Origin of the sequence: Synechococcus sp. MIT S9509, assembly GCF_047303035.1 — a bacterium.
Taxonomy (GTDB): Bacteria; Cyanobacteriota; Cyanobacteriia; order PCC-6307; family Cyanobiaceae; genus Synechococcus_C.
The window spans coordinates 1,980,470-2,095,812 of record NZ_CP138940.1 but is presented as its reverse complement, the minus strand read 5'-3'; the positions used below and the strand labels follow the sequence as shown (position 1 = coordinate 2,095,812).

Below are 115,343 nucleotides of genomic sequence, written 5' to 3'. Positions count from 1 at the left end.
CACTGGCCCTCTGCAACCAGGCCAGCCATGCCATCAGCGTCTCGGTCTCTTCTGCAGTCAGGTTCTGGTTCTTGCTGGCCTGGGCCAGTTCCTGCAGAGCTCCCAGGCTTCCTGCTGTCCACAGCAGTTCCGAGAATTTCACTGCCAATCCGACTCGTGTTCCGGATGCGCCCTGTTGGAGCAGTTCCTGCAATGTGTTGGGAGGGTTCTGAACGATTTCGCGGTTGAAGCATGCGATCTGCGGGTAGATGACCATCGGCTGGGCCGTGATGCGCCCATCTTTAAGCTTCACCCTTTCCCACAGGGCTCGATCAGTTTGATAACGATTAAATGACTTGACAGGAAGCTCAGCTGTGAGTCCTTCGCTGAGTAACTGATTAGCCTGAGGTGCGTCCGTGACTACCAGATCGGGCCCAAGATCAGACTCATTGCGGCGCTGGAGTTCCTGGTTGAGATTGGCGCGGTTGTAAAGCGCGACCTGCACTTCCACATTGGGTTTGATCTTGCGGAAATCGCTGATGATGAACTCAATCCGCTGGCGGAAGTCGCTATGGGTTGCGGTGTCGATCGTGCTGTCCTGGTCGATCACCATCGCCAGATAGAGCATCACCGGCAGCTCATTGCCGAGGCGACTGCACCCGCTGACGCTCAGCAGCAGGACGGGGAGCAAAACGCTGGCTGCCAGCCGAGCAAGCACGATCAAGAGAGAAATGTTGGATCCATTCTGATCTTCAAATTCGTGCCTGTCTTGCCATGATTTTTCAACTGCCATCAGGATTCCCCTTGGACCGAATGGTTGATGTCGCAGACTCAGTGTTGTTAGGGCAGCTGTTTTGCGAGCATGGATCGCTGTCGTTGAGCGCGTCCCGTGCCGGAGCTCCCCAAGACCTATGACCCCGTAGGAACCGAGGCCCGCTGGCAGCAGGCCTGGGAGGATCAGGGTGCTTTTCATCCCGACCCCAAGGCGCCTGGAGAACCGTTTTCGGTAGTGATCCCCCCTCCGAATGTGACCGGCAGCCTGCACATGGGTCACGCCTTCAACACGGCCCTGATCGACACGATCGTGCGTTACCAGCGCCTGGCGGGAAAAAACGTGCTCTGCCTCCCAGGCACTGACCATGCCTCGATTGCTGTGCAGACCATCCTGGAGAAGCAACTCAAGCAGGAGGGCAAGACCCGCCACGATCTCGGCCGTGAGGCGTTTCTGGAGCGGGCCTGGCAGTGGAAGGCTGAAAGCGGCGGGCGCATCGTTGATCAGCTGCGCAGACTCGGCTACTCGGTGGATTGGCGTCGTCAGCGCTTCACCCTGGATGAAGGCCTCAGTGAAGCAGTGAAGGAAGCCTTCGTGCGCCTGCACGAACAGGGGCTGATCTACCGGGGCGAATACCTGGTGAATTGGTGTCCTGCCTCCGGTTCGGCGGTGAGTGATCTGGAGGTGGAGATGAAGGAGGTGGATGGTCAGCTCTGGCATTTCCGCTATCCGCTCAGCAGTGGCGAGGGCTATCTGGAGGTGGCCACCACCCGCCCGGAAACGATGCTCGGCGACACGGCCGTGGCGGTGAATCCCAGCGATGACCGCTATGCCCATCTGGTGGGCCAGACGCTCAATCTGCCCTTTGTGGGGCGGGAGATTCCGATCGTGGCCGATGACCACGTGGAGAAAGACTTCGGCACCGGCTGCGTCAAGGTGACGCCGGCCCACGATCCCAATGATTTCGCCATCGGCCAGCGTCACGGTCTGCCCCAGATCACGGTGATGCGCAAGAACGGCACGATGAACAAGCAGGCCGGTGAGTTTGAGGGGCTGGATCGCTTCGAGGCGCGCAAAAAGGTGGTGGCGGGTCTTGAAGACCTCGGTCTGCTGGTGAAGGTGGAGGACTATCGCCACAGCGTTCCCTATTCGGATCGCGGCAAGGTGCCCGTGGAACCTCTGCTCTCCACCCAGTGGTTCGTGAAGACCGAGCCGTTGGCAGCTCGTTGTCGTGAAGCGCTGGAGAAGCAGGATCCACGCTTCATTCCCGAGCGCTGGGAAGTGAAGACCGAGCCGTTGGCAGCTCGTTGTCGTGAAGCGCTGGAGAAGCAGGATCCACGCTTCATTCCCGAGCGCTGGGAAAAGGTGTATCGCGACTGGCTCACGGACATCCGCGACTGGTGCATCAGCCGCCAGTTGTGGTGGGGCCATCGGATCCCCGCCTGGTTCGTGATCAGTGAAACCGGCGGCAAGTACACCGACACCACGCCTTATGTGGTGGCACGCAACGAAGCCGAAGCCCTGGAAAAGGCCAAGGCTCACTACGGCGCGGCGGTGGAGATCGAGCAGGACGAAGACGTGCTCGACACCTGGTTCTCAAGCGGCCTCTGGCCGTTCTCCACTCTGGACTGGCCCGATGCCAACAGTGCGGATCTGCAGCGCTGGTACCCCACCAGCACCCTGGTGACGGGCTTCGACATCATCTTTTTCTGGGTGGCCCGGATGACGATGATGGCCGGCGCCTTCACCGGCGAGATGCCGTTCAAGGACGTCTACATCCACGGCCTGGTGCGGGATGAGCAAAACCGCAAGATGAGCAAGAGCGCCGGCAACGGCATCGATCCGCTGCTGCTGATCGACCGTTACGGCACCGACGCCCTGCGTTTCGCCCTGGTGCGGGAGGTGGCTGGTGCGGGTCAGGACATCCGCCTGGATTACGACCGCAAGAAGGACACCTCCGCGACCGTTGAAGCTTCACGCAACTTCGCCAACAAGCTCTGGAACGCCACCCGTTTTGCGCTGATGAATCTCGATGGCGAGACTCCTGCCCAGCTGGGCGATGCCGATCCAGCGTCGTTGCAGCTGGCGGATCGCTGGATCCTCTCGCGCCTGGCCCGGGTGAACCGGGAAACCGCCGCGCGTTACGGCAGCTATGCCTTGGGTGAAGCGGCCAAAGGGTTGTATGAGTTCGCCTGGAACGACGTCTGTGACTGGTATCTGGAACTGAGCAAGCGCCGGCTGAATCCCGGTGAAAATCCCTCAGCGGAGGTCCTTGCTGATCAGCGGGTGGCCAAGCAGGTGCTGGCCAAGGTGATCAGTCAGATGCATCTGATGTTGAATCCGCTGATGCCCCATCTCACCGAGGAGCTCTGGCACAGCATTACCTCTGAGTCAGAGACAACGTTCTTGGCCCTGCAGACCTGGCCGGCCGTTGATGAGGCAGCCCTTGATGACGATCTCGAGGCTTCGTTTGCCGAGTTGATCGCTGCGATTCGTGTGGTGCGCAATCTGCGGGCGGTGGCCGGTCTGAAACCATCCCAGACCGTTCCGGTCCGTTTTGTGAGTGGCCGCGGCGATCTTGTGGATGTGCTGCAGCAGGGGATGGGCGACATCACGGCACTCATCAAAGCCGAAACGGTTCAGGTGATGACGCCGTCTGAGGCGGATGCACAACCGGTGGCCAAGGCGCTGGCGGGCGTCAGCGGTGAGCTTCAGGTGCTGCTTCCGATCGAAGGCCTGGTGGATCTCGATGCGCTCAGATCAAGGCTCGAGAAAGACATCGCCAAGGCCGAGAAGGAGATCAAGGGGCTGGCCGGTCGGTTGGCCAATCCCAATTTCGCTGACAAGGCACCGGCAGCAGTGGTGGCGGAGTGCAGAGCCAACCTGGCCGAGGCTGAGGCACAGGCTGATCTGGCACGCAGGCGTCTGGGGGATCTCAGCTGAGTCGTCTGCGCTGTTCGGATCCCTAGCCTTTCAAGAGCTCTGCTGTTGACCGCTGGACTCTCCACTGATCACGGTCGAAAGGCTGAGCAAGACGTACCGCGTTGCTGATAAGCAGCCGGGCCTTGCTGGCACCATGCGGCACTTTCTGCGCCGTAGGCAGCGTGATGTGTCTGCGGTTCGGAATGTGTCGTTCGCGATTGCTCCCGTAGAGATGGTGGGTTTTCTCGGAGCCAACGGCTCCGGAAAGACGACCACGCTTTCGTGCTTGTGTCGTCTTATTGGTTGTAAAAACTAACGATAAAAATCATATTTCAAATACGTCGATAGACAATTCAGTTTATTTTGTTCATATAGATGTTTAATGTTTGCGTGAATTTCCTATAATGAACCACATAATTTAAAATTTCAATATGTGGAATAAGTTGTTATTAGGCGCGGGGGACACCAGCTCATTCACGAGTTGTTCAGAATATTGCGTAGCAGTAATTGATTTGAATAATCTTAAATTGCTTAATAATCAATTGGGCCAAGAAAAGGGGGAAGACTTATTGGAGTAGCTGTTTATGTACTGTTTTCAGCTGCGAGGAAAACTGACAAAGTATACAAGGCTAGTGATGAATTGTTTGTTGGACTAAGTCCTGCTTGTCCTGATATATTAGAAAAATTAAAAACTCGAATTAGCGCTAAATTTTCTGCGACAGGAATAAATGCTTCGACTGTTTTTTCGTGGAAGAGTCAATCTGAACTTTTGTACGATATTTTTTGTCAAGAAGAGCTTTTACTGCTTTCAAACAAGAGCCATGCAATCAATGATCGTGTTTTTGCTGGCTCACACAACTTTTCGCGACCATTACTTACTAAAATATCTAAATTTGATGTGAAATTGACTTAGTCGCTGATTTAGATTTTGCAATTCAAAAACAAGAATTTTCTCTTGTATATCAGTCGATTTATAATTCATTGCATGAAATGATGTAAGGTTTTTGTGCGATGGCAGAGAAAGAAGGATGGAAAGTATGTTCCACCCGAGATTTTCATACCACTCGCTGAAACTAGTAATAAGATAAACGATATCTATTCTTGGAGCTTTGAAACTGCTCTTGCTCAATTGCTTGAGTGGCGTACGGATTCCTATCAATTGCCGAAGCTTTCTTTTAATTTCTCACCGTCACAGGCAGATTTTTCTAAAAATACTCAATTCTCTCATGCAGAACAAATTGCAAATTGGTGCAAAGCTTATAATTTTTCCAGTCGATACTTCCTGATTGAGCTAAATGAAACCTCCTTTTTGAAAGATTTTGCTGCGGCTATAGATTTATTTGAGCATCTAAAATCGATAGGTGTATATTATGTCTTGATGATTTTGGAGCAGGCTTTTCGTCACTCTCTATGTTGAGATTTTTTCCTGTTTCGACCATCAAAATTGATCGATCTTTTTTAGTGGGGTTGCCTGACTCAGTGCCTAATTGAGCAATAGTTAAAGCTACTATTAATCCATCTTCGGAGTTAGGAATCAATGTGATCGCGGAAGGTGTTGAGAATGAACAATAATTTAGGCTTCTAAATCAACTTGGGTGCGACTACTTCCAGGGTTATTTTTTGCAGAACCGATTGCATCTGATGTCTTAGAAAAATTACTTATCAAGAATTAAGTATTGATTTTTTATCTGATTTCTTGGCATAATCATCACATTATCTTGACATTAATCACAAAATCCGTGATTTTTCCAATAATTTTATCATGGTAGCCCTAATATGTTGCATTATCCTCATTTTTTGTTTGTATCGATTCTCGTTGTTTAAAAGCAGTACATTGTATTTTGATTGGGGTTGTAATACATCTTTTTCTCATTATAGGCTGATATTTAAGTAGATGTGTATACAGTAATTTTTATTAGGCTGGCATTAGCGGCTAATGAGCTGATGGATGCTGTGTTTATCGACTCGCTTTGTATGTGTAAAAAAAGCTACATTTGAAGTTCATATCTACCAAAAGACTCGCGGAACGTTTAGTCGGCCGGTAGAATAAAAAGCTTTTAAGCGTTATTTTCAAAATGTTGTCATTACGCGAACTAGAAGTATTAGCTGCCTTTGATGTGAGACCTTCAAAAGCCATGCATGTAATCATTAGATAAATTATTTTGGACTATTTTTCTATTATGGCTAATTTTGATTAAATGGCGGGCACTGATTTTTTTACAATTTATCTTTATGGCTTGCGTATATTTACGTTTTTGATAGCTTTCACATTGCTTTTATTGGGTATAGAAGATCTGTTTATAGACCTTATCTATTGGATTCGATGGGTTTGGCGAAGGTGTTTTATTTATACTCGACATCACTACGCTGACGAACAACTTCTCTTTTCTAAAAAAGAAAAGCCTCTGGCGATTATGGTTCCTGCATGGAAAGAAGTTGGTGTTATAGCTCAAATGGTTAATACCGCTGCCACTGAGCTCGACTATGAAAATTATCAATTTTTTATCGGAACATATCCCAACGATCCAGAGACACAGTCAGATGTAAAGGAAGTTTGTAGTCAATTCGAAAATGTTCACCAGGTAATTTGTGCATTGCCGGGGCCGACCAACAAAGCTGACTGTCTCAATAATATTCTTGCAGCTGTTTTAGCCTTTGAAAAGGCTGCTGCAGTCAAATTTTCTGGCTTTATTTTGCATGACGCAGAAGATGTGATTTCACCATTAGAGCTTCGTTTGTTTAATCTTATGATCGAACGAAATGATTTAGTGCAAATACCTGTTTATCCATACCTTCGTCGTAATTGGTGGAGTTTTACAGCCAATCATTATGCTGATGAATTTGCTGAATGGCATGGAAAAGAGGTTGTGATCCGTGAAGCACTTGCTGGCTTGGTTCCAAGTGCTGGAGTTGGAACTTGCTTTAGCCGAAGAGCTTTGACTTTGCTTCTTGATGAAGGTGATGGAATAGCTTTTTCAACACAAAGCCTGACTGAGGATTATGACATTGGAATTCGGTTGCGTCAGGCTGGTATGCGCGAAATATTTGTTCGCTACAGTCCGCGAGAACCGTCTCTTGCGCCTTTGAGGGAGCGTCGATTTGGTGTTCAGAGGCGAGCGAGTCAAGTCATATGCGTTCGTGAAAATTTTCCACACACAATATCAACTTCTGTCCGTCAAAAAGCTCGTTGGATAACAGGCATCGTTTTTCAAGGATCTTTATCTTTGCCTTGGTCTGATGATTGGCTCATAAATTATTTTCTTTGGCGTGATAGAAGGGGTGGAATTAGTAATATGATAGGCCTTTTAGCAATGATAATTACATTACAGCTTTCGATTGTTTGGATAATTAGTTATTACAACTTTGGAGATTGGGATTTTCCTTCTGTGTTGGGAAATAGTCAAATCTTATCCACCCTTCTTCTTTTGACTGGGTTTCTCCTATGCAACCGAATAATTCAGAGATTTTATTTTACTACGGTTTTCTATGGTTTCTGCTCTGGCTTGATGGCGATCCCCAGAATGTTTTGGGCAAACTTGATAAATTTTCTTGCTAATTTTCAGGCTATTCGTTTAATTCTGGCAATCGGCAGTATTCGTAAAGTTGCCTGGGATAAAACAACTCATGTTTTTCCAAGTATTGCATCTTCCACAAGACGTCGACCGTTGGGTCAAATATTATTAGAACAGGGAGTCATTACACCTCCACAATTACAGAAGTGTCTTGAAAGTAGTGGACGCCGCCGAATTGGTAGAACCCTACTTGATTTTGACATGTTGACGACAGTGCAACTCGGCGTTGCTCTTGCCGAGCAGCAAAACTTGGAATACTACAATCTTAATCCTTTTCAAAGAGATTTTTCCTTACTCAAGCTTTTGGGTGAAGGATTGGCTTTTAAATATTCAATTTTACCTCTGTGTGTTGACTCCGGTGTTTTGGTTTTCGCACGTGAGAGTGCTATGAGCAAAGTCGCTCTAGGCGCAATTAGTCGTAAACTCAAATTGCCTACTCGACAGGTCATTGCGCCACTCGGCCGTGTACAAATTGGCCTTATTAATTCATATAGATCTGATGAATCAAATTTGTTGAATTCGAATCTACCCCGTTTAAAGTCATTATTTGAACATGATATTGTTGTATTTGATAATTTTTGTAGTCACCTGATGCTTCTTGGTGATTTAGCTGTGGAAATGGGCTTGATTAGTCAGTCTGTTCTTAGTCAAGCGTTGATAAGTTTCGATCCTTTATATCAAAAATTGGGTGACCACTTAGTTGAATTAGACCTTCTGAGTGTAGAAAGTCTTCAGGGCTTGCTTGAAGAGCAAAAACGTCAGCGTTTATTAGGCTTTTCAATTATTGGAGGAGTTTCTTGATGGGTAAGGCAATTAGCAAGTCTAAGATTTGGTGGAATTCGCTTGTTTTGGTGGTTTTTCTTTTTATTTGCACTGATTCAAATAAAACTGCTCAAGCAAATGTTTTCACTAACTTGATTCGTGATTGGAAAGAGTTCAGTAGTTACCCTTCTTTGGCAAGAGCATCTAGAGCCTTATCCGAGGGTCGATATTCTGATGCAGAACGTGAAGCTCGATTTGTTCTCAACCAAATTGACACTAATTCCCATCAAGCCAGATTAATACTCGCTGAGGCACTTCTTGCGCAACGTCAGTATGGACATGCTCTCGATGCCTTACAAGTGTCCATCGAAGAGCCTCTTTATCGACAGATTCAATTGATTTGGTTGAATCAATCAACTCCTGTACCTGAAAGCAGGGTTGAGCAATGGCTTCAACAGCATACGCAGGGTCTGCATCGCGAGTCTTTGATTAAGGGGCGATCTGAGCAATTAAAGCGATTGTACGGTGCGAAAAAAGCATGGAATTGGCTTCGTAAACGTGGAGGCGATGTTGTTTATCGTAGTGGTCTTGCTGAATTAGCTGATGATTGGGTAGCTATTGTCGAAGAACTATCGCCCTTAGCACAAAACGACTCAGAATTGTCACCATTACTTCAACAACGTTTGAATTTCGCGAGAGCAACTTTAAATCAACAACGTTTAAATTCTACTAAGAGAAGAGAGTTGACAATGAATACTTTGTCTGCGCTTCCCCCTCCACCTACACTTGATGAACTGAGCTTCAATCTAGTTACCTCAGGTAAGCTTCGACAAGCATTGGACCTCTTAGAAAAACGTCTCGTTGAGGATTATTCGCCTGAGAGTTTAATTCCTGAAGGTTTAGCTAATCGTCTAATTAATCTTTATGCTCAACTTGGTGCACCAAAAGCTTCCTTTCTGAAACGCCTATCTATCCGCCTTCCTGTCTATGAACGTGGCGTATTGTTTGAACAACTTGCTTTTTCCGGCGATTGTGCCATTTTGCCTGAGATGACCATACTTTCTTCTGAATCGGCATCTGCAGGAGAATGGTTAGCGTATGGCCAGTGTGCAATTCAGCAAACACCAGGTGAAGCTTCTGTTTACTTGGATCAAGCGTTTTTATTAGGACGCGAGGACTCTCGCAGCCTGTTGGCATTTGCTCTTGCCGCTAGTGGTGAACCAGAGCGTGCTTATGAACTTTGGGAAGGCTTACCTTCTACTGAGAAGAACCAATCTTCAATACAGGCAGGAATGTCACAAGTTTCTTTGCAACTTAATCAACTGGAGAATGCAAATAAACATTGGCAAAATCTTACCGAAAAAAGTATCGACCATTGGCGATTGGGAGCTTTAATTGCTGCCAAGCGTGGCGAGTTGTTTTCTGCATATGAGCGCTATGAAATTGTTCTTGGTGAAAGCCAAAATGCCTCAGACTTTTATCAAGGAGCGTTAATTGCTAGAGATATTGGTAATTCTGATAAAGCGCTGGAATGGCTTGAGAAAGCAAATAAATTAGATCCAAATAATTTTCGTTATCTTAGTGATTATGGATTTACTTTGAGTCAAGACACTCGCCGGAAAATTCAAGATCAGGCACTCCCCGTCTTATTGAGCGCAAGCCAAATTAGCGATGAAAACCCTGAGATCGAGGCTGAGATTGCGAAGCTCTTTAAAGAACGTCGTGATTATCAATCATCATTGAAACACTATAAACGTGCTATTTGGCTTGAGCAGGACGCATTGAGTTCCACCGAAGCTTTGACATTGCCTTCGCAACATCAACGTCTGTATGGGCTCAAAAGAAATTATGAATTTCTTTCTAGAATTGATAATTTACACATCGATTTTACTGTGTCCCCTTATGGCTCTGCTCAAAGCATTGATGATTTGTTTATTGACGATGTTCTCCTTGAGTATCAGCAAGGTATTGTCGGTTCTTTGATTTACGAGCGTCGTTTGTCTGATCAAGATATCTTTAGCTACACAAGATTCATCTCATCTTCTGATTTGTCTCAGCCAGATTTCCAGACATCTGGTGGTTTTGGTTTTAGATATAAACCATTCTACGATTTGAATATTAACTTATTTGCCGAATATTTTCAGTCGCGTTTGGCTGATACGAGTTCTGATGATGCTTTGCTTCGTATTAATGGTTCTGTTTTAGATCAGGGTGATTGGAGTGCCGAATGGAAGGCAGATCGTGATGTATGGAACGAGAGATTTTTCTATTTTGATTCAGCTTATTTTGTTGAGCAATCTCAGCTAATTGGCTTGTATCGTTATTCCCAAGGCAGAACTTGGAAACTACCCGGGGACGTTGCTCAAACATTAAGTCCATACTTTTTCTCCCAGATGGCTCATCAAGACTATGAGTATGACGTTCGTATAGGAATTGGCGTGCGATGGCAGATCTGGCTAAACGAAGACGAATTTCGTGCGTATCGTCACAAACTAACGACTCGATTGGAGTATCAGCAACCATTGTCTGGTGACCTATATCAGCAGACTCCTGGCGTGAGATTGAGCTTTCAGATTAACCTATGAAAACTTACTCGTTCCAATTTCACGTTCGGCTTTTTCTGGCGATTCTCATTATTCTTTTTTTACCTTCTATATCGAAGTCAAGTACGCTTTTTTACCAGCCTCTCAATCGTGATCGTAATGTTGATCCAGGCGAATGGGCTCAGTTATGGCGTAAAGCTTATAGTAAAGATTTTAGGCAAATTGTTGTTCAGTGGACAGCCTTTGGCGATCAGCTAATTGATCCGGAGAACTGGTTATTAAATAGTCTTGAAATTGCTAGTCAAGAGGGATTGCAATTGATCATTGGATTGCATGCAGATCCAAATTTTTCTCAAACTCTTCTGCAGGCTGGTTGGGAAAGTCGATTCGAAGAATATTGGAATAGTCTTCAGCGGCAGTCGCTGGTCCAGCAAGAGCGGTTATTGCCCCTACTCTCTGCTCGTGATATTCCTGTTAAAGGCTGGTATTTCCCCTCAGAACTATCTGACATTCCTTTTACTAATTCTAACCGTCGGCAATTTGTTCGCAATCAATTAATTTTGATGGCTGAAAATCTAAACCGCCCATTGCATATTAGTGCTTATAATCTTGGATATCTTTCGCCTCAGGCCAATGCGACTTGGCTTTCTAGTCTTGAAAAGTCAGGTTTAAATGTTTGGTGGCAGTATGGTACTGGAGTTAAAGATCTTTCGCCTCCAATTCTTCAGACTTATTATAAAGCTCTTCCTTGCGCGGTAGGTGTAGTTGGCGAAGCATTTGTTAAAACCTCAGATAAGGATGGTTCTTTTGGGGCTAAGTATGCTCCACCAACGGAATACGATTCTTGTCATCCAGCTTCTACTTTTTCACTTCGCTACTTGCCCTGGGCTCAGTCAATCTTGAAGCTTCAGTCTGATTAGTTGTTTAGGTTAAACCATCTTGTTGCTTGGTTTTTGGGCGACCATTAAAGGCACATGTTTCTCACCAATCTTTTTGTCTCCATTTGTCTTGGGTTCATCTTTTTAAGTAGTGTTTAAGTTGCTCAGGGCTTCGTCATTGTTAATTCGATCTCTATTTGGGGCTCTGTGTGCTCCCTTGGAAGATGTTGTCGATTGGTATTTGAAGCTCAGCAAGCACAGGCTGAATCCAGGCGAGAATGCAACCGTTGAAGCACTCTCTGATCAATAAACTGAACGATTTGTGCTGGCCAAGGTGATCAGCCAGATGAACCTAAGGTAAAAACGCTTATCTCGCATTTTGCTGAGGAGTTTTGGCTGAGCTTGGCGGAGCCTCGCAGTTGAGCTTGGGACGACGTTTCAGGCACACTAGGTTTGGCCTGTTCGTGATCAAGCAGCCCTCGATGGCATTCTTGAATCATGTCGGCGGAGTTGATCGCTGGAATTCATTTGGTGCGTAATCCGCGGACGGTCGCTGGACTGTAACCGTCCCAGATCGCTCTTGTTCGTGTTTTGAGTAACCGTGGCAATTTGGTGCAGGTGCTGAAGCAGGGGAAGGCCGAGATCATGGTGCTCACCAAAGCTAAAACGGTTCAATTGATGACATCGTCTTAGGCGAATGCAGCATCGGTGACTATATCCTTGGCCAACGCCAGCAGTGAGCTTTGGGTGTTACCTCCAATTGATGGTTTGGTGGTCTTCGATGCCTTGAAGGCACTTTTGGAGAAGGCCATGTTCCAGTCCGAGAAGGAGATTAAGGTTCATTCTGACCAACTTTTCTGATAAGGGACCGCTCGAGGTGGTAGCCGAATGCAAGTCCAACTTGGGTGTGAACCAGGCACAAGCAGTTCTGGTTAGGCGAAAATCTACGATTCATTTGAATATGAACCAGTATTGATGAATTGTCGATCTAAAAACTTGTGATTATCAGGTTTTGCGGTTATTGCCATTTTGATCAAATAGAAAACCCTGTGCATATTCACATCCAAGAGCGTTAAGAGTGTTTTTTTGTTCAATAGTTTCTACGCCTTCGCCGATGAGTGTCATGTTGAAAGCTTTGGCCATGCTTATGATGGATTTAACCAGCTTGATTCCTGAGTCTTGATGAACATTTTGGATGTAAGATCGGTCAATTTTGATTGATGTGAACGGCAGTTTCCTCAGTAACTCAATGGATGCATATCCAGTTCCAAAATCATCAAGAGAAAAATGAATTCCTTCCATCTGCAGTAAATTCATGCGTTCTAAAGCACCTGCTGTATTATCCAGGACGGCTGTTTCTGTGATTTCAATATAGATTCTTTGTGCATCAATTTGTCTTTCACGAAGTTGATGCAAAAGTTTTTTGGGGAAGTCAAATTCTAAGAATTGAACAGGACTTATGTTGATTGATATATAGGTATTTTTGTTGTAACTGTGTTTTTTGAATTCCGCCTCTATGCCATCTAGTATTGATTCTGTGATCAAGTTGATCATTCCTGCTTCTTCTGCACAAGATATCAAGTATTGCACGCTTTTATTTAGGTTTTTGCATCGAAAAAGTGCCTCGTATCCAACGATTTTTTGAATATTACTTTTAAATTTTTGAGAGTTCTCTAGCCTGACAATTGGCTGCAGGTAGACAGAGCTTTCGCCTGCTTTAATTGATCTTTTCAGGTCTTCTGCAGTGGTTGCTTTAGAGATTACTTCGGATGCCATTCCCTTTTGATAGATAAAAAAGCAATTACGACCTATTTCTTTAGCTTTGTAGAGTGCTATATCTGCCTTGTCTAAAAGTGTTGCCGTTGATTTTAAGTCGATGCTGTCAATGCAAATTCCAATGCTGCAGGTGTTATGAGTGGTGCAATTCTTTAGATTGTATCCCTTGGATAATTCGATTAGAAGTTTTCCTGCTATTTTTTTTGCCAAAGCCTCGGTTTCGCTGTTGCTTCTAAATGGGAGTCTGTAAATGATTACAAACTCATCTCCTCCAAGGCGTGCAACAAAGTCGTTTTGGCGAGTACAGGATTGAATTCGATTGGCAGCTTGAATTAAGAATTGATCTCCTGAAGCGTGTCCGTGAGAATCATTTAGAAATTTAAAATTGTCTACATCAATCGCAAAAATAGCAAGTCTGTACTCATTTTTGTTTAAACCATTCTCAGCATTTTTGAGCTCTTCTGAAAAGGAGAACCTATTGCGTAGTCCAGTCAGCGTGTCATAAAAGGCTAGATGATTAATTCGTTCTTGTTGTTCTTTGTCATGTGTGACGTTGTTGGCGACAATTGCTACTACTGAACTCTGATTATCAATTGATTCTGTGACTACAGCTTCAATTTTTAGAGTGAGTATTTTTTTGGAGTCAATCGGAATAATGCGCAACTCAATTCCCGAAACTTTAATTGATTTAGTATTGTAATTTACTTGCTTGAAATTATCTAGAAATAATTTTAATTTCTCTTGGTCCTCTTTGATGACCCAGCGTTTCCAAACTTTCTCAAGCTTAAAGGTTCGTTTTTTCGTTTTTTTAGGGTTCGCGTGAAAACCTACCAGCTGTCGAAATTTTTGTGACGGAATGCATTCATCTGTTTGTACATTCCATTCAAGCCAGCCGTCATTGGTTCCTTCGAACGCTGCGCGTGTACGACCCTGTGCTTCTTTCAGCTGACCGATTAATGCAGAAACACGTCCTGTCTTTTCTTGTTCTAGTTCAAGCTGGCGGTTGCTGGACCAACTGAGAACTCCAAAGGCTGGTAGAAAAGCAACTCCAAAGGCCCCAAAAAGGATAAGTTCAATGGATCGAATTAGTGCTAGATCATTCTCATCATTAACAGCATGTCCTGAAATGCTTCCTAAGATTAAATTGTTATTTTTGATTTTACTGCTCGCGTAAAAATTGCCATTAGAAACAGTTTGTATTGATCTGTTGTCTGAATTGTCTCTGCAGTTTTCTGGTGGCAAACCATACTTGATTGAGGCTTTAGAGCCTGGCTTTTCTCGGCTCGCTATTGATAGAAATTTGCCATTATTGTCTGCAACTGCCAGGCAAGTTATGTGAAGGTCTTCGTCAAGAATTCTCAAGAGAAGAGTGTCAATATTGTTGTAGCTTGAAAGTAGGACATTTTCACTTAATTGCAGTGAAATTCTGCTCACTACTTGTCTAAAATTAAGGTCTCTTTGTTCTTCTAGGTTGCGAAGGATCCACCGGTCTGCGCCGAATAAAGTGATGAGGCCACAGGAAGCAACAACCGCAAGTGGAATGCTGCTATGACGAACTATTCGAAGAACCCTTTTAAAGTTAACTTTGTTTTTTGGATTTTCAATCATTGCACAAATTTTTCTAACCCAAGATCTTTGAGTTGCGCATAATCCTTGGAATAGCTTGCTTTAATTGGGATTTTAATCTGAACTTGGTCGAAAAGACTGCTCATTTCAGGCTCCTTTGCTATGTCAAGCCATATGGTTTGAACATTTTCAATTTCTTTAAGAGGAAGTTTTTTGCGTGCTGAAAAGGGATGCGCTGGGTATCCTTGTGTTTCGAATAAAATATCAAGATTTGAGCGTAGTTCGTTGTTCTCACGATTGAAGGTATTGTTTACGCCTCCACCCATTAATTCCGAGTCCCTTGCTACTCCACGATAAACATTTTGATGCGTTTTAACGTATTTTGGCTTAAAATAAATATTTTTTTTGTCAAGATACGCGCGAGTAAGTAGTGACGCCGCAAACGCGTTCGGCGCTGGAAGTAATAATGTTTTTCCGTTAAGTTGCTCTAGCGAGGAGATGTCGCTTTGCTTGTTCGTGACAATTATTCCCGTCAGCAAGCGTTTCTTATCTCTTATAATAGGCTGATAGATGTTGTTGACCATTACTTGATGATATGGATTCATGAAGGCATAGTCTATTGATCCTTCTTTTAAAGCTTTTTCAAACAACGGTATTGATTGTTGTTGATCGAGTTTGAAGCAGATATTTGCTCGCTTCCCGATTTCTGTAAGGAGAGGCCAGTAATCGCTATGGATTCTCGAAGCAGAGAATTGAGGCACGATTGATACCGTGCGTTGTTTTGCTTCTGCTGACTTGCTCCCTGCGCAGTTTGCTATGGCAGTGCTTTGATTCTTCTTAGGGTTGATTTTAGTTTCTTGTTGTGTCGTAATCTGCTGGCCGCAGCCAACTGTTAAAGTAATCAAGGAAAGAATGATTTTCTCTTTCATCACCTTTTTGAGTGAATTTTCTCCTGTGTTCAACATATCAGACGATTGATTGGTTCAATGTTTTAGTATTTTTTTTAGGTCTTAGCCTAATGCATGTCTTGTAATTTTTTTCAAGCCTGCCAGTGCCATGGGTTTTTGCAAACATCCGCTTCCTTGATTTGCTTTTCAGGCACAGCAATTCCGTGGGGATGTCAATGAGCACTATTGGGTAGCCGTTTGTTTCAGATTTCGCTTGGATGTTGCCTTGGTTAGATTTCTTATTCTGATATGAGTCTTGGACTTTTGTGCTGGCGCCTAAGTTGATCACGGTTGAAAGGCTCAGCAAGACCTACCGCGTTGCTGATAAACAGCCAGGCCTTGCTGGCACCATGCGCCACTTTCTGCGCCGTCGGCAGCGTGATGTGTCTGCGGTTCGGGATGTGTCATTCGCCATCGCACCCGGTGAGATGGTGGGCTTTCTCGGTGCCAATGGAGCCGGCAAGACCACCACGCTCAAAATGCTGTGTGGTCTCATCTATCCCAGTTCCGGTCAGGTGCTGGTGGCTGGTCATCAACCACAGCGTCGCCAGCCTGATTTCCTGCGGCGCATCACCCTGGTGATGGGGCAGAAGCAGCAGCTCATCTGGGACCTTCCGCCCATGGATTCGCTGCGCGTCAATGCAGCGGTTTACGGCATTCCGGACCGCGTTGCCAGCAGGCGAATCGCAGAGCTGTCGGATCTGCTTGAACTGGGCGAAGAACTCACCCGTCCGGTGCGCAAATTGTCGCTGGGTCAGCGCATGAAGGCTGAGCTGCTGGCTGCCTTGCTGCACGAGCCGGAGGTGCTGTTTCTGGATGAACCGACCCTGGGGCTGGATGTGAATGCCCAGTTGCGGGTTCGCCAGTTCCTGGCCGAGTACAACCGCCGCACAGGTGCCACTGTTCTGTTGACCAGTCATTACATGGCTGATATCACGGCCCTCTGCCCCAGGGTGTTGCTGATTCACCAGGGGCAGTTGTTCCACGATGGAGCCCTGGATCGCCTCGCCAGTCGTCTGGCGCCGGAGCGCCACGTGCGTCTTGAGCTGGACCAGCCAGCTCCTGCCGAAGCCTTCGCCGGGCTGGGTCATCTCGACAGCCTCGAGAACTGTGAGGTCAACCTGCGGGTGGACCCGGCATCGCTCACCAGAGTTCTTGCTCAGATTCTCGAGCGTTTCGAAGTGCGCGATCTGGAGGTGAATGATCCTCCGATTGATCAGCTGATCGGTGAGTTGTTCCGCCAGGGGAGCCTCTGATGCGCATCTTAGGGCTCAATCGCCGAATCGTGCGCGCTCTGCTGGGCAGTCAGTACGCGCACATGCTCGAGTACCGCGCTGAAATCGCGCTCTGGGCCTTGTCGGGAGTGCTTCCGTTCATCATGCTGAGCCTCTGGAGCGGCAGTGATGCGCGCTCTCAGCTCGGTCTTGACGGGGTGGCTCTGGACCGCTATTTCCTCAGCGCCTTTCTGGTGCGTCAGTTTTCGGTGGTCTGGATGGTCTACGCCTTCGAGGAGGATGCGCTGCTGGGCAGGTTGTCGCCCTATCTGCTGCAGCCTCTTCATCCTCTCTGGCGTTATGTGGCCTCACATCTGGGTGAGCAGCTCACGCGGCTGCCCTTCGCTGCAGGCATCGCCGGAGTGTTTTTTCTGATCCAGCCGCAGGCGTTCTGGATTCCATCCCTGGGTGGTTTCCTGCTGGCCTGGCTCGCCACCTGGATGGCCTTTGCCATCGCCTTTCTGCTGCAGAGCCTGATCGCTTCACTGTGTTTCTGGAGTGAGAAGGCCACCGCGTTGGAGCGGTTGCTGTTTCTTCCCTTCCTGTTTTTTTCCGGACTGCTGGCACCTTTAACGGCCTTCCCGCCCTCTGTGCAGGATTGGGTGCGCTGGACGCCATTCCCCTATCTGATTGATTTTCCGGCTCGGGTTCTGTCCGGTGATCCCGTGAATCTGGTCGCGGGTTTCGCCGCGCAGCTGGCTTGGGTCGTGCTGCTGCTGCCGCTGGTGCTCGTGCTCTGGCGAGCAGGCGTTCGGCGTTACAGCGCCATGGGGGCCTGAGGTGAGGCGTTACTGGCGAACACTGCGACGCTTCTGGGGCACCGCTCTGGCCACTCAGCTGGAATATCAGCTGAATGTGGTGGTGGAGCTGGTGGCGGTGGCTCTCAGCCTGGGCGGCAGTCTGCTGCTGCTGTCTCTTTTCTTCGGGCCCGGTCGGGAGCTGGGGGGATGGAGCTGGAACCAGGCTCTGATCGTGCAGGGTTTCTACACGGTGTTTGATGGCATGACGACTGCCTGGCTACGGCCCAACCTGGGTGCGATCGTCACCTATGTGCGTGAAGGCACGCTTGATTTCGTGCTGCTCAAGCCGATCGACAGTCAGTTCTGGGTGTCACTGCGCACGTTTGCTCCAGCAGGTCTGTCTGAAGTTGTTCTGGGCCTTGGTCTGGCCGCCTGGGGAGGGCATCAATCCGGTGTCGTATTGACCCCGGCGGTGCTTTTGATGGTGGTGCTGATGCTGATGGTTGCAGCGCTGATCCTTTATTCGTTGTGGTTTCTGATTGCTGCCACCAGCATCTGGTTTGTGAAGACCTGGAATGCAACGGAAGTGTTGAGGGCAGTGCTGGCATCGGGGCGCTACCCGCTTGAGGCCTATCCCGCCTCCTTGCGGTTGCTGTTCACCCTGGTGGTTCCTGTCGCGTTCCTGACCACAGTGCCTGCTGAAGTGTTACTGGGCAGAGCATCACTTCCTTTGTTGGCTTTGGGATTCATCCTGTCCGCTGGCTTTTTCGCGGCCGCCCGTGGCTTCTGGTTGTTCGCGCTCCGCCACTACACTTCGGCCTCCAGTTAACTGAAGACTGTTCTCATCCTTGGGTGGCCATTGCATTGGGTACACCTGGCGCTGAGGGAAGGGAATGGTGATGTTGTTCTCTTCAAAGGCGCTCCAGATCTGCTGACGAAGTTCGCTGCCTACGGTCAAGGCTTCGAGGGGATTGCGTACAGAGAATTTCAGCTTGTAGGTGATGGATGAGTCGGCAAAATCGATTGCAAACGCCTTAGCAGCGGGCTTGGTCAACACGCGTTTGTGGGACTGGGCAATCTGTTCCAGTAATGCAATGACTTGCTTGGGGGCGTGATGGTAAGCCGCCCCAACCACAACTGACTCTCTTCTGTAATTATCTCCAGCTGTAAATGATTCTGCCTGAGATGCGAACAGAACCTGATTGGGAATCAGTAGTTCAGCTTCATCACGTTGTCTTCTTAAAACAGTCGCCCTTAGGCCCAGACTTTTAACCCGACAAGGTTCTTTGTCGATCATTAGAATTTCGCCCGGCTTGATAAGGCCTTCGAGAAGCAGCCAGATCCCTGTAAAGAGGTTGCCAATTGTATCTTTGAGGCCAAGCCCCAAGCCCACGCCAATGGAGCCGGAGATCACCAAAAAGGCATTTCCATTAACACCTGCTGCGAGTGCAAGAGCTAGAAATCCAATGGCAACGATGCAATAACGGAACAGAGGTTCGAGTATTTGGCGACTCTGATCGCTAGTTTTAAGTATGATTTGCATTAAGTATGCTGTAAATGCTGAAAGAGTTTGGCTAGTGACTAAAATCAAGTAAAGACCTACAAATAGCAGGAATGCCCCTCCAACGACAAAGTCAGTATTAAAAAAATTTCCTAAACTAATTAAGCTTATAGTTGCAAGGCTGCTTAGCCTTTCGATGAAATAAATAATGGCAAATATTATGATAGCTGGCCTCACAATCCTGCCAAGCCAGAAGGCAAGTTGATTTTTAGGATTTCTGATTTTGAGTCTTAATTCAATCCAATTAATAAGACTGAGGAGTGCCCAGTACCACCCGACTTGAATGATAATTCCCGACGGAATTTTTACGAGCCCAAGCAGCATGCCTGGGCCTAACAGGGCTAGTGGGCCGAATAGAATGGAAGGAATTATATTTTTATTGGAGACTTTTGCATGTCGGCGTGCGATTACTGTGGCAATTACAACAAAAGCGATGAAAACCACCTGCCAGCTCACAGCCCATCGGTCTAGATAACCCAGCCAACCAGTGAATTCAGTCTGTAAAGCCTCCATAATGATCAGTCTGTTATTGAGGTGATTATTTTGAATGCTTCATTAACGCTCAGGTAGCCATCTAAGAGTTCGCTGAAAGTACTGATTAATTGTTTAGAACCTAGGGCAACATACCAACTATATATTCCCGGCCATTCTTTTGAATAGAATTTATTTTGTTCATTTAGAGCCGTATTGAGAGCGTTGAGTTCCTTGGAGCTTTTGGGGGAAATCGATACATTCTGGTTGGCTGCCAAGAATCCTGTATTACTCAGTTGTAATTTTCTTTGGGCGATCGTGTTCACGTTTGTTTTGATAAATTTTAATGCCATTCGTCGCTGTGATGGGCTGGAGTTTTTCCCTAGTGCAAAGCCATAAGTCTCTACAAGTGGAGCTGCTTTTGCCTTGGATCCGTTCGGTAACGCTGCGATGCTGAGAGTATTCCCCATTTTCTCTCTGAGATGTCTGATTTGGTAACTCTTGCATGTAATCCAGTCCAGCTTGTCATTCTTAAGGTCCTCAAATAGGAGATCTTCGGGTTCGAAGTAAATATTCTGATAAAGTGCTGCCCTGCGTAGCCATTCTAACCAACCCCGTATTGCTGGATATCTCTGTTCGTCGCCCCCAAATTGCCTTCCTATAGAACTTAGTTCAGTAATTGCTCCTTGAGTGCCAGCAGACCAAATTAAATTACCGGGTCTAGAATCAAGTCCAACTTTGTAACCACTGGCGCTGAGCTCTTCGAGCTCTTGAATGGTATCTGGTGATTTTTTTATTTTTGTATTATTGAAGCACGCAAGTTGTGTGCTGACAATCCATGGCGCAAAGCTGTAATCACCATTATCCTTAGCTGTGGATTGAATTTGATAATCATAAATCGCATCAAAGTATTTTTTATCCGGAAGTTTTGATATGAGATTGTCAGTCCGCAGCTTAGACGGTCTGATTCCAGAAATTCCGCTTACTATGATTAGATCCGGCCCTAGGTTGAGTTTGCTGTCTAGTGAGATTTGTTCAACAATTTTACTAAGTGGGTAGATGATGTAAATGATTCGAGTTTCTGGGTTTGAGCGTTGGAATGCTTCTGTGTATGTTTCTATAAACAATTCAACTTGCGACTTATCGGCTTTTACGTTGTTGTCGCTTACTCCGTAAGTCATGAATAGTGTATTAGGCGCTTTTAAGCTGCTGCAGCTGCTTAGTGAGATCGCCAAGGTGCCCGCGATTGCACTGCTGAAAGTCCTAAGCCAATGTGCAGGCATTAATGCGGGCAGAGCTTCAATGCCTCAATATTAGTCTGATTTACAGTTATTGCATCTCGGTTGAGTGGCAAAGGAATTTCTTCCTGGAAGCATCTGCGCTGTAGCGATTTACTGACCACTGGTTATCGAAGTATTGATTGTTTTGCTCTATTGGTGATCGTGTCTCCCATCTTGATTGGCCAGCTATTGGACTCAGGTTTTTGAATCTGTGCCTGGTGACTGATAAAGAGTCATGCAGTCAAAGGCAAAATCAGCGCCACTCCGTTGAACAATTCCTGCGATTTCAAGGAAAATGGATTGTTGAATATCAAGCCAGTCTTTCCATACAGTTGTTTTCGTGAAGCAATAAACCATCATGTTAATCGATGATGAATCCCATTCGTTGAAGTTAACCAGGATAGTCTGGCTTTGGTCGATGTCTGGATGCTGCTGAAGATGCGTGCGTACTTCTTTGGTGATGCTGTCAATTTTACCTAAATCTTCATAGCGCAGGCTGATATTGGCACGAATTCTGCGGTTATACATCTCTCCTGGGTTTTCAATCGGGTTCGTCGCGAATACGGAATTCGGGATATAAAGCGGCCTGCGGTCAAAGGTGCGAATTCGTGTGTAATACCAGCCGATGGATTCAACAGTTCCTTCGAGGCTGTCTGCGTTGATCCAATCACCTTCTCTGAATGGGCGATTGAAGAACAACATGAAGCCCGAGAGAAAGTTCTGGCTGATCTGTTGGGTTGCGAATGAGATACCGATGCCTGCGCCGCCGAGCATGGTGGCGATGGCACCCGATGGAACGCCGAAGGTCACCATCAGTGCTGCAGTGGCGACCAGCAGCACCGCAATGGTGAAGAGCCTGCTCATCACATTGATGAGCATCGACTCATCTTGTTGATCCTCGATCCGGATCCATCGCCTCATCGACGCAGACCGCAGTACGGTCTGGCCGATGTTCATCACAGCCCAGGTGACGCTGGCGATCACCAGAGTGGTTGAGATCCTGTTCACCTCAGCCTGAGCCAGCAGTCCCAGCTCAAGCCTTTCGTTGAGCTGATGGATGATCCAGCTGGCATAGAGGGATATCCCCAGCCCAAACAGCACTGGCCGCCTGAGTGCCGCGGCAAGGCGACTGCCCATGTTGCTGCCATGGCGTCCCAGGAACTGAAGCAGGAGCCAGGCGCCAATGAGCACCAATGTGCCCACCAGCAATCCCGTGTTGGTTTGCAGGAATTGCAGGTGGTAGCTCACGGGAGCCCTCGGCTCAGGCATGAGACTCGTGCGTCGCAGAAGAGAACTTAGCTCATGTCCTCGGTGGCATTCTGATCAATCATCTGTTCAGCTTGCAGTTGGGGCCTCAGGCTTTTCTGTGTTTTGGGCGGCCATTCCATCGGGTAGATCTGACGCTGAGGGAAGGGAATGCTGATGTTGTCTTGATCGAAGCGCTTCCAGATTGCGCGTCGCAGATCGCTACCAACGCTGAACGCATCCAGAGGATCGGCCACCCAGAACAGCACCTTGTAGTTGATCGATGACTCGGCGAATTCGAGGACGAATGCTGACGGAGGTGGATATTTTTTCACCTTGGGATGATCAGCTGTGATCTCAAGCAGGATGTCGATGATCTTGTCCGGATCATGGCGGTAGGCCGCTCCAACGATCACGCAGTCGCGTCGTGAGGTTTCAGTTGCTGTGTAGGAAGCCGCCTCCTGGGTGAAGAAGTTCTGATTCGGAATCAGCAGTTCGGCACCATCTCGCCCTCGTTTCAATTGAGTGGCTCGCAGTCCCAGTTTCCGCACTGTGCAGGGGTCTCCATCAATCATCAGGATCTCTCCTGGCCGTACGGATCCTTCGAACAACAGCCAGATGCTGCTGATGAAGTTGGAGATGATTTCCTTCGTTCCGAAACCAATTCCCACAGACAGACCACCGGCGATGGCCACGAATGCATTGCCGTTGATGCCGATGTAGTAAGCAACGCCGATGATGCCGATGCCGATCACGCTGTACCGGAACAGCAGCTCAAGACCGCGCTGATTGCGTTTCTGGACGCCGAAAATCGCACCGCTCAGCCAGGCCATCAGTGCTGCAGGTCTGGAGGCGATCGTCACGATCAGGTAGATCGCAACGATGGCGGTGTAAACCTTGCCGAGTGTTATTTCCACTCCAAAGAGGTTGGCCACGCCAATCCTTGCAAGGTTTTCCCGGCTGCCCAGAAGGCTCAGCATCGACAAAGTTGCCGAAAACACGTAGATCGGTTTGAAAAGGCTGGTCTCCACCTCTGCGATGGGGAATCGGGGATTGGTTTTCTCCACCAACATTTTCAAGGGCGTGAACAGATTCCATCCCAGCCAGAGCAGTCCGAAATAACGCAGTAATCCAAAAGGAACCCGAAGTAATGCGAAAACTCCGGCCATCAGCAGAACAACGCCGGGGCCAACCAGCACGCGGATGGAATCGGGAAAGCGCTGATGCAGCCCTGCTCGGTTGAGCATGCGCTGGAAACGTTGATTGCGGTTCAGCAGGATGCTGCGTGTGCGCGCGATCAGGAGAACAACGAGCACCAGGAGCAGCTGGATGAGGACTGGCCAACGCTGCACAAACGCAACCCAGCTGACCATTTCGACCAGAATTTCTCCTGGAGCCACTGTGATCAGGAGATCGGAGAGGACGGAAGCAGTCATGAAGCTGGGCGCATAGTGGTCTGCAGACGCTCAGCTCCCTTGGCAGGAGTTTTGGCCCCGAAGATCACATCATTGAGGATGTTCTGGATGGTTTTGGCAAGTTTCGGATTTGCATCAATGGCGGCGACGATTTCATCGCCAACTTTGATTTCCTGTTTGGCTTTGAATAAGTAGAGGTTTTCGATTCCAGGGATCTGGCGGTTGATGATTGTTGCTGCTGCAGGATTCACCGGGTAGTTGGTTCTATAACGCAGAGACCAGGTTTTCTGGGCCCATGGTTGGACGATGAATTGCATCAGTTCTTCAGCGGTTTGACGCTGGCGCGGACTGGAATTGCGTCCAAGACCCCAAACCTGGAGTTTGCTGATGGGCGATGCCGGCGCTGAGGGGCCGGCAGGCAACGCGGTGATGCCAAGATTGTCTTTCATCGCTTCCCTCAGTTGAGGTAGTTGCGAGGTCCAGCAGCTGATCCAGTGGAGTTGGCCACCGATCAGCTGCTTGCGCAGCGTGGCCTGATCCCTGAGGAACATCACATTTTGCTGAAAACTGGCGTCCCGCAGCCAGCTGAGCCAGCGAACCAGTTGCTGAGTTTGTTCTGCAGTGGGTTGTTCGCCACGGAGTGAGCTCACCAGAGCGTTGCCGGCCTTGAACCCGCTCATGCTCCAGTAGAGGTCTTCGAAGTTCTGGGTGATGCCAAACACCTGGCCCTTACTGCTTTGTTTCGACATGAGTGCCAGGGTTGTCGGCGTCACCTTGAGTTTGCGCTTGTCGTAACAGGCCAGCTGGATGTACTGGGAGACCGGCAGACCTGTGACTTCGCCAGTGGAGTTGGTGACGCGTTGCAGCAAGCCCGGAGCAATGGCGTTGCGTTGCTCCGATGTGATGGGGACTGGCTCCAGCAGTTTCGCTTCGAAGAGTTCCTGGATGACGCGGGCATCACCCATGACGAGATCCGGCCCCAGCCCGCTCATGGTCTGCCGGCTCAGTTCAGATTCGACGGCCGCCTCCGAATAAAGGGCGGGCTGGATGCGCAGACCTGGCACCACGTCCCAAAGATTGTTCTGAAAGCTGCGCAGTGGTGTGCGGTCTCTGGAACTGTCAACCGGGGTGACTCTTTCGTTGGTCGGCAGAACATGGGCGACCCGCAGTAGTCGGATCGGTGTTCGATTGCCGCTGCTGCAGGAGCTCAGCAGCCCTGCTGTGCAGAGAAATCCCAGCACCAGCAGGCGCCGTCGGATCTGTGGTGCCTGGAGATGTCGGTGTTGCACAGCAGCCGGCAGGTCTTCCATTCAACGATTCGACGCTAAGCCGGAAGAGGGTTTGGTCAGTGTTCGGATGCCACTGGTTACGGACGTCATTGTGGTGCGGTTGCGTTGTCGCTGCGTCCCATGGAACGGTGATGGCACCGATGGTTGAAGGATGGAAGCAATCGCTCAGCTGATCGACACCGAAGCTCTTCTGGCATGGCTGGAGTCGCCAGCTGGAGCCCTGCTGTTCATTCCTCTTTATGCCATCTGGGTGACTCTGCTGCTGCCAGGGATCTGGGCTTCGATGCTGGCCGGAGCCTTGTATGGCCCCTGGTTGGGAAGCCTGCTTGTGTTTGCCGGGGCGAGCCTGGGTGCCGAGGCTGCGTTTCTGCTGGGCAGGCACTGGCTCAGGGGCTGGGCGCAACAGCGACTGAGCCGTTTCCCGAAGCTGCTGGCGATTGAGAAGGCCGTCAGCAGGGAGGGGTTTCGTTTGGTGTTGCTGACGCGCCTGTCACCAGCGTTCCCATTCTCTTTGCTGAACCTGGCTTACGGACTCAGTGAGGTGAGTCTGCGGGATTACAACCTTGGCTTGATCGGGATCATTCCCGGCACGATTCTGTTCTGTGCTCTAGGTGCTCTGGCCGGCAGTGCCGCAAGGTTCGGCGAAGTGCTGGCCGGAGAGACTTCAGCGCAAGCCTGGGTTCTTCGGGTTGTGGGCGTGCTGGCCACGGTGGGAGTTGTGTGGCTGGTGGGACGTTCCGCTCGCAAAGCCCTTCAGGACGCAGGTGCTGATGCTCAGGGTCCTGAGATCTGATCAGGATCGGGCAGTTGCCAGTCACGCAGAGCGGCGATCCCGACAAACCAATACAGCCTGGCTTTGGCTGTGAACCCTCTGCGGCTGCTGAGCTCGGTGTATTTGGCCCGACCGCACTCCGTTTTGATCCACCTGAAGATGGGGGGACGATCTCTCTCCGCATTGGTCATGACTTGATCATTGAGTCGATGGCAGCGCTGAGCTGTCGCTGAATTTATTGATCTGATTGGGAATCACGCTGATCGTGACCTTGGTGTCATCAAGGTTGAACTCTTCCTTGGAGCTGCGCACGATGGTTTCGGAGAGTTCATTGGCCAGGCCTTCGTTCAGTACGCCCTTCGGTGCGCTCAGAACCAGGTCCACGCTGGCCTTGTTGTTGATCACCCGCACATTGCTGAACAGCAGCCGCACCCTCTGCCACAGATAGGGGTTCTTGCTGGTGATTCTCAGTTGATTGACCTGACCGGCCTTGAAGGTGTCGAATCTGCTGACAATTTCCTGCCTGACGCTGAAGTCGTGCAGGGCGGAAGAGAGAGGGATGCACAACAAACCAAGCAGAGCCAGCCACACAAGCAGATTGCGCCAGCACTGAACAACGCTGCCGTAGCGCTGCACAAGGAAGATGAACAAGCTCGCCACCGTGATTCCGATCAGGTTGACCACGAACAGCAGGAAGGAACCCTCGGAGATCTGATTGGTGAGGCCGGCCACAGTGCCGCGACCAAACACCGCCACCACCTCATTGCCCATGCTCAGGCCGATGCCGCAGACGCACAGTGGTGGAACCAGTGCCACGGCGATGGCGACTCCGGCCAGTGAATTGGACAGCCTTTCGCGGGTCATGCTGAAGGAACCAGCCACGGCGGCCGCCACGGCAACGCCCAGGTCAATCAGGTTGGGCGACGTTCGGGAGGTCATCTCCCGATTCACCTCACTCACATCCAGCAGTAACGACAACAAAGCTGCGGTGGCGATCACGGCGATCACACCGATCACCACAGTCATCAATGAGCGCTTCGCCAGCTTGTTGTTGCTGATCGAGAGGGCGAAAGCGAGGCTGAGGATCGGATCCATCAGTGGCGCCACGATCATGGCTCCGATCACCACTGCTGTGCTGTTGGAGATCAGTCCAAGCGTGGCGATCACCGCCGCGCACAGCAGCAGCACGAAGAAGCCGAGTGACGGCTTGGAGGATTCAATTCGGGCCTGGTAGAGCTCCTTGCGTGGAATGCGGTTCTCGAGGTTGATCTGCCATTCGCCGGACAGATTGTCCAGAACGCTGTGAAGGGGAGTTGACGAGTCCACAGGCCTAGATGCTGGGCATGATGACTGCTTCAGTCTCCGCCATCGCAATCATCGAGGGGATGTTTTGATCACCGACAAACGTTTTCAGCTTTCGATCGGTTCGAGCAAAGCGATCAGTCCGTCTTCATCGATCACCCTGATGCCCAGCTTGTTGGCCTTTTCCAGCTTGCTGCCAGCCTCTTCGCCCGCGAGTACGAAGGACGTCTTTTTGCTGACGGAGCCACTGACCTTGCCTCCTGCCGCTTCAATCAGCTCCTTCGCCTGAGCTCGGCTCATCGATGGAAGTGTGCCGGTGATGACCACGGTCTGACCGGACAGCGTCCCGTCCTCATCGCTGCGGCTTGCAAGGTCCTTGCGCTCCTGCTCAGTGGCGGCCAGTGAGAGCCCGACCTCCTTCAGCTGCTGAACCAGCGCCTGATTGGCTCTGGTGCTGAACCATTGCTGCAGGCTCTGGGTGATCTCCTGACCAATGCCATGCAGCTCAGTGATCGCCTCAGGCTGAGCAACGGCGGTTTGAGCCAGCGTGTCAACGTCTGGAAAGGCTGCGGCGAGCGCTTTGGCGTTGACTTCGCCCACGTGGTGGACGCCGAGTGCGTAAAGCTGGCGAGCCCATGGCTTGGAGCGGGATGCGTCGATGGCAGTCACGAGGTTTTCGGCGCTTTTCTCACCCATCCGTTCCAGGCTGCTGAGCAGTGCCACATCCAGGCGGTACAGATCGGAGACTGAGCGCACCAGACCTCGCTCCACCAGTTGCTCGATCAACTTCCCTCCCAATCCCTCCACATCGAGGGCACCTTTGCCGACCCAGTGGCGCAGAGCGCCTTGCAGGATCGCCGGGCAGCTGATGTTCACGCAGCGGGTTGCGGCTTCACCGTTTTCCCTGACCAGGTCGGAGTTGCAACTGGGGCACTGATAGGGCAGATCAAGCGGTAAAGCTCCTTCAGGTCTGAGCTCGGGAAGCACTCGCAGCACCTCAGGGATGATCTCGCCGGCCTTGCGCACAACGATGGTGTCGCCGCTGTGGAGATCCAGTTCCGCCAGTCGGTCGGCGTTGTGCAGGGTGGCGCGACTGACATTCGTGCCGGCCAGGGCAACGGGTTCGAATTCCGCCACGGGAGTAATCACCCCGGTGCGGCCCACCTGACAGGTCAGGCGCAGTAGCCGGCTCGGCGCTTCCTCGGCCGGGTATTTCAGTGCAATGGCCCACCGCGGCGCTTTCTGCGTGAAGCCCGCACTCTCCTGAAGACGCAGGTCGTCGAGTTTCACCACCACCCCGTCAGTGGCGTAATCAAGGTCGTGACGCCGGCTGTCCCAGACGTTGAAGAAGGTCTCCACCGCCGCGAGATCCGGCAGCAGTGCTGCGTTGGGATTCACCCGGAAACCTGCGTTGCGGAGCCAGCTGAGGCTTTCCCACTGGCTGGTTGGTCGCAGACCGACCCAGTCATCGGGCAGGTGCACTGTGTACGCGAAGAAATCCAGTCGACGTGATGCCACCACTTTCGGATCGAGCTGACGCAGGGTGCCTGCACAGGCGTTGCGGGGGTTTGCGAACAGCGGTTCATCCCGCGCTGCCCGGTCGGCATTGATGGCAGCAAAGGTGCGATCAGGAATCAGGGCCTCGCCACGCACTTCAACCCATGCCGGTGGGTGATCGAGGTGCAGTCGCAGAGGAATCGAAGCGATGGTGCGCACATTCGCAGTGATCTCCTCACCCTTTTCGCCGTCCCCGCGGGTGGTGCCCCTGGTCAGCAGCCCGTTCTCGTAACTGAGGGCGAGGGCATTGCCATCGATCTTGAGTTCCCCAACCATGGGCAGCGCCGGCAGGGGAGCTTCAGCACGTGGTTCTTTGTCGAGCACCTTCAGCAGGCGGGCGTACCAGCTGCGCAGCTCTTCAGGGCTGAAGGCATTGTCGAGACTGAACAGCGGGATGCGGTGAGCCACGCTGGTAAATCCTTCGGAGGGCGTTCCTCCCACCCGCTGAGTCGGGCTGTCTGCCATCACCAGCTCAGGATGAGCAGTCTCCAGATCAAGCAGTTCGCGGTAGAGCCTGTCGTAGACCGAATCCTCAAGCTCCGGGGCATCCAGCACGTAATAGGCATGGGCCGCTCGGGTGAGCAGCTGCCTCAGTTCTGCGGCGCGTTCGCTGTCCTGATTCGATGCGGTTTTCGAGGCCGGCGCAGTCACGGTCGGAACGACTCAGCTCTGGACAGTGGCGATCCGCTCGATTTTCCAGCTGTCCTCCACCTTGGTGAAGGTGAAGTCAAGAGGCATTTCCTCCTTGCTTTCAGCGATCAGCTTCACGGTGAGAATCATGTTCCCCTCCTGCAGGCGAGGTCGGCCTGATTTGAGGTTTCTGTAGCGGTTGAGCTTCAACCCCGCCAGGAAACGAATGAACTGCTGGCGGTTGACGTGCTGCCGGTACGACTTGGTGGTGAGCAGATAAGCCGCGTCCACGCGCCCCGCTGCCACCTGGGTGAAAAATTGCTTGATCAGCGGGTTGATGCCGCGGGCGCTCAGCACCAGCTTGACCGCGGTGACCGTCCAATAGAGAAGCAGGGCTCCTCCGCCGGCCAGCAGGGCCTTGCTTCCGATCTCCCGCACCAGACCCAGATCCATCAGCTGTTTCCAAGTGAGTGCAGAGTCTGACTGACGAACCGCTGGATGGAGGCAGACTGGGCCGACATCATTGCTTGAGACCTTCGCCGTTCATGCCGCTTGAGCCTCTGCTCCCTCTGTTTCATCGCCTGAATAGGGAGCATTTCGAGGGAGCCCTCTGCCAAGGACATCAGCCTCTGATGGCATTGCGATGGAGTGATGGTCGCTTGCGGCGCACGGCTGGTCTTTACAGACGAGGGCCTGCAGTGGCTCCACCGTTCGGGCGTGAAATTGTTCTTTCAAGACCGTTGCTGGATCCCCTGCCCAGAGAGGCCACTGAAAGCACGCTCTGTCACGAGATGATCCATGCCTGGGTGGACCTTGTGCTGAAGCGAGAGGAGGGGCACGGACCCTGCTTTCGGCATCGCATGCATCTGATCAATGCTGCGCAGTCGCGTTTTGAGGTCAGTGTTCGCCATCGCTTTCCCGTGCCGCAGAGTTCCCCGCGCTGGATTGCGATCTGTCCCCGTTGCGGACACCAGACCCCTTATCGCCGCAGGATGCGTCAAGCGGCCTGTCGATTGTGCTGCGATCGGCATCATGGGGGTCGCTGGAATGCCAGTTGTCTGCTTCGCTACGAACCAGCAGCGGAGGTCAGCTGAGCGGGATGGAGGTTTTTCTCTGGGTGCTGGAAGCCGGTGGCGTTTCGATCGTTCTGATTGGTCTGCAACGGGAACGCTGGTTACAGCACAGACGTCGGTAACGTCTGGTTATGGATTCACGTCGACAACGTGCGCAGCGCAGTCCTGATGCCCTGGATCGGCGGCTTGACCGATGGCTGGATACCGGACGTCAGCTGGTGGATGGTGTCTCCGGAGCCAGACCGGGCCGTCGCAACACGGACCGTCAGGACGGCTCTTCCCGGCTGGATGCAATGGGTCGTTGGGTTGGTGAGCGAATCGACTGGCTGCTGGACGAAGAGGATGACTGGGGTGAGCTGTATGAGCGGCCGCAGAGTTTTCAGTCCGCACGCCCTGCGCGTGCCGACGTCTCAACACCAGTGGAACGATCAACGCCTTCACCACGTAAACGTCCACTCCAGGCTCTCTCCCGTCGCCAGCCGGTGTTGCCTCCGCCAGTGGTCTCAACATCGTCTGTGAGGTCGTCCGATGACGATGATGTCTGGCCGGAAGACGATAGTTTCCGGGTGGAGCGCTGGAAGCGTTCCGCCAGTCGTGATGTCGAGGCGGATTCCGGCTCTTCGTCAACCTCTCGGGCGTCGTCCCGTCGACCTTTGCCGCGTTCCAGTCGCCGTCGGGATTGAGCGACAGCATTTCTACCTATGATTAGTGTCGTTGCATCAACAACATGAGCAATCTTGTGGTGATTGGTTTCCCCAAGGTTGAGGAAGCTGAGCAGGTTCGTCTTGAGCTGGTTGCGATCCAGGAAGAGCATCTGATCACCCTCGAGGACGCTGTGGTTCTCGAACACGGCAGTGACGGTCACGTGCACCTTCGCCAGGCCATCAACATGACAGCCGCAGGTGCCATGGGCGGAAGCTTCTGGGGACTGCTGATCGGACTGATCTTCGCCAACCCGCTGCTTGGCGTGGCAGCGGGTGCCAGTGCCGGTGCGGCTTCGGGAGCCCTCAGCGACATTGGCATCAACGACAAGTTCCTCAAGGAGCTGACCGAAACCCTGCCTCAGGGAAGTGCAGCACTGGCTCTTCTCGTCAAGGATTCAACGCCTGATCGTGTGATTGAGCGCTTGCGTCGTCATCTGCCCAATGCCCGCTTGATACACACCAGCCTCAGCCATACGGATGAGGAGACGCTCAAGCAACAGCTGGAGCAGGCTCGCAAGAAAGCAGAAGCCCTGCGGATGGCCTGATCTTGCGGTTTCAGTGCCGGTTGCTGAGCGGCCGGCACACCTGATAACGACAGCCGCGCTGGCTCAGCTGGCGGTTCACGTCTTCCACCAGATCGGTGGGAAGTTCTTCGGCCATCTGATCTGCCGTAGTGGTGATTGATGGTGATCCTGCAGTCATTGCTTCGAGAAGGTCTGTCCACTGGCCGATGTGCTCGGAGCGGGTCACTGGCCGGTACCCCTTTTTCTTCAGCAGATCCGCACAGACATCGGCGTTCCACAGCGCTGAGCGTCCGTGCTTCTTCGGCATGTGTTGATCAACTGCTCCCGCTTCAACCGCAGCGTCAGTGGGGTGTCCCTGCCTGTCCCGCCATCCCTGATGTTCGAGGGCTCGAGCGCAGTGGATCGAGGAAATGCCGAAACTGCGGCCGAGATCGTTGAGGGTTATCCAGGTGGAGGTCTCCATGGAGCCATTGCCGATGTGGCCATGATTGCTCGAGCACAGGAGCCGGCAAGTTGTCAAGTGAAAATCCGCATCAAACGCTGATTTTCTTCATGACGTTGCATGAAGCGGCCGTCTCGGTGCTTCACCCAGCCAGCGTTCGAGAGCGGGGCTGAACACCTCACGGATCACGGTGAGTTCCCTGCCCTGCCTGAAAAAGCGATAGTGACGGCTCCAGAAAGGTCCTCGTTCGCTGAACCCTTTTTCCAGCCAGGGATCCGTCACCAGTGCCAGTCCATCCACTTCACGGAAGAGTTCCGAACGCCCCTGGGTGAGACTGAGCCAGATCGGTTGTTCACGGTTGCTGAGATTGCGCTCAGCTTCATCCTGGTTCCACCAGCTTTCGGCCCAGGCCAACGTGATGTCACCGCAGTTCAACCAGACCTGGCGGCGCAGCAGGGGGGGTGCCAGTTCCTGAACCTCGGCTGGCCGTGGTCCACCGCTTGCATCGCTGAGGTTGGTGTCCGCGTCCATCGCGATCAGGTTCACCTGCACGCTGTGGCCTGTCAGTAAACGCAGGTGTCTGGTGGGGCTCCCGTCTCCCAGCAGCATCAATCGCCAGGGACCAGGCAGCCAGCCAGGTTCCTCTCCCGCCAGAACTGAAGAAGTGGGGGCTTCCCACAGCACGGACGGGGAGGGGATCAGGGCGCTCATCGTGGTCAGAAGGCCCCTCCGACACTGAGGAGTTGTGTCATTCCGTTGCGCTCAATCACTACACCGTTGGAGCTGACGCTTTGCAGAGTCCAGCCACTGTTACCGATCGATTCGCCGGGAACAGTGGAGAGGGAGAGTTCGCCGAGTTGAAAGATGGCCGAGCCCTCACTGTTACCGGCGTGAACCACACCGACCAACAGAGGTTGCGGTGTTGGTGCTGATGCTTGATCGGTCTTGGAGGTGGTGCCGGTGACCTCCTCTGAAGGCAGTGGAACCGTGATTGGTTCAAGTTGTGTCGCCGAAGCGTTCGGAAGTGCGGTGATCTTCAGTTCATCTGCTGTTGCGGTCTCTGCGGTCAGTGGCTGCGCGGCTGTCTTCGTTGGAGTTTGCCGATCGGGCCGGCCTTGTTCGTTCTTGCCGGCAGCTGGTGGGTTTCTGCGCAGTCGGTCGATCAACGCAAGGTTTGCTTCTCTCTGCAGCGCCTGCTGGTTGAGCCTCCAGTGGAGCAGCAGTCCGCTGCTGCCCAGAACAGCAATCAGGCCAATGGCGGCAAGGCTGACCTGCGGCCAGGACAGGCCTGGTTGAAATTGTTTGTTGGCTTCTTGTTGTTTTGTCTGTGGATTGACCTGCACCTGAACGGTTTTCAGGATGTTGTCATCGTCGTTGAACACACGGTCGAGAATCTGTTCGGCGCGGAGGCTCCAGTAGGCACTGGACGTGGGGATGCGAGGAGGCAATGCAGACCAGTGATTGCGTCAACGCTATCGAGCGTTCACGCTTGAGGCGAGCGAGGTGCGCTTCTGGTCGCGGCGTTGTTGCAGCTCCAGCCATACCAGCAGAGCGGTCAGATCAGCCTGGCTGACGCCGGGGATCTGGCTGGCCTGTCCCAGTGTGAGCGGCCGCACGTCGGTCAGTTTTTCGCGTGCTTCACGCGACAAGGTGCTGATCGTGGCGTAGTCGATACCAGCGGGCATTTTGCGTTTGCCCTGGCGTCTCACCTGGTCGATCTGCTGCTGCTGTCTCTGCAGATAGCCGCTGTATTTGATGTCGATCTCAGCTCCTTCCCGCACCGGCAGTGGCAGATCCGCATCGGCCAGGCCGTGACGCACAAGATCTGCTGCGTGCATGCCTGGCCGGCGCAGCAGATCAGCCAGGGTGATGGATCCTTTGATCGGTGCGCCGGTCTCCGCTTCCACCGCTGGTGCCACCAGGTCACTCGCCTTGAGCCGTTGGCTGCGTAGCCGCTGTTTTTCGTTTTCGATGCCATCAAGCTTCTGCTCAAACAGCTGCCACCGGCGCTCATCGATCAGGCCGAGATCCCGCCCCAGGGGGGTCAGGCGTCGGTCGGCGTTGTCACCGCGCAGCACGAGACGGTATTCACTGCGGCTGGTCAGGACCCTGTAGGGCTCACGCAGGTCCTTACTCACCAGATCATCAATCATTGTGCCGATGTAGCTGCTCTCTCGGGAGAAGTGCACTGCTTCCTGACTGCGGACGCGCCGAGCGGCATTGAGTCCGGCGACCAGGCCCTGAGCAGCGGCCTCTTCATAGCCGGTGGTGCCGTTGAGCTGGCCTGCGCTGAAAAGCCCCTCCACCCGTTTGGTTTCCAGCGATGGCAGCAGTTGAGTGGCTGGCAGGTAGTCGTAATCGACTGAATAAGCCGGTCTCAGCATCACGCAGTGTTCGAGTCCTGGGAGGCTGCGCAGCAACTGAAGCTGGATGGGCTCGGGGAGCCCGGTGGAGAACCCCTGCACGTAGATCTCCGGAGTGTCACGACCTTCGGGTTCCAGAAAGATCTGATGGCTGTCCTTGTCGGCAAAGCGAACGATCTTGTCTTCGATTGAGGGGCAGTAGCGGGGTCCCTTGCTGTCGATCACACCGCCGTAGATCGCGGTGAGGTGCAGGTTGTCCTGGATCAGCTGATGGGTTGCAGCTGTGGTGCGTGTGATATGACAGCTCATCTGCTCGCCGCTGCTCCAGGACCCAGGGTCAAAAGAAAAGAAGCGGTCTGCGGCGTCGCTGGGCTGCTCCTCCAGCTGATCGAGGGCGATGCTGCGCCGATCGACACGCGCTGGGGTGCCGGTTTTAAGCCGGTCGGTGTGGAACCCAAGCTGTTGGAGTGCCTCGGTGAGCCCCTCGGCAGCCTGCTCTCCGGCACGGCCAGCGGCCATCGACTGATGCCCGACCCAGATCCGGCCCCCGAGAAAGGTTCCGGCGGTGAGCACCACGGCTTTGGCGCCATAAATGCTGCCGAAATAGGTGCGAACGCCGGTGATCCGGGCCGCTGCTCCCTGGCTTGGATCCCAGGATTCGCCGCCGCCGCTCGGATCACCTTCAATCTCCAAGCCGGTGACCATGGCTTCGCGCAGAGCAAGGTTGGGGGTGTGCTGCAGCAGTTGCAGCATCTGGCGCGAGTACTGCCGTTTATCGGTCTGGGCACGCAGGGCCCAGACGGCAGGGCCGCGGCTGGCGTTGAGGATTCGCTTCTGAATGGCTGTGGCATCGGCCAGGCGCCCAATCACGCCGCCGAGAGCATCCACTTCATGCACCAGCTGGCTTTTGGCTGGGCCTCCCACGGCTGGATTACAAGGCTGCCAGGCGATGCGGTCGAGGTTGAGGGTGAACAACGCCGTGTTCAGCCCCAGGCGAGCAGCAGTCATGGCGGCTTCGCAGCCGGCATGACCCCCTCCCACGACAATCAGGTCGAAGACTTCGGTTGGGGGTGTGCCGGCGGTCATTGCTCCATTCTCCGATGCCGCAGTGTTGTTTGCTTGCCGGCGATCATTCAAAGAATGTTTTCCGATGAGCCCCAGTTCCCGTTTTGCCTGATCAGGCCGCCAGGTTGCGGAAGCGAGTGAACTGGGGCTCGAACAGCAGCTTGACGGTGCCCACCGGTCCGTTGCGGTGTTTGGTCACGATCACTTCGGTGATGCCACGGTCGGGAGTTTCCGGGTTGTAGTACTCATCGCGGTAGATCATCAGCACCAGATCGGCGTCCTGTTCAATCGATCCCGATTCCCGCAGGTCGCTGAGCATCGGACGTTTGTTGGTGCGCGATTCCACGCCACGGCTGAGCTGCGAGAGGGCGATCACCGGCACGTTCAGTTCCCTTGCCATGCCCTTGAGAGCTCTTGTGATCCGTGAAATTTCCTGCACGCGGTTGTCGGGACTGGAACCTTCCATCAACTGCAGGTAGTCGATCACGATCAGCCCCAGTTCCTTGCCCTGTTCAGCCATCAGTCGCCTGCAGAGGGAACGCATCTCCAGAACGCCGGAGTTGGGTTTGTCATCGATGTAGATCGGCAGCTGGCCAAGGGTGTTGATGCCCTGGCCAAGCAGCGGCCATTCCTCCTGCTGGAGGCGGCCTGTCCTCAGCCGACCTGCTTCGATGCCCACCTCCATCGAGAGCAGCCTGTAGGTGAGCTGCTCCTTGCTCATTTCCAGGGAGAACACGCACACCGGCAGGTCATGCAACTGAGCCACGTTCTTGGCCAGGTTGAGCACGATTGAGGTTTTGCCCATGGCCGGGCGTCCGGCCACGATGATCAGATCACTGCGTTGCAGCCCCTGGGTCATGGCATCCAGGTCGTAGAAGTTCACCGGGATGCCGGCCACGGATGTGCCCAGTGAACGGCTCTCGATCTCATTGAAGGTGCTGGTGAGAATCTCCGCCGTGGGAGTCAGACCCTGCGAGGGCTTTTCCTGGCTGATGGCGAAGATGGTCTGCTCGGCCTTGTCGAGCACCTGATCCATCGGCAGGCCCTGATCGAAGCCCAGCTGGATGACTTCGTTGCCCGAGCGGATCAGCTGGCGGCGCAGGTATTTATCCATCACCAGGCGAGCCACCTGCTCGATCGAGGCGGTGGAGGCCACGCGCTCCACGAGCTCCACAAGTCTGTTGCTGCCACCCACTTTCTCGAGCGAGCCGGTGTCGGCAAGCCAGGCGGTCATCGCTGTGAGATCGGTGGGTTTGCCCTGGCTGTGGAGCATCACCGCTGTGCGGAAGATCTCCCGATGGGCATTGAGATAAAAAGCTTCCGGCTGCAGCACGTCGGCCACGCGACCGATGGCGTCGGGATCGAGCAGGATGCCGCCCAACACGGCTTCCTCGGCCTCCAGGTTCTGGGGTGGGACCGAATCGGGCAGGGCTTCGAAGCTGGGTTCCTCACGCTGGCGGCCTTTGCCGAACCCGCGGCGTTGCCCTCCGGTGGCCTCACCACCCGGACCTGACACGGGAACGCTCACCATGGCGGCAGCAGCTCAGAAGGAAGACTCACTCTGACGCACCTTGTCGGTGACATCAGAGTCATTTTTGATCCGTATTCAGTAGCTGACCACTTCCAGGTTGATTTCAGCGATCACTTCACTGTGCAGCTTGACCTGAACCTTGTAGTTTCCTGTCCGATGGATGTCGGGCACGGTGATGTCACGGCGATCCACTTCTTTCTTGGTGGCCTCTTCGATCACCTCGGCCACATCACCATTGGTGACGGTGCCGAACAGCACGTCGTCCTCTCCCGTTTGCTTCTTCACCGTGAAGCGACCGATGGTGTCGAGTGCGGTGCGGAAGGCGACGGCTTCCTCCTTGAGAGCTGCCTGGCGCTCGGCTTCCTTGGCGCGACGATGCTCCACCTGCTTCATCACGGCAGGGGTCACAGGCACAGCTTTGCCGAAGGGCAGCAGGAAGTTGCGGGCATAGCCAGGGGCAACTTCCACCAGATCTCCGTCCCGGCCGAGGCTGAGGACGTCCTCATTCAGAACGACTTGTACGCGCTTGGCCATGGGAGAAGGATCCTGACGACGACGGATTAGCGATCGATAACTTTACGACTTCACGGGCAGTCGCACTTTGGTGGCCAGGCCCAGAGCACGCATCAGACGGATGTGCTCCCAGGTGAGATCGATTTGTCCGGGCTGCAGGCCATGACGCGCCGAATGCGGAAAGGCGTGGTGATTGTTGTGCCAGCCCTCGCCGAAGGTGACGGCGGCCACCCATTTGTTGTTGCGCGAATCGTCGCCGCTTTCAAAGGCCACGGTGCCCCAGCAGTGGGTGGCGGAATTCACCAGCCAGGTGACGTGGTAGACGAGCACCAGGCGCAGAGGAATCCCCCAGAGCACCAGGGCCCAGCCGCCGGCACCGGTCGCAGTGCCGATCCAGAACAGCAGGCCGGCCAGCGGAAGCTGCAGAACCAGGAACCAGTTGTTCAGCCAGCGGTAGTAGGGGTCCTTGGCCAGATCACCGGTCATGCGGGGCACCTCCTGCATCGCTGGAATCGCATTGAACATCCAGCCCATGTGGCTCCACCAGAAGCCCTTGTTGCTGTTGTGGTGATCCGCATCCGTATCGGAATACTTGTGGTGATGCCGGTGCAGTCCGGCCCAGTCGATTGGTCCGTGCTGGCAGCTCAGGGCGCCGCAGGTGGCAAAGAAATGCTCAAGCCAGAGCGGCACTCGGAACGAGCGATGTGAGAGAAGCCTGTGATAGCCGATGGTCACACCCAGGCAGGCGGTGACCCAGTACAGCACCAGCAGGCTGGTGACGGCTTCCCAGCTCCAGAAGGCAGGAGCGAGTGCCAGCAGTCCCAGGACATGGATCACGATCATGAATCCGATCGTTACCCAGCTTTTTTCGCTCTTGGGAGCGATGCGCGTCTTGCTCTTGGGGTGCCGGTAGGGCTTGATTGCCAGCCTGGGACCACGATGCGAAACTGGTTTTCGACTGGGTGGCGAAGGCGTTCTAATCGCGCTTGGTGCCATGACTTGATCCCGGTTGATCTCTGCACACTACACGCGATACGGATACGTATCAACCAATGGATAAGGCAAGTGGTTCTGATCATGTGAACAAGGGTTACCGCCAGCGCCTTGAAGAAGGGCGCCAGGCGATGGCTCACCTCATTCATGTGTGGCATGAGCGCAACGGCTGGTCCCACAAGGTGTTGCCCGCTCTGGCCGATGCTCTGGACCTCGGTCGTGTGCACAACTCCCAGATCTCCAATCTCCGCAACGGCAAGCTCTCGTCTCCGGGGCCGGAGGTTTTTCTCGCACTCGGCCAGGCGAATGCAGTGCTGCATCAGGGCCTGGATCTGATCCGAGACCAGCTGGCGGAAGTGCATCCCGATCTGCTGCGGGTGTTGAGCGACAGTGCCGTTCCATTGCTCGCCGCCCATGGAGAGCCGCTGGGAGCCGGTGAGTTGCTGGAGATCTTCGTGGGTCTTGGCCCTTTGCCACCGGGCTTTGACTGGCGGATTGATTCGGCTGAAGCCGCTGCCCTGAGTGCGGCAATCGCTGACAGTCTCTGTAGAGGACAGGCCTGGCGCCAGTGTCGTGATCAGGTGATGGAGGCTTATCCGGTCACCAAGAATCAGCGCCGTGACCGCTTCGCCGAGGTCATGGCCGGTTTAAGGGAGTACAGCGCTGAGGAACTCGACGGTGAATTTCTCGATCTTCATGCCACACACATGGCTCTAGAAGGCAGCAAGGGCCAGAGCGCCGAAGCGTTTCTGGCCGAACTGCGATCAGCTGCTCAGCCGGGGTAACGGGCCTGTCTGACCCGACGGGTCAATCCGAGCTTCTGAAGCAGGCGGATGTGCATCCAGGTGATATCAAACTCGAACCAGCGCAATCCATGGCGGGCGCTGCCTGGATGGGCATGGTGATTGTTGTGCCAACCCTCACCGAAGGACAGAACGGCCACCCACCAGCAGTTCCTTGACAGATCCGGACAGTCGAAATTGCGGTAACCGAAGGCGTGTGTTGCCGAATTCACCAGCCAGGTGACGTGATAAACGACCACCAGACGCAGGGGGATCGCCCATAACACCAGACCAACCCCGCCTCCATGGATCTGGGCTGCATTCCCGTACCAATAGAGCGCCAGGCCGATGGGGATCTGCAGCACCAGGAACCAGCGATCCAGCCAGACATAAAAGGGGTCTTTGAGCAGGTCGCCGCCGAATCGTTCCTTGTGTTCAAGTGCGGGGATCTCATGCAGCATCCATTCGCTGTGGCTCCACCACAGGCCTCGGCCAGCATCGTGATGATCGTTGGGTTGATCAGAGAATTTGTGATGGTGACGGTGCAGCGCGACCCAGTCGATGGGTCCGCTCTGGGCGGCCAGGGTGCCCATGATCACCAGCAATCGCTCGAGCCAGCGGGGCACCTCGAAACTGCGGTGAGCCACAAGCCGGTGCAGGCCGAGCGTCACGCCCAGCACCGTGGCCCAGTACAGAACTGCGAAGGCCACAATTCCCTGAGAGCTCCAGAACCTCGGCAGCAGGGCGATGGTGGCCAGCACATGCATCGCCACCATGAAGGATGTGGTTCCACCCTTCAACTTGCGTTGCTTGCGGGGCAGTCGCTGGCGGGGCGCCATCACCGCTGCGCGCATGCGCAATTCGCGGTTGGAGCGTGTGACTGCCGGTGTGGTGGTGACCAAGAAGTTTCTCCTTGAACCAGTTCTGTTGCGGTCGAAACGGCTACAGCCGAGACAAAAACAGTTGGTTGGAAACGTGAATGTAAAAGAAAACTGGAGGCTTTCCGCGGTTTTCTCATGGCTGGGGCTTCAGATCGCTATCGCGACAGCACTGGTTCACCGGCCATGAATCTCAGTGAGGCCAGAGCATTTGCCCGTCAAAAGGTTGAAGCTGTTCGACAGCGTCAGCAGTCCCTTGCTCGTGGGCGGACCGCTGCTGTGGCCGATCGGCTTCAGAAGGTTCTCGCTGCGTTTGAGGCGGAGCGGGTTGGCACTCAGCATTTCGCTTCCGTGAGTGGTTACGGACACGGCGATCAGGGCCGAGAGGTGATTGACCGGGTGTTCGCACGCGTTCTCGGCGCTGAGGCGGCGGCTGTGCGACTCCAGTTCGTCAGCGGCACCCACGCCATTGCTGCCGCTCTGTTTGGGGTGCTCCGGCCAGGCGATCGCATGCTTTCCATCACCGGACGCCCCTACGACACGCTCGAAGAGGTGATTGGCCTGCGTGGAGAGGGCCAGGGATCCCTCAAGGACTTCGGCATCGACTACGACGAGCTGCAGCTCACCGAAGCCGGAGCTGTGGACGATCAGGCCCTTGAGCTGGCTCTGGCCCAATCGTGTCGACTGATTCTGATTCAGCGCAGCTGCGGCTACAGCTGGCGTCCATCGCTCAGCGTGCAGACCATCGGACGCCTCTGCGCCCGCATTCATGAACGACAGCCCGACTGCGTCTGCTTCATCGACAACTGCTATGGGGAACTGGTTGAGGCCAGGGAGCCCCCCGAGGTGGGAGCGGATCTGGTCGCTGGTTCCTTGATCAAAAATCTGGGTGGAACGATTGCGCCTGCCGGTGGCTACGTCGCTGGTCGCGCCGATCTGGTGGAACAGGCCTGCTGTCGTCTCACGGCACCGGGGATCGGCAGCGAAGGTGGAACTGGTTTTGATCTGCACCGCCTGTTGCTGCAGGGATTGTTTCTGGCTCCGCAGATGGTGGCTGAAGCCTTGATCGGTGCTGATCTGGTGGCCGGTGTATTCGCCGATCTCGGATTTCCGGTGCAGCCAGTGGCCGGCGCATCCCGCAGCGACCTGATCCAGGCCGTGCAGCTGGGAGAGCCTGAGGCAGTCAAGCTGGTCTGCCGTGCCTTCCAGGCCTCTTCCCCCGTCGGCTCTTATCTGGACCCTGTTCCGGCAGCGATGCCGGGTTATGCCAGTGACCTGGTGATGGCCGGAGGCACCTTCGTTGACGGCAGCACCAGTGAGTTCTCCGCTGATGCGCCCTTGCGCGAGCCCTTCAATCTGTACGTTCAGGGCGGGACCCATCACGCCCATGTCGAGCTTGCCTTGATCAAGGCGCTGGAAGCCCTGGCTGCGGCAGGACACCTGAATCTGGCGCACACTGATTGAGAGACGCTGATGCGGCCTGATGGCCTTCGACTTCCCTGCCTCCTACCGCTATGCGGACAGCCATGAGTACGCCTGGCAGGACGCTGATTCGATCCGTGTCGGTCTGAGTGCCTATGCCGTGGATCAACTCGGCGACATTGTGTTTGTGGATCTCCCAGAGGTGGGTGCTGATCTCGGCCGTGGATCCAGCTTCGGGACCGTTGAGTCGGTCAAGGCTGTTGAGGAGATGTATGCCCCCCTCAGTGGCAAGGTTCTGCAGCGCAATGAAGCTTTGCTGGCCAATCCCGAAGAACTGCAGAAGGATCCCCATGGAGAGGGCTGGTTGCTCGTGATCCGTCCGAGCGATCTGACCCAGTTGGAGCAGTTGATGGACGCCGCGACCTACGCGGCCAAGGTTGCCGCGACCTAATATCACATCGTCCCCCAGGTCAAGTTGCCTAAAGTCAGCGACCTCCAACTCGTTGCACCATGACCCTGCTGGACAAGCGTGTGGTGAGAACAACGGAAGTTCCGTGTCTGCCACCGTTTGCTCAGCGTCATATCGGACCTGGACCCGCAGCCAACCAGCTGATGCTCGATCAGCTTGGCTTCAGTGATCTTGAGAGTTTTCTGCAGGCCGTCGTGCCGCAGGACATCCTTGACGCAAGTCCGCCCCAGGCACAGCTCCCGGGGGGCGTTGGAGAGGCCCAAGCTCTCTCTGAGCTGCGTCAGCTGGCCGGTCTCAACCGAGTTAACCGGTCATTGATCGGCCTCGGCTACCACGGCACCGTCACGCCGGCGTTAATCCAGCGGCAGGTGCTGGAAAACCCATCCTGGTACACGGCCTACACCCCTTATCAGGCTGAAATAGCCCAGGGTCGCCTGGAGGCACTGCTCAATTTCCAGACTTTGATCACTGAGCTGACCGGTCTGCCGATCGCCAATGCCTCGCTTCTGGATGAGGCCACAGCGGCAGCGGAGGCAATGTCGATGAGCTTCGGGGTCTGCAAGCGAGCAGAAGCCCGCCGTTTTCTGGTGGATGCCGCCGTGTTGCCACAGACCCTGGCGGTTCTGCGCACCAGGGCTCAGCCGATCGGAATTCAGCTCGAGGTGGCTGAGCCGGATCAGTTCGCCTGGGGTGACGATGTGTTCGGTGTGCTGCTGCAACTGCCTGGACGTTGCGGTCGGCTCTGGGACCCTCGTTCCTGTATCTCCAGGGCCCATGAGCATGGCGCATTGGTCACTGTGGCCATCGATCCATTGGCGCAGGTGCTGCTTGAACCTGTTGGTGCTCTCGGTGCCGACATTGCCGTGGGCAGTGCCCAGCGTTTCGGTGTTCCAATGGGTGGTGGTGGTCCCCATGCAGCCTTCTTCGCCACGCGCGATGCCTATCGCCGGCAGGTGCCCGGACGGATCGTCGGGCAGTCAAAAGATGCTGAAGGCAATGTCGCCCTGCGTCTGGCATTGCAGACCCGCGAGCAGCACATCCGCCGAGACAAAGCCACCAGCAACATCTGCACAGCCCAGGTGCTGCTGGCGGTGATGGCCTCGTTTTATGCCGTCCACCACGGGCCGGAAGGCCTGGAGCTGATCGCTCGACGCGTGCTGCATCTCCGCTGTCAGCTTGAACAGGGACTGCGTTCACTCGGTCTCTCCCTACCGCAGGGATCTCGCTTCGACAGCGTTGATGTGCTCTGCGCACAGGCGCCTCAGGTGCATCAGCTGGCAGCCCGAGCCGGTTTCAACCTCCGGGTTCTTCCCGATGGCGCGCCGATCGAACAGGCGGAAGGATTCGGTGTCAGCCTCGATGAGCTCAGCGACAACCGGGAGGTGTCACAGCTGCTTTCACTGGTGGCAGAGGCCACTGGGAGCAATTTTTCTGAACGATCTGAGACCGCGCATCACGATGAGTCTCTGGCAGGCTTGCCGTTGCGCTCAACCCCCTGGCTGCAGCAGCCGGTGTTTCACCGCTATCGCAGTGAGACCGAGCTGCTTCGCTACATCCAGCGTCTGGTCAGCAAAGACCTTTCGCTGGTGCATGGGATGATTCCTCTGGGCAGCTGCACCATGAAGCTCAATGCGGCAGCGGAGCTGGCACCGGTGAGCTGGAGGGAGTTTGGGAGCATTCATCCCTTCGCCCCCTCGGAACAGCTGAAGGGCAATCAGCACATGGCGCGGGACCTTGAGAGCTGGTTGGCTGAGCTCACCGGTTTTGCCGGGGTTTCATTGCAGCCGAATGCCGGCTCCCAGGGGGAATTCGCGGGTCTGCTGGTGATTCGCGCCTGGCATCAGGCCCGGGGCGAGGGCCATCGCGATGTGTGCCTGATTCCCACAAGTGCCCATGGCACCAACCCTGCCAGTGCGGTGATGGCTGGCATGCGTGTCGTGCCTGTGGCCTGCGATGACCAGGGCAATGTCGATGTCGATGACCTGCGCGACAAGCTTTCTGAGCATGCCGATGTCCTGGCGGCGCTGATGGTCACCTATCCCTCCACCCACGGGGTGTTTGAGACCCGAATCCGTGAGATCTGCAGCCTCGTTCATGACCATGGAGGACAGGTGTATCTCGATGGCGCCAATCTCAACGCTCAGGTCGGTGTCTGCAGACCAGGGGCCTTCGGGGCGGATGTCTGCCATCTCAACCTCCACAAGACGTTCTGTATTCCCCATGGCGGCGGTGGCCCAGGGGTTGGCCCCATCGGTGTGGGTGAGCATCTGCTGCCATTTCTCCCCGGTCATCCCTTGACGTCCTGCGGCGGTGACCGGTCCATTTCAGCGGTGTCTGCTGCTCCCCTGGGCAGTGCAGGCATCCTGCCGATCAGCTGGATGTATCTGCGTTTGATGGGCCCTGCTGGCCTGCGGCACGCCACCGCCGTGGCTCTGCTGTCAGCCAATTATCTGGCGCATCGGCTGGATTCTCACTACCCGGTGCTGTTTCGGGGAGAGGGAGGACTCGTGGCCCATGAATGCATTCTTGATCTGCGGGACCTGAAGCGCAGCGCCGGTCTGGAGGTTGATGACCTGGCCAAGCGTCTGATGGATTACGGCTTCCACGCTCCGACGGTCAGCTGGCCGGTGGCGGGCACTGTGATGGTGGAGCCCACCGAAAGCGAGAGCATGGAAGAGCTTGATCGTTTTTGTGACGCGATGATCGCGATCCGCGCAGAAGTATCAGCGATTGAAAATGGCGACAGCGACCGTGAGAACAATCCTCTGCGCCGCGCTCCCCACACGTTGAGCGCAGTGACCGCTGATCACTGGGATCGCCCCTACACCCGAGAACAGGCTGCGTTTCCGTTGTCGGATCAGCGCAACAACAAGTTCTGGCCAGCTGTGGCACGGATTGATAATGCCTACGGCGATCGCAATCTGATCTGCACCTGCCCCAGCGTTGAAGAGATGGCTGCAGCAGCGAGTTAGATAATGAGTTAAATTTTACCGAAATCGGAAATTAATCTTCGATTTTTAGTTGTGCAATGAGAACTTTGATCACACTGCACAGCATTCACCGTCGCAAATGGGGAATCAATGAGTCGCGACACCAAACAACAACTTGAATCGACGGGACAGACTCCAGACTCACTGCAGCTTCCCGACATTCCTGACTGCCTGCAGGCTGCACTCGGTCGGGGTCATACATTGCCGATCGAAGGGACCAATGTGCTGAGAGTTCCCTTTGGAATTCGTCAGGCAAGGCGTCAGCGTCCCGACCGTCCCGAGCGCTGGGCCACTCTGGTGATCCCCATCCAGTCCCAGGGATCGCCCACGCCCCCGCCTCAGGCGGCCTGAGGTTTCAGGCGACTGAGATCGGGCTTGAGTTCTGTTTCAGTCGCCGGTCCAACGCTGCTTTCACATCCGCCAGCGAGCAGGCGTGAGTGCGAAATGGCAAAAGCGTCATGGGGCATCGTTCCGGTCTGAACAGCCAACTGCTGTTTTGTTGTTCCAACAGAACAAATCCGCGGTAGCGAATCGCGTACTGAGGATCCAGGGTCATGCCCATTCGTGGAATGGAAATTGTTAATGACTTGGCTATTTCAGTGGGTTGGATGTGGTGCGCGTATGAAATTCCGATTCTCTGTTGAATAGATTGCTTTTTAATTTCAGCGACCAACCTTGATTCATCGGTTGTTTCTGATTCATTGGCCGATAAACGCAGTCACAGCTGCAGTGGTGACATCTGGATCAGGCGCTGGATGAGGTCGGCAATGCTTTCGTCTTTCGCTGCTTTGGAGTAGTTGCTCAGCAGCTGACGCCCCACGACCTGGGCGCCCAGATGGGTGAGCTGGATGCGCAGCGACACCAGCAGCTCCATGCCGCCGCCGCCTGAGAAGCTGGCCATGGCGATCGGCCGTCCGTTGAAAAGGGCCCGGAAGTCATCTCCCTGAACGGACAGCCAGGCGATGGCGTTCGTCAGGACCGGGGGGATTGAACCGTTGTATTCAGGGGCGCAGATCACCCATCGCTGTGCCGTCATCAGTTGTTTGTGTAATGCAGGCACCTCACCCGGCATGCCGTGTTCCTGCTTGCGCGGTGTGAACAGGGGAAGTTCGAGTGTTGTGAGGTCGAGCAGATCAGCGCTGTTGCCTTGTTTCTGCACCTGCTCCACGAAGCGTTGGGCCAGTTTGAGGTTCTCGCCGTTGCTGGCTGCAATCACCAGCACATCGGAACCGTTCGTCATGCTCATGATCAGCTCTGACTGCAGACGTTGCATGGAAACGACGTTTTCACGCCGCTACCTGAATCAGTTGTCGGCCCCAGATCGGGCGCGACGACTCTTCAATAATTAGCGCCGCTGCGCCTGTGGTGGACGGCCGTCGAGGCTTCCTGATCCAACACTCCGCCGTGGTCCAGTTGGGCATAGATCAGCCAGTGGTCTCCGCACTCCATCCGCTGACTGACACGACCTTCCAGCCAGGCGAGCGCTTCGGGGAGAAGCGGTTGTTCATTCGGACTCGTCTCCAGTTCCAGTCCACTGAATCGGTCGGCGCCTGGTTTGAAGGGCTGCAGAAACTGTTTCATCGGTCCGCTCTCGCGACCTTCGGCCAGCACATTCAGCGCGAAGCGATCACCCTTGTGTAGAAGAGCTTCGACTGCGCGGTCCTTGGCGACAGCAACCGTGAGTCCAGGGGGCGTGAAACTGGCCTGGCTGACCCAGCTCGCCACCATGGCTCCGCTGAGTTCGCCCTTGCGTGTGGTGAGGATGCAAAGGGAGCCAACCACACGTCCAAGGGCCAACACAGCTGGATCGCTGCGACTTTCACTCATGCTTCCGGCGTTGCGCCGCTGTGCCCGTTTTTCCGCCTGGAGAAGTTTGCGCGCGAAACGGGTTCCGATTTCCTCCAGCTCCTTCACCTTCGAGCGATCAGGGCTGAATTTGACCCGGATCGGGTCGAAGCCGAAACTGAAGCCACCGTCACGCAGTTTCGTTTCCAGCAGGTCCACGGCTTCACCGCTCCAGCCAAAACTGCCGAACACTCCCACCGGTTTGCTGCGGTCACCCTCCGCCAGCAGGGTTCCCAGCGCGGAGACCACTGGGGTGGGTGCGTGACCACCGAGGGTGGGTGAGCCGATCAGGATCCCATCCGCAGACTGGATGGCGGCAACCAGCTCCTCCGATGGAGTGAACTCGCAGTTGAGGCTGGTGACCCGAATGTCGGTACGACTGACGCCCCGCGCCAGGGCATCGGCAATCGCTGAGGTGTTGCCGTAAGCACTGGCAAACAGCAGAACCACATTCAGGCTGGATTGCTGGTGACTTTCCCCCCAGCGACGGTAGTCATTCAGCAGACTGCGCCAACTGGCATCGATGGCTGGACCATGGGCCGGAGCAATCGTGCGGATGCTCAGTTCCTCCAGACGCTCAACCAGCAGGTCCACCTTGCGGGCCATCGGTGCCATCAGGCAGTCGTAGAAATGGCGACGCTCTTCTTCGGTGCTGCTTCGGTTGGCTTCCGCCCAGGTGTTGGTGCAGAGGTGGGCGCTGAAGAACTTGTCGCTCATCAACAGCCCGAAGCGCTCTTCGAAAGCCATCAGTCCGCCTGGCCAACGGGGAGTTGGTGCGGGTATCAGCAGCAGGCTGCGCCCGTGGCTCAATTCGAGTGTCTGCTCCCGGCGGATCACTCTCAACGGGGGAAAATCTGGCAGTGCTTGTGCCTCATCTTCAACACCTGAGGGAGAGGGCTTGCGTCGGTTCCAGAGCTCTTGCAGCAGCTTGGCGCCAGGATTGGACGCGATCAGCTCGAGGCCTGGATACGTTCCGGCCAGTTCCTGCAGCAACGCCACACGGTTGGGATTCACGTGCCCAACCACAATCAGCAGGGGCTTATCAATAGCCGGTAGAGCGTCCTGCAGAGCAGGCAGGAAAACGCTGCTGTAGGCCATCCCAGGGGGATGCACCAGTACAGAGGGTTGCTGAACTCCGGTTGCATCAAGCCCGGCTTCGAACAGAAAACTGTTGGCCGTGCTGCCGCGCTCCAGTGCATATTCCAGCTCGAACCGCAGCCGCTGTGGGCTGAGTCCCCGCAGGCAGACCAGGCCCCGGTCGATCGCCAGGCTGATCACCTGCCGGTCAGCCGATGGGGAGCTCGCTGCGACGGTGGTCACCATCAGTAGTGGTTGCCTGTCTTTCGATGGTGAACCGCTGTTCGCCCATCGATGTCCGCCACGTTGCCCTGTTCCACCAGCGCGTAGATGATCCAGTGATCCGGCCCTTCCATGCGCTGTTCCACCCGGCAACTCAGGTAGGCCAGTGCATCCGTGAGCACCGGGCCGCCCTCAGCGGCTCCATGCAGCACGTTCACCCCTTCGAATCGATCGGCGCCGGGGGGGAACCGCTTGAGGAAATGCTGCATCAAGGGCTTGTAGCGGTCCTGCCTCAGCACGTTGATCACGAAGCTGTCGCCGACCTGCATCAGTGCTTCAATCGCCCGATCCTTCGCCACGGCAACACTCAGGCCGGGCGGGCGGAAACTCGCCTGGGCCACCCAGCTGGCCACCATGGCACCACTGCGACGGGCATCACCTTCGCCCTGGCTGGCCGTCACGATGTACAAACCACCGGTGAGACGACCCAGCGCCTTGTCGAGGTTGGCGTCGATGCTGCGCAGCGCCTCGATGGATTTCTTCCTGGTCAGAATCTGGCCGAGGTCAGTTCCTGATTCCTCGCAGCGTTGGTAGTCGCCGCCCTGGGGCAGCTGGCGGATCCGCAGCGGTTCAAAGGCCGGTTTCAGCCCCTGATTGCGCAGCTGCTCGGCCACGGCATCGATCGGCTCGTCGTTGCCGCCGAACGCGTCGTAGACCCCCACCAGTTGCTTGGGCTGCAGTGCCGCCAGCAGGGTGCCGATTGAGGCCTGGAGTTCACCATCCGGTTCCGTGGGCCAGGTGGGAACCACCACCGCCTTGGCTTCGCCGACCAGTGCGGTCAGTTCCTGCGGGTCGGTGGCCCGCAGATCCACCAACTGAACCTGCGCATCGGCTTTGCCGATGCCGTGGGCGATGGCCTGGCTGAGTCGGTCCGAGAAGCCGTACTGGCTGAGATAACAGACGGCGGCGTAGCTGTCGCCCTTGCTGCGTTGGCTGCTCCATTCTCTGTAGTCGTTCAACCAGTGGCTGAGGTGTTGGCGCAGCAGGGGGCCGTGTCCCACGGCGACGGTGTTGATCTCCGGCAGCGAATCCATGCGCTTCAGGGCCTGCAGCACACTCCTGGCATTGGGGCCCATCAGGCAGTCGTAGTAGAAGCGGAAGTCCGGTGCGATCGCACCGGGGTCCGTGTCGAACAACTCGTCGGAGCAGTAGTGCAGTCCGAAGGCATCACAGGTGTAGAGGATGCCGCTGCCGTGATCAAAGGAAAAGATCGTGTCAGGCCAGTGCAGGTTCGGTGCGCTGATGAATTCAAAGCGGTGCTGCACGCCGCTGTCGGCGCTCGTGCCCAGATCAAGTTCGTCGCCGGTTTTCACAGCCCGCGACTTGAAGGGGCGATGCACCTGGTCTTTGAGGAACTGGATCGCCACCTTTGAACCCACGATCTCGATCTCGGGATTGAGATCGATCAGATCGCCGATCAGTCCTGAGTGGTCCGGCTCGGTGTGACTCACGATCAGATGGTCGATCGCTTTGGGATCGATCTGCTCCTGAAGCAGCGGCACCCAGGTGTCGCGGAACTTGGCGTGGCTGGTGTCAATCAGGGCGGTACGTTCGCCCCGCACCAGAAATGCGTTGTAGGTGGTGCCGTTGCGCAGGCCGAATTCAATGTCAAAACGGCTGCGTTCCCAGTCCAGGGAGCGGATGGTGGTGCTGTCTGCTGCGATCGGCTCGCACTGGAGTGAGAGGCGTGGGGTCACAGCAGCGGAGTTCGTGCTGTTCAGGCTTGCCGTGACCATGGCTAATCGCGCGTTGTAACCAACTTTACGAAGATCTTCAGGTCATCGGACCCGGGCTGAGGGCTGCAGCCAGGCGGGGTAACCAGTCCACCATTCCCGGTACGGCAATGATCAGGGCCAGGACCGCAACCTGCAGTCCGACAAACGGCAGGGCACCGCGATAAATATCGCGAGTGCTCACTTCACCGGGAGCCACGCCGCGCAGATAGAACAGCGCGAAGCCGAAGGGTGGTGTGAGGAAGGAGGTCTGCAGATTGGCGCCGATCATCACGCCGAACCACACCAGTGCTTCGGGCCCAAGCAACTGGCGGGCAGCTGGCAGCAGCAGCGGGACTGCGATGAAGGCGATTTCGAAGAAATCAATGAAGAAGCCCAGCAGGAAGATGATCAGCATGCTGAACACCAGGAAACCCACACGTCCTCCGGGGAGGTTGAGCAACAGATCGGAAATCAGCTGATCTCCGCCCACACCTCGGAACACCAGGCTGAACGCTGTGGATCCCATCAGGATGGCCATCACCATGGCGGTGGTGCGCATGGTGCTCTCGCAGACATTCGAGAGTTGTTGACGGCTGAAACCGCCGTTGAAGGCTGCGAGAACCATGGCGCCAACCGCTCCGATCACGCCCGCTTCCGTAGGTGTTGCAATGCCGAAGAAGATGCTCCCGAGCACCGCCACGATCAAAGCGATCGGCGGCAACACCGAACGCACCAATTGCAGAGGACGTCCTGAGTCGGTGAGCTCAGGCTTGAGTTCGGGGGCCAGTTCCGGTTTGAGAGCACTGATCACCAGCACGTAGATGGCGAACACGGCCGACATCAGCAGGCCCGGCAGCAGTGCGCCGATAAAGAGATCACCGACTGAGATTCCGAGCTGATCACCCAGCACCACCAGAACAATGCTCGGGGGGATGATCTGCCCGAGCGTGCCAGACGCCACAATCACCCCAGTGGCAAGACTTTTGTCGTATCCCGCCCGCAGCATGGCCGGCAGTGAGATCAGCCCCATGGTGGTAACTGTTGCTGCCACCACTCCGGTTGTCGCCGCCAGAAGCGAACCGACAAGAACAACGGCCAGGGCCAGGCCGCCGCGCAGGCGCCCCAACAGCAGGCCCATGGTTTCCAGCAGCCGTTCGGCGATGCCGGAGCTCTCCAGCATCGAACCCATGAAGACAAAAGCGGGGATGGCCAACAGGGTGAAGTTGGCCATGATCCCCAGGATTCGCTGAGGAAGAGCGGTGACGAACTGTGGGTCGATTTCACCGCTCAGCATCCCTAAGAGGGCGAAGATCACCCCGATCCCGCCAAGACAGAACGCAACGGGAAATCCGCTCAGCAGCGCAACGATCAGCGCCAGAAACATTCCGGGAGCCAGCACCGCGGAGGGGTCGAAGCTGATCACCCAGCCCAGGGCTTCAATTTCGATCACAGCGTGGTGCCCCCCTCCTGGCGCTGCTCATCGGCAGCTTGGCTGGTTTCAGGGTTGCTGAGCGCCAGCCGCAGTCGCAGTGCTTCGGCAATCCCCTGCAGCCCCAACAGCAGAAAGCCCAGGGGGATGAGTGATTTCACCCAGGTGCGCGGCAATCCGCCTGGATCTGGAGACATTTCGGCGATGCTCCAGGAGCGCAGCGCCGGTGCGATGGAGATCGCCATCACCCCGAAGGCGAAGGGCAGCAGCAGCAGCAGGATGCTGTTCAGTTCCTGACGGTTGCGACGGCGTGGTGACCAGCGGCTCTGCAGCACATCCACACGCACATGGCCCTGTTTCTGCAGGGTCCAGCCGAGGCCGAGCAGAAAGATCAGATCGAAGAGGTACCACTGGGCCTCAATCAGACCGTTGGAGCTGAGATTGATTCCGATTGCGGAGCCCAGATAGCGGCCAACAACGTTCCAGATTCCGATAGCCAGCATCAGCAGCACGGACCAGCGCGCCAGCCAGGCGGCCGCGGCGTTGAGCCGATCGAACAGGCGTATGACACCGGAGAGAGGCTCGCTCATTGTTCACCTCCCAAGGAGGCTGTGTTGAACGTCGTCAGCGGCAGCTCGTTGATGCGGTTCCAGTTCAGCGTTTCCCTCTGGAACAGACGCCAGCGTTCCAGAAGGTCTCGGAAGCCGGCATCGTCAGCTGCCAGATCCGCAAACAACACGCCCGTGGCTTCCTCGGCGGCCTCGAGGATGTCGTTGCTGTAGGCCTCAAGTTTGATTCCCTGCCGTCTGAGTCTCAGCAGCGCCTCGCTGTTGCGTTGTTCGTACTTGCTGAGCATGCCCAGATTGGCCTGGTAGCAGGCCGTGCTGAACATGGCCTGATATTCGGCCGGCAGTTTGTCCCAGGCACCGCGGTTAACCAGCGCTGTAAGGCTTGGCCCGGGTTCCCACCAGCCTGGGTAGTAGTAGTACTTCGCTGCTTTGGGGAGGCCGAGTTTCTCGTCGTCATAGGGGCCGGTGAACTCCGCGGCGTCAATGGCTCCCCGTTCCAGTGCCAGATAGATCTCGCCGCCCGGCAAGACCTGAACGTTCACACCCAGGCTGGCCATCACCTTGCCTCCCAGCCCTGGGATGCGCATTTTCAGACCTTTTAGTGACGCCAGATTGTCGACAGGCCGCTTGAACCAGCCGCCCAGTTGACCTCCCGTATTGCCGGCAGGGAAGCTTTTGGCGCCGAAATCAGCGAATAAGGCGTCCATCGCCTCATTGCCGCCTCCCTGATAGAGCCAGGCATTCTGTTGCTGGGCCGTGAGCCCGAATGGCACGGCAGTGCCGAAGGCGAACGCGGGGTTCTTGCCCACGTAGTAGTAGCTGGCTGTGTGGCCGCATTCCACGGAGCCGGCTTGCACGGCATCCAGCACCTCAAGCCCGGGAACGATCTCACCGGCGGCAAACGGTTCGATTGTGAATCCTCCGCCACTCATCGCCTTCACCTGTTCGCAGATGGTTTCGGCACCTCCGTAAATGGTGTCAAGCGAGACCGGCCAGCTTGTTGCCATCCTCCAGCGCACCTGGGGAAGACCGCTGCTGCGACCGTTTTCAGCACGACGAATCGTGCAGGCGCTCAGTGCTCCGGTTCCGGCTGCAGCGGCGAGCGCTTGCCCACTGGTCCGGAGCAGCTGCCGACGTTGCATCACGTGCTCCTGGGTTGGTCGCCCTAGAGACGACGCTGTCTGGGCAAGATTATCGATCGCTCCAGGCTTGGCCCCGGTTTCGCAATCAAACAAAGCCCCCTGCGCTCGCAGAGGGCTGGACCGTTCCCTGAGGGCTGGGCCTCAATGCGCTGTCATCAGCTGTCCACCTTCACCGACACGGTGGTGCGGTTGTCGGTCTTGGGAGCCTCGATCGTCAGGATGCCGTCGCGGTAGGTGGCCCGCAGCGCATCGCGGTCGAGGGAATGGGCGAAGCGAAAGCTGCGGCTCCAATTGCCATAGCGAAACTCGCTGAGCAGGGTGTTGTCAGCCGATGCTCCGGCCTCAGCATCAGCAACGGCCTGAGGATTCCGACGTTCAGCGCTGACGCTGAGACTGCGGTCGCTGGCTTTCACATCGATGCTGTCGTGAGCCACGCCGGGGAGTTCCAGGCGAATCGAGTAATGATCGTCGGTTTCGTGAATTTCGGCGGCTGGTACACGCTCAACCTGTGAAAGCTGCTGGTCGAGACGCTCGAAAAGATCAAAAGGTGATTGACGAAGGGTGATCATGGATAACTCCTGAAGAGTGATGTTGATGGGGTGTTGGCATCACCCACAACGCCAATATGAACAGGTTGATTGACTCTGAGGAGGGGGACAACCGACCGGTTCTGTTCGGTCTGGACCACCGGTTTCGGTTGTCACGACAGGGCTTTCGCAACAACCGAACATCAGCACATGTGATTCAGAGCCAGCACCAGCTGGAGAACGCTGCCGCTTGCCCGCAGTTCTGGCCCTTGTCGTCCCAGAGGGTCCAGATTCTTGCGTTGTTGATCATGAATCGCTGACCGGTTCGTGACACCCGTACACCGCTGTAGCCCTCGAACGCGTCCTGGTTCTGCGCGCGTTTCAGGGCGGAAGCGCGCTGCTTACGTGCTCCTTCCTCCGCCGTGTAGCGGGAGGGCATGCCGATCATCTCGTGCCATGACCGCTCCCACAGACGCAGAGCGGTGGCATTGGCAAAGATCAGCAGCGGGTCATGGCTGTTGTCATGCGCGAGAACGGCCATTGTGCTGCTGAACAGATCCTTGGCTGGGTTTCCACAATCCAGCAGTGGTCTCTTGAAGGCCCGTTGGTGAGACAGCATCAGCCTGGAGATCAGGCACTGGGATTCCGGCGTCTGCCAGGGTGCTGATTCAGCCACCGGCCGCCATGGCTTCCAGCATGGCCCGCTGAGCCAGAGCCTGACCCTGATCACGCAGGTGTTGCAGAAAGCGAGGTCTGGATTCGGGAAAGCGTGGCTCTTCAGCCAGGGGAAGATCGCCTGCGGCATCAAGCCCCGTATCGCCTTCCATCGCGGGGGTGATCACCACCAGATCAGCGTCGAGGCTGGCCTCGTAACGCCACCAGAGCGTGGGGTCCAGCACAGCTGGATGCGGCTGCGTGATGGTGTCGTCAGGACTCGATCCTCCATCATCTGCTGCTTCTGTTGATGTGTTTTCGGTTTTTGCCAGCTCGGCCCTCGCCTGCAGGGCCTTGAGCCGATGCTCCGCGAGATTTTCCAGGAGCTTTGTTCGCGTGCGCCCCCTCAGCTGAAACAGCACGAAAGGATCTTCACTGAAGCGCTCTCCCATCAGGAAGTACACCGCGCTGATGTGCTTGCAGGGATTGGCCTTGTCCGGACAGCTGCATTCACTGCGCACTTCCTGCAGCTTGAAGGGGAAGAGCCGGCGACCACTGGCAGCAAAGGCCCGTTCGATGTCTGCCGGCATGATTCCGGCCAGCAGCTGCGCCGACCAGCGGGCCTTCTGTGTGAGGGCTTCCAGCACGAAACCCCAGTCTTCATCGCTGAGCACATCCAGCCAGAGCTTGACCTTGTAAGGGTCTTCATCGGTTCCCTGAACACGGGCATGCACCCGTCGACCTTCGAACCGAATCGATGTCACATGTCCTTCTCGGGCATAGGTCCAGGCCCGTTCGAGGCGTTTCTTGAAGCGGTAGGAGTTGATCAGCTCCATCCACTGCTCAACCCACCAGGGTTGTTGCCCAAGTCCCTCATCACTGAGGGAGGTGTTGATGCCGCTGCTGTTGGGGGTGATGGTCATCGCGTCAGGACGGGTTGTCTTCCAGGCTCACCAGCTCCTTCAGCTGTCCCATTTCGAGACCTCCGAGCCATTCCTCGCCTGAGCCCACAATGTCTTCCGCCAGTCTGGACTTCTCGCGGATCATCCGATCGATCTTTTCTTCCACCGAACCGCTGGTGATGAACTTGTGCACCATCACCCGGTTGGTCTGCCCGATGCGATAAGCCCTGTCTGTGGCCTGGTTCTCCACCGCCGGGTTCCACCAGCGGTCGATGTGGAACACGTGGCTGGCACGGGTGAGATTGAGTCCCACACCGCCGGCCTTGAGTGAGAGCAGGAACAGTTGTGGTCCGCGTGGGTCTTCCTGGAAGCGATCAACCATCGCCTGTCGCTCCGTCTTGCTGGTGCTGCCGCTCAGGAAGGGCACTTCGCTGCGCCAGCGGCGTTGCAGATATTCCCTCAGCAACGTGCCCCATTCCGCGAACTGGGTGAAGAGCAGGGCCCGGTCGCCGGCTTCGATCACTTCTTCGAGAATCTCCTCGAGCCGTTGCAGCTTCACGGAACGCTGGAGAAAGTCTTCGCTCGCATCCTGTTCCTTCAGTGCAAGGGCGGGATGGTTGCAGATCTGTTTGAGGCGGGTCAGCAGTCCCAGCACCTGTCCGTGACGTTTGCCCCTCGGAGCACGGGCAATGGCATCGAGGGTGTCTTCGACGGTTTTGGCGTAGAGCGATTTCTGTTCCTTGCTCAGCCCGACCCATTCGCTCAGCTCCACCTTCTCCGGCAGATCAGAGATGATCGCCTTATCGGTCTTCAAGCGCCTGAGGATGAAGGGTCCAACCCGCGACTTGAGATCACGCAGTGACGACATGTCGCCGTAGCGCTCGATCGGCATTCGATAGCGCTGGCGGAAAAATTCCTCCTCACCCAGAACTCTGGGGTTGAGGAAATCCATCAGGGCCCACAACTCACTCACCCTGTTCTCCACCGGCGTGCCGGTGAGTGCGATGCGAAAGCGCGTGCCCTTGCGGGTGCGGGCCAGATCGCGCGTGGCCTGGCTCTGTTTGGCCGAAGGGTTCTTGATGGCCTGAGCCTCATCGATCACCGTTCCCTGCCAGTCGAAGCTTTCCAGCAGCTCGATGTCCCGCTGCACCAGTCCGTAACTGGTGAGAACCAGGTCGACATCCTTGAGAGCTTTTTTGAGAGCAGCCAGAGTTGTGGGCCGTTTGGGGCCGTAGTGCTCATGCACGTTGAGCTCAGGTGTGAAGGCTGCGGCTTCCCGTTTCCAGTTGGTCAGCACCGATGTGGGGGCCACCAGCAGCACGGGCTTCTTCAGTTCCTGTTCCACCTTGAGGTGTTGCAGGAAGGCCAGAAGCTGGATCGTTTTGCCCAGGCCCATGTCATCGGCCAGGCAGGCGCCCTGGTCGAAACGGTGCAGGAAGGCGAGCCAGCCCAGCCCACGCTCCTGATACGGCCGAAGTTGTCCACAGAATCCTTCAGGTGCGGGCAGTGGATCCGGTGATTTCTGCTGGTGGTACTGCTCAAGGACCCCTTGCAGCCGGGGGCCTGCATCGAAGGCGTGCACGGGCAGACGCATCAGCGTGTCGCCCTCGGTGGCTGTCAGTCGCAGGGCATCGTCCAGGCTGAGCTCAGGATTGGCGCCGCAGAAGCGTTCAGCGTTCTTGAGGTCATTGGGTCGCAGTTCGATCCAGGCACCCTTGTGACGCACCAGTGGGCTGCGTTTTCCACTCAGGCGTTCCAGTTCGCGCAGGGTGAGCGTGACGCCGCCGATCATCAGTTCCCAGCTCCAGTCGAGGCTCTCGCCCAGGGTGAAGCCCCTGGACCGCTCGGGCAGTTCCGCTTTGATCGCCAGTCCCAGGCGGCTGGCCAGCCCGCCGGAAAGGCTCGGCGGCAAATCGACGCCCACACCCACATCGCGAAGCTGGCGTGCGGCCGTGCGCACCAGCACGAAGGCTTCAGCTGGGGTGAGCTGCATGGCTTCCGGTGTGGCGCTCTCGAGGCCCCTCTCGATCGGTGCGAACACCGTCAAGGCTCTGCCCATTCCTTCCAGCAGCACTTCGCTGGGATGCTCCACGGGAATCTCTCCCAGCTGAAGACCTTTGGGGCCTGCAGCCCATGCGGCACTGGCCGGCAGCTTCAGTGTTGGGTCCGATTCCGCCTGCAGGAAGAAGCGCAGGGGCCAGAGTTCCTCACCCTCAGACGGTGTGGCCAGCTCGAGGCAGGCGCGTGCTGGAGCAACATTGCCGGCCACGCCCTCTCGCCAGTGGTGGCTGGCGGTGGCTAGGCGCTCGGCATCCTCATCCTTGAGGTTGATCACGCCGCTTTCAGAGCTGAGAGCCTCTTCCCAGGCGGTGAGGAGTGGGTCCAGGCCTTCCTGATCAGGGCTGAAGCCTTTGCGCAGCTGCGCATCCAGCAGGTCTTCCAGCAGGGTGGCCACGCGCAGCCGGCCACTGCGGGGTCGACAGCAGGCCACGGGATTGGCGGCTCGCATCGCCTCCGGTCGCAGTCGGGTCATGCGGTTGCTGCGTCTGCCGGTCGGTTCGCGCCAGGGCAGGGCACAGGTGGCAACCAGGGGGAGTCCCGCCGCCAGATCCTCCAGCCTGCGGCGGTCTTCCTCCCGATTGAGCAGCGGCACCCAGCGGGCTCGGTGGGGGTAACCCTCGCCCTTGCTCAACTCCACCTGGGGCAACCAGCGGCCTCGTGCCACCAGGCTCAGGGCCCAGCGCTGCATATGGCTCCACCAGCGCAGCTCATCAGCCAGATCCGGATGACGACCTGAAAGCGGCAGCTTGGCCAGCCATTCGGTGGCTGCCATCGGTTCGATGGCCAGGCCCTGCACCTGCCAGGGCCACCATTCGGTGGTCTTTGGAATCGGCTCACCGGCCTGCAGCGGCAGACCGCACCAGGGTGGATCGTCTTCGGGGGGTGTCTCTGCTGTTGCCGAGCGTTTGCGTTTCGGTTTGACACTGCGACTGGGCAGCGTGAGGCAGGCCGTTGCGTCAATGATTCCGTCCGGCAGCAGGTCACGCTCCGTCAGCAAGGCCCGAAGCTCCTCGGTGCTGAGGGTGAAGGGATGAATTGCTGGAGTGGCCCCCGGTCCCATCGGTTCGGCCACACGCCAGGTGTCAGCCCATACGAGCAGTGCAGCTCGACCGGAGCTGCTGGGTGTACGAATGGCCGGAAGCCAGGTGGCGTGCAGCAGGCTCATGGCCGCGACGCAGACAACATGCGTTGGGTTCCGTGAAGCAGAAGTGAGCTGCCGATCAACGGCAACCACCCCATAACGAGATCCTTCACCAATGATGCCAGGGAATCAGCATCTGCCCAAGGGGATGGCAGGCACATTCCCAAAGTCCGTATTCCGCAGACGGCTCCCACCAGTCCAGCCCGCAGATGGGAGTCCTCCGGATCCACACGCTCAAGGTGGAACGCCAGTAGTCCGTAAAACAGGCCGCATCCTGTGGATCGCACCGCCTGATCAATCCCGAAGGGCAGGCTGAGCATCCCCGCCGCCAATCCGGCAACCAGGGCCCAGCTCAGGGAGCGCAGTCTCAACACTGCGCGACTCTGCTCGTCGGTGCTGTCGGCCAACGTCGGTGGCAGCTCAAAGGCGATCATGGCTGGAGGACCTGCTGTTCAAGCCCGAACCCACCATGGCTGTTGCACAATCGTCGCGAAACGAGGCAGCTGGTCCCCGCACCGGTGCGGAGATCCGGGAAGCGTTCCTCGCTTTCTACGAGCAGCGTGGTCACAGGCGGATGCCCAGTGCCTCACTCGTGCCTGAGGACCCCACGGTTCTGCTCACGATCGCTGGAATGTTGCCGTTCAAGCCGATCTTTCTCGGTCAGCAGCAACGGCCTGCCCCCTGTGCGACCAGCAGCCAGAAGTGCATTCGCACCAACGACATCGAGAACGTGGGTCGAACGGCCCGGCACCACACCTTCTTCGAGATGCTGGGCAACTTCTCCTTCGGGGATTACTTCAAGCAGCAGGCAATTGAGTGGGCCTGGGAGCTGAGCACGGTCGTCTACGGCTTGGATCCCAAGAATCTGGTGGTGAGCGTCTTCCGGGAAGACGATGAAGCTGAGCAGATCTGGCGTGATGTTGTCGGCGTCAATCCGAAGCGCATCATCCGCATGGATGAAGCCGACAACTTCTGGGCCTCAGGTCCAACAGGGCCCTGTGGTCCCTGCTCGGAGATTTATTACGACTTCAAACCTGAACTGGGTGATGAGGGGATCGATCTGGAAGACGACGACCGCTTCATCGAGTTCTACAACCTGGTGTTCATGCAGTCGAATCGGGATTCGGAGGGCACACTCACACCACTGGCGAACCGCAACATCGATACCGGCATGGGCCTTGAGCGCATGGCTCAGATCCTGCAGAAGGTTCCCAATAACTACGAAACCGATCTGATTTTTCCCTTGATTGCAGCGGCAGCTGATCTGGCTAGTGTCGACTACCACCAGCTCGACGACAAGGGCAAAACCTCGCTCAAGGTGATCGGCGACCACAGTCGCGCCGTCACGCAGTTGATCAGCGATGGCGTCACGGCAAGTAATCTGGGCCGCGGCTACATCCTGCGCCGTTTGCTCCGCCGCGTGGTGCGGCACGGACGTCTCCTGGGCATCGACCAGCCGTTTCTCAACACCATGGGCGAGGCTGCTATCGCGCTGATGCAGGCGGTGCATCCTCAGTTGGTTGAGCGCAAGGACGTCATCCTGGGGGAACTGCAACGCGAGGAATCCCGGTTCCTGGAGACCCTGGAACGAGGGGAGAAACTGTTGGCGGATGTGCTGGAGGCCCAGCCGAAGCAGATCAGCGGTGCTCAGGCTTTCGAGCTGTATGACACCTACGGATTTCCGCTCGAGCTCACGCAGGAAATTGCTGAAGAGCATGGCCTGGCCGTTGATCTGGCTGGATTTGAAGCTGCGATGGAGCGTCAACGCCAGCGCGCCAAAGCTGCTGCCGTGAGCATTGACCTCACATTGCAGGACGCCATTGACCAGGTGGCCTCAGGGATTGATGGAACCGATTTCCGTGGTTACGAGCAGCTGGAACAGAGCAGCAGTGTGCAGGCACTTGTGGTGAATGGAGACCCCGCACAACAAGCCGTTGCCGGTGATTCCGTGCAGGTGGTGCTGGATACCACTCCCTTCTATGGCGAGGGGGGCGGTCAGGTGGGTGATCGCGGCACTCTGGCCGGTGAAGGCCATGACGGAGACGGCCTCATTGTCAGTGTGGAATCCGTAAGCCGAAACCGCAGTGTGTTCGTGCACAGCGGTCGTGTGGAGCGTGGAACGCTGGCAGTCGGCGATGTTGTGCAGGGTCGTGTGGACCGCAGCTGCCGCCGCCGTGCCCAGGCGAATCACACCGCCACGCATCTGTTGCAATCAGCCCTGAAGCAGGTGGTGGATCCAGGCATTGGTCAGGCCGGATCTCTGGTGAATTTCGATCGCTTGCGGTTCGACTTCCATTGCCCGCGGGCTGTGAGCGGCGAGGAGCTGGAGCGTATTGAGACATTGATCAACAGCTGGATTGCTGACGCCTACGAGCTCCAGGTGCAGGAGATGGCGATTGACAAGGCCAAGGCCGCTGGCGCTGTAGCCATGTTCGGTGAGAAATACGCCGATGTGGTGCGTGTTGTCGACGTGCCCGGTGTGTCGATGGAACTCTGCGGTGGCACCCACGTTGCCAACACTGCCGAGATCGGTTTGTTCAAGATCGTCAGTGAAAGTGGCGTGGCGGCTGGCATCCGTCGTATTGAAGCTGTGGCAGGCCCTGCTGTGCTCGCCTACCTGAATGAACGCGATTCCGTGGTGAGGCAGCTGGGAGACCGCTTCAAAGCCCAGCCCGGTGAAATCGTGGAGAGGGTGAGCGCTCTTCAGGAAGAGCTAAAGACAACGAGTAAGGCACTGCAGGCTGTTCAGGCGGAATTGGCGGTTGCCAAATCAGCGGCACTTGCCTCCAAAGCGGTTACTGTCGGTGAGTTTCAGCTGCTGGTTGAGCGCCTTGACGGTGTGGATGGCAGCGGTCTTCAGGGTGCTGCTCAGAATCTGGGTGATCAGCTTGGCGAGGCCGGTGCGGTGGTGATTGGTGGTCTGCCTGACCCCGCCGATCAGGGCAAGGTCATTCTCGTGGCCTGTTTCGGCAAGGCGGTCATCGCCAAAGGGCAGCAGGCTGGCAAGTTCATCGGCCGGATCGCCAAACACTGCGGCGGCGGCGGCGGTGGCCGCCCGAATCTGGCTCAGGCCGGAGGTCGGGATGGAGCAGCTCTGGATGGAGCGCTGGAAACGGCACGGGTGGAACTCAGCGACTCTCTGGTCTGATCGGCTCAGCTTTGGCGCAGTTGATGCATCTTCTGCAATTGCCTGCTGGCTTTGGCAATGCAGAAGTGAACCCCGCCAAGTTCAGTCATGGATTGTTCGATTCGCTCCGGGCAATCGTCGTGTACTGCATTGATTCCGCTCAGCAGCATGGCGATGACCTGATTGCCGCGCCGGCAACGCTCACTAACGAGCGACAGCATCTCCACGACGAGATCGGTGTCAAACAACATGGCCTGGAGCAGTGCCTCTCCTTGAATGGCCAGCAGTTCTGCATGCCCTTTCACAACGCGAAAGTCGGCGTAGTGCTTGCCATTGGCGAAAAAACCAACCTCACCGAGTAATTCGACAGATTCCACTTCGGCCAGGGTGTGGAGCTCGTTGCCCTGGTGGATATCTACCGCGACTCGTCCCTCGGTCAACAACATCAATGTCTCGACGGAGTCGCCCTGGTGGAACAGGACGTCTCCTTCGGCAGCGATCACTTTCTTTGGATTCAGCTCCTGCTGGTGCGCGACCAGCAGGAGTTTCAGTCGTTCCCTGAAGGCTTGAAGCTGCGGCTCATTTCCCCACATGGCATCGCGACTTCTGTTCTATTGATACATCCAATCGTTCTGCAGTGCCCGCATGCTGTGAAGGTTCAACCAGGTATCTCGTCAGGCAGCTTCAGTTTGCTTTGCCAGTCGTGCAGGGTGCGATCCCAGCCCTCTTCCAATTTGCGTGCGATCACAAGCTCGGCATCCAGGCCCATCTGGAAGCCCTTTGCCAGTGCTTGCAGCATCGGAGCGAGTGGCTCATTGTTCTGCAGTGCCGTCAGCATGCCTCCAAAGATCAGCATCACCGCAAGTGGGGACCGGTTCTGCGCGAGATTGAACCCCTGCAGGCCCAGTTCGCTGATGCCATCAATTCCAAATCCGGTCAGAACATGTGTGATGTCATGGGTCTCCTTGAGTCGATGTGTGATGTAATCGCGCTCATCTTTGACGGGGGAAGAGTCAATCAGCGTGTCTGGAGTGATGCCCTGGCTGATTAGCTGATCGGCATAATGGCGCCCAAGGGTGCCCTCTGGAAGGGTTTGCAGTGCGGATAAATCGATCGGCTGCGGACGCCAGCCATCGTTCACCAATTGTGCGAACTGGGGATTGCTCAGCAGATGACGGATCATCTGTTCGGCGATTGAACTGTCTTTCACGCTGGCGCCGATGGCGAGAACGCTGTTCAGAGAGTCCGGATTTTTGAGGAAGGCTGCCAGGCTGGTCAGCAGCTTCAGGCTCTGTAATCGTTCTCCGAGTTTGATTTGCATGGAAGGAGTGCCGATGTTGATATCTTCAGCCGACTTCAGGTAGTTGGACAGCCTTGTAGTAGCTGAATCACTTGTTGTGGCGCTCAGTTCTGCAGATACGTGCTCTGACGCAGGCTGATCTCCAGATGATCCATCAGCCGGCGCGCTTCAGCGATTTTGAGCTGATTGCCTCGGATGGAGCGTTCGCTAGCGATACGTAGTCGTTCCAACAGGGATTCCGGGTTGTGTTCCATCGCCATCAGCACCTCGGCGTTGGTGTCGCCACGCACGACGTGATCCACTTGGTATTCCCCTCCGGGTGCCAAACGAATATGTACTGCATCGGTGGTGCCGAACAAGTTGTGCAGGTTGCCCATCACCTCTTGATAGGCCCCTCCAAGAAACATCCCGATCAGATACGGCTCTTCTGAACGCAGGGAATGCAGCTCAAGAAGTTGCTTGCTGCGCCCATCGGCAATGAAGCGGTTGAGACGACCATCAGAATCGCATGTGAGATCTGCGAAATGTCCGAGCTCGGTTGGTTTTTCTCCCAGCCTGTGTATTGGCATTAAGGGGAAGAGCTGTTGTATGGCCCAAGTGTCGGGCGCAGAGCGAAAGATTGACAGGTTGGCGTAGTAAGTGAGTGCCAGAACCGCAGGCAGGGTTTGTAATTCCTCCGGGAGAACGGAGTTCTCAGGAAGCCTCTGCACCAAAGAACGAGCACAGGCCCAAGTGAGTTGCTCTGCCTGGCTTCGTTCTTTCAGGCTCAGATAGCCCAGTCGGAAGGCTGCCAATGCATCGTCCTTGAATTTGAGGGCGTCATTCCAGGCTTCCTGAAGTCGTGAAACGTCCGCGCTCCCGTCATCAGCGAGGGCATTGATGCCTTCGAGGGTTTCATGAAGGTTGCGAACAATCAACGCCTCGTCGTCACTTGGCGAAGTCGTTGTCTGTGGAAGCCCGCCTGTGCCAAGCACGTTGAAAACCAGGACTGAGAAATGGCTGGCGATCGCTCTGCCGCTCTCGCTGACCAGAGTCGGAACTGCTACGCCATGAGGCTCACAACCTTCCTTGACAGTTGCGACGACATCATTGGCGTAATTCTGCAGTGAATAATTCGTGGACGCGGCTGTTGAGGTCCGGCTTCCGTCGTAATCAATACCGAGTCCTCCTCCAACATCCAGAAAACCCATTGGGGCTCCAAGTTTGTGCAGCTCGACATAGATGCGCGAGGCCTCCTGCAGCGCATCTTTCACCACACCAATGTCGTTGATTTGGCTGCCGACGTGGAAGTGGAGAAGGCGCAGTTCCTGTAGCAAACCTGCCCCGCGTAGCGCTTCAACAGTCGCGAGAATCTCCGGGACAGGCAGTCCGAATTTGGCTTTCTCTCCGACAGAATTTCCCCAGCGGCCTGTGCTCCTGCTGGAGAGTCTGGCGCGGATGCCGATCAGGGGTGCGGCGCCGAGTTCCTGGCTGGCATCGATGATTCTTTGCACTTCATCGGCTTGTTCGATCACGACCACTGGCCGCCGTCCCAGTCGTCTCGCCAGAATTGCTGTTTCGATGTAGCGCTGGTCCTTGTAACCATTACAGATCAGCAAGGCTTCCGGATCATCGATCAGTGAGAGAGCGATCAACAGTTCGGCTTTGCTGCCGGCTTCCAGGCCGAAGTGCCAACGCTTGCCGCAGCTCACCAGCTCCTCCACGACGTGGCATTGCTGATTGCATTTCACAGGGAAAACGCCCTGATAACGACCGTTGTAGTCGTATTGGGTGATGGCTCGCTCGAAGGCCGCATGGAGGCTCTCAAGTCGGTCTTCGAGAATGTCATCGAACCGGATCAGCAGCGGCAGGTTGAGATTGCGACCCTGCAGGCCTTTCACGAGCTCAACAAGATCAAGACTTCCCCCTCGTTCGCCGCGGGGCTGCACGCTCACATGACCTCGAAGGTTGATGGAGAAGTAGGGATCTCCCCAGCGCTCAAGCCCATACAGCTCAGAGCTGTCTTGAATGTTCCATGAGGGAGCTGGCGTTGATTGACCGTTGGTTTTCTCACGTTCGGGTTCGTTGGCGTTTGCGAGCACCATGAGTGAGAAAAGTGTTCCTGTCTGGGGAATCTAAGGAGCCTGGATCACAGGGGCAGAAACAAACTGTTCTCGATTGCTTGCCAAGAGGGTGGGGGAGCACAGAAGATGCCGTTCTCTTTATGTATGCCTTTATGTCCGCCGAACGCACGTTCATCGCCATCAAGCCGGATGGGGTTCAGCGTGGTCTCGTGGGCGAGATTCTCGGCCGCTTCGAGCGCAAAGGTTTCAAGCTTGTGGGCCTCAAGCAGCTCATCGCCAGTCGTGAACTGGCTGAGCAGCACTACGGCGTCCACAAGGAGCGGCCGTTCTTCTCCGGTCTTGTGGACTTCATCACGTCGGGACCGGTGGTGGCCATGGTGTGGGAAGGCGATGGGGTAATCGCCAGTGCCCGTAAGTTGATCGGTGCCACCAAACCACTCGAGGCTGAACCCGGCACCATCCGTGGTGATCTGGCTGTCAACATCGGCCGCAACGTGATCCATGGTTCAGACGCTGCGGAGACCGCTGCATTCGAGATCGGCCTCTGGTTTCAGCCATCCGAACTCAACGACTGGAGTCCATCTGATCAGGCCTGGCGGGTCGAAGACTGATTCTCTGGTGACCGATCGCAAACTGCAGACCCTCGGGGCGATGTCTCGGGGTCTTTTTGAATGCCAAGTCGTTGTTGCAGCTTCAGGCCCTTGAAGCAGTTGTTGATCAGGCGTTGGCCGATGTGCATATCTGCGGGCTTGCTCTTCGCGGAAAACTGTTCTCGATTGCGACTCGTCAGCGGGATTGAAAGCGATCCCAGCGAAAGCTCGAGAGCAGTGCTGCAAGATCCTGTTTTGGCTCAGTGCCGCAGGCGAGATCGGCAATCAGTTCTGATGTGGCACCAGCCATGAGAACGCCATTGCGGTGGTGGCCGCAGGCCAGCAGAAGTCCGGGAATCGGACTGTTGCCCAGCAGTGGTCCCTCATCAGGTGTGCAGGGACGGAATCCCCACCAGCGCTCCATGGGAGGCCAGCTCTCTGCCTCAGGCAGCAGGGTGGCAATGCCTTGTTTGAGGGTGGTTTGTCCTTGAGGTGTCAGACCTTCGCTGAAGCCGGCATTGCGCTCGCTGGTCGCGCCCACCACCACCAGTCCATCCTCGCGGGGCACCAGATAAATCCCTGGGCCAAAGATCACGCGCCTGAGGGCGCCGCGCGGACTCTGCAGCGACAGCATCTGACCTTTCACGGGGAACACCGGCAGCTGGGGCAGAAGTTGTCCGCTCCATGCACCGCTGCAGAGCACGGCCCGCTCACAGCCAAGCGTTGCTTCACTCCCCTCCGAATTCCTCGTGCGTACGCCGCTGAGACGTCCATCGGCGGTGAACAGCTCAAGAACTTCCACGCCTTCCTGAAACTGGGCACCGCGATCAACGCAGGCGCTCTCCAGCGCTCGCATCAGCTGACGTCTGTTGTCAATCTGCCCGTCCTGCACGAACAGCAGACCGGCTTTCCATTGTGAGTCCAGACCTGGCACCTCCTGGAGAAGCTGTTCGCGATCCAGTCGATCTCCGAAAGCCGCAGTCGCGTAGGCGTCCCGTTCATCGGCGCTGTGGAACGGCACCACGATCCCGGAGGAACGAAGCCCACAGGGAAGACCGCTGTCAGCTTCGATCTGGGCCACCCAGCTGGCAATGCGGCTCAGGCTGAGTTGGCCGAGGTGAAGCAGAGCGTTTTCGAGGCCTTCGGCATGGGGGGCCAGCATCCCTGCTGCAACGAAGCCTGCAGCCTCGCTGCGGCGCCTGCTCAGCACGGTCACGCGCTGATCACGACGAGCCAGTTGATGGGCGATGGCGAGACCCATCAAGCCACCTCCCAGGATCAGAATTCGTCCGGGCGAATTTGATCTTGCCTCGCCCCGGAGCCACCGCGTCATAGGCCCGGTCGCCAGGAGCGCAGATTGTGGTGGATCACCAGCTGCCGACCGATGAAGACCGTCAACCAGCTCAGAACCATGGCGGCGAGTACCGGCCATTGCAGGGTTTCGAACCGATCAGCGATCATCAAGCCGCCGATGAGCACAAGGGCTCCCAGCACGGCAATTTCCTCATAGGGTTCACCCTGAAAGGTGCGCGGTTCTCGACCGGTCACCACATCAAGCACCATTCCTCCGCCAGCACAGGTGAGTGCGGCACAGATGACCATCCACCACCAGTTCAAGTCCGCTTCCAGTGCAACCTGTGCACCAATGATGGTGAATGTGGCCAGACCGATGCTGTCGCACAGTCCCAGAACCCTCTGGAAGTTGGCGCTGTCGGCGGCTCCCTCGCTCAGCAGGCTCGCCAAAATAGACCCTGTAGCAACCACAATCAGCACCACCAACAGGTAGGTGCCGTCGTGAAAGACGAAAGGTGGTGATCGCATTCCACCCACAAGCAGATCGCGGAGGATGCCTCCACCCACGGCAGGCAGCAGAGTGAGAATGAAGCAACCCCAGAGGTCGTAGTGACGCTGTAGGGCCCGGATGAAGCCGGAGAGAGCAAAAGCTGTCGTTCCGATGAGATCGAGCCCATAGAACCAGGAGGATGTGACCAGGGTTGCGAAGGCCTCACGTCCAGCAGGGCCGAGGGGGCCGCGCTGGGGTCCGTCCAATTCGGCAGCACGCCAGACTTTCAGACTCCATGCACCGCGTGCAGCTCTCGAGATTCCCGCAGGATCGCCACTACCGCGACCCACGATCTCCACACTGCGACGGAAGCTGGCGGGATCCAGCAAGCCGTAGCCCTTGTTCAGGTTCATCAGCTGCAGGATCTCCTCCAGCATGGCTTTCTGGTGCACTGTGTCGCTGCTGTTCATGAAGCGCTCGGTGATCGCAACCGCTTCATCGGGATGTCGCGCCGTGTACTGCCATCCGGCAGCAAGACCTTTTAGAAATCTCGTCAGACGATCGCGTTTGGCCGGATCCTGGAGGTCCGTCGCTCGCACGTACAACCCATCTTCGAGAAATCCCGTGTTCTCCCGGGCGAAACGCACCGTGAACAGATCGGACTGAAGGGCTCCTTCCTGGAGGATCGTCTGAAATTCGTTGTAACTCATGGCAGTGGCGCAATCGACCTCGCCATCCAGCAAGTCCCGAGCTGCGGGTTTTTGTTCAATCAGCTGAACTGAATCCAGCCCGAGTCCATACCGTTGCAGCCAGTACCCGACATCGAATTCATCCCCGAGGAACCAGGTGCCAACACGTTTCCCTTTCAGGTCGCCAGCCTTACTGACACCTGATGCTGCGCTGCAGACCAACATCGTTCCAGGTCGTTGCAGAAGCTGCGCCACATTCACGAGGTCCGCCGCCTCACGGCGCATGTCCAGGGCATCCGATGTCCAGGCGATGGTGACGTCGACTTCACCATCACGAAGACGCTGCAATCCATTCACCGATGGGCCTCCCTGTTCCAGGGTGACACTGAGGCCTTCTCGACGGAAAAACTCGTGGTCTTTGGCCACATAGAACCCTGCGAACTGGGCTTGTGGCAGCCAGCGCAACTGCACGCGCAGGGGCTTCTGCTGCACATGCGTCGAGACAGAAGGGATACTGATCGCCAGCAGAGTCACCAACAGAACTGCCAGGAAGGCCCCAAGCCTTCGATGCCAGCGATGGCTATCCACGGCTGAGGGTCAGTGCATCTGCATTGTGATTCGCTTCCATAGGATCAGCGCAGGCAAGGAGAACAAAATGGCTGGAGAAGGCGCTTGGGAAGCTGTGATCGGCCTGGAGACCCATGTGCAGCTGGGCACTGAGAGCAAGATCTTCACGGCTGCTTCCACCAGCTTTGGAGACGACCCCAACACGCACATTGATCCGGTGGTTTGCGGGCTGCCAGGCACCCTGCCGGTGCTGAATCAGAAGGTGCTCGAGTATGCGGTGAAGGCTGCGATGGCTCTGAATCTCAATATTGCTGAGCACAGCAAGTTCGACCGCAAACAGTATTTCTATCCCGATCTACCGAAGAACTACCAGATCTCCCAGTACGACGAACCGATTGCGGAAGAGGGCTGGATCGAGGTTGAAGTTGCTGAAAAGGGCAAGGACACCTATCTGAAAAAGATTGGAATCGAACGTCTTCATATGGAAGAAGACGCGGGGAAACTGGTGCATGCAGGCAGTGATCGCCTCGCTGGTTCCACACATTCCCTGGTGGATTACAACCGTGCAGGTGTTGCTCTCGCTGAAATCGTCAGCAAGCCTGATCTGCGCACCGGCCGTGAGGCGGCTGAGTATGCCTCTGAGATTCGTCGGATCATGCGATATCTCGGAGTCAGTGACGGAAACATGCAGGAGGGATCGCTGCGCTGCGACGTGAACATCTCAGTCCGTCGCGGTCCGGATGCCCCCTTCGGCACGAAGGTGGAGATCAAGAACATGAATTCGTTCTCGGCCATCCAGAAAGCCTGCGAGTACGAGATCCAGCGCCAGATCAAGGCCTACGAAAGCGGTGAGTCCATCGTCCAGGAAACCCGCTTGTGGGATGAGGGCAAGCAGCTCACCAAAAGCATGCGCAGCAAGGAGGGTGCCAGTGATTACCGCTATTTCCCTGATCCTGATCTGGGTCCGATCGAGGTGAGCGAGGATCAAAGGGAAAGCTGGCGTTCAGAACTGCCCGAGCTGCCTGCGGCCAAGCGTCATCGCTACGCCGAACAGCTCGGCCTGTCGCAGTACGACGCGCGTGTGCTCACCGACGAACGTCCGATGGCCGATTACTTCGAGGCCGTGGTGGGCGCCGGAGCTGACGCCAAGCTGGCGGCCAACTGGATCACCGGGGATATCGCTGCCCATGTGAACAGCAATCGGTTGAGTTACGCGCAGTTGCCGTTTCGCCCTGAGCAGCTGTCGGAAATGGTTCAGTTAATTGATGGCGGCAAGATCAGCGGCAAGATTGCCAAGGAAATACTTCCTGAACTGCTCGAAAAGGGTGGTTCACCGAAGTCGATCGTCGATCAGCGAGGGCTGGGGATGATCAGTGATCCCGCTGCCATCACCGCCATCGTTGAGGAGTTGCTGGCCGCTCATCCAGATGAGGTGGAGGCTTTCCGAGGCGGCAAGACCAAGCTGCAGGGCTTCTTTGTTGGGCAGCTGATGAAAAAGACCGGCGGCAAGGCCGATCCCAAGCTCGCCAATCAGATTCTCAGTCAGAAACTCAAAGGCTGATGACCAATGACTGCTGAGGGCCCGTGGGGTGGTCGGTTCAGGTCGCTTTCAGCCTGCTGCCAGAAGCTGAGCCGCCTGGGTTTCCCAGGCTTTGGGCTCTCCGCTGTTATCGAGCACCCGATCAGCTAGTCCGAGTTTCTTTGCCAGCGGCCACTGAGACTGGATCCGCTGCTGAGCCTCGGCAGCATTGAGACCATTGCGATCCATCAGCCTTTCAAGTTGTTGTTCAGGTGAGCAGTGCACCACCCACACTTCCGTGCAGAGAGAGTTGAGACCGGCTTCGAACAGCAGAGGAATCATCAGCGCCACGGTTGGTTCTGATTTCAGACGTTTCAGTTCGGTTTCCAATTGCTGGTGCACCAGAGGGTGAACAAGCTCCTCCAACCATTTCCTCTGAAGGGAATCAGAGAAAACGATGGCTCCCAGAGCCGTACGGTCGAGTTCGGCAGACTCCGGGTCAGACCCAGCTCTGACGACCGCATTCCCGTAACGCTGCACCACTGCATGGCTGGCTGCCTGACCGCTTGCGAGGGCTTGATGTGCAAAAAGGTCTGCGTCCAACAGCGGAATTCCTTGATCCGTCAGCCAACGGCCAACGCTGCTCTTCCCGGAGGCGATACCACCGGTGAGGCCGATCCGGCGTTGGCGTGGCATGGCGCGGAGCAGGATGCATTCAGTCTCTCGCGTTGATCCGTGGTTTCCGCAGCCAGCTGGCTTTCCTCTGTTTGGACTCCAGTCGTTGGAGGAGTGACCGCTCCAGTCGGCTTTCAGGCCGCAGGGATTGCGGCCGGTCTGAAGGATTCCGGTAAACCGGATCTCGCTTTGGTGCTGGCGCCTGAGGCGGCAGTCTGTGCCGGCACTTTCACGACTTCGGTGGTGCGTGCGGCTTGCGTTGATCTCTGCGCCCAACGTCTCCAAGCCAGCAATGGACAGTGCAGAGGCGTGTTGATCAATTCCGGCCAGGCCAATGCCTGTACTGGTGACAGCGGCCTGATCGACAGCCAGCGCGCCACCCAGGCCCTGGCCGATCACCTTGGTCTGACGTCTGATCAGATGCTGATCTGTTCCACCGGCGTGATCGGCGTGCCCATCCCCATGAAAGTCTTGCTCGCTGGACTGGATCCGCTGGTCGAGGCTCTGGCCGAAGATGGAGGGGCTGCTGCTGCGGCCGCCATCCTCACAACAGATCTTGTGCCCAAGCAGATCGCAGTTGAGTCGGAGATTGATGGCCGCACTGTGCGTATTGGCGGGATGGCCAAAGGCTCGGGAATGATTCACCCCGATATGGCCACCATGCTCGGATTTCTCACCTGTGATGCCGGAGTGCCCTCAGAGGCCTGGCAAGTCATCGTTCAACGCGCTGTTCAGCGATCGTTCAATGCCATCACCGTGGATGGCGACACCAGCACCAACGACACCTTTCTGGCCTTTGCCGCCGGGGATCCTCTCCTCTCGGATCAGTATGAGCAGCTCGAGCAGGGGGTGACTCTTGTTGCTCAACACCTGGCTCGCTCGATCGCTCGTGATGGAGAGGGTGCGACCTGCCTGATTGAAGTGCGGGTGGAGGGAGCCGCATCAGAAGCAGACGCTCTGCGGATGGCACGCACGGTGTGTGGATCGTCGCTGGTGAAAACGGCCATCCATGGACGTGACCCCAACTGGGGCCGGATTGTGGCAGCGGCCGGGCGGTCAGGAGTGGAGTTTGATCCAGAGGAGGTTTCGCTCTGGATCGGTGATCATCACTTGATGGAGAGCGGTCAGCCACTGGACTTTGATCGACCTGCAGCGTCGATCTATCTCCAGCAGCGATCCGAGGGCCGTTATCTGGACAACGACACCGTGCTGATCAGACTCCGCATTGGTTCTGGCCCTGAAGAAGGTCGTGCCTGGGGTTGCGACCTTTCAGATCAATACGTGCGCATCAACGCCGATTACACGACCTGATGCCTCGGAGCGGTGCAACCGCATCGATGAGGCGCGAAGATGGGCTGCACCGAATTTTCGGTGTTGTCCATCTCGGCCACAGCGATGACAGCAACCAGCACTGATCAGCAGCGGCTCAGGCGACCTCGTTTCTGGATTGGTCCTCTGGTGGCCGGTGCCTGTTTCGCGCTCGGGTACGGCATCACCCAGCGAGTCGTTCTGATGCAGCAGGCGAGCGAAAAACCTCAGAAGGCCTCGTTCCGTCAGAGCAGCTTTCCTGGAGAATCTCTTGATGGATTGAGACGTCGGTATGGAGCTGATCAGCCTCTGATGGGTGACGTTGCAGCCAAAGAGGTCATTGACGCTCAGCAACGCAAGGCCAAGGAGCAGGCTGAGGCCATGGCCAAGGAGGCGGAGCGAAGGGAACAATCTCAGAGGGCGGCTGCTCCGCAGCCATGGACGCCCACCAACGAGCCGGCGTTCTCTGCTGCACCGTTTCCCGCATCAACTCGAGATTTTGTTGGTGAAGTGGCGCCGGAGCCTGCACAGCCTGCGGCTGTTCTGACTCCAGGCTCGGATTCACTGCCAGAGGCCGCGCTGCCTGAACCGGAGGCTTTCACGGAAGCCCCTGCGGCTGTTGCCATGCCTGAACCTGTGGCTCCTCAACCACAACCAGCCATCGATGAATCTCTGATTTTCCAGGCACCGCCGGACGCACCACCGGCTCCCTGATTGCGGTCGCATCCCCGTCGGTGCATCTGCCACAGTTTCAGCATCTCTCATCAGGCCATGACTCCTCCGGATGCCCTGTTCCGAGCGGCAATGAATCGCCTGATGGCCCGGGTGGGTGAAGGCGTGGCCGATGCAGCTGCAGGAATGGCTGTTGCTGTTCAGGATGCCCCCGAGCGCATACGCCAGGAATGGGATCTGTTTCAGGAGGAGGTGAAGGCGGAAGCCGAGCGATTGCAGCGGGAGAATCAGCCCGAAGCATCATCCGCTGCTGATCGTCCTGGCCCAGAGCATGAACCATTGCAGCGGCGCATCGATCGACTGCGTGCGCAGGTGGCCGATCTGAGCACGCGTCTGGAGGAACGGTCTTGAGCCGTTGGGGTTCGCCTCTTCTACCCTGGCGCAGGGGGTTGCGCGCATTGCGCATCTGGAGGAGTGTTCTGGCGCTGCTGTTTTTCCTGTGGTGGGACAGCTGCAGCTGGAGCTATCCCGGCGGTTTCACCGAGGAGCGTCGTCAGACCCGTCAGCAACGGCGAGCACGCTGGCTGACAAGGGAATTGCTCCACCTTGGTTCGGCATTCATCAAACTTGGCCAACTGCTGTCGGCTCGTCCCGACGTTCTGCCGGCGGGGTGGGTGGCTGAACTGGCCGATCTGCAGGACAAAGTTCCTGCTTTTCCATTCGATCAGGCCCAAGCGCTTCTCGAGTCGGAGCTTGGTGCACGTTGTGCCGAGATCATTGATCTTGATGAGACCCCTCTGGCTGCAGCCTCTCTGGCTCAGGTGCATCGCGCCAGCTTGCGCAGCGGTCGCCAGGTGGTTCTGAAAATTCAACGTCCAGGTCTGGAGTCGGTGTTCCGGCTTGATCTGGAGGTGATGCAGCAGGTGGCTTCTGTACTGCAGCGCCATCCCCAGTGGGGTCGTGGCCGCGACTGGGTGGCGATCGCCCAGGAATGTCGACGTGTGCTGTTGCGTGAACTCGACTTTCGCCTTGAGGCCCAGCATGCCGCCCGCTTCCGTCAGCAGTTTCTTGATGATCCCCGCATCATGGTTCCCGGTGTGATCTGGGAGCTGAGCACCCGTCAGGTGCTCTGTCTCGATTACCTGCCTGGTATCAAGATCAACAATCGGCCGGAGCTGATTGCTGCGGGTATTGATCCTGCGGATGTCGCGGAGATTGGTGCGGCCAGCTATCTGCAGCAACTGGTTCGGTACGGCTTCTTTCATGCAGACCCACACCCCGGCAATCTTGCGGTCGCAAGCGACGGGGCACTCATCTATTACGACTTTGGAATGATGGGGCAGCTTTCGGAACGTCTGCGCCGCCGGTTGGGTTCGATGGTTCGGGCGGCGGCATCCCGGGATGCCGCCGCCCTGGTGGAGGAAATGCAGGTGGCTGGAGTGATTGCTTCAGACGTGGATCTGGGTCCGGTACGGCGTCTGGTTCGTCTGATGCTGCGCGACGCACTCACTCCACCGTTCAGTGCCTCGGTGATCGACAAATTGTCCGGCGATCTCTACGACCTTGTCTACGGCCAGCCGTTCAGGCTGCCGGTTGAGCTGATCTTCGTGATGCGTGCATTGTCGACCTTTGAGGGTGTCGGTCGCAGTCTTGATCCCGGCTTTAGCCTGGTGGGGATCGCCAAGCCCTATCTGCTACCCCTCATGACTTCCAGTGGATCCGGCTCCAATGATCTGTTCAACGAACTCGGCCGTCAGGTGGGGGCGCTGAGTTCTCGGGCTGTGGGGATTCCGCGCCGCCTGGATGAGAGCCTTGAGCGCCTCGAACAAGGAGATCTGCAGCTGCAGATCCGAACGGGCGAATCGGATCGTCAGTTCCGACGCATGGTCACGGCACAGCATTCCATCGGACAGTCGGTGCTGCTTGGGGGGCTGGCTCTGGCGGCTGCGATCCTGGGCTCCAGTGCCCGACCCCTTTGGGCTCTCCTCCCCCTTGGAGCTGCAGTGCCGGTTGGGATGGGTTGGCTGAAGCTTCAGGTGAAACTTCGCAAGGATGCACGTATGGAATCCTTGTCTTCATCGAAAAGCTGATTATTTCGTTTTCAAGTTCTTTCAGCGTTTTGGAAGAGAACAATGAAACAACTTGCTTTGATGCAGCAGATTCTTTGACATTCCCGGATATTTGTTGTCAGCAATTCAGTCTCGAACAAACAGTGTTTGCCTTTTTCGAGAAATATTTATTTTGCATTGTTTGCTGCTGGTCTGAGCATTCGCTTGAAACAATCAAATGCCACTCACTTCGGGAAATCTCGTGTGAATGGCTACTTTGCTGAGTTCTGACTATTGAATCAGGCTTTTCCTCGCGGTCCCTGGCCTACGGCGCCGGCGTAAACAGCCTGGCTGCCGAGCTCGTCCTCGATGCGCAGCAATTGGTTGTATTTGGCAACGCGTTCGCTGCGGCTCAGAGAACCAGTTTTGATCTGACCGGCGCGGGTTGCGACTGAGAGATCGGCGATGGTGGTGTCTTCGGTTTCGCCGCTGCGGTGGCTGATCACGCTGGTGTAGCCCGACCGTCCAGCCAGATCGATGGCCTGAAGCGTTTCGGTGAGAGAACCGATCTGATTCACCTTGATCAGAATCGAGTTGGCTGTGCCGCTGTCGATCCCCTGTTGCAGGCGCTTGGTGTTGGTCACGAACAGGTCGTCCCCCACCAGTTGCACCTTGGCTCCGAGGCGTTCTGTGAGCAGTTTCCAGCCTTCCCAGTCGTCCTCGGCAAGGCCGTCCTCGATCGAAACGATCGGGAACTTCTCCACCAGCTGCTCAAGCTGGCCGACCATCTGAGCGCTGTCGTAGCTGCCCCCATCGAAGGCGTAGCGACCATTGTCGAAGAATTCGGTACTGGCAACATCAAGGGCGAGGGAGATCTGATCACCGGGCCTGTAGCCGGCCTTCTCAATCGCTTGGACCAGAATTTCGCCGGCCTCAACATTGCCCAGATCCGGCGCGAAGCCTCCTTCATCGCCTACAGATGTGCTCAGGCCTCTGTCCTTGAGCAGGGACTTCAGTGTGTGGAACACTTCAGTGCCCATGCGCAGCGCCTCGCGGAAGCTGGGGGCGCCGTGGGGAACCAGCATGAATTCCTGGAAATCCAGGCTGTTGGCTGCATGCGCGCCACCGTTGATCACGTTCATCAGCGGCACCGGCAACAGCGTGGCCATCGGTCCCCCCAGATAGCGATAGAGCGGGATTCCAAGGCCATTCGCGGCCGCGCGGGCACTGGCCATGCTCACCGCCAGAATTGCGTTGGCTCCCAGGCTCGACTTGTTATCGCTGCCATCGAGTTCCAGCATCGCTGCGTCCACGGCGGCCTGGTCGAGGGCAGAGAGTCCACAGAGGGCTGGGGCAATGCGCTCCTCGATGTGATTCACAGCCTGGATGACACCCTTGCCCATATAGCGATCGCCGCCGTCGCGCAACTCGTGGGCTTCGTGGGCTCCGGTGCTGGCTCCGCTGGGCACGATGGCTCGACCACTGGCTCCACCCTCCAGCAAGACCTCGGCTTCCACCGTTGGGTTTCCGCGGGAGTCGAGCACCTCACGGGCCACGATGGTGTCGATGACGAGGTCGAGGGAATCGAACACGTGATGCGGATCAAAGACCTGGCGATCCTATGGGTCCCCCTGCAACGCTGATTCCCCATCTCCGCCAACAGGCCACGACGCCTGCAACTTCTCTACCGCTGATCTTGGGGATGCACCATGCTGGTAGCAGCGATTGAACCCGATCATGCGCATGTTGCACACCATGCTTCGGGTTGGTGATCTGGAGAGATCGCTCGCTTTTTATACCGACGTTCTCGGCATGCAGCTGCTTCGTCGCAAGGACTACGCCTCCGGTCGTTTCACGCTGGCCTTTCTGGGTTATGGCGATGAAAAGGATCACACCGTGCTGGAGCTCACTCACAACTGGGACACCGAGCATTACGACCTGGGTGATGGATATGGCCACATCGCTCTTGGGGTGCAGGACATCCATGCCGCCTGTGAAGGGATTGCTGAGCGAGGAGGCAGACTCGTGCGTGCACCGGGTCCGATGAAGCACGGCAGCACGGTGATCGCTTTCCTGGAGGATCCCGATGGCTACAAGGTCGAGTTGATTGAGCTTGCTTCCCGCTCCACGGCCGCTTGAGGGGATTCGCCTGCGATGACATCTGATTTCGGTGTGACGCCTCAACCTCCTGCCAGCCTCACGGTGGAGCCGGACCGTTTCAGCGACGATGCCTGGGAGTTGTTGCTGTCCGCCCAGGATTCAGCCCGTCGTTGGCGTCACGGCGATCTGGACGTGGAGCATCTGCTTCAGGCTTTGTTCAGTGATCCGCGCTTTGAGGCGGATGTGGCCGCATTGCCCCTTGCTCAAGGACAGTTGCTTGATCAGCTCGAGGGCTTCCTGGAGGAGCAGCCCATGGCTCGAGGTGATGAGCTGTTTGTCGGTGAAGACCTTGAAACCTTGCTCGAGGCGGCCGACAGGGTGCGCGGCCTCTGGGGGTCAAGGCTGATCGACGTTTCGCACTTGCTGATCGCCATCGGTCGTGACCCACGCATCGGTGCTGATTTGCTGTCCAGATTTGGGTTGCCGGCCGATCGCCTGGAGGCCGCGCTGCGGAGGCCGAACCCATCGGCTGCGCCTTCTCCGCCCAGTCCTCCTGCACCCGTTAATCGTCCAGCACCGACGTCTTCCGGGCCATCCGTTCAGCCATTGCCCGAGCCTGTTCAGGCTGGGCTGAGGCCGTCGGAGCCTGTTGATGACCCGGAATTTGATCCTGCAAGTGATCCAGAGCCAACGGCCCTGGACCGTTATGCCCGTGACCTCACTGCGGCTGCGTCTCAGGGGCTGCTGGATCCCGTGGTCGGCCGCGATGGTGAGATCCGCAGTTTGATCAAGGTGCTCTCGCGTCGGGGCAAGAACAATCCTGTTCTGATCGGAGCACCGGGCGTGGGCAAGACGGCCATCGCCGAGCTGTTGGCCCAGCGCATCGTTGCCGGTGAAGTTCCGGAATCACTTCAGGGATTGAGGCTTGTGGCCCTGGATGTGGGTGCATTGATCGCTGGTGCCAAGTTCCGCGGGCAGTTCGAGGAGCGCCTGCGAGAGGTGCTGCAGGAGGTGAGTGATCCAGAGGCAGGCGTGGTGCTCTTCATCGACGAACTGCACACCGTGGTGAACAGCGATCGGTCCAGCGCTGACGCCGGCAGCCTGCTCAAGCCTGCTTTGGCGAGAGGGGATCTCCGTTGTATTGCCGCCACCACGCCAGAGGATTACCGACGCACAGTGGAGAAGGATCCAGCTCTGAACCGCCGCTTTCAGCAGGTGCAGATCTCGGAGCCTTCAATCGACCACAGCGTCGAGATTCTGCGTGGGGTGAAGGAGCGCTACGAGCTGCATCACGGCGTGACGATCACTGACACCGCGGTCACAGCTGCAGCACGCCTTGCTGATCGCTACATCAGTGATCGTTGCCTGCCTGACAAGGCCATCGATCTGATCGATGAAGCGGCGGCACAACTCAAGATGGATGTGACCTCCAAGCCCCAGGTGGTGGAGGACGCCGAGATGGATCTGCGTCGGGTGGAACTGGCGGTGCTCGCGGCGGAGCAGGCTCCTGAATCGGAGCGAGTGCAGCTCCAGCGCCAGCGATTGGAGGCCTCGTCCCAGCTCACTCAACTGCGTGAGCGCTGGCAGGCGGAGCGAGAACAGCTGCAGGAACTGCGCCAGCTGCTGCAGGAAGATGAGGATCTCCGTCATGCCGTCGCTGAAGCTGAGCGACAGGGTGATCTGGAAGAAGCTGCACGGCTTCAGTACGACCAGCTGCATCGCCTGCAGCAGCGCCGCAGTGACCTGGAGGAGGCGCTCAACAAGGCGCAGCGAGACGGCACGGCAATGCTGCGAGAGCAGGTGGAAGCCGAGGACATTGCCGATGTGGTGGCGCGCTGGACAGGCATTCCCATCCAGCGCCTGCTGGCGGGCGAGCGCCAGAAGCTGCTGGAGCTTGACCAGCGCCTTGCTGAGCGGGTGATCGGCCAGCCCGATGCCGTGGAGGCCGTGGCGGCGGCGATCCGCAGGGCCCGAGCAGGAATGAAGGATCCCCGGCGCCCCGTGGGTTCATTCCTGTTTCTCGGACCGACAGGCGTCGGCAAGACTGAACTGGCCAAGGCTCTCGCTGGACAGCTGTTCGATGAGGAGGAGTCGATGGTGCGTCTTGATATGAGTGAGTTCATGGAGCGCAACGCTGTGGCGCGCTTGCTTGGTGCTCCCCCTGGTTATGTCGGTTACGAGGAGGGGGGTCAGCTGACCGAAGCGGTGCGTCGACGTCCTTATGCCCTGCTGCTCCTGGATGAGGTGGAGAAGGCTCACCCTGATGTGTTCAATGTGCTGTTGCAGGTCCTGGATGACGGGCGTCTCAGCGATTCACAGGGGCGCACGGTCGATTTCCGACATACCGTGGTCGTGATGACCAGCAATCTGGCCAGCCGCGCCATTCTGGATTCAGCCCGAAAGGACAGGGAAGCGGGTGCATCGATTGATTCATCTGTCCTGGATGGGGCTGTGGATGAGGCTCTGGGCAGGCATTTCCGGCCTGAATTTCTCAATCGCATCGATGAGGTGATCCGCTTTAAGCCGCTCGGACGGGATGATCTGAGCAAGATCGTGCGCCTGCAGCTGGCTGATCTGGCTTCGCTTCTGAAAGAACAGGGGCTGGAGCTGCGCGTTGAGGAGGCTGTGATTGAAGCGATCGTGAGCCTTGGCCACGAGCCGGAGTACGGGGCGAGACCGTTGCGCAGGGTGCTGCGTCGTCGACTGGAGAATCCTCTTGCAACAGAACTGCTGGAGGACCGTTTCAACGGGGCTCAGGCAGTGCGTGTACTTGCTGGAGAGGCACCAGCAGAATCCTTCCGCTTCGAACCTGAATGAAGCCTAGGAAGGCGTCCGGTAGGATATTCAATTGCTGTCACGTGCCCTCAGAGCCGGCGTCAGCACCGGCCCAGACGACTTTTTTGATCCGTCATCCGTGACCAGCCCCACATCAGAGGACACAACCGCAGCGACGACGCCAACGTCATCAGGCCCTGAACAGCCTGAGAAAAAGGGTGGGTTTTTGCAGGCCACCTTCGAAGAGTTGAAGCTCGTGGTCTGGCCCAGCAGGCAACAGCTGTTCAGCGAATCCATCGCGGTGATCCTGATGGTGAGTCTTTCGGCTGCGGCCATTGCCGCCTTAAGTCGCTTCTACGGCTGGGCTGCGTCTCAGGTGTTCCGCTGATCCTTTTCCCGGTCTGATCCGGTGCAATTTCCTACTTCATCCTTCACTCCTGCCCTGCCTCGTGTCTGATCTCGATCCAAACCAGTCGGAGTCCACAGAGGTGCTTGACCTCCCGGCGCCGAATGACGGAGAAGAGGGCACTCTCGAAACCCCCGCAATCCGCACGGGCGTCGCCCGCTGGTATGCGGTGCAGGTGGCCTCCAGTTGCGAGAAAAAGGTGAAGGCCACGCTGGAGCAACGAGCTGTGACTCTGGGTGTGAGCAATCGCATTCTCGAGATTGAAATTCCCGAGACTCCTGCAGTGAAAATCAAGAAGGACGGCAGTCGCCAGTCCACTGAGGAGAAGGTTTTTCCTGGTTATGTGTTGGTGCGCATGGTTCTGGATGAAGACACGATGATGGCGGTGCGCAGCACTCCCAATGTCATCAACTTTGTCGGTGCGGAGGATCGTCGTGCCACGGGCAAAGCCCGGGGTCACATCAAGCCACGTCCGTTGAGCCGCCAGGAAGTGGACCGCATCTTCAAGCGGGCTGCTGAGAAGAAGACTGTTGTGAAGGTCGATCTCAGCGAGGGTGATCAGATTCTCGTCACTGCTGGTCCGTTCAAGGATTTCCAGGGTGAGGTCATCGAGGTGTCAGGTGAGCGCAGCAAGCTCAAGGCTCTCCTCTCCATCTTCGGCCGTGAGACACCGGTCGAGCTCGAGTTTTCTCAGGTGAGTAAGCAGAACTGATATCGACGGCGGCCGTCTCCCTGCGGAGGGCGGCCTCAGGGGTGGTTCCCCACCCCGCCGCACCTGCCCCGAGGGCCAGGTGATCCGCAGATGTTCAACTCCGTCCGCCGATGGCCAAGAAAGTCGTAGCTGTGATCAAGCTGGCCCTTCAGGCCGGCAAAGCCAACCCTGCACCGCCCGTGGGTCCTGCCCTCGGTCAGCACGGGGTCAACATCATGGCGTTTTGCAAGGAGTACAACGCCCGCACCCAGGACAAAGCCGGGTTCGTGATCCCTGTGGAGATCTCGGTCTTCGAAGACCGTAGTTTCACCTTCATCACCAAGACGCCTCCAGCGTCCGTGCTCATCACCAAGGCTGCGGGAATCGCCAAAGGTTCCGGAGAATCCGCCAAGGGAAGCGTTGGCTCCATCAAGCGATCCCAGCTTGAGGAGATCGCCAAGACCAAGCTGCCCGACCTCAACTGCACCAGCGTTGAGTCGGCCATGCGCATCATCGAAGGCACTGCCCGCAACATGGGTGTCGCCATCAGCGACTGACGCTTTTGCGCCGGTCATTGTTCACTTTCCATTTTTTGAGGGGGAGACCTCGCGGTCGCCTGAACCCCATCCAAGCCATGCCAAAACTTTCAAAACGCCTGGCCAGCCTCGTCACCAAGGTTGAAGAGCGCGCTTATGAGCCGCTTGAAGCCATCCAGCTGGTCAAGGACAACGCCAACGCCAAGTTCGACGAGACCATGGAGGCGCATGTTCGTCTCGGAATTGATCCCAAGTACACCGACCAGCAGCTCCGCACCACAGTTGCACTGCCTCACGGCACCGGACAGACCGTGCGCATTGCCGTGGTCACCAGTGGCGAAAAAGTTGCCGCGGCCAAAGCGGCAGGCGCTGAACTTGCCGGGGATGAAGACCTGGTCAACACCATCAGCAAAGGGGAGATGGATTTCGACCTGCTGATCGCCACACCCGACATGATGCCCAAAGTGGCCAAGCTGGGTCGTGTGCTTGGTCCCCGCGGTCTGATGCCCAACCCCAAAGCCGGCACTGTCACCACTGATCTGGCCGCTGCCATCAAGGAGTTCAAGGCCGGCAAGCTCGAATTCCGTGCTGACCGCACCGGAATTGTGCACGTGCGTTTCGGCAAGGCCAGCTTTGACGCTGCCAACCTTCTCGACAACCTGAAGATGCTTCAGGAGACCATCGACCGCAACAAGCCCAGTGGTGCAAAAGGTCGTTACTGGAAGAGTCTGTATGTGACCTCCACCATGGGGCCTTCAGTGGAAGTGGATATCTCAGCTCTTCAGGACATCAACAAAGAGGGCTGAATCAGTTCATCACAGGCAGATGCCAACCAGCCTCCACTGCGGTGGGGGCTTTGTTGTAAATTCAAATGCTGGCGAAAGCCAGACAACGGGCACGCGCCCGGCCAAAGACAGCAGGTTGCTTCTAGCGGTTGTCATCAACCGTTCCTGACGCATAAGCCCTGCCGAGGCAGACGCGACGATTTTTTTCCCTCCCATGGGATTGGATCGACACGCGGCCTCGTCTCATTCGTGAGAACTGAACGGCCGTGTGTCCAGCTTGTTCCCCCGATCCGATCCAAATCCTATGGGCCGCACTCTGGAGAGCAAGCAACAGATCGTCGAAGAGCTCAAGCAGCTCCTCGGTGAGGCCGAAATGGCACTGGTCCTGGATTATCAGGGTCTCTCCATCAAGGAAATGTCTGATCTGAGGACTCGTCTTCAGGCCAGCAACGGCGTTTGCAAGGTGACCAAAAACACCTTGATGCGTCGTGCCATTGATGGTGATAGTGCCTGGTCCAACCTCGATTCCCTTCTGAGCGGCACCAACGCTTTCGTCCTGGTCAAGGGCGACGTCGGCGGTGCAGTCAAGGCCCTTCAGGCTTTTCAGAAGGACACCAAGAAGTCCGAAACCAAGGGCGGCCTCTTCGAAGGCAAGCTTCTGTCTCAGGACGAGATCAAGGCCATCGGTGACCTTCCCACCAAGGAAGTGCTCATGGCTCAGATCGCTGGTTCGATCAATGCCGTTGCCACCAAGGTGGCTGTGGGCATCAACGAGGTTCCTTCCGGTCTTGCTCGGGCGCTCAAGCAGCACGCCGATTCAGGCGAAAGCTGAACGTCTTCGACCCGACTGTTTTTTTGATCTGTTGCTGAATCCCAACCATGTCTGCAAAAACCGACGAAATCCTCGAATCGCTGAAGACTCTTTCACTGCTTGAAGCTTCCGAGCTTGTCAAGCAGATTGAAGAAGCCTTCGGTGTCTCCGCTGCCGCATCCGCGGGTGTGGTGATGGCTGCCCCCGGCGCTGCCGCTGGCGGTGGTGGCGAGGCCGCTGAAGAAAAGACCGAGTTTGATGTTGTGCTGGAAAGCTTCGATGCTTCCGCCAAGATCAAGGTCCTCAAGGCTGTGCGCGAAGCCACAGGCCTTGGCCTGGGCGATGCCAAGGCCATGGTCGAGGCTGCGCCGAAAACCATCAAAGAAGGTGTCTCCAAGGATGACGCCGAGGCCCTCAAGAAGGCCATCGAAGAGGTGGGTGGCAAGGTCACTCTCAAGTGATCCAGTTGGATCGGCTGCCAGTGGTTGCCGATCCTTTCCCCATCTCTGATTGATTGCCGACCGCCGACCCACGGGTCGGTTTTTTCTTGTCCGCTCGATGCCGGACAGGCTGAGCCGAGTGGTCAAAAAAAAGCTCTGCCGAAGGCAGAGCAGTGAAGTGGAACGCGTTACCGGAGTCTGTCCTTGTTTCGACCCAGAAGAGGCGCTTTGCACTCCTCACACTGATCAAAAATAAAAAAATGCTGCCTGACTTGCCGATCGATTAGGGCGCTCTGTCAACTGTCCTTCAATCAGGTACCGCTTTAGGGCCTGAAGGGAATCACCGTGAGGCGGATCGGACCGCCTTGCCGATTCAGGCGACCTCTGCGCGGGGCTGAAGGAGGCTTGGGCAGGCTGGCGGTGAAGATCAGATTCTTCTTGAAAGGCTTGGCCTTACTGGCCTTTATCAGAGTATTGATCGGCGTTGTGTTAGCGAAATACACATGGCTCAAGGTGCGTCCTTTGTAGCTGCGGCGTTCGAGCGACCAACCCGGCTCAAGCGTCAATTTCACAAAGGCGTTCCTGTCCCTGCGCACATTGTTCGCACGAGCCACCGTGGTGCTGTCGCCCTGGACTGAGTCCATCGCCTGCAAGGCCAGTCCGTTTCTACTCTGTTTCAGGCCCAGGCGATAGCGCTTGTCGGCATCCTTTCCGGAGGTGCGCAGCGAGTATCCGTTGCTGTCGAGGTAGCGGCTGCAGATTCCCGTGAAATCGAAGCTGTTCAGTGAAGGGTTCATCAGGCCGTCCTGACGTTCCTCCCAGCAGAGGGGTCTGGCTTTGATCTGTTCCAGCAGCAGAAGCTTCCAGCGATCCCGGCCCACGGCCTGGGCCAGGATCGCGAAACGTTCTTCCTGAAGAGGACTGCTGTCAAAGAGTGCCCGGGTCCATCCAGGCATGCTTCCGGCGATGGCCGCCAGCCCTACTGCAGCAGCACTCAGCGCAGCTTTGCGGAAGTAGGTTCGGCCCATGGCCCAGCCCTCCTGGGTATTCAAGAACCGTGTTGTACCGAAGAAGGCGTGGGGTGACCAATGGCTGAGTCTGATCAGAGAGGCCGGGTTGTGGCGGCTGCCACCGATGGAGCCTGCAGCGGTAATCCCGGTCCAGGGGGCTGGGGAGCCCTGATCCGTTTTGAGGACGGCAGTGTGGAGGAGTTCGGAGGCGCTGACCCCGCCACCACCAACAACCGCATGGAGCTTCAGGCGGCGCTTGCGATGCTTGAAAGGCTGGCCGAGCTGCCTCGTCATCCCGATCTCACCCTGCGGACCGACAGCAAATACCTGATCGATGGTCTGGGGTCCTGGATGGCGGGATGGAAACGCAAGGGTTGGAAAACCGCTGCGGGTAAACCAGTGCTCAATCAGGACCTCTGGCAGGCCCTCGACGCTGCGCGCTTGTCCGATGTGCCGCTCACCTATGTCAAAGGACACAGCGGAGACCCGGATAACGATCGGGTGGATCAAATCGCCGTGGCTTTCTCGAAGGGGACCTCGCCACAGCTGGGTCGAGCCTCTCAATCTGCTCCTTCAAAGGCCGGGAACTTCGCAGATGGTCCTCTGGAGCAGGCAGACGATGTCGCCCCGGAATCGTTGCAGCAGCTGCTCACCCGGCTGGAGCTGGCTGATCGTCTTGCTGCTGGTGGATATGCCCTGTCGTTGGTCGAACTGGCTCAGCTGGTGGAGCAACCACTGACCCGTCTGGCTGAGCGTCAACAGGCATGGTGCTGGCGCGACTGGATGGTTGAACCGGCGGAAGGCGACTGCTGGAGGCTGCGCCGCGCCGAGGCAGGATCGAGATAGATCGAGGAACCCAGATGACCCAGCCGTCATCGTCCGGGGTGATGTCCACCGCAGGTTTCTATCGGCGCTGGCTTGGACCAGTGCTCGCCAAGGATGAAGGAGTGGATGCTGAACAGCTCAGCCGTACGGCCCTGCAGGCGCTTGGACAGCTCAGTCTTCGCCGGCAGTGGCCGGGTCTGTCCGGTGTGCTGAATGGTGTGGCCGCTGAGCTGACGCGCCGGGATCTGCGCCTGGAGCAGGTGTTGTTTGGATGTCGTTTCAGCAATCCCCTTGGCCTTGCAGCCGGTTTCGACAAAAACGGAGTTGCCGCCGGGGTCTGGGATCGTTTTGGTTTCGGGTTTGCCGAAGTCGGCACCGTCACCTGGCATGGCCAGCCCGGCAACCCACGGCCGCGGCTGTTTCGCCTGGCCCAGGAACGTGCGGCGCTCAACCGCATGGGTTTCAACAACAAAGGTGCTGAGGAGCTGCGCCGCACTCTCGAGAGACAGGCCCTGCCGCCTCGCGGTCAGCGGCCAGCCGTGCTGGGGATCAATCTTGGTAAATCGAAGGTGACGCCATTGGAGCTGGCCTCCGATGACTATGCCTCCTCGTTGGAACTGCTGGCGCCACTGGCCGACTATGCGGTGATCAATGTCAGTTCGCCGAACACGCCTGGTCTGCGCGATCTGCAGGATGCCACTCAGCTGCGTCGACTGGTGGAACGCTTGCGCAGGCTGCCGGGCTGCCCGCCCCTGCTGGTGAAGATCGCACCTGATCTTGAAGATGACGCCATCGATGGCATCGCCCGCCTGGCCTATCAGGAGGGGCTTGCCGGTGTCATCGCTGTCAACACCAGCCTCGATCGCCTTGGGCTCGGGCAGAGGGTGCTGAGTCAGACCGGCCGCAGCCTTGCTGAGGAGGCGGGCGGCCTCAGCGGTGATCCGTTGAGAAAACGGGCTTTGGAGGTGCTCCGGCGCTTGCGCGCCACCGCCGGCCCTGCTCTGCCGCTCGTGGGGGTTGGTGGCATCAGTACGCCAGAGGCCGCCTGGGAGCGAATCGCCGCTGGAGCATCTCTGGTTCAGCTCTACACCGGTTGGATTTTTGAGGGGCCTGATCTGGTGCCCCGTGTGCTGGAAGGGCTGATGAACCAGCTGGATCGTCATGGGATCCGTCACATCAGTGAAGCGGTTGGTAGCGGCGCCCCCTGGCACTAGTCGATACCCTTCTTTGAGAGTCGCAGTACCCACTGGTCTGGAGTTGCATCGTGGGGCTGGCTGAACTGCGTGACCGTTTCCCCGTCCTGGATACCTGTCTGGTGCAGGTTCAGGCTCTGCTGGATCCACGCCGGGTGTTGCTTGCGCCGGAGGATCAGGTACTCCATCTGGCCTGGCGGACGCAGGATCGTTGGGAGATGGCCACCATCGATTTGCCGCCGGATCTGTGTCGCTCCGGCCAGCCCCTCAATCACCAGGTGCTTGGAGAGACGATCGCTGACCTGCTGCTTGAGAAAGGATTCAGCCTTCCCCAGGTGGACATTGAGCTGTTGCTGCCGCTTTCCAGCTGCGAGTGGCGTTTGCTTGAGGGAGCCGCAGCGACTGCGCTGAGCTGTGGCGATGACCTGCGGGTGCTGCAGCCTGAACTCGGCTGGTCATTGAGTTTGCAGGACTGTTACCTGGATATCCTCACCCTGCCGCAAAGCGATTCGGCTCTGGTGGTGGGAACCGAACGGCAGCTTCTGCAGGGCTGGGTTGACACATTGCAAGAGGCCGATCTGCGATTGCGCCGTGCTGAATGGCTGTTGTCAGCGGCTTGGCGTGGCTTGTTCGACGGCCACGCTGGAGCGGATCAGCGACTGGTTTGGTTGGTGGAGCAGCAGGGGCGATGGCGTTTGTTATTGCTGCGCAACGGTTTCCCTGAGGTTGATCTCAGCCTGCAGGCCTTGGAGTACCCGGCACTCAGGGAAGAGGTGCTGGGGCTGGTTGAAGCCTGGGACCCTGCGGATTCTTTGGGATGGTGGGTCACCGCTTCAAGCCAGTGGCAGGGTGGCTGGGCTGCAGAGCATGATCCTCGGCTCGGGCCTCTGCGCTCCGACGCCGAAATGTCGTTGCTCGATCTGGCTCTGATCGCACCTCGGGGGACTGGCGATGCCTGATCGACTGGATGGGCAGGGGCTGCCGGATCTGCTGCGAGAGCGCCGGAGCGAGCTTGGGTTGCCGGATGATTCAGGCCCATGCAAACCCGCAGGTCCGCTGTTGTTGCGCGGGTCTTTGATCGCTGGGGCTGCGTTGCTTTTGTCGGTTGGCTCGATCGTTGTGATGGGTGGGATCGAGATGCAGCAGCAGCAGCAGTTGCAGACACTGTTGCCATTCGAGCAGCGGGTCCGATCGATTGAAGGGCGTTTGCGCACTGCCAAGCAACGGCTGGCCAAGTTGCGTAAGGACAATCTGTTGATCACTGAGCAGTTGGTGAATGGTCAGGCCGGCTCGCCCCTGCTTGAGCAGTTGAGTCGGGTCGTTCCAGCAGGCATGCAGCTCCAGGACGTGGCCGTTCAGAACGACCAGATCACAATTTCCGGGAAGGTCGGTCTTGGCGGCACGCCAGGACCGTTGGAGAGGGTTAACGCTTTTGCACTTGCATTGGAGAGGTTGTCGATCTCCCGCCGCAATGGTGTCAAGGTGCTGAAGCTCAGCCGTGATGAGGGTGATGACGGCGAGACTCCTTCGGTGAACTTCAGCCTCGACTGGTCGCTCGATCCCATGGCCAGACCCTCCATTCAGCAGTTGCAGCAGCTCGGTGCGTCAGGCCTTGTCAAGCGTTATCGCCTGCTGGAGCAACAGGGGGTTGCTCCTTGACCAATCTCAGCCCTGATCGTCCGGCCTGGCGGCAGCAAATCACCAGAGAGCGCCTGTTGGTGGCTGCCCCTGGGCTGCTGGGTCTGGCGCTTGCAGCGGGTGTGTTCGTCGCATTTGGATTGCCGGTCTTGGAACGGATTGACCGGCAGCGCCAGCGTCTGGTGGAGCTGGAAGGCAAGCGCGACACGATCCCTCTTCTGGAGGCCCAGTTCGTCAAGAGCGAACAAGCTCTGGCTGAGGTGATGCAGCAGCAGGCTCTGCTGGTGGACCTTGTGGCTGGCCGTGGACAGATTCAGACGTTTCTGGCGCAGCTGAGTCGCATCTCTTCCGCCAGCGGAGTGGTGATTAGTTCGTATGAACCTGACACAGACAGTGCACCGGAGGCCTCGGACTCCGGCAGCAACCAGGATCAGCAGACCAAGGGTGATGAGAGGCCTTCAGCAAGCGGTGATCCGCTCAAGACTCTGGGATACGAGAAAAGCTCGGTATTACTGCAGGTGGTTGGGCCTTATCAGGGATTGCTGCAGTTCCTGAGGCGGATGGAGCTGCTTGAGCTTCAGGTGCAGCCCAGTGATCTTGAGCTCACCGCTGTTGAAGCTCCTGACGAGGCTGAGGATCAGCCGGTGAACATTGGGCCGCCCCGAACACGTTTGAAGCTGAGGCTGACCTTCTTTGATCAGGCGCCGAAAGTTGACAACGCATCCGGTCGCGATGAAGGCACTGCTGGAATGAGGGATGGGGCTCAACCTCCTTCGTAAGCAGCAGTTCTCAACAGCTGTCTTCAGCAGTTGCTCAAGGGCTGGCCCATTAAGAATCTGATCGATACCATCCGCCCATGTTGATGGGGTCCAGGCCCGGGTATGCCGTTCACCCCTTCCCGACTCACAGCGCTTTTGCTTGTCGCTGGTGTTGCAGCAGCTGAGGTTGGCCTGCTTGATGTAGCTGTTCGATCAGGTTCCAGGACGGCACTGGCTCAGGGGACTATTTCCTTGGGCATGAGAAGAGGTGATGGCGTAGTGGAGGTGGTGATCAAGGGGGTTGGTGCACGACCGGTGTTGCAGCAACGCCTCAATGGCCAGGTGTGGGAAGGCAGGTTGCAGACGCAGGACACTCCCGAATTGAGCGGTGGACGCAATCAGTTGTCTGATCCTGCTTCGGGTTTGAAGCGAGTGGCCATTAGAGGGTCGGGCAATAGTTATCAACTTGAGGTGGTTCCCCAACCGGGAATGAGGTTGCAGGAGCCTGTGGTGAGTGCCGATGGCCGCAATTTGGTCCTGCAGTTTCCTGGTCTTGTGGCGGGCCCGACCCTGCAGACCGGACGATTGGATCTGAATATGCCGGGAGTGGTTCCTCAGGCTCGCTATGCCCCATCCCTGCGTCCAAGGGCTGTGGCTCCACCGCTCGGCGATATGGCCGTTGGCACGATGGTGTTACAGAACCGCAGCTTTGTGAATGTGAGTGGTCCGCCTGTAACTCTTACACTCAACAATGCCCCAGCTAAAGATGCATTAATGGCATTAGCGAGATTGGGTGGTTATGGCTTCCTGTTTGTTGAAGAAGAAGATGAAGATCAAGAATCTAACAATGATGAAAAAAACAATGATGGGAAAGCCAATGATCGCTCCGCGAAGGCAAAGAATAGTGGTCTTCCTCTCACTATTTCATTTCAGAGCGAGTCATATGCGAGAGCGATTAATGGAGCTCTGCTTGCATCTGGTCTTCAAGGAAGGCTGGATGGACGCACTCTATTAGTTGGCAGGAATGCGGCCTCTAAAACTTTTGGTCCAAAGATGTCGAAGGTGATTCGATTGAATCAGGTGAGTGCACGATCTGCTGCTGAGTATCTTGGTAATCTTGGCGCTACAGTTAATTTTACGAACACAGTTGCAGTTTCATCGGCTCAGTCTGCTTCTGAAGGTACTGCTGCTATCAGCAATGTAAAGTCACAGGAGTTTTCCCAGCTTACTTCAGCAGAGTCCTTCGGAGCCTCCGTTGGACCTCTTCGCGGTTTAGTGTTAACAACTGATTCTCGATTGCAGACTGTCACTCTTGTTGGCGAATCAAAACTTTTGGCGATTGCTGAGGGTTATTTAAAGCAGATTGATCTTCGCCAGCGCCAGGTTGCACTGTCTGTGAGGATTCTGGATGTAGCACTGGACAACGACGCTGTTATCAATAATAGCTTTGCTTTTCGTTATGGAAATAATTTCATTGTAAGTGAGCGAGGAGAGTTAGTAGGAGCGTTTGGGAGTCTTTTGCCGCCTAATAACAATAATTTTGATGTAATTGCTGGCGACGCTCAAAGCGGGAAGCGTGAGCGGATAACCTCTACTGGGGAAAATGCTCAAGTTGCGCAGGAAATTCTTGATCCTTTGGATCCAGCTAGGGTTAATCCTGGAAGTGCGTATCAAAAAGAGAATTTTTATAACTTTTTAAAAGCATTAATTACTTCGAATAGTGCAAAAACACTCGCATCTCCAACTTTAATTCTCAGTGAAAACCCTGCTGAACTTAATGGTGGCGCAGATGTGTCGGTATCAGGTGCTGACTCGGCTCTGAACTTCGCCACAATTGGACGATCTCGAGCCAATGAGTCATTTGTGACAGTCGGCACTCAAGAGATCGTGAGTTTTAAAGTCCAGGCTGGACAGAATGGCGCTCCTAATTCTTGTCAGCCTGAGTTCGGGACGGCCGGACTCACATTTGGCGCAAGAGTATCGAAAATTGATGATAATGGTTTTGTTTCATTTGCATTGTCTCCCTCGATCGCGGCTGTAACTGGTAGTCCGCAGACAATTGCAGGCTGTGGAAATGTAAGTACTTTAAGAGTTCGCAGGTTGGATACAGGAAGTTTAAGAGTTAGGGATGGGCAGACTTTGATACTAACCGGTGTAATTTCGGATAGCGATATTAAGGTAGTCAGAAAATGGCCCATTCTTGGAGATATACCTTTAATTGGTCAATTTTTTAGGGGTACTTCTGGTCAGAGACAAAAGCGAGAATTAGTCATTCTTGTTACTCCGAGAATTATCAACGATTACCGGGGAGGTACCTATGGTTATGGGTATCAGCCTTCGTTGCCGGCAGCAAGGCAGCTGACTGGTACAGGTTTTTGACCTGAAGCGGTTTAAAAGCCAATACCTAGGGGAATCAGAGTCTTCATTGCAAGAGGTGCGAGAGCCTGCACCGCCGAGGCCATGCCGCCAAGGATCTGATTCCCAAGCCCATTTCCTGTTGTTTTTGAGATGCGGGATCGTCTGTCCTGTATGGCTGAAGCTGCATCAAGAAGCTTTTTCACGTAAGTGATTTGGCCATCCTGTTTATAAAGTGAAGCTGCGTAGCGGAAATCGGCAGCTGCGATACCGTCTTTTGCCTGTTCGCTACGGCTGATCCCTCGAGCCACCCAGCTCAAGGGTTCTTCAGGTTGGCTGCGGATTGCTTCACTGAACAGCTGCTCGGCTGCTGACCACAGGCCCTTTTGGAAAGCCTCCACTCCTGCGTTGTGCAGAGCTGCATGACTACGAATTCCAACACTGATGCCACTTGCGCCCTGCCAGTGGGCTTCATCCAGAGCGTTGGGAGTTAGCTGGGCACCGGTCAGATCAGCATCGCGCAGATCTGTTCCGTACAGCCGAGTCCCCGTGAGGTTGGCCCCTCGCAGCGAGGCGCCGCGCAGGCTGGTGAAGCTGAGATCGGCACCGCTGAGGTCAGCGCCATCCAGCTGAGCCTGTCCCAGATTGGCCCGCATCAGCTTCGCGTCGCTGAGGTCAGCATCACGCAGGTCAGCGTGAACTAAATCGGCATCCGCCAGTCGGCAGCCGCTGCAGCTTCGCTCCTGCAGCACCTGAATCAGCGCATCACTGGCCCTGGCTTGGCTGCTGGCCATACCCAGCACAGCGCTCAGCATCACAACCTGAGAGAGCTTGCCGATGCTGGCCAGGGCGCATTGGGTGTTGTTCATGGGCCGCAGCTCTGCGCTGCCTGGTTGTATCGGTCTCCGCTGCCGTCGTCGAGAGCGACTGGGCAGGATGGTGTTGTGTGTCGCCTGCGTTGATCTTGAGCAGCGGCCTTCCACCGCATGGAGGCAATCTCATCCAGGAGGCCTCACGCCTAGGCCTCAGCCCGTCGCAGCTCCTGGATGCCAGCGCTTCGCTGGTGCCTTTTCGACCCCCACGGGTGCTCCGGCGTGCGTTGAAGCAGGCGATCGCGGGGAGTGCTTTGCGCGACTACCCCGACCGTGACCAGCGAGAACTGCGCCAGGTGATTGCGCGTTGGCATGGTCTCCAGCCGGAGGCGGTGCTGCCTGGCAACGGTGCGGCGGAACTGTTCACCTGGGCGGCACGGGATGCGTCTGTATGTGGTGTCAGTGGCCTGCCTGATCCGGGCTTTGCGGACTATCGCCGTGCGCTCGGTTGTTGGGATGGTGCTTTCTGCAGCCTGCCTCTCAACCTGAGCTGGAGCGCAACCTGGCCGCAGCCCTGGCCCTTTCAGCGAGAGCTGGATCCATGTTTTCAGGTGCTCTGGATCACCAATCCCCACAATCCCACCGGACAGCTCTGGAGCCGCTCCTCCCTTGCGCCGTTGCTGGATCACTACTCACTGGTGATCTGCGATGAAGCCTTCCTGCCACTCGTACCGGGTGGAGAAGCGCAGTCGCTGCTGCCGCTGGTGACGACCTGCCCCAATCTTGTGGTGATCCGCAGTCTCACCAAGCTGCTGGCGATCGCAGGACTGCGTCTGGGCTATGCCGTGGCCTCACCGGAGCGTCTGAAGCGCTGGCAGCGATGGCGTGATCCCTGGCCTGTGAATGGCCTGGCGCTGGCTGCCGGTCGATCGGTGTTCGGTGATCAGACCGCAATGAACCGTTGGTTGCAGCGGGTGCAGGCATGGGTCGATCAGGAGGGGACCTGGTTGCATCAGCAGCTGCTCTCATTGCCTGAACTGACTCCCATGCCGTCAAGCGCCAACTATCTGCTGTTACGGGGTCATGGCTCACTGCTGGATCTGCGTGAGCGTGTGGCCCGCCGTCGGGTGCTTCTGCGCGACTGTCGCTCATTTAAAGGGCTGGGGGAGACCTGGCTGCGCATCGGTCTGCAGGATCGCCGCGGCAATCGACGCATCCTCAGAGCCCTGGAGCAGGAGGTGCGCTGATGCTTCGAATCAGCGCACCAGTGATTGCAGCAGTGAGGCCAGCAGCTGGTCAGCGTCGCGAACTGCCAGCTGGTGCATGGCCTGCTTCATCGCCGGCAGTGGATTGTCTGCAGAGGCATTGCCGCCAAGCCTGGGACCAAGCAGTCGCCAGAGCGTGTCGCGGAGAGTGGGATGGTTAGGGTCATGCTGGTGCACGATCACAGCAGCACCCAGAGCTGCGGCACAGGCGGCATTGGCATCCTGGTGACGGTCTGCGGCCTGCGGAAAAGGCACCAGCACTGAAGGAGTTCCGCTTACGGCGAGTTCGCTCAGGCTTCCGGCTCCTGCCCTGCTGACCGCCAGATCGGCGTGTTGCAGCAAGCCTGGGATGTCGTCGCTGAAGGGCCGTTCCACAAGGGCGGTGTGCTCGATGCTGTTCACATCCGGGTCGTTGTTGCCGGTCAGATGCACCACCCTGCAGCCCTTGCTCAGCAGTTCCGGCAGCAGAACGCGCACCATGCGGTTGAGACCGAGAGCTCCCTGGCTGCCGCCCATCACCAGCAGCAGCGGTCCTTCGCCCTTCGGTGCCCAGTGCGGCAGAGGCTGGGGCTGAAGAAAGGCTTCTCGTACAGGAGTGCCGGTGACCACCGCCGTGCAGCCGGGTATGCGACCTGCAGCCGCATCCAGGCCCACGGCCACGCGAGTGCAGAAGCGGCCCAGCAGCCTGGTGACCCGACCGGGAATGGCGTTGGATTCGTGGAGCACAACTGGAACACCGCACCACCGGGCTCCAAGAATGGCCGGCGCGGCGATGTAACCCCCCGTGGTGAACACCGCATCGATCTTTTCTCTCCTGATCAGCCTGCGCACGTCGCGACTGGCACCCAGAAGCCGCATCAACTGAATGAGCTTGCGCAGGCCTCGGCCCTGCAGACCTCCTGCTTTAACGGTCACCAGGCCGTACTTTTCAGGCACCAAAGTCGTTTCCAGACGATCTGGAACACCCAGCCAGCGCACGCTCCAGTCGGTTGGAAGCGCTTCCGCCACCGACAGCGCTGGAAACAGATGGCCGCCGGTGCCGCTGGCGGCGATGAGAAGCCGGGGCATGGGAGCAGACCACGAAAGCGCGGCCTAACTTAGTTCGACTGTTGAGGCTGATTCATGGTTCCGCTCCTGCGAGCCTCTTTGATCTCTTTGCTCTCGGGCGCGGCGGTGATCAGCACCCTGCCGGTACCGGCGGCCAGAGGTGATGACTCAGCTCTCAGCACCAGGCTGCAACAGGCTCTCAATGCAGACGATCGTGTTCAGGCTCTGTCGGCCTTGATGGCACCGGATCAGGCCACGACCCTGATCGATCGCTTTCGTCGTTTCGGCAAGCGTTTTCCCGAGACCCGCTGGGCTGTCAGGACAGGACAACCCCTGGCTGATGGGCGTTCCACAGTGAATCTGGCCGTCAGCGGAACCCGTCAGCAGGATGGTCTCAGTTATTCCTTCAAAGCCAGGCAGCGTGTGGCCTTGTCCGTTGAAGGAGGGTTGATCACGGATCAGGAGGTGCTCAGTGATCAGTCGGTGCTCACCAGTGCTCGAAAGCCTTTGCCGATCTCGCTGATGATCCCCGACAGGGTGCTCACCGGCAGCCGTTACGACGTGGATGTGGTGTTGGATCAGCCCCTTGGTAAAGCCTTGCTGGCTGGAGGCCTCACCCCTGTGACGGCCCAGCAGGTGCTGGTTCAGGAGAGCCCGGATGTCCCGCTGGAACCGCTTGGTGGTGGCGGGTTGTTCAAGTCGGTGCAGGCTCCCTTTCAGCCCGGTGTTCAGACCTGGGCGGCCCTGCTGGTGCATCCCGATGGAGTGATCACGGTCAGCAAGCGGGTGCAGGTGGTCGACGACAAGAGCAAGCTCAATCCTTGAACTGCTGAACAGGGTTGGGGTTCGCAGGAAGACTGCGCCGCAGAGCGGAGACATCCGCATCCCCCAGTCCGGCCTCCATCAATGACTGCTCCTGGGCGTACACGGCTTCAGTGATCGGCAGCTTCAGGCCTGTCCGTGAAGCGGCGTTGAGTGCAATGCCCAGATCCTTGTGATGCAGAGCCAGCTTGAAGCCAAGCGGATAGGCGTCGTTGAGCATGGCCTCTGAGCGGTGCTCCAGTGCCCAGGAACCGGCAGCCCCCTGACGCAGTGCATCCACAACCTGCTCCATCGGCAGTTGCAGGTGCTGTCCGAGGGCAACGGCTTCTGCCACTGCGGCGTAGCTGCCGGCCACCAGCACCTGATTGATCGCTTTGACCTGCTGCCCTGTTCCCACGTCGCCGAAATGGTGGATCGAGCCGCCAATCACCTCCAGCACGGGCCGCGCCTGGTCCACTGCAGTGGGTTCTCCACCGCAGAGCACGGTGAGAGTGCCGGCCTTGGCTCCTTCCGTGCCACCGGTCACGGGAGCATCGATGTAGGAGATGTCTCGTTCAGAGAGACGTTCAGCCATCGCTCTTGCAGTGGAGGGGCTGATGGTGGAGCAGTCGATCACCAGGCTGCCCTGCTGCAGAGCGGGTCCAGCGCCCTGCTCACCCCAGAGAACAGCTTCCACGGCGGCATCGTCGCTGACGCAGAGCAGCAGTGCAGCGCAGCCACGCACCGTTGCCGAAGGACTGTCTGCGGCTGAGCTGCCTTCCAGGCCGGGATCGGATTCCGCTGATCGGCTGCGGGTGTGAACCCGAAGTCGGTAGCCCGCTGCCCGCAGGTTCACCGCCATCGGTAACCCCAGGGCTCCGAGGCCGATGAAAGCCAGTTGGCTCTCTGGCGTGAGCTCACATCTGGTCATGGTTTGAGGCCATCTGAGTCAGATCCTGGCCCGGCAATGGCAGCACTCTGAGTGCGTTCACTGTTGACGGTCTTCATGGCGCTCACCAACCGCTGGCGACGGGTACTGCTGATTCCCTGCGTCGCCTTCACAGCTGCTGCCTTGCAGCAAAGCGGCGGATTCGCTGAAGCGGCTCCGGGCCGAAGGATGCCTGAGTCGAATCTCACCGACAGCCAGAAGCAGCGCTTGTTCGAGGCTCGCCGTTCCTATGCACTACGCAGCTATGACAAGCGTTTTGCGTTGCTCAAGTCCGGCAGGAGCTGTCTTGAGCGTGCTCAGACCCCTGAAGACGGTAAGGCCTGCATGAAGCAACAGCGGCAGGCTCGCCGGCTCTTGATGAAGCAGGGGCGAGAGGTCATGAATGCCGAACGCCGCCGGTTAGGACTCACGCCTCGACGCGATTTTCGGTGGCAAGGCCAAGGGAGGAGTTGAAGCTCCTCCCTTGGATTGGGTCTTGTTGACTTCAGGCGGCGTCGAGGGCGGAAACGCCAGGTAGCACCTTGCCTTCCAGCAGCTCCAGGCTGGCGCCACCGCCTGTGGAGATGTGCGACATCTTTTCGGCCAGACCAGCCTTCTCCACGGCCGCAACCGAGTCGCCGCCGCCGATGATCGTGCAGCAGCCCTTGCCGCTCAGTTCGGCCAGGGTGGTGGCGATGGCGTTGGTGCCGGCGGCGAATTTGTCGAATTCGAACACGCCCATGGGGCCATTCCAGATCACGGTCTTGCAGTCCGCCAGTGCGTCCTGGAAAACCTTGATGGAGTCAGGACCGATGTCCAGACCCATCCAGCCATCGGGAATTGCATTGATGTCAGCGATCTGGCTGTTGGCGTCGGGAGCGAAGTTGTCGGCCAGCACCACGTCGGTGGGCAGCAGCAGCTGCACACCCTTGGCCTTGGCCTTGGCCTCCAGCTCCTTGGCCAGCTCCAGCTTGTCTTCTTCCACCAGGCTCTTGCCCACTGACAACCCGCGTGCCTTGTAGAAGGTGAAGATCATGCCGCCTCCGATCAGCACCTTGTCGCACTTGTCGATCAGGGCTTCCAGCACGCCGATCTTGGAGCTCACCTTCGAGCCTCCCACAATTGCAGCCAGAGGGCGCTTGGGATCGTCAACGGCACCCTGCAGATACTGCAGCTCCTTCTCCATCAGGAAGCCGGCCACGGAGGGTTTCAGGAACTTGGTCACGCCTTCGGTGGAAGCGTGAGCGCGGTGGGCAGCACCGAAGGCATCGTTCACGTACACCTCAGCCAGCCCGGCCAGCTTTTCGGCGAAATCTGCTTCGTTCTTCTCCTCTTCCGCAAAGAAGCGCACGTTCTCCAGCAGCACCACGTCACCATCCGCCATCGCGTTGACCTTGGTTTCAGCGTCAGGTCCGATGCAGCTGTCGGTCTTGGAGACAGGCTTGCCGAGCAGTTCGCTCAGACGGGCGGCAACGGGGGTGAGACGCATGGCTTCATTCACCTGACCCTTGGGCCGTCCGAAGTGGGCGGACAGGATCACCTTGGCGCCTTTATCGATCAGATCCTTGACCGTGGGCAGCGCCGCACGGATGCGGGTGTCGTCGGTGATCGCACCGGCATCGTTCAGGGGGACGTTGAAATCGACCCGCACGAGAACACGTTTTCCGCTGAGGTCGGCGCCGGAGAGGCTGGCCAGGGAACGCTTCGCCATGGGGGTTGTGTGGTGCGGTAATAAGACGGTGAGAGATTAACCCGAGTTCTGCAGGCCCGGCGCTAGGACTGGCTTAAGGGCAGAGATGGGAGGGCGTGAGCATGTTCGAGACCGTGCTCTTTCCGATCGATCAGAGCCGTGAGGCTCTTGAGACCGCTGGCAAGGCCCTGGAGCTCGCCCGCACTCACGGCAGCCGTGTGCTGCTGCTGTCGGTGGTGCAGCCTGAGCGGCCGGAGATGCATGACCATGACGCGGTTGCCACCTTGCTGAGCCGGACCCGTGATCGTTTTGAACAGTCGGGTGTGGCCTGCGAGCTGATCGAGCGCGAGGGCAAACCTGCGTTTGTGATCTGTGATGTGGCGGATGAGTTGAATGTGGATGTGATCGTGATGGGAACCAGGGGTGTGAATTTGGAGGCCGAAAGCGGCAGCACAGCTGCACGGGTGATCCAGCTGGCTCCCTGCCCTGTGTTGGTGGTGCCGTGAGTTCCCCGCCGATTCAGTGGTATCCAGGCCACATCGCCAAGGCGGAACAGCAACTCCGTCGCAATCTCGACAAGGTGGATCTGGTGATCGAGGTGCGTGATGCACGCATCCCCCTTGCCACCGGCCATCCCCACCTCAGCCGCTGGATCAAAGGCAAGCAGCACCTGCTGGTGATCAATCGACGCGACATGATCACAGCAGAAGCGCGATCCGCCTGGGAAGCGTGGTTCAAGGCCCAGGGCCAGCGCACGGTCTGGTGTGATGCCAAGGCCGGCACAGGTGTGAAGCAGGTGCAGCAGGCGGCAATTCGTGCCGGCGATCAGCTCAACGAGCGGCGGCGCAACAGGGGCATGCGACCCAGGCCTGTGCGGGCGCTCACCCTGGGCTTTCCCAATGTGGGGAAATCGGCGCTGATCAACCGGCTGGTGAGGCAGAAGGTGGTCGCCAGTGCCCGCCGGGCCGGTGTCACCCGCACCCTGCGCTGGGTGCGCCTTGGTCAGGACATCGACCTTTTGGATGCGCCTGGGGTGTTGCCTCCCAGGCTTGATGACCAGCAGGCGGCGTTGCACCTGGCTCTCTGTGACGACATCGGTCAGGCCGCCTACGACGGTGAACTGGTCGCCCAGGCGTTCCTGCGCTTGCTGATGGGTCTGCATCAGCAGCAGGCTTCCGGCGTGGCGCTGGCTGTGTTGGAAGGGCGCTACGGCACTGCCCTCTCGGGTGAGACCGAAGACCCGGCCCTCTGGCTGCAGGCGGTGGCCCAGCGCCATACTTCTTCAGACACGGCGCGCATGGCTCAGCGCCTGCTCGACGATTTCCGCAAGTCGGCGCTGGGAAGCATCGCCCTGGAGCTGCCGGGATGAGCCCTGCCTGGAGCCGCCCACCGCTGCCGGAGGAGACCTTCACCGATGGGTTCGGCGAGGGAGAGGGGGAGTTGCTCTCGCTCAGCTACCCCAAGCCGCTGCCGATGCGGTTGGACCGCTGGCTGGTCAGTCAGCGCACCGAGCAGAGCCGCGCCCGGATTCAGAAGTTCATCGATGCCGGCTACGTGCGGGTGAACGGCAAGACCGGCAAGGCCAAGACGCCGCTGCGGCAGGGCGATGAAGTGCAGCTGTGGATGCCACCGCCGGAGCCGCTGCCGTACCTGAAGCCCGAGCCGATGGATCTGGATGTTCTCTTTGAGGATGAGCATCTGATCGTGATCAACAAACCGGCCGGTCTCACGGTGCATCCCGCGCCAGGCAACAAAGACGGCACGCTGGTGAACGGATTGCTGCATCACTGTCCTGATCTGCCAGGTATCAGCGGCAAGCTGCGGCCTGGAATTGTGCACCGACTGGACAAGGACACCACCGGCTGCATTGTGGTCGCCAAGAGTCAGGAGGCCCTGGTGCGACTGCAGCTTCAGATCCAGAAACGTATCGCTTCACGCGAGTATCTGGCGGTGGTGCATGGGGTGCCTTCAGGAGACAGCGGCACGATTGTGGGGGCGATCGGCCGTCATCCGGTCGATCGCAAGAGATATGCGGTCGTGAGCGGAGATAACGGACGCCATGCCTGCACGCACTGGAGCCTGGAGGAGCGCCTTGGTGATTACTCGCTGCTGCGCTTCAAGCTTGATACCGGCCGCACCCATCAGATCCGGGTGCATTGCGCGCACATGAATCATCCGGTGTTGGGTGATCCCACGTACAGCCGCTGCCGCAAATTGCCGATTGAACTTCCCGGTCAGGCTCTTCATGCCTTCCAACTGGGATTGGACCATCCCATTACACGGGAACGGATGCTGTTTGAAGCTCCGATTCCGGCCGTCTTGGAGAAATTGCTGACGGTTCTTCGGCGCCGTTCCTGACGTCGAAATTGCATTTGTTGATCAACAGCTATGCCACTCAAATAATGACAATGATTGATTCGGCTCGTGGATTATTTATGCTTGAAATTAAATTTTCAGGTTGTTTTCTGTCTGGTCTCGCTGGATGCGTTGCTGGTCTTGACACTTTCTTGTTGATCCGAAAATAGGTTCAAGGATTCATCCAAATACGACTCAATTTGCATGGTTGCCGTCGTAATAGCTTCGTGCGATGCCGTCATTGATTGCGCCGTTGCTTTTCAGGATCGACGTCTGGATTTAGCCCGGGGTGGCCGCGAAGGTGTTGTTCTTCAGGAGCTCGAAGTTCAGATCCGCCATCTGGTAATCGGTGCTCAAGTTCGTCTGGCTGGTGGCGACTTTCAGAATGAAGGACGTGAAATAGTCTGTGAGCAATACTCTCGCGAACAGTGAGCCGATGGAGATCAGCCGGGTTCGTGATTGTCGCGTGTGGTCGGTGGACAGCAGCAGAGTTTTCTGAAGGATGAAGACCAGTTGGTGTCGTTTTCGCTTGTCGGCAAGATCAGGTCTTTTCCGTTCCACAAACCACACCGCCAGTGCAAAGATGCAGGCGATCAGGCCTAGTCCCAGGAAGATCAGCAGCACCTGTCTTGACAACAGAATGCGCAGCATTTTTATGGCCGTCGGCTCCTGGCTGTCCAGTTTGTAGATCTTCAGGTCGCTGCTGGCTGTTGGAAAAGTGAAATGGAATTGTTTGCTGCGGTTTTCATTGATCAGCACACCGGAAATGGCCAGGTCAGCCTGATTGTTCCGGATGGCTTGCAAGAGTGCTTCGAAGCTTTCCGCCTTGCGGATGCGATAGGGAATCTGGCGTGTTTCGGCGATCATGCGCCACAGGTCGATTTCAAACCCTGCTGGTACTCCTTTGCGGTTCACGGCGTAGGGAGGATTGGGAAACCAGATCACGTCGACAGGGTCCTGCTCATCCGTGATCTCGGCATTGGCATATGGCGGAGGAAGGATGATGCCCGCAGCGCAACCACAGAGTGTGCTGATGCACAGCAGCAGCATCAACCCGAGCCGTTTTGCTCTCACAGGTCACCCTGCAGCGACTTTCCAGTCAAAACGACAACGAGCCATCTGCCGATAACGCGCTGACCCGGGATCTGAATCATCCATCGGCATGGCCCAGGATGATTCAGATCTCAATCCTTATGCGGTCGCCAGTCCTGCTCAGATCTGAGTGATTGAGCTTCCAGGTGCCACCAGCATGGTTTCGTTCAGCTCTCCGGTTCGTTCCAGGTTCGTTCCTGCGAGGGCATTGAATCCCACCGTCAGCGACTGGCCAGCGCCAATCGATGAGCCCCAATCGGCGCCGGACAGTTCATAGCGATAGAGCTCCCCATCCAACGGCTGCGTGACCACGTCGACTCCCCAGGATTCGCCATAGAACCTGTGATTGCTGATGAAACTCAGCGACCAGTCATCCAGTTGCTCTTCGCCCTGATTCGTCAGAGTCAGGGAAGCTGTGAATCCGCCCCACCAAAGATCTCCACTGACCTCAACATCGAAGGTTTGTCCTGTTACCGGGTCAGTTTCTTCAGGTCTTGCATCAGCAGGAATCGGCTGAGGCACAGCAACAGGTTGTGGTTCCGGATTGATGGCTGCAGGACTGGGCAGTGCTTCCAGATTCTTCGCCAGTGGATCACCCAGGGACACAATTCCCTGGTAGTAGTTGATCACCGTCGGGTCGGATACATCCAGCGCCGGCCATTGCGGCCAGTCAAAGGTGTCATTCATGAAGGGCTGGTCCTGATCCCACCCCAGAACCGTGAGGTGATTGATGTCATGGGCAATCGCAACGCCTTCAATGTCTAAAAATCCATGGGTGCGGCCATGCATCCAGCCTCCGTAATGAGGTTCCATCTTCAACGTGTTGATGAAGGTTCCCTGCAGTCCGGATTGTTCGAGGAAGTCGGCGAACCCCTCGTGGCCGAACTCTCGGACCATTTGCATCACATTGTCTTCGGATTCCAGTCGCGCTGATCGCTGGATGTCGGCAAGGATCTGCGGGTTGTAGGTCTGATCGGCAATCCATCCCACCTTGGCTCCCTGCATGGCATACCAGAGGCCGACCCCTTTGGTGTCATCGCCCCAGGCCTGAGCATTGTTTGTAAGGCCATTGGCAAAAGCCCATTCGCCGACGGTCTCAATCCCCACAGCTTCAAGCCCGGCGAATGCTCGCAGGCCGTTGTAGGCCTCCAAAGCTTCAGTGGTGATGGCTGTGCGGCCTCCGACCAGTTCGTTGTGCTCGGAATTGTGGTTGGAGCCGTGGAAGCTTCCCCAGCTGTTGATGTCCGTGTAAGGCCCGGCCGCGATGGTGTGCTGATGTGTTGCGTGGTTATGGCCGGCATGACCGTTCATGTCTGCCGCATCCATGGATGTTTCGCCCATGGATGTTTCGCCCATGGATGTTTCGCCCATGGACCCAATGCCCATGGAAGGCTCACTTGTGGCAACAACACCAGTGGATGCCTCATCCATGCTCATCGTGGAGCCGGAATCAGTCTTGGAGTTGTCGCCGACGGCAAGGCCTGACTCTGAGAACAACATCTCCTCTGTCAGAGCGCCATCGCGTCCAAGCTCAATGCCCTGGGTCCCGTTGAAGCCGACCTTGATGGTGGCGCCGGCTGCGATGCGACTGCCCCAATCCGTTCCTGTGAGGGTGTAAAGCGTCGATCCATTCCCTAAATCTTCGCTTTCGAGAGCGACTCCCCAGGCATTGGGATCAAGTTGATGGGGACTGGTGAAGCTGAGTGACCAGCCTTCCAGAGCTTGATCACCTGTATTGGTGAGGGACAGCTCGGCAGTGAAGCCGCCCCACCAGATGTCCCCACCGATTGAGACCTGCAGTGACTCAGATGGCGTCATGGCATGAATGAGAAGTACAGACCAAGTGCAGCGACGGGATGTGATTCAGATGGAACTCGTTCGGGTCAGAAGTGTGTCTGAATCTGACTTTCTTCAGAGTCTTGATTGTTTGTCGCTTTCCTATTCAGGCTTGCTCGAAGTGATGTGTTCCATCCTTCAAAGGAAGGATCTTCAGTGTCTGACGATCGGTCTGTTGAGTGGTTTTCTGTTTTCACCAGACTTGAGGCAGCCTTCGCCGATCTGATGCGGCTTGATAGTGATCAGGATTTTGTCCTTTTATTGATTCTTTGACTTCAGGGAATGCGGTTTTTTGTTGTCTGCTGAAAATTTTCAATCAACAATTCATCTCCTGGCTGTCTCGCTCTCATGGCTGTCTCCCTCAAGTGATTTCAGTCGGGCAGGCGTGGGCAGGCCTCAACGAGTGTTCGCGTGATGTCGGCATGCGGTTCACGCAGCAGACGGTCACCCGGACCTTCCTCCACCACATGTCCTTGATGAAGCATGATCAAGCCATGGCAGAAGCCGCTGGCCACTGAAAGGTCATGGGTGATGAAAATCATGGCCAGCCCCAGCTCATGCTGCAGCTGCCGAAGCAGTGTCAACACCTCTGCCTGGATTTCTGCATCGAGCATGCTCACGCTTTCATCACAGATCAGCACTTTTGGCTTCAACGCCAAGGCTCGGGCGATGGCGACCCGCTGTTGTTGGCCCCCTGAAAGCTGGCGGGGGAGACGATTCTGGTAGCGCTCCGCAGGTCCAAGACCAACGCGTTCAAGCAGCTGACGACCCTGCTCACGAGCCGCCGCTGGTGAGGCCAGATCATGGATGCGCAGAGGATCCGCGATGGCGTCCACCACTGACATGGCTGGATTGAGGCAAGCCAGGGGGTCCTGGAACACCATCTGGATGGTTCGCCTCGCCTGACGCGCTGCATGTCCACGCAGCTTCAGCAGATCCTCACCGAGCAACTGCACACTGCCACCTCGAATCGGGGTGAGACCCATCAGTGCACGGCAAAGGGTGCTCTTGCCACAACCAGAACCTCCCACCACACCAAGGGTTTCGCCTGCCTTCAACTGGAAGTTGATGCCATCCACCGCTTTCAGCCAGGTGGGATTCCAGGGTGGACCACCCAGGTTGTGCCAACAGCGCAGTTCCTGCACAGCCAGCACCGTGTCGCCGTTTGGTGCTTCAGGGGTCCTGCCTCCCTCCCTTGCCCGGGCCGCCGCAAGCAGTCGTTGTCCAACTCTGGAGCTGGGGTAGGTCAACACCACGTCGCTGCGGTTGATCTCCACGACGCGGCCACCATCCAAGACCGCCATGCGCTCGCACCAGCGATGGGCCATGGCCAGATCGTGGGTGATCAGCAACAGCGCGCTGCCAAGTTGCTCGCACAGCTCTCTCAGAGCAGCCATCACCTGGCCAGCAACGGCCACATCAAGGCTGGTGGTTGGCTCGTCCGCGATCACCAGCGGAGGGCTCAGGGCGATGGCCAGGGCAATGGCCAGGCGCTGGCGCATGCCGCCGCTGAACTCATGCGGATAGGCGCGGAAGCGGTTGGCACCGATGCCCACCTGCTCCAGCAGCTCCTCGGCTCGCTTGAGGCGTTCTGCGTCGCCCATGTCCGGCCTGTGGGCGCGCAGTGTGTCCAGCAGATGAGCACCCACGGTCATCAGGGGGTTCAGGCGTGTCATCGGATCCTGAAAAACCAGTCCCACCGACCTGCCGCGCAATGACCTCAGATCGGGCAGGCTGAGATTGCGGGGATCCTGACCGTTCAGGGACAGGCCTCCTTCGCAACTGCTGCCAGGGGGCAATAGTTGCAGTGCGGCTCTGGCCACCGTGCTCTTCCCACAGCCCGAGGGGCCCACCAGGGCCAGGCGTTCGCCGGGATGCAGCCGCAGGTCAAGCCCATCAAGGGTCCATGCCTGGCTTCCCGGGTAACGAAGCCTGAACTGGTCAAGCTTCAGGACGGTCCCCGGCGCGTTTATCATGACAAGAGGAGCGCAGGTGCTCATGGCTACATACCATGAACTCACCTGCCGGGTTGGATGCTCAACGCCACCTCCGAGACGGTTGCAGTGCAGATCCGGAACGGATCCGCTGCGCCAACCTGCGGTCTGGTGGCTCTGAGAGACCGGCCGATCCGCTCAGCCGACGATTACGGCATTGATCTTCCTCCCTGGTTGCGTGAGTGCATTGATCACGTGCCTCCGGGGATTGGTCACAGCTGCCCCACCGATTCAGAGGCTTTGCTCGCGGCGGCATTTGATTTCGCATTTCAACTGCACGAGGGGCAGTTTCGTGCCAGCGGAGACCCCTACATCGTCCATCCGGTGGCGGTGGCCGATCTCCTGAGAGACATCGGTGCCAGCGCCAGTGTGATTGCCGCAGGTTTTCTCCATGACGTCGTGGAGGACACGGACGTCACTCCAGAGCAGCTGGAGAGTCATTTCGGACCGGAGGTCAGGGAGCTGGTGGAGGGGGTCACCAAACTCGGGGGGCTTCACTTCACCAATCGCACCGAGGCCCAGGCCGAAAACCTGCGCAAGATGTTTCTGGCGATGGCCAGCGACATTCGTGTCGTGCTGGTGAAGCTTGCGGATCGGCTGCACAACATGCGCACGCTGGGAGCGCTTCGGGAGGAAAAGCGTCAGCGCATCGCCCGGGAAACGCGCGAGATTTATGCGCCTCTGGCCAACCGGCTCGGAATCGGCCGTTTCAAGTGGGAGCTGGAGGATCTGTCGTTCAAATTGCTCGAGCCGGATGCCTTCAGAGAGATTCAGCAGGAGGTGGCAACCAAGCGCAGCGAACGTGAGGAACGCTTGGGTGTCACCGTTCAGCTGCTCAGTGATCGACTTGCGGCTGTCGGGCTGCAGAACTGTGAGGTGAGCGGCCGGCCGAAACATCTCTTCGGCATCTGGACCAAGATGCAGCGTCAGCAGAAAGCCTTCCACGAGATCTATGACGTGGCGGCTCTGAGGATCCTTACCCCCAGTGTTGAGGCCTGTTACCGGGCCCTTGCGGTTGTCCACGACACCTTTCGTCCCATTCCCGGCCGCTTCAAGGATTACATCGGTCTGCCCAAGCCCAATGGCTATCAGTCATTGCACACGGCGGTGATCGGGCGTCATCGGCCGATTGAAGTGCAGATCCGCACCCTCGACATGCACCGGGTAGCCGAGTTCGGAATTGCCGCGCACTGGAAATACAAGGAGGGTGGTTCGCCTGCGGCCGGTGGAGACACCGAGCGTTTCAACTGGTTGCGCCAGCTTGTGGACTGCCAGCAGGAGGGAGGCGCTGACGACCACAACGACTACCTCGCTTCGATCAAGGAAGACCTTTTCGACGAAGAGGTGTTCGTGTTCACGCCCAAAGGCGATGTTCTGGGCCTGCGCAAGGGTTCAACGGCTGTGGATTTTGCCTATCGCATCCACTCGGAAGTGGGCAATCACTGCCACGGCGTGCGCATCAACGACCGGCTCTCGCCCCTGTCGACCCCCCTGCAGAACGGTGATTTCGTGACCGTGCTCACGAGCAAGACGGCCCATCCCAGCCTGGACTGGCTCAACTTCGTGGCGACGCCAACAGCCCGCAATCGCATCCGCCAGTGGTACAAGCGCAGCCATCGGGATGAAACGATCGAGCGCGGCAAGGACCTGCTCGAACGTGAGCTGGGCCGCAGCGGCTTTGATGCGCTGCTGAGCAGTGATGCGATGACCCGTGTGGCGGAACGTTGCAACCTGATCAGCACTGAGGATCTGCTCGCTGCCCTCGGCTTCGGAGCCGTCACCCTCCATCAGGTGCTCAACCGCCTCAGAGAGGAGATTCGTCTGCAGGCCACCATCGAGGAGCCACCACTCAGCAACGAAGACGTTGCCCGCCAGCTGGTGCAGCAGGCGGAAACAGGCACTCCGCGCATCAGTGCTGATCAGCAGGATCCAATTCTTGGTGTGGAGGGGCTCGACTACCGCCTTGGTGGGTGTTGCAGTCCCCTGCCCGGTGAGCTGATTCTCGGCACCGTTGCACTCGGCAACCATGGCATCACCGTGCATCGTCAGGACTGCTCCAATGTGGAGGCGATTCCAAGTGAACGGCGACTGCCCGTTCGCTGGAATCCAGCCCTGACGACTCGGGAGCAGCGCTTCCCGGCGCAGCTGCGCATCGAAGTGATCGATCGCGTCGGCATTCTCAAAGACATCCTGATGCGGCTCTCTGATGGACGAATCAACGTCAGTGATGCCCGCGTGAAGACCAGCCACGGCAAGCCTGCGCGTATCGATCTGCGCCTGGAGCTGGCCAGTGCCGAGCAGTTGCAGCGCACGATGCACCAGATCCGTTCCATGGCGGATGTGATCGATATCGCCCGCAGCAGCGGCGCCTGAGTTCGATCGCCAGTGCCTTCAGCGTTTGCGTTCCTGCTGCAAAAGCCAGTTCAGGCTCAGCCACCAGCCAAGTGCTGCGCAAACAGCACCAGTGATGCTGGAGCCCAGCAGCAAGCGGCTCAGCACACTCCAGCCCAGCTGGCTGAAGCCCTCCTGCTGAAGAGCATCGAAGCCTGTCCACTCGCGGCCTGGACCGAGCAGCAGAGCCCCGATCCGGTAGTTGAACCAGTAAAGCGGCAGATAGGTGAAGGGATTGCTGATCCAGGTGCCGGCGGCCGCCAGCAGGTGGTTGCCGCGAACCACACTGGCCAGCGCGATCCCCACCAGTGTCTGCAAACCGAAGATTGGAAAGCAGCCGCAGAAGATGCCGGCTGCAAGCCCACGGGCGCGCTGTCGTGGAGTGCCTTCCTGTTGCCAGATCCATTGCAGGCTTCTCTGCAGGCGTCGATTTGCCTTTCTCAGCATCCGGCCCATGGGAGTGTCGGTGGATCCTGCAAACCTCTGAGGATGTGATCGTAGGGACTGGGGTCGGGACTGTTGCAGCACTGCGATGCAGGAGATCAACCGGGAGAGGCGAACAATTGCGGCAGTGGCCACGGCGGTGGCACCCGGGCAGGGCGGCATTGCGGTGATCCGACTGTCGGGCCCTGATTCCCAGAGAGCTGTGCGTGCGATCACCTCTTTCCCGGGTGAGCAGTTATGGGAGAGCCATCGTGTGCTTTACGGCCATGTGATGGCAGCCGATGGCCTGGAGCGTCTCGATGAGGTGCTGGTGCTGTTGATGCAGGCGCCGCGCAGTTATACCGCTGAAGATGTGACGGAAATCCATTGCCATGGCGGCGTGATGGCCGTGCAGCGAGTGATGGCGCGTGTGCTCGAACAGCCAGGGATTCGCCGGGCATTTCCCGGTGAATTCAGTCAGAGAGCCGTCCTGAACGGGAGACTCGACCTCACCCGGGCTGAGGCGATCGGTGATCTGGTGTCCGCTCGCAGTCAGCGTGCTGCGCAGCTGGCGATGGCAGGGGTGGATGGCGGGATCCAGCGTCGGATCAAGGCATTGCGCGAATGCCTGCTGGATCAGCTCAGTGAGCTTGAGGCCAGGGTGGATTTCGAGGATGACCTGCCGGCTCTTGATGGCCAGGCTCTGCTCAGAGCTCTGCAGTCGGTGCGTGATGAGCTGCTGCAACTGGTCGCCGATGGGGAGCGTGGAGCCGTTCTGCGTCAGGGCCTGCGAGTGGCGCTCGTCGGCAGGCCCAACGTCGGCAAAAGCTCACTGCTGAATCGGCTGAGTCGCAGGGAGCGGGCCATCGTGACTGATCTTCCAGGAACAACCAGAGACCTGCTTGAAAGCGAGATCGTGCTGGAGGGCGTTCCGATCACACTGCTCGACACCGCCGGCATCCGCAGCACCGATGATGCGGTTGAACAGCTGGGCATCGCTCGCAGTCATGACGCCCTGGCCAGTGCCGATCTGGTCGTGCTTCTCTTTGATCTTTCAGAGGGCTGGACCGCAGAGGATCAGGCTCTGCGTGAGCGGATCCCCGCTGATGTTCCCTATCTGCTGGTGGGAAACAAGGCTGATCTCAGTGATGCTGTGGCTCCGGCCGATGTGCATCTGTCTGCCGTCACAGGGGCGGGGGAAGAGCAGTTGGTGGAGGCTCTTCTTGAGCGATGCGGTGCAGTGACAGACGGCTCCCTGCTGCTGTCGCTCAACCGACGTCAGGCTGACCTGGCCAGGGTGGCGGCCGCGGCTCTTGATCGCAGTGAGCAGGTCGCTGCTGATGGGCTGCCCTGGGATTTCTGGACGATTGACCTGCGGGAGGCCATTCACAGCCTTGGCGAGATCACGGGGGAGGAGCTCACTGAATCGGTGCTGGATCGCATTTTTTCGCGGTTCTGCATTGGGAAGTGAAGGGTTCTGAGCTGAAAACCGAAGCCAGCGTTTGATCCGTTTGCCCGCATGATGGATCCAGGCCTATGAGCGGGCGGTTACGGAATGATGGATATTGAGCGGCCTCCACTGACCCCCAGGCTTCAGGCGCAACTTCAGGACTGGCTGGCAGAGGATCTTGGCCGTGGCGATCTCACCGCGCCGGCCCTTGGCGGACGGCGGGCTCAGGCGAGCTGGATCGCCAAGCAGCAGGGTGTGTTCTGCGGTGGCAGCCTTGCTCTACGGTTATTTCGGATGCTGGATCCCGAGCTGGAGGCAGAGTGTCTTGTGCCTGAAGGTGCAGCGGTGCAGTCCGGCGACAGGCTGCTCCGACTCGAAGGTCAGGCCACTGCACTGGTGGGGGCTGAACGGACGGCGCTGAATCTGGCGATGCGACTTTCCGGCATCGCGACGGCCACAGCGGCCCTGGTGAGAGAGCTGCAGGGAAGCGGTGTACGACTGGCCGACACGCGCAAGACCACACCGGGCCTGCGCGAACTGGAAAAGTACGCCGTGCGCATGGGTGGGGGCGTCAATCACCGTCTGGGCCTGGATGACGCCGCCATGCTCAAGGAGAACCACCTGGCCTGGGCGGGTGGCATTGAAGCGGCGATCACTGCTGTGCGGGCTTCAGCGCCATGGCCGGCCAGGCTGATCGTGGAGGCCGAAACCGATCAGGAAGCAGTGGAGGCGGTCACGGCCGGAGCCGATGGTGTGCTCCTGGATGAGTTCACGCCCGAGCAGCTGAGCATGCTGGTGCCACGGTTGCGGCAGCTGGCGCAGGCGCGACCGGGAGCTGGATCGGTGGTGCTGGAAGCGTCTGGCCTGCAGCCCTCACAGTTGCGGGCCTATGCGGCTACCGGCATCGATCTGATCTCCACCAGTGCTCCTGTTACGCGCAGTGCCTGGCTTGATCTGAGCATGCGCTTCAGCTGAGGCCTGTGCGGGGGGCGCTTCGGTGCTGATGCTTTGCCATCGAGTGGCGCGTTGCTTGAGCTCTATCAGTTTCTACAGACTGCAAGGGCGTTGCTCGAACTCACTGGTCTTGTGTAGCAAGCCTGAGATCGACGGCAGGCAGAAGGTTTTGAGCAGGGCCAGTTCCAGTGCCCGGTTCATGTCCCATGGGAGGAGCAATCCCACCAGATCAAGGCATCGCTCCAGGACGACTGATCCAATGGCTTTTCTCCCTGTTCCCAGGCAGTTGGTTCAGATTCGGAACGCGCCATGAATGTGTTCGTCGCTGACACGTTGTTGTGCGCTTTCAAGTGTTCGGTTCGTCAGCAGAGAGCTAGACAGCGGACGTTTGGATCGCAATCCTGAACGCTTGCATGAATCGTCTTTGATCCCGAAGAAACGCCCTCATGATCCCTTGGTCAAGGGCAGTCTGGCGGACTGACGTTGTGATGGTCTGAGTGTCCTTCAAAGCAGTTTGGCACCATCCTGGTTGAGAATGTTGTGTTCAATCCGAATGATTGATGGGGCCTGCGCTCGGAACATGACATGTGAGTTGAATCGGTGGTTCAGCCCTAGATCACTGGAATGGCAATGCAAGAGGAGACAATTATTTTCTTCGGCTCGCTAATGCGGCCTCAAACCCCATTTTGAGTCGATCCGCTTGATCATCAGCGTGGGACGCTAAGCCCTGTTCAGAGGCTTTTTGTTGCAGGGGTGTCGTGATCTCAATCCTCTTCTGTTCATATCGCGTGAGTGCAGCTGAAACCGATGCAAGGTCTGTCAGTTGTACGCCGTCAAGCATTTCGGCAAGCGTCACTGCATCTTGGAGAGCGAGAGTGGTTCCAAGCCCCAGGGATGGCCGAATCGGATGGGCGGCATCACCCAAGAGGGTGACGCGTTGACCATCTCCCCATTGAGACACCGGTTTCCGATCGAAGACACCCGTCTCAATGATGCTCAAGGGGTCAGTCGTATGAATCATCGTTTGCACAATGGAAGGCCAATCCTTGAAAACATGGAGTGCAGTCTTGAAGGCAGATTCACTTGTCTCTGAGCTGGCTTGTGGCGCTGTGCCACCCCAGGCGATCTGATCGGCACCAGCATCCATCATCCAGAAATTCTTTTGGTCTCCCACAACCAGCTGAAAACCAGCGCCATCAGTGAAAGGTTCTGTAAGGGGACCTAGATGTTCTCGGTGCACGATGCCTCGCCAGGTCATCGTGCCTGTGTAGAGAGGTGGACCATCTCCAACTGTTTTGTCTCTGACGACTGAGCGATAGCCATCGGCTCCCACCAGAATCCGAGCCCATTGGTCAGCCTGATCCCGAAACTTGAGGCAAATCGGTGTATCCGGCCGATCAGTCATGAATGCAGTGAGGCTGTGGTTCAGGTTGCATTGAACGGAGCTGGGAAGAGCGTCGTAAAGACAGGATTGCAAGTTGAACCATCCCAGCCAGGTGAAGCTCGTGCCTGCCATCGGCGATTCATCTGCGAACAAGACTTCTCCACTTGGTCGCATGAGCAGTTGTTGTCTGGGATTGATGGCTTTGGAACGAACCTGCTTGGACAGGCTCAAACTGATGTTGTTGAGTGCCTCGTATCCCTGTTCGGCAAGTCCAAGAGCCGCGCCAATCGGTCGCAGAACCTGGGCTCGGTCAAAAATACCGACAGAAAACCCACGGTTTGCCAAGACGTGTGCAGCACTGAGTCCGCCAGGCCCTGCCCCGATAATCGCGATGTCCAAGGGAGCAGAGTTGGCTGATGACTTGGTCATGATGCTGGTTTGAGGCGAAATAAAATGTTGAATCAAGGCTTGTGTGAATTAACTTTCCTCGAGGCAACAGCTGTTGGTTTTGGGTTTGAAGCGCAGATTCGAATTGGCTCGTTATTTGTTATAAACTTAACTGCCATGAAGACGAACCACTTATAAGCACTAGAGCAGCTCAATCAATCTGAAAGCCTTCTAGACATTTTTGGATTCTGTTTCGCGCCGAAGGACGAAGAAGAACGGTAAATTCATTCCTTTCCTATCCATCACGCCTAAAACGGCATCCTGATTGATTTGACGAAACACGTCGTGAATCGGTAGCTGGTCGTAAATCATGGTTGCGCTTGATAGGCCTCGATACGTTGTCATGCGCAATCGCGCTGAGGAGCGGGATGTTGCGAGGCAGGGCAACAGTGTCTGGAAGAGACGACCCACCATTGCTGACCTTGGCATGGGCACAGTTAATGCCGGTCCCAGCAAGCCGGGGTTGACACGGGCGAAGCCACCGCGAAGTGTTGAAAAGATCAATGGATAAACATCTTCAAGGCTTTCAAACTGTTTCCCATACCAGTGATAGGTCTCGAGAAGACCATCCATGGGGTGGTTGGTATGGAAGCCTTCGCCCTTCCAGGTGCCAATCATAAAATCAACATCGACGGGCTCAAGTGAATCGAACAGCTCCAAAGCCTCATTCGTTGTGGCCTGGCCTGTTTTTAACCGTTCGCGAATGTTCATCTCAAGGTGTCTTTATTGCTGATGCTGCATTCGTATTGGGCTTAAGGCCCGACACTGTGACTTGAAAATCAGGTGTAAAGTCATTTGACATTGATTGCGTAAAGAACAGAGACCTCTTGAACTATGTCTGCCGATCACTTCATTGGCCGGTATTTTTGTGTTGTATTTAGATATTTTTTGTTAGTACCGCGACGTTAAGCTTTGAAAATTGATATTCAGTTTTTGTCTTCCGCGATGATTCTCTCGGTGTTTCTTTGCTTTTTGCCTTGAGTATTGTTATCTCTCTTTCCGTGCCGGTCGTTGGAGCAAATCATTCGCTTGTTGTATTGACGCATAGGTGATGGCTACAAAAGGGGTGATCAGTGTGTGGAGCCACTCACCATGTCAACCACCACATAGCAGCCTGGGGCGTTGGCGCTTCTCGAATACAAGCCTTTCCCCTCAGAGCGGACCCCTTGCTTCTGCCTCCTGTTGGTGTGCAAGCGCGACACCCCTTGAGGCGGAGCGGACCTGTCGGCTGGATCTCACTAAGGCTGATTTCGACCACACCGCTCAGCATTTTGCGGAGCTCAAACCCATCGTTCCGAGTTCTTCCAACGGCAGCAGAACAGCGCCAGGAGTCTGTGTGTGCGGCTGGTGGTTCGCATCCACGGTTACAACGTTCCCCTGAGCAGTGTGAAGCGGGAATACCACCAGGCGGTGCGCAAGTTCAGAAATAACGCCTGCCAGCTCACGGACTCACCACCGGATAATTATGTGCTGTTCGTGCACTACGCCTGGCAGTCCGAACGGATCGGTGCCGGAGGTCCCTTGCGTTGAATTCGTGCCATGCCGATGGAGCTGTGGCAGCTGTTCGCTCTCGGCAGTTGTCTCGGTTTCTTTGTCGTTGGTTGGCTGGCAACCATCGGTCAGTTGTGTCTGGGGATTGGCATCACGCTCACCCTGCTCGCTCGGTCACCTAATTCGCGATCGTAGTCGCGCCTGATCGTTAGGTGTGTTTGATGCCGTGGAGATAGTGAGAGCGCTTCACCTACTGGTGATGGAGATCATTGCCGATAGCCTTTTCGTCAATGATGCCGACATGGTGTTGCGATTGGCCTCAGCCTTGACCAACCACCTCGTGTTTCCCTAGCGGTCGCGCATTGGCGGCGATCGGCTTGGCAATCTGAGCAGCAAGGGCCGCACGACACAGAATGGTTATGGCAAGCGTGTGGGTGACCTGAGTGACCTTGAGCTGCATGGGGCGTTGCGGACGCAAAGCCTTTGTGATCACAGAACATTCCGTTGTCAGCGCTGGATCGGCTACCCGCTCAATGTGATCGACTGCACCGATGACGACGATGGGTTGCGCTATCTCAGTGCGTTCACGGCGCGCAATGCCGCGTAGAGGTTTTTTCAATTACACCGCCACGAGCGTGGCGATGCTCGTTGGTGTATTCCAACTCAGTAGGATCGATCGCCATGGTGGTTATTTTCAAGGCAGATATTGCATGAATCCCCTTCATGAGTGGCTCTTGATGGAGATGGTCATTCAGGAAAGCCGCACATCGAAACCGAAGGCAAGTTGCGGCACCATCAGATCAGCTGGATCGCGATTCCCAGTCCTCCGTCATGCTCCGGTTAAGGGGACTGCCTCTGGACCTTGGCTCGCCGGATGGTTGGATTGAAGACTGCCTTGCTTGGCTGATCGATGCACGTCACCTGTGTTCACGTCCACGTGAAACCTGATCAGATCGAGGCGTTTCGTCAGGCCTCCATCTTGAATCACAAGGAATCCATCCAGGAACCGGGCAATCAACGCTTTGACATCCTGCAGAGCAAGGACGACCCGACTCTGTTTCTTCTCTACGAGGCGTATGAGTCCGAGGCCGCCGCTGCAGCCCATAAGAACACGTCCCACTACCTCCAGTGGAGGGAAACCGTCGCTGATTGGATGGCCGAACCACGGAAGGGTGTTCCCTACCAATCGGTTGCACCATGACGCGATGGGTTCATGACGATGTCGTTCCCTTTTGCCCGGGTCCCGCCGATTCACTGCGGCATGGGAACTCTCCAGCAGATCACCCCCTGGCTGCGCTCAAGCAACGCTGAATCGGTCCTGCTGGTGACCGGCCGAGCTTCGTTGCAGGCGATGGGCCAGCTGTGCGTGGTGGAGGGTTTGATTGATGCTGCTGGAGCCAGACATTCCCATCTGATCTGTGCTGGTGAACCCAGCGCAGAGCTGGTGGATCGCACCACCCGGCAGTGGTTTGGTCAGGGCCTGGACGCTGTGATCGGCATCGGTGGCGGCAGTGTGATCGATTGCGGCAAGGCGATTGCCGCGATGATTCCCCATGGGAACTCCGTGCTCGATCATCTCGAGGGTGTGGGCCGTGGTCTGGCCCACAGCGGAATCACCCTGCCTTTTCTGGCAATTCCCACCACTTCAGGAACGGGTGGAGAAGTGTCGAAAAACGCAGTGCTGAGTCATGTGGGCCCGGAGGGATACAAGAAGTCGTTGCGTCACGAGAACTTCGTTCCCAGTGCCGTGATTCTGGATGGTTCCCTGCTCACCGGTGCCGCTGCTGATATCACAGCAGCGTGCGGCATGGATGCCTTCACGCAGCTGCTGGAGCCGTTTCTCTCCCCGACGGCATCACCGTTGAGTGATGCGATCGTCTGGAGTGGTCTCCAGCATCTGGTGCCGAATCTGAGATCAGCCTGCGGAGAGGGATCAGCCGATCCTCAGGTGCGTCTGAACATGGCCTATGGCG

Annotated in this window: 103 protein-coding genes and 2 pseudogenes (2 of these 105 running past the window's edge); 54 read left to right on the top strand and 51 right to left on the bottom strand. The window is 57.1% G+C overall.

Annotated features, from left to right (window positions below; genetic code table 11):
- Positions 1-697: the 5' portion of an extracellular solute-binding protein gene (locus SIB73_RS11920; protein ID WP_413406219.1), read on the bottom strand. It extends 539 nt beyond the left edge of the window; 697 of the gene's 1,236 nt are visible here — the first part of the coding sequence; its start codon is at positions 695-697; its stop codon lies beyond the left edge, outside the window.
- A 171-nt stretch (positions 698-868) separates the two neighbouring features.
- On the opposite strand from SIB73_RS11920, the gene SIB73_RS11915 reads away from it, so the two are divergent.
- From SIB73_RS11915 to SIB73_RS11885, 7 genes and pseudogenes are all read left to right on the top strand, one after another.
- Positions 869-3,694 carry a valine--tRNA ligase gene (locus SIB73_RS11915; protein WP_413404850.1) on the top strand — a complete coding sequence of 942 codons (2,826 nt, stop codon included), beginning with the start codon at positions 869-871 and terminating at the stop codon, positions 3,692-3,694.
- A gap of 64 nt (positions 3,695-3,758) precedes the next feature.
- Positions 3,759-3,974 (top strand): annotated as a pseudogene (locus SIB73_RS11910) (ATP-binding cassette domain-containing protein); the annotation flags it as partial.
- Between the two features lie 705 nt (positions 3,975-4,679).
- A pseudogene (locus SIB73_RS11905) lies at positions 4,680-5,164 on the top strand (EAL domain-containing protein).
- Between the two features lie 707 nt (positions 5,165-5,871).
- On the top strand, positions 5,872-8,046 hold the full coding sequence (locus SIB73_RS11900) for a glycosyl transferase family protein (protein WP_413404852.1): 2,175 nt from the start codon (positions 5,872-5,874) through the stop codon (positions 8,044-8,046).
- Positions 8,046-10,592: an NfrA family protein gene (locus SIB73_RS11895; protein WP_413404854.1), complete on the top strand. Its 2,547-nt coding sequence runs from the start codon at positions 8,046-8,048 to the stop codon at positions 10,590-10,592. The genes SIB73_RS11900 and SIB73_RS11895 overlap by 1 nt, the downstream gene beginning before the upstream one ends.
- Positions 10,589-11,470 carry a DUF4434 domain-containing protein gene (locus tag SIB73_RS11890; protein WP_413404856.1) on the top strand — a complete coding sequence of 294 codons (882 nt, stop codon included), beginning with the start codon at positions 10,589-10,591 and terminating at the stop codon, positions 11,468-11,470. The genes SIB73_RS11895 and SIB73_RS11890 overlap by 4 nt, the downstream gene beginning before the upstream one ends.
- A gap of 678 nt (positions 11,471-12,148) precedes the next feature.
- Positions 12,149-12,289, top strand: a complete 141-nt coding sequence (locus tag SIB73_RS11885; protein WP_413404858.1) for a hypothetical protein — start codon at positions 12,149-12,151, stop codon at positions 12,287-12,289.
- 144 nt (positions 12,290-12,433) lie between these two features.
- On the opposite strand, the gene SIB73_RS11880 is transcribed toward SIB73_RS11885, so the two are convergent.
- Positions 12,434-14,812 (bottom strand): putative bifunctional diguanylate cyclase/phosphodiesterase, encoded by a 2,379-nt coding sequence (locus SIB73_RS11880; protein ID WP_413404859.1) that lies wholly within the window; start codon positions 14,810-14,812, stop codon positions 12,434-12,436.
- The gene (locus SIB73_RS11875) at positions 14,809-15,735 is read right to left on the bottom strand and encodes a phosphate/phosphite/phosphonate ABC transporter substrate-binding protein (protein WP_413404861.1); all 927 of its coding nucleotides are present in this window, start codon (positions 15,733-15,735) and stop codon (positions 14,809-14,811) included. The genes SIB73_RS11880 and SIB73_RS11875 overlap by 4 nt, the downstream gene beginning before the upstream one ends.
- Positions 15,736-15,998: 263 nt before the next feature.
- Here SIB73_RS11875 and SIB73_RS11870 point away from each other — a divergent pair, with 263 nt between their 5' ends.
- The 3 genes from SIB73_RS11870 to SIB73_RS11860 are packed head-to-tail and all read left to right on the top strand — an operon-like array spanning position 15,999 to position 18,560.
- Positions 15,999-16,973, top strand: coding sequence for an ATP-binding cassette domain-containing protein (locus SIB73_RS11870; protein WP_413406221.1), 975 nt, complete (start codon positions 15,999-16,001; stop codon positions 16,971-16,973).
- Positions 16,973-17,770 carry an ABC transporter permease gene (locus SIB73_RS11865; protein WP_413404862.1) on the top strand — a complete coding sequence of 266 codons (798 nt, stop codon included), beginning with the start codon at positions 16,973-16,975 and terminating at the stop codon, positions 17,768-17,770. Before SIB73_RS11870 ends, SIB73_RS11865 begins: the two co-directional genes overlap by 1 nt.
- A gap of 1 nt (position 17,771) precedes the next feature.
- On the top strand, positions 17,772-18,560 hold the full coding sequence (locus SIB73_RS11860; protein ID WP_413404864.1) for an ABC transporter permease: 789 nt from the start codon (positions 17,772-17,774) through the stop codon (positions 18,558-18,560).
- On the opposite strand, the gene SIB73_RS11855 is transcribed toward SIB73_RS11860, so the two are convergent.
- The 5 genes from SIB73_RS11855 to SIB73_RS11835 form a co-directional block, all read right to left on the bottom strand.
- Entirely contained in the window at positions 18,453-19,805 is a 1,353-nt protein-coding gene (locus SIB73_RS11855) for a mechanosensitive ion channel family protein (protein ID WP_413404866.1), read from the bottom strand. The genes SIB73_RS11860 and SIB73_RS11855 overlap by 108 nt on opposite strands.
- 5 nt (positions 19,806-19,810) lie before the next feature.
- A complete protein-coding gene (locus SIB73_RS11850; protein WP_413404868.1) occupies positions 19,811-20,944 on the bottom strand; it encodes a hypothetical protein in 1,134 nt (377 codons plus the stop codon).
- Between the two features lie 294 nt (positions 20,945-21,238).
- Positions 21,239-22,246: a mechanosensitive ion channel family protein gene (locus SIB73_RS11845; RefSeq protein ID WP_413406223.1), complete on the bottom strand. Its 1,008-nt coding sequence runs from the start codon at positions 22,244-22,246 to the stop codon at positions 21,239-21,241.
- Positions 22,247-22,338: 92 nt separating this feature from the next.
- Positions 22,339-23,724: a mechanosensitive ion channel family protein gene (locus SIB73_RS11840; RefSeq protein ID WP_413404870.1), complete on the bottom strand. Its 1,386-nt coding sequence runs from the start codon at positions 23,722-23,724 to the stop codon at positions 22,339-22,341.
- Positions 23,721-25,013 carry an extracellular solute-binding protein gene (locus tag SIB73_RS11835; protein ID WP_413404872.1) on the bottom strand — a complete coding sequence of 431 codons (1,293 nt, stop codon included), beginning with the start codon at positions 25,011-25,013 and terminating at the stop codon, positions 23,721-23,723. Before SIB73_RS11835 ends, SIB73_RS11840 begins: the two co-directional genes overlap by 4 nt.
- A 130-nt stretch (positions 25,014-25,143) precedes the next feature.
- Here SIB73_RS11835 and SIB73_RS11830 point away from each other — a divergent pair, with 130 nt between their 5' ends.
- A complete protein-coding gene (locus SIB73_RS11830; protein ID WP_413404874.1) occupies positions 25,144-25,785 on the top strand; it encodes a TVP38/TMEM64 family protein in 642 nt (213 codons plus the stop codon).
- Here SIB73_RS11830 and SIB73_RS11825 read toward each other — a convergent pair.
- The 4 genes from SIB73_RS11825 to SIB73_RS11810 form a co-directional block, all read right to left on the bottom strand.
- Positions 25,767-25,955 (bottom strand): hypothetical protein, encoded by a 189-nt coding sequence (locus tag SIB73_RS11825; RefSeq protein ID WP_413404876.1) that lies wholly within the window; start codon positions 25,953-25,955, stop codon positions 25,767-25,769. The two genes, SIB73_RS11830 and SIB73_RS11825, sit on opposite strands and share 19 nt — an antisense overlap.
- Before the next feature lie 7 nt (positions 25,956-25,962).
- A complete protein-coding gene (locus tag SIB73_RS11820) occupies positions 25,963-27,090 on the bottom strand; it encodes a TIGR00341 family protein (RefSeq protein WP_413404878.1) in 1,128 nt (375 codons plus the stop codon).
- Between the two features lie 84 nt (positions 27,091-27,174).
- Complete coding sequence (ligA, locus tag SIB73_RS11815) at positions 27,175-29,274, bottom strand: NAD-dependent DNA ligase LigA (protein WP_413404880.1); 2,100 nt, start codon at positions 29,272-29,274, stop codon at positions 27,175-27,177.
- A gap of 12 nt (positions 29,275-29,286) precedes the next feature.
- A complete protein-coding gene (locus SIB73_RS11810) occupies positions 29,287-29,706 on the bottom strand; it encodes a hypothetical protein (protein ID WP_413404882.1) in 420 nt (139 codons plus the stop codon).
- 92 nt (positions 29,707-29,798) lie between these two features.
- On the opposite strand from SIB73_RS11810, the gene SIB73_RS11805 reads away from it, so the two are divergent.
- From SIB73_RS11805 to SIB73_RS11795, 3 genes are all read left to right on the top strand, one after another.
- Entirely contained in the window at positions 29,799-30,347 is a 549-nt protein-coding gene (locus SIB73_RS11805; RefSeq protein WP_413404884.1) for a SprT family zinc-dependent metalloprotease, read from the top strand.
- 110 nt (positions 30,348-30,457) lie between these two features.
- The gene (locus SIB73_RS11800) at positions 30,458-31,009 is read left to right on the top strand and encodes an RNA helicase (RefSeq protein WP_413404886.1); all 552 of its coding nucleotides are present in this window, start codon (positions 30,458-30,460) and stop codon (positions 31,007-31,009) included.
- Positions 31,010-31,053: 44 nt separating this feature from the next.
- The gene (locus SIB73_RS11795; RefSeq protein ID WP_413404888.1) at positions 31,054-31,575 is read left to right on the top strand and encodes a DUF1269 domain-containing protein; all 522 of its coding nucleotides are present in this window, start codon (positions 31,054-31,056) and stop codon (positions 31,573-31,575) included.
- Between the two features lie 10 nt (positions 31,576-31,585).
- Here the strand turns inward: SIB73_RS11795 and SIB73_RS11790 are convergent, their stop codons facing one another.
- The 7 genes from SIB73_RS11790 to SIB73_RS11760 all read right to left on the bottom strand — a co-directional run bounded on the left by SIB73_RS11790 (position 31,586) and on the right by SIB73_RS11760 (position 38,464).
- On the bottom strand, positions 31,586-32,017 hold the full coding sequence (locus SIB73_RS11790; protein ID WP_413404889.1) for a hypothetical protein: 432 nt from the start codon (positions 32,015-32,017) through the stop codon (positions 31,586-31,588).
- Positions 32,018-32,104: 87 nt separating this feature from the next.
- Positions 32,105-32,707 (bottom strand): chorismate lyase, encoded by a 603-nt coding sequence (locus SIB73_RS11785; protein ID WP_413404890.1) that lies wholly within the window; start codon positions 32,705-32,707, stop codon positions 32,105-32,107.
- 5 nt (positions 32,708-32,712) lie between these two features.
- A complete protein-coding gene (locus tag SIB73_RS11780) occupies positions 32,713-33,444 on the bottom strand; it encodes a hypothetical protein (RefSeq protein WP_413404892.1) in 732 nt (243 codons plus the stop codon).
- A 24-nt stretch (positions 33,445-33,468) separates the two neighbouring features.
- The gene (gene mnmG / locus SIB73_RS11775; RefSeq protein WP_413404894.1) at positions 33,469-35,445 is read right to left on the bottom strand and encodes a tRNA uridine-5-carboxymethylaminomethyl(34) synthesis enzyme MnmG; all 1,977 of its coding nucleotides are present in this window, start codon (positions 35,443-35,445) and stop codon (positions 33,469-33,471) included.
- A gap of 91 nt (positions 35,446-35,536) precedes the next feature.
- Positions 35,537-36,955: a replicative DNA helicase gene (gene dnaB / locus SIB73_RS11770; RefSeq protein ID WP_413404896.1), complete on the bottom strand. Its 1,419-nt coding sequence runs from the start codon at positions 36,953-36,955 to the stop codon at positions 35,537-35,539.
- 75 nt (positions 36,956-37,030) lie between these two features.
- Positions 37,031-37,489: a 50S ribosomal protein L9 gene (gene rplI, locus SIB73_RS11765; RefSeq protein WP_413404898.1), complete on the bottom strand. Its 459-nt coding sequence runs from the start codon at positions 37,487-37,489 to the stop codon at positions 37,031-37,033.
- A gap of 42 nt (positions 37,490-37,531) precedes the next feature.
- Positions 37,532-38,464: an acyl-CoA desaturase gene (locus tag SIB73_RS11760; protein ID WP_413404900.1), complete on the bottom strand. Its 933-nt coding sequence runs from the start codon at positions 38,462-38,464 to the stop codon at positions 37,532-37,534.
- Positions 38,465-38,520: 56 nt separating this feature from the next.
- Between SIB73_RS11760 and SIB73_RS11755 the strand changes: the two genes are divergently transcribed.
- Positions 38,521-39,246 (top strand): hypothetical protein, encoded by a 726-nt coding sequence (locus SIB73_RS11755; protein WP_413404901.1) that lies wholly within the window; start codon positions 38,521-38,523, stop codon positions 39,244-39,246.
- On the opposite strand, the gene SIB73_RS11750 is transcribed toward SIB73_RS11755, so the two are convergent.
- On the bottom strand, positions 39,234-40,097 hold the full coding sequence (locus SIB73_RS11750) for an acyl-CoA desaturase (RefSeq protein WP_413406225.1): 864 nt from the start codon (positions 40,095-40,097) through the stop codon (positions 39,234-39,236). The genes SIB73_RS11755 and SIB73_RS11750 overlap by 13 nt on opposite strands.
- A gap of 210 nt (positions 40,098-40,307) precedes the next feature.
- Here SIB73_RS11750 and SIB73_RS11745 point away from each other — a divergent pair, with 210 nt between their 5' ends.
- The 4 genes from SIB73_RS11745 to SIB73_RS11730 all read left to right on the top strand — a co-directional run bounded on the left by SIB73_RS11745 (position 40,308) and on the right by SIB73_RS11730 (position 45,353).
- Entirely contained in the window at positions 40,308-41,585 is a 1,278-nt protein-coding gene (locus tag SIB73_RS11745; protein WP_413406227.1) for an aminotransferase class I/II-fold pyridoxal phosphate-dependent enzyme, read from the top strand.
- A gap of 19 nt (positions 41,586-41,604) precedes the next feature.
- On the top strand, positions 41,605-41,994 hold the full coding sequence (gcvH, locus tag SIB73_RS11740; RefSeq protein WP_413404903.1) for a glycine cleavage system protein GcvH: 390 nt from the start codon (positions 41,605-41,607) through the stop codon (positions 41,992-41,994).
- 59 nt (positions 41,995-42,053) lie between these two features.
- On the top strand, positions 42,054-44,984 hold the full coding sequence (gene gcvP / locus SIB73_RS11735) for an aminomethyl-transferring glycine dehydrogenase (protein ID WP_413404904.1): 2,931 nt from the start codon (positions 42,054-42,056) through the stop codon (positions 44,982-44,984).
- Positions 44,985-45,092: 108 nt separating this feature from the next.
- Complete coding sequence (locus tag SIB73_RS11730) at positions 45,093-45,353, top strand: hypothetical protein (RefSeq protein ID WP_413404906.1); 261 nt, start codon at positions 45,093-45,095, stop codon at positions 45,351-45,353.
- A 4-nt stretch (positions 45,354-45,357) separates the two neighbouring features.
- Here SIB73_RS11730 and SIB73_RS11725 read toward each other — a convergent pair whose 3' ends face one another.
- The 12 genes from SIB73_RS11725 to SIB73_RS11670 all read right to left on the bottom strand — a co-directional run bounded on the left by SIB73_RS11725 (position 45,358) and on the right by SIB73_RS11670 (position 58,780).
- Entirely contained in the window at positions 45,358-45,564 is a 207-nt protein-coding gene (locus SIB73_RS11725; RefSeq protein ID WP_413404908.1) for a hypothetical protein, read from the bottom strand.
- A 156-nt stretch (positions 45,565-45,720) separates the two neighbouring features.
- Positions 45,721-46,248 (bottom strand): NAD(P)H-dependent oxidoreductase, encoded by a 528-nt coding sequence (locus SIB73_RS11720; protein ID WP_413406229.1) that lies wholly within the window; start codon positions 46,246-46,248, stop codon positions 45,721-45,723.
- A 92-nt stretch (positions 46,249-46,340) separates the two neighbouring features.
- Positions 46,341-48,170 carry a flavin reductase gene (locus SIB73_RS11715; protein WP_413404910.1) on the bottom strand — a complete coding sequence of 610 codons (1,830 nt, stop codon included), beginning with the start codon at positions 48,168-48,170 and terminating at the stop codon, positions 46,341-46,343.
- Complete coding sequence (locus SIB73_RS11710; protein ID WP_413404912.1) at positions 48,170-49,942, bottom strand: diflavin flavoprotein; 1,773 nt, start codon at positions 49,940-49,942, stop codon at positions 48,170-48,172. The genes SIB73_RS11715 and SIB73_RS11710 overlap by 1 nt, the downstream gene beginning before the upstream one ends.
- A gap of 37 nt (positions 49,943-49,979) precedes the next feature.
- Positions 49,980-51,371, bottom strand: a complete 1,392-nt coding sequence (locus SIB73_RS11705) for a TRAP transporter large permease (RefSeq protein WP_413404914.1) — start codon at positions 51,369-51,371, stop codon at positions 49,980-49,982.
- Positions 51,368-51,940, bottom strand: coding sequence for a TRAP transporter small permease subunit (locus SIB73_RS11700; RefSeq protein ID WP_413404916.1), 573 nt, complete (start codon positions 51,938-51,940; stop codon positions 51,368-51,370). Before SIB73_RS11700 ends, SIB73_RS11705 begins: the two co-directional genes overlap by 4 nt.
- Positions 51,937-53,061 carry a TRAP transporter substrate-binding protein gene (locus SIB73_RS11695; RefSeq protein WP_413406231.1) on the bottom strand — a complete coding sequence of 375 codons (1,125 nt, stop codon included), beginning with the start codon at positions 53,059-53,061 and terminating at the stop codon, positions 51,937-51,939. The genes SIB73_RS11700 and SIB73_RS11695 overlap by 4 nt, the downstream gene beginning before the upstream one ends.
- Before the next feature lie 155 nt (positions 53,062-53,216).
- Positions 53,217-53,630: an Hsp20/alpha crystallin family protein gene (locus tag SIB73_RS11690; protein WP_413404917.1), complete on the bottom strand. Its 414-nt coding sequence runs from the start codon at positions 53,628-53,630 to the stop codon at positions 53,217-53,219.
- A 175-nt stretch (positions 53,631-53,805) separates the two neighbouring features.
- Positions 53,806-54,264, bottom strand: a complete 459-nt coding sequence (locus SIB73_RS11685; protein ID WP_413404919.1) for an MEKHLA domain-containing protein — start codon at positions 54,262-54,264, stop codon at positions 53,806-53,808.
- On the bottom strand, positions 54,257-55,165 hold the full coding sequence (locus tag SIB73_RS11680; protein ID WP_413404921.1) for an SWIM zinc finger family protein: 909 nt from the start codon (positions 55,163-55,165) through the stop codon (positions 54,257-54,259). Before SIB73_RS11680 ends, SIB73_RS11685 begins: the two co-directional genes overlap by 8 nt.
- A gap of 4 nt (positions 55,166-55,169) precedes the next feature.
- Entirely contained in the window at positions 55,170-58,370 is a 3,201-nt protein-coding gene (locus tag SIB73_RS11675; RefSeq protein WP_413404923.1) for a DEAD/DEAH box helicase, read from the bottom strand.
- Positions 58,367-58,780, bottom strand: coding sequence for a hypothetical protein (locus tag SIB73_RS11670; RefSeq protein ID WP_413404925.1), 414 nt, complete (start codon positions 58,778-58,780; stop codon positions 58,367-58,369). Before SIB73_RS11670 ends, SIB73_RS11675 begins: the two co-directional genes overlap by 4 nt.
- A gap of 35 nt (positions 58,781-58,815) precedes the next feature.
- Here SIB73_RS11670 and alaS point away from each other — a divergent pair, with 35 nt between their 5' ends.
- Positions 58,816-61,494, top strand: coding sequence for an alanine--tRNA ligase (alaS, locus tag SIB73_RS11665; RefSeq protein ID WP_413406233.1), 2,679 nt, complete (start codon positions 58,816-58,818; stop codon positions 61,492-61,494).
- Between the two features lie 5 nt (positions 61,495-61,499).
- On the opposite strand, the gene SIB73_RS11660 is transcribed toward alaS, so the two are convergent.
- From SIB73_RS11660 to speA, 3 genes are all read right to left on the bottom strand, one after another.
- Positions 61,500-62,066 carry a cyclic nucleotide-binding domain-containing protein gene (locus tag SIB73_RS11660; RefSeq protein ID WP_413404927.1) on the bottom strand — a complete coding sequence of 189 codons (567 nt, stop codon included), beginning with the start codon at positions 62,064-62,066 and terminating at the stop codon, positions 61,500-61,502.
- A 65-nt stretch (positions 62,067-62,131) separates the two neighbouring features.
- Entirely contained in the window at positions 62,132-62,794 is a 663-nt protein-coding gene (locus SIB73_RS11655; RefSeq protein ID WP_413404929.1) for a Coq4 family protein, read from the bottom strand.
- An 83-nt stretch (positions 62,795-62,877) separates the two neighbouring features.
- Complete coding sequence (gene speA / locus SIB73_RS11650; RefSeq protein WP_413404931.1) at positions 62,878-64,857, bottom strand: biosynthetic arginine decarboxylase; 1,980 nt, start codon at positions 64,855-64,857, stop codon at positions 62,878-62,880.
- Positions 64,858-64,988: 131 nt separating this feature from the next.
- Here speA and ndk point away from each other — a divergent pair, with 131 nt between their 5' ends.
- The gene (gene ndk, locus SIB73_RS11645; RefSeq protein ID WP_413404933.1) at positions 64,989-65,447 is read left to right on the top strand and encodes a nucleoside-diphosphate kinase; all 459 of its coding nucleotides are present in this window, start codon (positions 64,989-64,991) and stop codon (positions 65,445-65,447) included.
- Positions 65,448-65,622: 175 nt separating this feature from the next.
- Here ndk and thiO read toward each other — a convergent pair whose 3' ends face one another.
- Positions 65,623-66,759 (bottom strand): glycine oxidase ThiO, encoded by a 1,137-nt coding sequence (thiO, locus tag SIB73_RS11640; protein ID WP_413439611.1) that lies wholly within the window; start codon positions 66,757-66,759, stop codon positions 65,623-65,625.
- Positions 66,756-68,486, bottom strand: a complete 1,731-nt coding sequence (locus tag SIB73_RS11635; protein WP_413404937.1) for an ABC transporter substrate-binding protein — start codon at positions 68,484-68,486, stop codon at positions 66,756-66,758. Before SIB73_RS11635 ends, thiO begins: the two co-directional genes overlap by 4 nt.
- A gap of 67 nt (positions 68,487-68,553) precedes the next feature.
- Here SIB73_RS11635 and gatB point away from each other — a divergent pair, with 67 nt between their 5' ends.
- Positions 68,554-70,026, top strand: a complete 1,473-nt coding sequence (gene gatB, locus SIB73_RS11630) for an Asp-tRNA(Asn)/Glu-tRNA(Gln) amidotransferase subunit GatB (protein WP_413404939.1) — start codon at positions 68,554-68,556, stop codon at positions 70,024-70,026.
- Positions 70,027-70,074: 48 nt separating this feature from the next.
- On the opposite strand, the gene coaE is transcribed toward gatB, so the two are convergent.
- Positions 70,075-70,680, bottom strand: coding sequence for a dephospho-CoA kinase (gene coaE / locus SIB73_RS11625; protein WP_413404941.1), 606 nt, complete (start codon positions 70,678-70,680; stop codon positions 70,075-70,077).
- A gap of 39 nt (positions 70,681-70,719) precedes the next feature.
- Here coaE and argJ point away from each other — a divergent pair, with 39 nt between their 5' ends.
- Genes argJ through SIB73_RS11605 form a run of 4 tightly spaced genes read left to right on the top strand, consistent with a single transcriptional unit; the run spans position 70,720 to position 74,729 of the window.
- Positions 70,720-71,970 (top strand): bifunctional glutamate N-acetyltransferase/amino-acid acetyltransferase ArgJ, encoded by a 1,251-nt coding sequence (gene argJ, locus SIB73_RS11620; protein WP_413404943.1) that lies wholly within the window; start codon positions 70,720-70,722, stop codon positions 71,968-71,970.
- A 39-nt stretch (positions 71,971-72,009) separates the two neighbouring features.
- Positions 72,010-72,681, top strand: coding sequence for a hypothetical protein (locus SIB73_RS11615; RefSeq protein WP_413404944.1), 672 nt, complete (start codon positions 72,010-72,012; stop codon positions 72,679-72,681).
- 57 nt (positions 72,682-72,738) lie between these two features.
- On the top strand, positions 72,739-73,050 hold the full coding sequence (locus SIB73_RS11610) for a hypothetical protein (protein ID WP_413404946.1): 312 nt from the start codon (positions 72,739-72,741) through the stop codon (positions 73,048-73,050).
- Positions 73,047-74,729, top strand: a complete 1,683-nt coding sequence (locus SIB73_RS11605; protein ID WP_413404948.1) for an ABC1 kinase family protein — start codon at positions 73,047-73,049, stop codon at positions 74,727-74,729. The genes SIB73_RS11610 and SIB73_RS11605 overlap by 4 nt, the downstream gene beginning before the upstream one ends.
- A 257-nt stretch (positions 74,730-74,986) precedes the next feature.
- On the opposite strand, the gene eno is transcribed toward SIB73_RS11605, so the two are convergent.
- On the bottom strand, positions 74,987-76,279 hold the full coding sequence (gene eno, locus SIB73_RS11600; RefSeq protein ID WP_413404949.1) for a phosphopyruvate hydratase: 1,293 nt from the start codon (positions 76,277-76,279) through the stop codon (positions 74,987-74,989).
- A 145-nt stretch (positions 76,280-76,424) separates the two neighbouring features.
- On the opposite strand from eno, the gene gloA reads away from it, so the two are divergent.
- From gloA to rplL, 8 genes are all read left to right on the top strand, one after another.
- Entirely contained in the window at positions 76,425-76,826 is a 402-nt protein-coding gene (gene gloA, locus SIB73_RS11595) for a lactoylglutathione lyase (protein ID WP_413404951.1), read from the top strand.
- 15 nt (positions 76,827-76,841) lie between these two features.
- Positions 76,842-79,604, top strand: a complete 2,763-nt coding sequence (locus SIB73_RS11590) for an ATP-dependent Clp protease ATP-binding subunit (protein ID WP_413404953.1) — start codon at positions 76,842-76,844, stop codon at positions 79,602-79,604.
- A gap of 97 nt (positions 79,605-79,701) precedes the next feature.
- Positions 79,702-79,950, top strand: a complete 249-nt coding sequence (secE, locus tag SIB73_RS11585) for a preprotein translocase subunit SecE (protein WP_413406235.1) — start codon at positions 79,702-79,704, stop codon at positions 79,948-79,950.
- A 61-nt stretch (positions 79,951-80,011) separates the two neighbouring features.
- The gene (nusG, locus tag SIB73_RS11580; protein WP_413404954.1) at positions 80,012-80,680 is read left to right on the top strand and encodes a transcription termination/antitermination protein NusG; all 669 of its coding nucleotides are present in this window, start codon (positions 80,012-80,014) and stop codon (positions 80,678-80,680) included.
- 110 nt (positions 80,681-80,790) lie between these two features.
- Entirely contained in the window at positions 80,791-81,216 is a 426-nt protein-coding gene (rplK, locus tag SIB73_RS11575; RefSeq protein WP_067096075.1) for a 50S ribosomal protein L11, read from the top strand.
- Between the two features lie 77 nt (positions 81,217-81,293).
- On the top strand, positions 81,294-82,001 hold the full coding sequence (gene rplA / locus SIB73_RS11570) for a 50S ribosomal protein L1 (RefSeq protein ID WP_066909264.1): 708 nt from the start codon (positions 81,294-81,296) through the stop codon (positions 81,999-82,001).
- Positions 82,002-82,284: 283 nt separating this feature from the next.
- Positions 82,285-82,812 (top strand): 50S ribosomal protein L10, encoded by a 528-nt coding sequence (gene rplJ / locus SIB73_RS11565; protein WP_413404956.1) that lies wholly within the window; start codon positions 82,285-82,287, stop codon positions 82,810-82,812.
- Positions 82,813-82,859: 47 nt separating this feature from the next.
- Positions 82,860-83,252: a 50S ribosomal protein L7/L12 gene (rplL, locus tag SIB73_RS11560; RefSeq protein ID WP_413404958.1), complete on the top strand. Its 393-nt coding sequence runs from the start codon at positions 82,860-82,862 to the stop codon at positions 83,250-83,252.
- 302 nt (positions 83,253-83,554) lie between these two features.
- Here the strand turns inward: rplL and SIB73_RS11555 are convergent, their stop codons facing one another.
- A complete protein-coding gene (locus tag SIB73_RS11555) occupies positions 83,555-84,259 on the bottom strand; it encodes a DUF3747 domain-containing protein (RefSeq protein ID WP_413406237.1) in 705 nt (234 codons plus the stop codon).
- A 60-nt stretch (positions 84,260-84,319) separates the two neighbouring features.
- Between SIB73_RS11555 and SIB73_RS11550 the strand changes: the two genes are divergently transcribed.
- From SIB73_RS11550 to SIB73_RS11525, 6 genes are all read left to right on the top strand, one after another.
- Complete coding sequence (locus SIB73_RS11550) at positions 84,320-85,087, top strand: ribonuclease H family protein (RefSeq protein WP_413404960.1); 768 nt, start codon at positions 84,320-84,322, stop codon at positions 85,085-85,087.
- A gap of 14 nt (positions 85,088-85,101) precedes the next feature.
- On the top strand, positions 85,102-86,280 hold the full coding sequence (locus SIB73_RS11545) for a quinone-dependent dihydroorotate dehydrogenase (RefSeq protein WP_413404962.1): 1,179 nt from the start codon (positions 85,102-85,104) through the stop codon (positions 86,278-86,280).
- A gap of 50 nt (positions 86,281-86,330) precedes the next feature.
- The gene (locus tag SIB73_RS11540) at positions 86,331-87,218 is read left to right on the top strand and encodes a hypothetical protein (protein WP_413404964.1); all 888 of its coding nucleotides are present in this window, start codon (positions 86,331-86,333) and stop codon (positions 87,216-87,218) included.
- Positions 87,211-87,918 carry a PilN domain-containing protein gene (locus SIB73_RS11535; RefSeq protein ID WP_413404966.1) on the top strand — a complete coding sequence of 236 codons (708 nt, stop codon included), beginning with the start codon at positions 87,211-87,213 and terminating at the stop codon, positions 87,916-87,918. The genes SIB73_RS11540 and SIB73_RS11535 overlap by 8 nt, the downstream gene beginning before the upstream one ends.
- Complete coding sequence (locus SIB73_RS11530) at positions 87,915-88,676, top strand: hypothetical protein (protein WP_413404968.1); 762 nt, start codon at positions 87,915-87,917, stop codon at positions 88,674-88,676. The genes SIB73_RS11535 and SIB73_RS11530 overlap by 4 nt, the downstream gene beginning before the upstream one ends.
- A 102-nt stretch (positions 88,677-88,778) precedes the next feature.
- Positions 88,779-91,034, top strand: a complete 2,256-nt coding sequence (locus tag SIB73_RS11525; protein ID WP_413404970.1) for a type II secretion system protein GspD — start codon at positions 88,779-88,781, stop codon at positions 91,032-91,034.
- A gap of 11 nt (positions 91,035-91,045) precedes the next feature.
- Here SIB73_RS11525 and SIB73_RS11520 read toward each other — a convergent pair whose 3' ends face one another.
- On the bottom strand, positions 91,046-91,879 hold the full coding sequence (locus SIB73_RS11520) for a pentapeptide repeat-containing protein (RefSeq protein WP_413439610.1): 834 nt from the start codon (positions 91,877-91,879) through the stop codon (positions 91,046-91,048).
- Positions 91,880-91,974: 95 nt separating this feature from the next.
- On the opposite strand from SIB73_RS11520, the gene SIB73_RS11515 reads away from it, so the two are divergent.
- A complete protein-coding gene (locus SIB73_RS11515; protein ID WP_413404972.1) occupies positions 91,975-93,069 on the top strand; it encodes a pyridoxal phosphate-dependent aminotransferase in 1,095 nt (364 codons plus the stop codon).
- Between the two features lie 9 nt (positions 93,070-93,078).
- Here SIB73_RS11515 and SIB73_RS11510 read toward each other — a convergent pair whose 3' ends face one another.
- Complete coding sequence (locus SIB73_RS11510) at positions 93,079-94,155, bottom strand: UDP-N-acetylglucosamine--N-acetylmuramyl-(pentapeptide) pyrophosphoryl-undecaprenol N-acetylglucosamine transferase (RefSeq protein ID WP_413404974.1); 1,077 nt, start codon at positions 94,153-94,155, stop codon at positions 93,079-93,081.
- Positions 94,156-94,209: 54 nt separating this feature from the next.
- On the opposite strand from SIB73_RS11510, the gene SIB73_RS11505 reads away from it, so the two are divergent.
- Positions 94,210-94,959, top strand: a complete 750-nt coding sequence (locus SIB73_RS11505) for a hypothetical protein (RefSeq protein WP_413404976.1) — start codon at positions 94,210-94,212, stop codon at positions 94,957-94,959.
- On the opposite strand, the gene SIB73_RS11500 is transcribed toward SIB73_RS11505, so the two are convergent.
- Entirely contained in the window at positions 94,949-95,866 is a 918-nt protein-coding gene (locus SIB73_RS11500) for an NAD(P)-dependent oxidoreductase (protein ID WP_413404978.1), read from the bottom strand. The genes SIB73_RS11505 and SIB73_RS11500 overlap by 11 nt on opposite strands.
- A 63-nt stretch (positions 95,867-95,929) precedes the next feature.
- Here SIB73_RS11500 and SIB73_RS11495 point away from each other — a divergent pair, with 63 nt between their 5' ends.
- A complete protein-coding gene (locus SIB73_RS11495; protein WP_413404980.1) occupies positions 95,930-96,337 on the top strand; it encodes a hypothetical protein in 408 nt (135 codons plus the stop codon).
- A gap of 31 nt (positions 96,338-96,368) precedes the next feature.
- Here the strand turns inward: SIB73_RS11495 and SIB73_RS11490 are convergent, their stop codons facing one another.
- Positions 96,369-97,574 (bottom strand): phosphoglycerate kinase, encoded by a 1,206-nt coding sequence (locus SIB73_RS11490; protein WP_413404982.1) that lies wholly within the window; start codon positions 97,572-97,574, stop codon positions 96,369-96,371.
- A 101-nt stretch (positions 97,575-97,675) separates the two neighbouring features.
- Here SIB73_RS11490 and SIB73_RS11485 point away from each other — a divergent pair, with 101 nt between their 5' ends.
- From SIB73_RS11485 to SIB73_RS11475, 3 genes are read left to right on the top strand one after another with little or no spacing between them, the layout of a single operon-like run.
- Positions 97,676-98,059, top strand: coding sequence for a universal stress protein (locus SIB73_RS11485; protein ID WP_413406241.1), 384 nt, complete (start codon positions 97,676-97,678; stop codon positions 98,057-98,059).
- The gene (ylqF, locus tag SIB73_RS11480) at positions 98,056-98,922 is read left to right on the top strand and encodes a ribosome biogenesis GTPase YlqF (protein ID WP_413404985.1); all 867 of its coding nucleotides are present in this window, start codon (positions 98,056-98,058) and stop codon (positions 98,920-98,922) included. The genes SIB73_RS11485 and ylqF overlap by 4 nt, the downstream gene beginning before the upstream one ends.
- A complete protein-coding gene (locus SIB73_RS11475) occupies positions 98,919-99,911 on the top strand; it encodes an RluA family pseudouridine synthase (RefSeq protein WP_413404987.1) in 993 nt (330 codons plus the stop codon). Before ylqF ends, SIB73_RS11475 begins: the two co-directional genes overlap by 4 nt.
- A gap of 276 nt (positions 99,912-100,187) precedes the next feature.
- Here SIB73_RS11475 and SIB73_RS11470 read toward each other — a convergent pair whose 3' ends face one another.
- The 3 genes from SIB73_RS11470 to SIB73_RS11460 all read right to left on the bottom strand — a co-directional run bounded on the left by SIB73_RS11470 (position 100,188) and on the right by SIB73_RS11460 (position 104,812).
- Positions 100,188-100,982, bottom strand: a complete 795-nt coding sequence (locus tag SIB73_RS11470) for a transporter substrate-binding domain-containing protein (protein WP_413404990.1) — start codon at positions 100,980-100,982, stop codon at positions 100,188-100,190.
- 138 nt (positions 100,983-101,120) lie between these two features.
- Positions 101,121-102,818, bottom strand: coding sequence for a cellulose binding domain-containing protein (locus tag SIB73_RS11465; RefSeq protein WP_413404992.1), 1,698 nt, complete (start codon positions 102,816-102,818; stop codon positions 101,121-101,123).
- Positions 102,819-103,207: 389 nt separating this feature from the next.
- Positions 103,208-104,812 (bottom strand): ABC transporter ATP-binding protein, encoded by a 1,605-nt coding sequence (locus SIB73_RS11460; protein ID WP_413404993.1) that lies wholly within the window; start codon positions 104,810-104,812, stop codon positions 103,208-103,210.
- 57 nt (positions 104,813-104,869) lie between these two features.
- On the opposite strand from SIB73_RS11460, the gene SIB73_RS11455 reads away from it, so the two are divergent.
- Positions 104,870-107,203 carry a RelA/SpoT family protein gene (locus tag SIB73_RS11455; protein WP_413404995.1) on the top strand — a complete coding sequence of 778 codons (2,334 nt, stop codon included), beginning with the start codon at positions 104,870-104,872 and terminating at the stop codon, positions 107,201-107,203.
- Positions 107,204-107,221: 18 nt separating this feature from the next.
- Here SIB73_RS11455 and SIB73_RS11450 read toward each other — a convergent pair whose 3' ends face one another.
- Positions 107,222-107,677 carry a DUF2062 domain-containing protein gene (locus tag SIB73_RS11450; protein WP_413404996.1) on the bottom strand — a complete coding sequence of 152 codons (456 nt, stop codon included), beginning with the start codon at positions 107,675-107,677 and terminating at the stop codon, positions 107,222-107,224.
- 76 nt (positions 107,678-107,753) lie between these two features.
- Between SIB73_RS11450 and mnmE the strand changes: the two genes are divergently transcribed.
- Both mnmE and nadC read left to right on the top strand, forming a co-directional pair.
- Entirely contained in the window at positions 107,754-109,115 is a 1,362-nt protein-coding gene (gene mnmE / locus SIB73_RS11445; RefSeq protein WP_413404998.1) for a tRNA uridine-5-carboxymethylaminomethyl(34) synthesis GTPase MnmE, read from the top strand.
- Positions 109,116-109,202: 87 nt separating this feature from the next.
- A complete protein-coding gene (nadC, locus tag SIB73_RS11440) occupies positions 109,203-110,069 on the top strand; it encodes a carboxylating nicotinate-nucleotide diphosphorylase (protein WP_413406243.1) in 867 nt (288 codons plus the stop codon).
- Positions 110,070-110,141: 72 nt separating this feature from the next.
- Here the strand turns inward: nadC and SIB73_RS11435 are convergent, their stop codons facing one another.
- From SIB73_RS11435 to SIB73_RS11425, 3 genes are all read right to left on the bottom strand, one after another.
- Positions 110,142-110,273 (bottom strand): hypothetical protein, encoded by a 132-nt coding sequence (locus SIB73_RS11435; RefSeq protein ID WP_413405000.1) that lies wholly within the window; start codon positions 110,271-110,273, stop codon positions 110,142-110,144.
- 421 nt (positions 110,274-110,694) lie between these two features.
- Positions 110,695-111,861, bottom strand: a complete 1,167-nt coding sequence (locus SIB73_RS11430; RefSeq protein WP_413439609.1) for an FAD-dependent oxidoreductase — start codon at positions 111,859-111,861, stop codon at positions 110,695-110,697.
- Between the two features lie 189 nt (positions 111,862-112,050).
- The gene (locus SIB73_RS11425; RefSeq protein ID WP_413405004.1) at positions 112,051-112,590 is read right to left on the bottom strand and encodes a DUF4334 domain-containing protein; all 540 of its coding nucleotides are present in this window, start codon (positions 112,588-112,590) and stop codon (positions 112,051-112,053) included.
- Between the two features lie 636 nt (positions 112,591-113,226).
- Here SIB73_RS11425 and SIB73_RS11420 point away from each other — a divergent pair.
- The 5 genes from SIB73_RS11420 to SIB73_RS11400 all read left to right on the top strand — a co-directional run.
- The gene (locus SIB73_RS11420; protein WP_413405006.1) at positions 113,227-113,409 is read left to right on the top strand and encodes a hypothetical protein; all 183 of its coding nucleotides are present in this window, start codon (positions 113,227-113,229) and stop codon (positions 113,407-113,409) included.
- Between the two features lie 9 nt (positions 113,410-113,418).
- The gene (locus SIB73_RS11415; RefSeq protein ID WP_413405008.1) at positions 113,419-113,565 is read left to right on the top strand and encodes a hypothetical protein; all 147 of its coding nucleotides are present in this window, start codon (positions 113,419-113,421) and stop codon (positions 113,563-113,565) included.
- A 235-nt stretch (positions 113,566-113,800) separates the two neighbouring features.
- Complete coding sequence (locus SIB73_RS11410; RefSeq protein WP_413439608.1) at positions 113,801-113,977, top strand: hypothetical protein; 177 nt, start codon at positions 113,801-113,803, stop codon at positions 113,975-113,977.
- Positions 113,978-114,280: 303 nt separating this feature from the next.
- Entirely contained in the window at positions 114,281-114,571 is a 291-nt protein-coding gene (locus SIB73_RS11405; RefSeq protein WP_413405013.1) for an antibiotic biosynthesis monooxygenase, read from the top strand.
- Positions 114,572-114,589: 18 nt separating this feature from the next.
- Positions 114,590-115,343, top strand: partial view of an iron-containing alcohol dehydrogenase gene (locus SIB73_RS11400; protein ID WP_413439607.1) — the 5' portion only. It continues 425 nt past the right edge of the window; only the first 754 of its 1,179 coding nucleotides appear in the window; its start codon is at positions 114,590-114,592; the stop codon falls past the right edge of the window.

Excerpts from the sequence above, each read along its gene's own strand:
- SIB73_RS11900 (WP_413404852.1), top strand. The coding sequence starts at position 5,872 with ATGGCGGGCACTGATTTTTTTACAATTTATCTTTATGGCTTGCGTATA.
- SIB73_RS11895 (WP_413404854.1), top strand. The coding sequence starts at position 8,046 with ATGGGTAAGGCAATTAGCAAGTCTAAGATTTGGTGGAATTCGCTTGTT.
- SIB73_RS11890 (WP_413404856.1), top strand. The coding sequence starts at position 10,589 with ATGAAAACTTACTCGTTCCAATTTCACGTTCGGCTTTTTCTGGCGATT.
- SIB73_RS11880 (WP_413404859.1), bottom strand. The coding sequence starts at position 14,812 with ATGATTGAAAATCCAAAAAACAAAGTTAACTTTAAAAGGGTTCTTCGA.
- SIB73_RS11875 (WP_413404861.1), bottom strand. The coding sequence starts at position 15,735 with ATGTTGAACACAGGAGAAAATTCACTCAAAAAGGTGATGAAAGAGAAA.
- SIB73_RS11865 (WP_413404862.1), top strand. The coding sequence starts at position 16,973 with ATGCGCATCTTAGGGCTCAATCGCCGAATCGTGCGCGCTCTGCTGGGC.
- SIB73_RS11855 (WP_413404866.1), bottom strand. The coding sequence starts at position 19,805 with ATGGAGGCTTTACAGACTGAATTCACTGGTTGGCTGGGTTATCTAGAC.
- SIB73_RS11850 (WP_413404868.1), bottom strand. The coding sequence starts at position 20,944 with ATGACTTACGGAGTAAGCGACAACAACGTAAAAGCCGATAAGTCGCAA.
- SIB73_RS11840 (WP_413404870.1), bottom strand. The coding sequence starts at position 23,724 with ATGACTGCTTCCGTCCTCTCCGATCTCCTGATCACAGTGGCTCCAGGA.
- SIB73_RS11835 (WP_413404872.1), bottom strand. The coding sequence starts at position 25,013 with ATGGAAGACCTGCCGGCTGCTGTGCAACACCGACATCTCCAGGCACCA.
- SIB73_RS11830 (WP_413404874.1), top strand. The coding sequence starts at position 25,144 with ATGGAAGCAATCGCTCAGCTGATCGACACCGAAGCTCTTCTGGCATGG.
- SIB73_RS11825 (WP_413404876.1), bottom strand. The coding sequence starts at position 25,955 with ATGACCAATGCGGAGAGAGATCGTCCCCCCATCTTCAGGTGGATCAAA.
- SIB73_RS11810 (WP_413404882.1), bottom strand. The coding sequence starts at position 29,706 with ATGGATCTGGGTCTGGTGCGGGAGATCGGAAGCAAGGCCCTGCTGGCC.
- SIB73_RS11805 (WP_413404884.1), top strand. The coding sequence starts at position 29,799 with ATGCCGCTTGAGCCTCTGCTCCCTCTGTTTCATCGCCTGAATAGGGAG.
- SIB73_RS11800 (WP_413404886.1), top strand. The coding sequence starts at position 30,458 with ATGGATTCACGTCGACAACGTGCGCAGCGCAGTCCTGATGCCCTGGAT.
- SIB73_RS11795 (WP_413404888.1), top strand. The coding sequence starts at position 31,054 with ATGAGCAATCTTGTGGTGATTGGTTTCCCCAAGGTTGAGGAAGCTGAG.
- SIB73_RS11790 (WP_413404889.1), bottom strand. The coding sequence starts at position 32,017 with ATGGAGACCTCCACCTGGATAACCCTCAACGATCTCGGCCGCAGTTTC.
- SIB73_RS11785 (WP_413404890.1), bottom strand. The coding sequence starts at position 32,707 with ATGAGCGCCCTGATCCCCTCCCCGTCCGTGCTGTGGGAAGCCCCCACT.
- mnmG (WP_413404894.1), bottom strand. The coding sequence starts at position 35,445 with ATGACCGCCGGCACACCCCCAACCGAAGTCTTCGACCTGATTGTCGTG.
- dnaB (WP_413404896.1), bottom strand. The coding sequence starts at position 36,955 with ATGGTGAGCGTTCCCGTGTCAGGTCCGGGTGGTGAGGCCACCGGAGGG.
- rplI (WP_413404898.1), bottom strand. The coding sequence starts at position 37,489 with ATGGCCAAGCGCGTACAAGTCGTTCTGAATGAGGACGTCCTCAGCCTC.
- SIB73_RS11760 (WP_413404900.1), bottom strand. The coding sequence starts at position 38,464 with ATGGCACCAAGCGCGATTAGAACGCCTTCGCCACCCAGTCGAAAACCA.
- SIB73_RS11755 (WP_413404901.1), top strand. The coding sequence starts at position 38,521 with ATGGATAAGGCAAGTGGTTCTGATCATGTGAACAAGGGTTACCGCCAG.
- SIB73_RS11750 (WP_413406225.1), bottom strand. The coding sequence starts at position 40,097 with ATGCGCGCAGCGGTGATGGCGCCCCGCCAGCGACTGCCCCGCAAGCAA.
- SIB73_RS11745 (WP_413406227.1), top strand. The coding sequence starts at position 40,308 with ATGAATCTCAGTGAGGCCAGAGCATTTGCCCGTCAAAAGGTTGAAGCT.
- gcvH (WP_413404903.1), top strand. The coding sequence starts at position 41,605 with ATGGCCTTCGACTTCCCTGCCTCCTACCGCTATGCGGACAGCCATGAG.
- gcvP (WP_413404904.1), top strand. The coding sequence starts at position 42,054 with ATGACCCTGCTGGACAAGCGTGTGGTGAGAACAACGGAAGTTCCGTGT.
- SIB73_RS11730 (WP_413404906.1), top strand. The coding sequence starts at position 45,093 with ATGAGTCGCGACACCAAACAACAACTTGAATCGACGGGACAGACTCCA.
- SIB73_RS11725 (WP_413404908.1), bottom strand. The coding sequence starts at position 45,564 with ATGGGCATGACCCTGGATCCTCAGTACGCGATTCGCTACCGCGGATTT.
- SIB73_RS11720 (WP_413406229.1), bottom strand. The coding sequence starts at position 46,248 with ATGAGCATGACGAACGGTTCCGATGTGCTGGTGATTGCAGCCAGCAAC.
- SIB73_RS11715 (WP_413404910.1), bottom strand. The coding sequence starts at position 48,170 with ATGGTGACCACCGTCGCAGCGAGCTCCCCATCGGCTGACCGGCAGGTG.
- SIB73_RS11710 (WP_413404912.1), bottom strand. The coding sequence starts at position 49,942 with ATGGTCACGGCAAGCCTGAACAGCACGAACTCCGCTGCTGTGACCCCA.
- SIB73_RS11700 (WP_413404916.1), bottom strand. The coding sequence starts at position 51,940 with ATGAGCGAGCCTCTCTCCGGTGTCATACGCCTGTTCGATCGGCTCAAC.
- SIB73_RS11695 (WP_413406231.1), bottom strand. The coding sequence starts at position 53,061 with ATGCAACGTCGGCAGCTGCTCCGGACCAGTGGGCAAGCGCTCGCCGCT.
- SIB73_RS11690 (WP_413404917.1), bottom strand. The coding sequence starts at position 53,630 with ATGATCACCCTTCGTCAATCACCTTTTGATCTTTTCGAGCGTCTCGAC.
- SIB73_RS11680 (WP_413404921.1), bottom strand. The coding sequence starts at position 55,165 with ATGACCATCACCCCCAACAGCAGCGGCATCAACACCTCCCTCAGTGAT.
- SIB73_RS11675 (WP_413404923.1), bottom strand. The coding sequence starts at position 58,370 with ATGAGCCTGCTGCACGCCACCTGGCTTCCGGCCATTCGTACACCCAGC.
- SIB73_RS11670 (WP_413404925.1), bottom strand. The coding sequence starts at position 58,780 with ATGATCGCCTTTGAGCTGCCACCGACGTTGGCCGACAGCACCGACGAG.
- alaS (WP_413406233.1), top strand. The coding sequence starts at position 58,816 with ATGGCTGTTGCACAATCGTCGCGAAACGAGGCAGCTGGTCCCCGCACC.
- SIB73_RS11660 (WP_413404927.1), bottom strand. The coding sequence starts at position 62,066 with ATGTGGGGAAATGAGCCGCAGCTTCAAGCCTTCAGGGAACGACTGAAA.
- SIB73_RS11655 (WP_413404929.1), bottom strand. The coding sequence starts at position 62,794 with ATGCAAATCAAACTCGGAGAACGATTACAGAGCCTGAAGCTGCTGACC.
- speA (WP_413404931.1), bottom strand. The coding sequence starts at position 64,857 with ATGGTGCTCGCAAACGCCAACGAACCCGAACGTGAGAAAACCAACGGT.
- ndk (WP_413404933.1), top strand. The coding sequence starts at position 64,989 with ATGTCCGCCGAACGCACGTTCATCGCCATCAAGCCGGATGGGGTTCAG.
- thiO (WP_413439611.1), bottom strand. The coding sequence starts at position 66,759 with ATGACGCGGTGGCTCCGGGGCGAGGCAAGATCAAATTCGCCCGGACGA.
- gatB (WP_413404939.1), top strand. The coding sequence starts at position 68,554 with ATGGCTGGAGAAGGCGCTTGGGAAGCTGTGATCGGCCTGGAGACCCAT.
- coaE (WP_413404941.1), bottom strand. The coding sequence starts at position 70,680 with ATGCCACGCCAACGCCGGATCGGCCTCACCGGTGGTATCGCCTCCGGG.
- SIB73_RS11615 (WP_413404944.1), top strand. The coding sequence starts at position 72,010 with ATGGGCTGCACCGAATTTTCGGTGTTGTCCATCTCGGCCACAGCGATG.
- SIB73_RS11610 (WP_413404946.1), top strand. The coding sequence starts at position 72,739 with ATGACTCCTCCGGATGCCCTGTTCCGAGCGGCAATGAATCGCCTGATG.
- gloA (WP_413404951.1), top strand. The coding sequence starts at position 76,425 with ATGCGCATGTTGCACACCATGCTTCGGGTTGGTGATCTGGAGAGATCG.
- SIB73_RS11590 (WP_413404953.1), top strand. The coding sequence starts at position 76,842 with ATGACATCTGATTTCGGTGTGACGCCTCAACCTCCTGCCAGCCTCACG.
- rplK (WP_067096075.1), top strand. The coding sequence starts at position 80,791 with ATGGCCAAGAAAGTCGTAGCTGTGATCAAGCTGGCCCTTCAGGCCGGC.
- rplA (WP_066909264.1), top strand. The coding sequence starts at position 81,294 with ATGCCAAAACTTTCAAAACGCCTGGCCAGCCTCGTCACCAAGGTTGAA.
- rplJ (WP_413404956.1), top strand. The coding sequence starts at position 82,285 with ATGGGCCGCACTCTGGAGAGCAAGCAACAGATCGTCGAAGAGCTCAAG.
- rplL (WP_413404958.1), top strand. The coding sequence starts at position 82,860 with ATGTCTGCAAAAACCGACGAAATCCTCGAATCGCTGAAGACTCTTTCA.
- SIB73_RS11555 (WP_413406237.1), bottom strand. The coding sequence starts at position 84,259 with ATGGGCCGAACCTACTTCCGCAAAGCTGCGCTGAGTGCTGCTGCAGTA.
- SIB73_RS11550 (WP_413404960.1), top strand. The coding sequence starts at position 84,320 with ATGGCTGAGTCTGATCAGAGAGGCCGGGTTGTGGCGGCTGCCACCGAT.
- SIB73_RS11545 (WP_413404962.1), top strand. The coding sequence starts at position 85,102 with ATGACCCAGCCGTCATCGTCCGGGGTGATGTCCACCGCAGGTTTCTAT.
- SIB73_RS11535 (WP_413404966.1), top strand. The coding sequence starts at position 87,211 with ATGCCTGATCGACTGGATGGGCAGGGGCTGCCGGATCTGCTGCGAGAG.
- SIB73_RS11525 (WP_413404970.1), top strand. The coding sequence starts at position 88,779 with ATGCCGTTCACCCCTTCCCGACTCACAGCGCTTTTGCTTGTCGCTGGT.
- SIB73_RS11520 (WP_413439610.1), bottom strand. The coding sequence starts at position 91,879 with ATGAACAACACCCAATGCGCCCTGGCCAGCATCGGCAAGCTCTCTCAG.
- SIB73_RS11510 (WP_413404974.1), bottom strand. The coding sequence starts at position 94,155 with ATGCCCCGGCTTCTCATCGCCGCCAGCGGCACCGGCGGCCATCTGTTT.
- SIB73_RS11505 (WP_413404976.1), top strand. The coding sequence starts at position 94,210 with ATGGTTCCGCTCCTGCGAGCCTCTTTGATCTCTTTGCTCTCGGGCGCG.
- SIB73_RS11500 (WP_413404978.1), bottom strand. The coding sequence starts at position 95,866 with ATGACCAGATGTGAGCTCACGCCAGAGAGCCAACTGGCTTTCATCGGC.
- SIB73_RS11490 (WP_413404982.1), bottom strand. The coding sequence starts at position 97,574 with ATGGCGAAGCGTTCCCTGGCCAGCCTCTCCGGCGCCGACCTCAGCGGA.
- SIB73_RS11485 (WP_413406241.1), top strand. The coding sequence starts at position 97,676 with ATGTTCGAGACCGTGCTCTTTCCGATCGATCAGAGCCGTGAGGCTCTT.
- SIB73_RS11475 (WP_413404987.1), top strand. The coding sequence starts at position 98,919 with ATGAGCCCTGCCTGGAGCCGCCCACCGCTGCCGGAGGAGACCTTCACC.
- SIB73_RS11465 (WP_413404992.1), bottom strand. The coding sequence starts at position 102,818 with ATGACGCCATCTGAGTCACTGCAGGTCTCAATCGGTGGGGACATCTGG.
- SIB73_RS11460 (WP_413404993.1), bottom strand. The coding sequence starts at position 104,812 with ATGATAAACGCGCCGGGGACCGTCCTGAAGCTTGACCAGTTCAGGCTT.
- SIB73_RS11455 (WP_413404995.1), top strand. The coding sequence starts at position 104,870 with ATGCTCAACGCCACCTCCGAGACGGTTGCAGTGCAGATCCGGAACGGA.
- SIB73_RS11450 (WP_413404996.1), bottom strand. The coding sequence starts at position 107,677 with ATGGGCCGGATGCTGAGAAAGGCAAATCGACGCCTGCAGAGAAGCCTG.
- mnmE (WP_413404998.1), top strand. The coding sequence starts at position 107,754 with ATGCAGGAGATCAACCGGGAGAGGCGAACAATTGCGGCAGTGGCCACG.
- nadC (WP_413406243.1), top strand. The coding sequence starts at position 109,203 with ATGGATATTGAGCGGCCTCCACTGACCCCCAGGCTTCAGGCGCAACTT.
- SIB73_RS11430 (WP_413439609.1), bottom strand. The coding sequence starts at position 111,861 with ATGACCAAGTCATCAGCCAACTCTGCTCCCTTGGACATCGCGATTATC.
- SIB73_RS11425 (WP_413405004.1), bottom strand. The coding sequence starts at position 112,590 with ATGAACATTCGCGAACGGTTAAAAACAGGCCAGGCCACAACGAATGAG.
- SIB73_RS11415 (WP_413405008.1), top strand. The coding sequence starts at position 113,419 with ATGCCGATGGAGCTGTGGCAGCTGTTCGCTCTCGGCAGTTGTCTCGGT.
- SIB73_RS11405 (WP_413405013.1), top strand. The coding sequence starts at position 114,281 with ATGCACGTCACCTGTGTTCACGTCCACGTGAAACCTGATCAGATCGAG.